Annotated in this window: 116 protein-coding genes, 2 tRNA genes and 1 pseudogene (2 of these 119 running past the window's edge); 80 read left to right on the top strand and 39 right to left on the bottom strand. The window is 71.4% G+C overall.

The genetic code is table 11. From position 1 onward, the window contains the following. The 7 genes from GH747_RS12235 to GH747_RS12205 all read left to right on the top strand — a co-directional run. Window positions 1-395, top strand: the 3' portion of a protein-coding gene (locus GH747_RS12235; RefSeq protein WP_228552907.1) for an AAA family ATPase. It extends 487 nt beyond the left edge of the window; 395 of the gene's 882 nt are visible here — the last part of the coding sequence; its start codon lies beyond the left edge, outside the window; it ends in the stop codon at window positions 393-395. A gap of 10 nt (window positions 396-405) precedes the next feature. Beyond that, window positions 406-1,509, top strand: coding sequence for a vWA domain-containing protein (locus GH747_RS12230; protein ID WP_149769849.1), 1,104 nt, complete (start codon window positions 406-408; stop codon window positions 1,507-1,509). A 76-nt stretch (window positions 1,510-1,585) separates the two neighbouring features. Further along, entirely contained in the window at window positions 1,586-2,719 is a 1,134-nt protein-coding gene (locus GH747_RS12225) for an XdhC family protein (protein WP_149769848.1), read from the top strand. A 226-nt stretch (window positions 2,720-2,945) separates the two neighbouring features. Next, window positions 2,946-3,455: a (2Fe-2S)-binding protein gene (locus GH747_RS12220; RefSeq protein WP_149769847.1), complete on the top strand. Its 510-nt coding sequence runs from the start codon at window positions 2,946-2,948 to the stop codon at window positions 3,453-3,455. After that, on the top strand, window positions 3,452-5,929 hold the full coding sequence (locus GH747_RS12215) for a xanthine dehydrogenase family protein molybdopterin-binding subunit (RefSeq protein ID WP_149769846.1): 2,478 nt from the start codon (window positions 3,452-3,454) through the stop codon (window positions 5,927-5,929). The genes GH747_RS12220 and GH747_RS12215 overlap by 4 nt, the downstream gene beginning before the upstream one ends. Continuing rightward, window positions 5,926-6,780: an FAD binding domain-containing protein gene (locus GH747_RS12210; RefSeq protein ID WP_149769845.1), complete on the top strand. Its 855-nt coding sequence runs from the start codon at window positions 5,926-5,928 to the stop codon at window positions 6,778-6,780. Before GH747_RS12215 ends, GH747_RS12210 begins: the two co-directional genes overlap by 4 nt. Beyond that, complete coding sequence (locus GH747_RS12205) at window positions 6,780-7,571, top strand: SRPBCC family protein (protein ID WP_149769844.1); 792 nt, start codon at window positions 6,780-6,782, stop codon at window positions 7,569-7,571. Before GH747_RS12210 ends, GH747_RS12205 begins: the two co-directional genes overlap by 1 nt. A gap of 20 nt (window positions 7,572-7,591) precedes the next feature. Here the strand turns inward: GH747_RS12205 and GH747_RS12200 are convergent, their stop codons facing one another. The 9 genes from GH747_RS12200 to GH747_RS12160 all read right to left on the bottom strand — a co-directional run bounded on the left by GH747_RS12200 (window position 7,592) and on the right by GH747_RS12160 (window position 15,408). After that, entirely contained in the window at window positions 7,592-7,948 is a 357-nt protein-coding gene (locus GH747_RS12200) for a hypothetical protein (protein ID WP_149769843.1), read from the bottom strand. A gap of 30 nt (window positions 7,949-7,978) precedes the next feature. Continuing rightward, complete coding sequence (locus GH747_RS12195; protein ID WP_149769842.1) at window positions 7,979-8,551, bottom strand: HD domain-containing protein; 573 nt, start codon at window positions 8,549-8,551, stop codon at window positions 7,979-7,981. A 70-nt stretch (window positions 8,552-8,621) separates the two neighbouring features. Next, a complete protein-coding gene (locus GH747_RS12190) occupies window positions 8,622-8,909 on the bottom strand; it encodes an acylphosphatase (protein WP_149769841.1) in 288 nt (95 codons plus the stop codon). Window positions 8,910-8,945: 36 nt separating this feature from the next. Further along, complete coding sequence (locus GH747_RS12185; protein WP_163695555.1) at window positions 8,946-9,548, bottom strand: calcium-binding protein; 603 nt, start codon at window positions 9,546-9,548, stop codon at window positions 8,946-8,948. A gap of 108 nt (window positions 9,549-9,656) precedes the next feature. Then, window positions 9,657-10,244 carry a TIGR03086 family metal-binding protein gene (locus GH747_RS12180; RefSeq protein WP_205602915.1) on the bottom strand — a complete coding sequence of 196 codons (588 nt, stop codon included), beginning with the start codon at window positions 10,242-10,244 and terminating at the stop codon, window positions 9,657-9,659. Between the two features lie 65 nt (window positions 10,245-10,309). Continuing rightward, on the bottom strand, window positions 10,310-11,944 hold the full coding sequence (locus tag GH747_RS12175) for a DNA repair helicase XPB (RefSeq protein ID WP_149769838.1): 1,635 nt from the start codon (window positions 11,942-11,944) through the stop codon (window positions 10,310-10,312). Continuing rightward, window positions 11,941-12,528, bottom strand: coding sequence for a CGNR zinc finger domain-containing protein (locus tag GH747_RS12170; RefSeq protein ID WP_163695551.1), 588 nt, complete (start codon window positions 12,526-12,528; stop codon window positions 11,941-11,943). The genes GH747_RS12175 and GH747_RS12170 overlap by 4 nt, the downstream gene beginning before the upstream one ends. 166 nt (window positions 12,529-12,694) lie before the next feature. Next, a complete protein-coding gene (locus GH747_RS12165) occupies window positions 12,695-13,546 on the bottom strand; it encodes a thioesterase family protein (protein ID WP_228552906.1) in 852 nt (283 codons plus the stop codon). Next, the gene (locus GH747_RS12160; RefSeq protein WP_149769836.1) at window positions 13,543-15,408 is read right to left on the bottom strand and encodes a helicase-associated domain-containing protein; all 1,866 of its coding nucleotides are present in this window, start codon (window positions 15,406-15,408) and stop codon (window positions 13,543-13,545) included. The genes GH747_RS12165 and GH747_RS12160 overlap by 4 nt, the downstream gene beginning before the upstream one ends. A gap of 50 nt (window positions 15,409-15,458) precedes the next feature. On the opposite strand from GH747_RS12160, the gene GH747_RS12155 reads away from it, so the two are divergent. Next, window positions 15,459-15,929, top strand: coding sequence for a type II toxin-antitoxin system PemK/MazF family toxin (locus GH747_RS12155; protein WP_228552905.1), 471 nt, complete (start codon window positions 15,459-15,461; stop codon window positions 15,927-15,929). A gap of 34 nt (window positions 15,930-15,963) precedes the next feature. Here GH747_RS12155 and GH747_RS12150 read toward each other — a convergent pair whose 3' ends face one another. Further along, entirely contained in the window at window positions 15,964-16,431 is a 468-nt protein-coding gene (locus tag GH747_RS12150; RefSeq protein WP_149769835.1) for a CGNR zinc finger domain-containing protein, read from the bottom strand. A gap of 86 nt (window positions 16,432-16,517) precedes the next feature. Between GH747_RS12150 and GH747_RS12145 the strand changes: the two genes are divergently transcribed. The 14 genes from GH747_RS12145 to GH747_RS12085 all read left to right on the top strand — a co-directional run bounded on the left by GH747_RS12145 (window position 16,518) and on the right by GH747_RS12085 (window position 30,943). Continuing rightward, the gene (locus tag GH747_RS12145) at window positions 16,518-16,682 is read left to right on the top strand and encodes a hypothetical protein (RefSeq protein WP_153816626.1); all 165 of its coding nucleotides are present in this window, start codon (window positions 16,518-16,520) and stop codon (window positions 16,680-16,682) included. Further along, entirely contained in the window at window positions 16,679-17,062 is a 384-nt protein-coding gene (locus tag GH747_RS12140) for a VOC family protein (RefSeq protein WP_149769834.1), read from the top strand. The genes GH747_RS12145 and GH747_RS12140 overlap by 4 nt, the downstream gene beginning before the upstream one ends. A 19-nt stretch (window positions 17,063-17,081) precedes the next feature. Further along, a complete protein-coding gene (locus GH747_RS12135) occupies window positions 17,082-18,737 on the top strand; it encodes an AMP-binding protein (protein ID WP_149769833.1) in 1,656 nt (551 codons plus the stop codon). Between the two features lie 9 nt (window positions 18,738-18,746). Continuing rightward, complete coding sequence (locus GH747_RS12130) at window positions 18,747-19,832, top strand: YihY/virulence factor BrkB family protein (protein ID WP_149769832.1); 1,086 nt, start codon at window positions 18,747-18,749, stop codon at window positions 19,830-19,832. A 31-nt stretch (window positions 19,833-19,863) separates the two neighbouring features. Beyond that, complete coding sequence (gene lon / locus GH747_RS12125) at window positions 19,864-22,200, top strand: endopeptidase La (protein ID WP_149769831.1); 2,337 nt, start codon at window positions 19,864-19,866, stop codon at window positions 22,198-22,200. Window positions 22,201-22,515: 315 nt separating this feature from the next. Continuing rightward, entirely contained in the window at window positions 22,516-23,097 is a 582-nt protein-coding gene (locus GH747_RS12120; protein WP_149769830.1) for a PadR family transcriptional regulator, read from the top strand. After that, on the top strand, window positions 23,094-23,834 hold the full coding sequence (locus GH747_RS12115; RefSeq protein ID WP_149769829.1) for an ABC transporter ATP-binding protein: 741 nt from the start codon (window positions 23,094-23,096) through the stop codon (window positions 23,832-23,834). The genes GH747_RS12120 and GH747_RS12115 overlap by 4 nt, the downstream gene beginning before the upstream one ends. Then, window positions 23,831-26,455, top strand: coding sequence for an ABC transporter permease (locus GH747_RS12110; protein WP_149769828.1), 2,625 nt, complete (start codon window positions 23,831-23,833; stop codon window positions 26,453-26,455). The genes GH747_RS12115 and GH747_RS12110 overlap by 4 nt, the downstream gene beginning before the upstream one ends. A 140-nt stretch (window positions 26,456-26,595) precedes the next feature. Further along, on the top strand, window positions 26,596-26,727 hold the full coding sequence (locus tag GH747_RS22440) for a hypothetical protein (RefSeq protein ID WP_267236196.1): 132 nt from the start codon (window positions 26,596-26,598) through the stop codon (window positions 26,725-26,727). A 28-nt stretch (window positions 26,728-26,755) separates the two neighbouring features. Next, complete coding sequence (locus tag GH747_RS12105) at window positions 26,756-27,376, top strand: HAD family hydrolase (RefSeq protein WP_228552904.1); 621 nt, start codon at window positions 26,756-26,758, stop codon at window positions 27,374-27,376. Between the two features lie 77 nt (window positions 27,377-27,453). Continuing rightward, window positions 27,454-27,849, top strand: a complete 396-nt coding sequence (locus GH747_RS12100) for a cold-shock protein (protein ID WP_149769827.1) — start codon at window positions 27,454-27,456, stop codon at window positions 27,847-27,849. A 53-nt stretch (window positions 27,850-27,902) separates the two neighbouring features. Then, the gene (locus tag GH747_RS12095; protein ID WP_149769826.1) at window positions 27,903-28,766 is read left to right on the top strand and encodes a DUF3027 domain-containing protein; all 864 of its coding nucleotides are present in this window, start codon (window positions 27,903-27,905) and stop codon (window positions 28,764-28,766) included. 123 nt (window positions 28,767-28,889) lie between these two features. Next, window positions 28,890-29,372, top strand: coding sequence for a MarR family winged helix-turn-helix transcriptional regulator (locus tag GH747_RS12090; RefSeq protein WP_163695548.1), 483 nt, complete (start codon window positions 28,890-28,892; stop codon window positions 29,370-29,372). Further along, on the top strand, window positions 29,369-30,943 hold the full coding sequence (locus GH747_RS12085) for an MFS transporter (RefSeq protein WP_228552903.1): 1,575 nt from the start codon (window positions 29,369-29,371) through the stop codon (window positions 30,941-30,943). Before GH747_RS12090 ends, GH747_RS12085 begins: the two co-directional genes overlap by 4 nt. A 65-nt stretch (window positions 30,944-31,008) precedes the next feature. On the opposite strand, the gene GH747_RS22300 is transcribed toward GH747_RS12085, so the two are convergent. Beyond that, a complete protein-coding gene (locus GH747_RS22300; protein WP_228552902.1) occupies window positions 31,009-31,563 on the bottom strand; it encodes a DUF2530 domain-containing protein in 555 nt (184 codons plus the stop codon). A 54-nt stretch (window positions 31,564-31,617) separates the two neighbouring features. Here GH747_RS22300 and GH747_RS12075 point away from each other — a divergent pair, with 54 nt between their 5' ends. The 5 genes from GH747_RS12075 (at window position 31,618) to GH747_RS12055 (ending at window position 36,759) form a co-directional block, all read left to right on the top strand. Then, complete coding sequence (locus GH747_RS12075; protein WP_149769824.1) at window positions 31,618-33,069, top strand: NCS2 family permease; 1,452 nt, start codon at window positions 31,618-31,620, stop codon at window positions 33,067-33,069. 99 nt (window positions 33,070-33,168) lie between these two features. Then, a complete protein-coding gene (locus GH747_RS12070; RefSeq protein ID WP_149769823.1) occupies window positions 33,169-33,582 on the top strand; it encodes a MarR family winged helix-turn-helix transcriptional regulator in 414 nt (137 codons plus the stop codon). Continuing rightward, on the top strand, window positions 33,579-34,952 hold the full coding sequence (locus GH747_RS12065; protein ID WP_149769822.1) for an MFS transporter: 1,374 nt from the start codon (window positions 33,579-33,581) through the stop codon (window positions 34,950-34,952). The genes GH747_RS12070 and GH747_RS12065 overlap by 4 nt, the downstream gene beginning before the upstream one ends. 52 nt (window positions 34,953-35,004) lie before the next feature. Beyond that, window positions 35,005-35,766: a maleylpyruvate isomerase family mycothiol-dependent enzyme gene (locus tag GH747_RS12060; protein ID WP_149769821.1), complete on the top strand. Its 762-nt coding sequence runs from the start codon at window positions 35,005-35,007 to the stop codon at window positions 35,764-35,766. A 93-nt stretch (window positions 35,767-35,859) separates the two neighbouring features. Next, a complete protein-coding gene (locus tag GH747_RS12055; protein WP_149769820.1) occupies window positions 35,860-36,759 on the top strand; it encodes an esterase-like activity of phytase family protein in 900 nt (299 codons plus the stop codon). Between the two features lie 6 nt (window positions 36,760-36,765). Here GH747_RS12055 and serC read toward each other — a convergent pair whose 3' ends face one another. Then, window positions 36,766-37,941, bottom strand: coding sequence for a phosphoserine transaminase (serC, locus tag GH747_RS12050; RefSeq protein WP_149769819.1), 1,176 nt, complete (start codon window positions 37,939-37,941; stop codon window positions 36,766-36,768). A gap of 86 nt (window positions 37,942-38,027) precedes the next feature. Between serC and GH747_RS12045 the strand changes: the two genes are divergently transcribed. The 5 genes from GH747_RS12045 to GH747_RS12025 all read left to right on the top strand — a co-directional run bounded on the left by GH747_RS12045 (window position 38,028) and on the right by GH747_RS12025 (window position 42,492). After that, the gene (locus GH747_RS12045; RefSeq protein ID WP_149769818.1) at window positions 38,028-38,987 is read left to right on the top strand and encodes an ABC transporter ATP-binding protein; all 960 of its coding nucleotides are present in this window, start codon (window positions 38,028-38,030) and stop codon (window positions 38,985-38,987) included. Continuing rightward, complete coding sequence (locus GH747_RS12040; protein ID WP_149769817.1) at window positions 38,984-39,763, top strand: ABC transporter permease; 780 nt, start codon at window positions 38,984-38,986, stop codon at window positions 39,761-39,763. Before GH747_RS12045 ends, GH747_RS12040 begins: the two co-directional genes overlap by 4 nt. A 14-nt stretch (window positions 39,764-39,777) precedes the next feature. Beyond that, on the top strand, window positions 39,778-40,917 hold the full coding sequence (locus GH747_RS12035; RefSeq protein WP_149769816.1) for a sensor histidine kinase: 1,140 nt from the start codon (window positions 39,778-39,780) through the stop codon (window positions 40,915-40,917). Beyond that, a complete protein-coding gene (locus tag GH747_RS12030) occupies window positions 40,914-41,540 on the top strand; it encodes a response regulator transcription factor (RefSeq protein ID WP_194842908.1) in 627 nt (208 codons plus the stop codon). Before GH747_RS12035 ends, GH747_RS12030 begins: the two co-directional genes overlap by 4 nt. Window positions 41,541-41,619: 79 nt before the next feature. Then, window positions 41,620-42,492, top strand: coding sequence for an alpha/beta fold hydrolase (locus GH747_RS12025; protein ID WP_149769815.1), 873 nt, complete (start codon window positions 41,620-41,622; stop codon window positions 42,490-42,492). Here the strand turns inward: GH747_RS12025 and GH747_RS12020 are convergent. Beyond that, a complete protein-coding gene (locus tag GH747_RS12020; protein WP_149769814.1) occupies window positions 42,483-43,331 on the bottom strand; it encodes a TetR/AcrR family transcriptional regulator in 849 nt (282 codons plus the stop codon). The genes GH747_RS12025 and GH747_RS12020 overlap by 10 nt on opposite strands. A 68-nt stretch (window positions 43,332-43,399) precedes the next feature. Between GH747_RS12020 and GH747_RS12015 the strand changes: the two genes are divergently transcribed. From GH747_RS12015 to meaB, 5 genes are all read left to right on the top strand, one after another. Then, complete coding sequence (locus tag GH747_RS12015; RefSeq protein ID WP_228552901.1) at window positions 43,400-44,413, top strand: ABC transporter ATP-binding protein; 1,014 nt, start codon at window positions 43,400-43,402, stop codon at window positions 44,411-44,413. Continuing rightward, a complete protein-coding gene (locus tag GH747_RS12010) occupies window positions 44,410-45,237 on the top strand; it encodes an ABC transporter permease (RefSeq protein WP_149769813.1) in 828 nt (275 codons plus the stop codon). The genes GH747_RS12015 and GH747_RS12010 overlap by 4 nt, the downstream gene beginning before the upstream one ends. Window positions 45,238-45,389: 152 nt before the next feature. Beyond that, entirely contained in the window at window positions 45,390-47,231 is a 1,842-nt protein-coding gene (locus tag GH747_RS12005) for a methylmalonyl-CoA mutase family protein (protein ID WP_149769812.1), read from the top strand. Next, entirely contained in the window at window positions 47,228-49,414 is a 2,187-nt protein-coding gene (gene scpA / locus GH747_RS12000) for a methylmalonyl-CoA mutase (protein ID WP_149769811.1), read from the top strand. The genes GH747_RS12005 and scpA overlap by 4 nt, the downstream gene beginning before the upstream one ends. Window positions 49,415-49,421: 7 nt before the next feature. Continuing rightward, complete coding sequence (meaB, locus tag GH747_RS11995; protein ID WP_149769810.1) at window positions 49,422-50,411, top strand: methylmalonyl Co-A mutase-associated GTPase MeaB; 990 nt, start codon at window positions 49,422-49,424, stop codon at window positions 50,409-50,411. 90 nt (window positions 50,412-50,501) lie between these two features. On the opposite strand, the gene GH747_RS11990 is transcribed toward meaB, so the two are convergent. Beyond that, the gene (locus tag GH747_RS11990) at window positions 50,502-51,620 is read right to left on the bottom strand and encodes a citrate synthase 2 (RefSeq protein WP_149769809.1); all 1,119 of its coding nucleotides are present in this window, start codon (window positions 51,618-51,620) and stop codon (window positions 50,502-50,504) included. 52 nt (window positions 51,621-51,672) lie between these two features. Between GH747_RS11990 and pdxH the strand changes: the two genes are divergently transcribed. Together pdxH and GH747_RS11980 are read left to right on the top strand one after the other, a co-directional pair. Further along, on the top strand, window positions 51,673-52,314 hold the full coding sequence (gene pdxH, locus GH747_RS11985; RefSeq protein ID WP_149769808.1) for a pyridoxamine 5'-phosphate oxidase: 642 nt from the start codon (window positions 51,673-51,675) through the stop codon (window positions 52,312-52,314). Between the two features lie 284 nt (window positions 52,315-52,598). Further along, complete coding sequence (locus tag GH747_RS11980) at window positions 52,599-53,867, top strand: MFS transporter (protein WP_205602914.1); 1,269 nt, start codon at window positions 52,599-52,601, stop codon at window positions 53,865-53,867. 3 nt (window positions 53,868-53,870) lie between these two features. On the opposite strand, the gene GH747_RS11975 is transcribed toward GH747_RS11980, so the two are convergent. After that, window positions 53,871-54,485: a PadR family transcriptional regulator gene (locus GH747_RS11975; protein WP_149769807.1), complete on the bottom strand. Its 615-nt coding sequence runs from the start codon at window positions 54,483-54,485 to the stop codon at window positions 53,871-53,873. Window positions 54,486-54,628: 143 nt separating this feature from the next. Here GH747_RS11975 and GH747_RS11970 point away from each other — a divergent pair, with 143 nt between their 5' ends. Continuing rightward, window positions 54,629-55,573, top strand: a complete 945-nt coding sequence (locus GH747_RS11970; protein WP_149769806.1) for a hypothetical protein — start codon at window positions 54,629-54,631, stop codon at window positions 55,571-55,573. On the opposite strand, the gene GH747_RS11965 is transcribed toward GH747_RS11970, so the two are convergent. The 3 genes from GH747_RS11965 to GH747_RS11955 all read right to left on the bottom strand — a co-directional run bounded on the left by GH747_RS11965 (window position 55,534) and on the right by GH747_RS11955 (window position 59,364). Further along, window positions 55,534-57,150 carry a glycoside hydrolase family 13 protein gene (locus GH747_RS11965; RefSeq protein ID WP_149769805.1) on the bottom strand — a complete coding sequence of 539 codons (1,617 nt, stop codon included), beginning with the start codon at window positions 57,148-57,150 and terminating at the stop codon, window positions 55,534-55,536. The genes GH747_RS11970 and GH747_RS11965 overlap by 40 nt on opposite strands. Window positions 57,151-57,247: 97 nt before the next feature. Then, window positions 57,248-57,973, bottom strand: coding sequence for a hotdog family protein (locus GH747_RS11960; protein ID WP_149769804.1), 726 nt, complete (start codon window positions 57,971-57,973; stop codon window positions 57,248-57,250). Window positions 57,974-58,017: 44 nt separating this feature from the next. Further along, window positions 58,018-59,364 carry a cryptochrome/photolyase family protein gene (locus GH747_RS11955; RefSeq protein ID WP_149769803.1) on the bottom strand — a complete coding sequence of 449 codons (1,347 nt, stop codon included), beginning with the start codon at window positions 59,362-59,364 and terminating at the stop codon, window positions 58,018-58,020. Between the two features lie 55 nt (window positions 59,365-59,419). Between GH747_RS11955 and GH747_RS11950 the strand changes: the two genes are divergently transcribed. The 3 genes from GH747_RS11950 to GH747_RS11940 all read left to right on the top strand — a co-directional run bounded on the left by GH747_RS11950 (window position 59,420) and on the right by GH747_RS11940 (window position 63,188). Next, a complete protein-coding gene (locus GH747_RS11950; protein ID WP_149769802.1) occupies window positions 59,420-60,121 on the top strand; it encodes an iron-dependent transcriptional repressor DtxR in 702 nt (233 codons plus the stop codon). A gap of 132 nt (window positions 60,122-60,253) precedes the next feature. Further along, window positions 60,254-62,602 carry a putative bifunctional diguanylate cyclase/phosphodiesterase gene (locus tag GH747_RS11945; protein WP_149769801.1) on the top strand — a complete coding sequence of 783 codons (2,349 nt, stop codon included), beginning with the start codon at window positions 60,254-60,256 and terminating at the stop codon, window positions 62,600-62,602. Between the two features lie 70 nt (window positions 62,603-62,672). Then, the gene (locus GH747_RS11940) at window positions 62,673-63,188 is read left to right on the top strand and encodes a PGPGW domain-containing protein (RefSeq protein ID WP_149769800.1); all 516 of its coding nucleotides are present in this window, start codon (window positions 62,673-62,675) and stop codon (window positions 63,186-63,188) included. 15 nt (window positions 63,189-63,203) lie between these two features. Here the strand turns inward: GH747_RS11940 and GH747_RS11935 are convergent, their stop codons facing one another. Then, window positions 63,204-63,548: a hypothetical protein gene (locus GH747_RS11935; RefSeq protein ID WP_149769799.1), complete on the bottom strand. Its 345-nt coding sequence runs from the start codon at window positions 63,546-63,548 to the stop codon at window positions 63,204-63,206. A gap of 22 nt (window positions 63,549-63,570) precedes the next feature. Here GH747_RS11935 and pcm point away from each other — a divergent pair, with 22 nt between their 5' ends. Continuing rightward, window positions 63,571-64,140: a protein-L-isoaspartate O-methyltransferase gene (gene pcm / locus GH747_RS11930; protein WP_149769798.1), complete on the top strand. Its 570-nt coding sequence runs from the start codon at window positions 63,571-63,573 to the stop codon at window positions 64,138-64,140. Window positions 64,141-64,166: 26 nt separating this feature from the next. Further along, a tRNA-Arg gene (locus tag GH747_RS11925) sits at window positions 64,167-64,239 on the top strand. An 8-nt stretch (window positions 64,240-64,247) separates the two neighbouring features. Here GH747_RS11925 and GH747_RS11920 read toward each other — a convergent pair. Both GH747_RS11920 and GH747_RS11915 read right to left on the bottom strand, forming a co-directional pair. Further along, window positions 64,248-64,922, bottom strand: a complete 675-nt coding sequence (locus GH747_RS11920) for a response regulator (protein ID WP_149769797.1) — start codon at window positions 64,920-64,922, stop codon at window positions 64,248-64,250. Then, a complete protein-coding gene (locus GH747_RS11915) occupies window positions 64,919-66,031 on the bottom strand; it encodes a sensor histidine kinase (protein ID WP_149769796.1) in 1,113 nt (370 codons plus the stop codon). The genes GH747_RS11920 and GH747_RS11915 overlap by 4 nt, the downstream gene beginning before the upstream one ends. A gap of 118 nt (window positions 66,032-66,149) precedes the next feature. Here GH747_RS11915 and GH747_RS11910 point away from each other — a divergent pair, with 118 nt between their 5' ends. Beyond that, window positions 66,150-66,509 (top strand): hypothetical protein, encoded by a 360-nt coding sequence (locus GH747_RS11910; RefSeq protein ID WP_149769795.1) that lies wholly within the window; start codon window positions 66,150-66,152, stop codon window positions 66,507-66,509. 15 nt (window positions 66,510-66,524) lie between these two features. On the opposite strand, the gene GH747_RS11905 is transcribed toward GH747_RS11910, so the two are convergent. Continuing rightward, window positions 66,525-67,574, bottom strand: coding sequence for a hypothetical protein (locus GH747_RS11905; RefSeq protein ID WP_149769794.1), 1,050 nt, complete (start codon window positions 67,572-67,574; stop codon window positions 66,525-66,527). A 97-nt stretch (window positions 67,575-67,671) separates the two neighbouring features. On the opposite strand from GH747_RS11905, the gene GH747_RS11900 reads away from it, so the two are divergent. Continuing rightward, entirely contained in the window at window positions 67,672-68,295 is a 624-nt protein-coding gene (locus tag GH747_RS11900; protein WP_149769793.1) for a TetR/AcrR family transcriptional regulator, read from the top strand. A gap of 102 nt (window positions 68,296-68,397) precedes the next feature. Continuing rightward, window positions 68,398-69,663 carry a YncE family protein gene (locus GH747_RS11895; protein WP_149769792.1) on the top strand — a complete coding sequence of 422 codons (1,266 nt, stop codon included), beginning with the start codon at window positions 68,398-68,400 and terminating at the stop codon, window positions 69,661-69,663. Between the two features lie 62 nt (window positions 69,664-69,725). Here the strand turns inward: GH747_RS11895 and GH747_RS11890 are convergent, their stop codons facing one another. From GH747_RS11890 to GH747_RS11875, 4 genes are read right to left on the bottom strand one after another with little or no spacing between them, the layout of a single operon-like run. After that, complete coding sequence (locus GH747_RS11890) at window positions 69,726-69,935, bottom strand: DUF6186 family protein (protein ID WP_149769791.1); 210 nt, start codon at window positions 69,933-69,935, stop codon at window positions 69,726-69,728. Then, entirely contained in the window at window positions 69,932-70,558 is a 627-nt protein-coding gene (locus GH747_RS11885) for a hypothetical protein (RefSeq protein WP_149769790.1), read from the bottom strand. The genes GH747_RS11890 and GH747_RS11885 overlap by 4 nt, the downstream gene beginning before the upstream one ends. 10 nt (window positions 70,559-70,568) lie before the next feature. Beyond that, window positions 70,569-71,060, bottom strand: coding sequence for a GNAT family N-acetyltransferase (locus tag GH747_RS11880; RefSeq protein ID WP_149769789.1), 492 nt, complete (start codon window positions 71,058-71,060; stop codon window positions 70,569-70,571). Further along, complete coding sequence (locus GH747_RS11875; protein WP_149769788.1) at window positions 71,060-72,094, bottom strand: LLM class flavin-dependent oxidoreductase; 1,035 nt, start codon at window positions 72,092-72,094, stop codon at window positions 71,060-71,062. The genes GH747_RS11880 and GH747_RS11875 overlap by 1 nt, the downstream gene beginning before the upstream one ends. A 234-nt stretch (window positions 72,095-72,328) precedes the next feature. Between GH747_RS11875 and GH747_RS11870 the strand changes: the two genes are divergently transcribed. The 4 genes from GH747_RS11870 to GH747_RS11855 are packed head-to-tail and all read left to right on the top strand — an operon-like array spanning window position 72,329 to window position 75,447. Continuing rightward, window positions 72,329-73,135 (top strand): HAD-IIA family hydrolase, encoded by an 807-nt coding sequence (locus GH747_RS11870; RefSeq protein ID WP_149769787.1) that lies wholly within the window; start codon window positions 72,329-72,331, stop codon window positions 73,133-73,135. Window positions 73,136-73,137: 2 nt separating this feature from the next. Continuing rightward, entirely contained in the window at window positions 73,138-74,211 is a 1,074-nt protein-coding gene (gene mgrA, locus GH747_RS11865) for an L-glyceraldehyde 3-phosphate reductase (RefSeq protein WP_149769786.1), read from the top strand. Then, on the top strand, window positions 74,187-75,233 hold the full coding sequence (locus GH747_RS11860; RefSeq protein ID WP_323740634.1) for an NAD-dependent epimerase/dehydratase family protein: 1,047 nt from the start codon (window positions 74,187-74,189) through the stop codon (window positions 75,231-75,233). The genes mgrA and GH747_RS11860 overlap by 25 nt, the downstream gene beginning before the upstream one ends. Next, window positions 75,226-75,447: a hypothetical protein gene (locus tag GH747_RS11855; protein ID WP_149769784.1), complete on the top strand. Its 222-nt coding sequence runs from the start codon at window positions 75,226-75,228 to the stop codon at window positions 75,445-75,447. Before GH747_RS11860 ends, GH747_RS11855 begins: the two co-directional genes overlap by 8 nt. A gap of 3 nt (window positions 75,448-75,450) precedes the next feature. On the opposite strand, the gene mscL is transcribed toward GH747_RS11855, so the two are convergent. From mscL to GH747_RS22470, 3 genes are all read right to left on the bottom strand, one after another. Further along, complete coding sequence (mscL, locus tag GH747_RS11850) at window positions 75,451-75,885, bottom strand: large conductance mechanosensitive channel protein MscL (protein WP_228552899.1); 435 nt, start codon at window positions 75,883-75,885, stop codon at window positions 75,451-75,453. A gap of 78 nt (window positions 75,886-75,963) precedes the next feature. Further along, window positions 75,964-76,587, bottom strand: a complete 624-nt coding sequence (locus tag GH747_RS11845; RefSeq protein WP_149769783.1) for an SAF domain-containing protein — start codon at window positions 76,585-76,587, stop codon at window positions 75,964-75,966. 130 nt (window positions 76,588-76,717) lie between these two features. After that, complete coding sequence (locus GH747_RS22470; RefSeq protein ID WP_149769782.1) at window positions 76,718-77,029, bottom strand: FmdB family zinc ribbon protein; 312 nt, start codon at window positions 77,027-77,029, stop codon at window positions 76,718-76,720. Between the two features lie 147 nt (window positions 77,030-77,176). On the opposite strand from GH747_RS22470, the gene GH747_RS11835 reads away from it, so the two are divergent. From GH747_RS11835 to GH747_RS11825, 3 genes are read left to right on the top strand one after another with little or no spacing between them, the layout of a single operon-like run. After that, a complete protein-coding gene (locus GH747_RS11835) occupies window positions 77,177-78,559 on the top strand; it encodes a hemolysin family protein (protein WP_149769781.1) in 1,383 nt (460 codons plus the stop codon). Next, window positions 78,556-79,602, top strand: a complete 1,047-nt coding sequence (locus GH747_RS11830; protein WP_149769780.1) for a hemolysin family protein — start codon at window positions 78,556-78,558, stop codon at window positions 79,600-79,602. The genes GH747_RS11835 and GH747_RS11830 overlap by 4 nt, the downstream gene beginning before the upstream one ends. 16 nt (window positions 79,603-79,618) lie before the next feature. Continuing rightward, a complete protein-coding gene (locus GH747_RS11825; RefSeq protein WP_228552898.1) occupies window positions 79,619-82,261 on the top strand; it encodes a penicillin acylase family protein in 2,643 nt (880 codons plus the stop codon). 6 nt (window positions 82,262-82,267) lie between these two features. On the opposite strand, the gene GH747_RS11820 is transcribed toward GH747_RS11825, so the two are convergent. Then, on the bottom strand, window positions 82,268-82,837 hold the full coding sequence (locus GH747_RS11820; protein WP_163695545.1) for a 5-formyltetrahydrofolate cyclo-ligase: 570 nt from the start codon (window positions 82,835-82,837) through the stop codon (window positions 82,268-82,270). Between the two features lie 30 nt (window positions 82,838-82,867). Between GH747_RS11820 and GH747_RS11815 the strand changes: the two genes are divergently transcribed. The 7 genes from GH747_RS11815 to GH747_RS11785 all read left to right on the top strand — a co-directional run bounded on the left by GH747_RS11815 (window position 82,868) and on the right by GH747_RS11785 (window position 88,209). Further along, on the top strand, window positions 82,868-84,253 hold the full coding sequence (locus GH747_RS11815) for a UTP--glucose-1-phosphate uridylyltransferase (RefSeq protein ID WP_149769778.1): 1,386 nt from the start codon (window positions 82,868-82,870) through the stop codon (window positions 84,251-84,253). Window positions 84,254-84,263: 10 nt separating this feature from the next. Continuing rightward, entirely contained in the window at window positions 84,264-85,484 is a 1,221-nt protein-coding gene (glp, locus tag GH747_RS11810) for a molybdotransferase-like divisome protein Glp (RefSeq protein WP_149769777.1), read from the top strand. Then, a complete protein-coding gene (gene moaC / locus GH747_RS11805; protein WP_149769776.1) occupies window positions 85,484-85,966 on the top strand; it encodes a cyclic pyranopterin monophosphate synthase MoaC in 483 nt (160 codons plus the stop codon). Before glp ends, moaC begins: the two co-directional genes overlap by 1 nt. Then, window positions 85,963-86,457, top strand: a complete 495-nt coding sequence (locus GH747_RS11800; RefSeq protein ID WP_149769775.1) for a MogA/MoaB family molybdenum cofactor biosynthesis protein — start codon at window positions 85,963-85,965, stop codon at window positions 86,455-86,457. The genes moaC and GH747_RS11800 overlap by 4 nt, the downstream gene beginning before the upstream one ends. Next, the gene (locus tag GH747_RS11795; protein ID WP_149769774.1) at window positions 86,454-87,062 is read left to right on the top strand and encodes a GNAT family N-acetyltransferase; all 609 of its coding nucleotides are present in this window, start codon (window positions 86,454-86,456) and stop codon (window positions 87,060-87,062) included. Before GH747_RS11800 ends, GH747_RS11795 begins: the two co-directional genes overlap by 4 nt. A gap of 75 nt (window positions 87,063-87,137) precedes the next feature. After that, a complete protein-coding gene (gene sepX, locus GH747_RS11790; RefSeq protein ID WP_149769773.1) occupies window positions 87,138-88,070 on the top strand; it encodes a divisome protein SepX/GlpR in 933 nt (310 codons plus the stop codon). Window positions 88,071-88,133: 63 nt separating this feature from the next. After that, window positions 88,134-88,209 (top strand) — tRNA-Ala (locus GH747_RS11785). Between the two features lie 102 nt (window positions 88,210-88,311). On the opposite strand, the gene GH747_RS11780 is transcribed toward GH747_RS11785, so the two are convergent. From GH747_RS11780 to GH747_RS11765, 4 genes are all read right to left on the bottom strand, one after another. Next, window positions 88,312-89,301, bottom strand: coding sequence for a DUF4349 domain-containing protein (locus GH747_RS11780; RefSeq protein WP_149769772.1), 990 nt, complete (start codon window positions 89,299-89,301; stop codon window positions 88,312-88,314). Beyond that, window positions 89,298-89,870, bottom strand: a complete 573-nt coding sequence (locus GH747_RS11775; RefSeq protein WP_149769771.1) for an RNA polymerase sigma factor — start codon at window positions 89,868-89,870, stop codon at window positions 89,298-89,300. The genes GH747_RS11780 and GH747_RS11775 overlap by 4 nt, the downstream gene beginning before the upstream one ends. A gap of 76 nt (window positions 89,871-89,946) precedes the next feature. After that, the gene (locus GH747_RS11770; RefSeq protein WP_149769770.1) at window positions 89,947-90,372 is read right to left on the bottom strand and encodes an SgcJ/EcaC family oxidoreductase; all 426 of its coding nucleotides are present in this window, start codon (window positions 90,370-90,372) and stop codon (window positions 89,947-89,949) included. A gap of 33 nt (window positions 90,373-90,405) precedes the next feature. Next, complete coding sequence (locus GH747_RS11765) at window positions 90,406-90,822, bottom strand: VOC family protein (protein ID WP_149769769.1); 417 nt, start codon at window positions 90,820-90,822, stop codon at window positions 90,406-90,408. An 80-nt stretch (window positions 90,823-90,902) separates the two neighbouring features. Here GH747_RS11765 and GH747_RS11760 point away from each other — a divergent pair, with 80 nt between their 5' ends. The 6 genes and pseudogenes from GH747_RS11760 (at window position 90,903) to GH747_RS22065 (ending at window position 94,152) form a co-directional block, all read left to right on the top strand. Beyond that, the gene (locus GH747_RS11760; RefSeq protein ID WP_149769768.1) at window positions 90,903-91,514 is read left to right on the top strand and encodes a TetR/AcrR family transcriptional regulator; all 612 of its coding nucleotides are present in this window, start codon (window positions 90,903-90,905) and stop codon (window positions 91,512-91,514) included. Window positions 91,515-91,526: 12 nt separating this feature from the next. Beyond that, entirely contained in the window at window positions 91,527-92,354 is an 828-nt protein-coding gene (locus tag GH747_RS11755) for an aldo/keto reductase (protein ID WP_149769767.1), read from the top strand. Between the two features lie 84 nt (window positions 92,355-92,438). Continuing rightward, entirely contained in the window at window positions 92,439-92,816 is a 378-nt protein-coding gene (locus GH747_RS11750) for a YciI family protein (protein ID WP_149769766.1), read from the top strand. Further along, window positions 92,801-93,025, top strand: a pseudogene (locus tag GH747_RS22505) (sigma factor); the annotation flags it as partial. The gene GH747_RS11750 and the pseudogene GH747_RS22505, both read left to right, overlap by 16 nt. Before the next feature lie 163 nt (window positions 93,026-93,188). Further along, complete coding sequence (locus GH747_RS22070; protein ID WP_205602913.1) at window positions 93,189-93,986, top strand: DUF6596 domain-containing protein; 798 nt, start codon at window positions 93,189-93,191, stop codon at window positions 93,984-93,986. After that, complete coding sequence (locus tag GH747_RS22065; RefSeq protein WP_205602912.1) at window positions 93,949-94,152, top strand: tetratricopeptide repeat protein; 204 nt, start codon at window positions 93,949-93,951, stop codon at window positions 94,150-94,152. The genes GH747_RS22070 and GH747_RS22065 overlap by 38 nt, the downstream gene beginning before the upstream one ends. Here the strand turns inward: GH747_RS22065 and GH747_RS11740 are convergent. The 3 genes from GH747_RS11740 to GH747_RS11730 are packed head-to-tail and all read right to left on the bottom strand — an operon-like array spanning window position 94,149 to window position 96,447. Next, entirely contained in the window at window positions 94,149-94,490 is a 342-nt protein-coding gene (locus tag GH747_RS11740) for a type II toxin-antitoxin system PemK/MazF family toxin (RefSeq protein ID WP_149769765.1), read from the bottom strand. The two genes, GH747_RS22065 and GH747_RS11740, sit on opposite strands and share 4 nt — an antisense overlap. A gap of 1 nt (window position 94,491) precedes the next feature. Continuing rightward, on the bottom strand, window positions 94,492-94,737 hold the full coding sequence (locus GH747_RS11735; protein ID WP_163695542.1) for a ribbon-helix-helix protein, CopG family: 246 nt from the start codon (window positions 94,735-94,737) through the stop codon (window positions 94,492-94,494). A 27-nt stretch (window positions 94,738-94,764) separates the two neighbouring features. Continuing rightward, window positions 94,765-96,447, bottom strand: a complete 1,683-nt coding sequence (locus tag GH747_RS11730; RefSeq protein ID WP_149769763.1) for a dolichyl-phosphate-mannose--protein mannosyltransferase — start codon at window positions 96,445-96,447, stop codon at window positions 94,765-94,767. A gap of 36 nt (window positions 96,448-96,483) precedes the next feature. Here GH747_RS11730 and rsmI point away from each other — a divergent pair, with 36 nt between their 5' ends. Beyond that, on the top strand, window positions 96,484-97,311 hold the full coding sequence (gene rsmI / locus GH747_RS11725) for a 16S rRNA (cytidine(1402)-2'-O)-methyltransferase (RefSeq protein ID WP_149769762.1): 828 nt from the start codon (window positions 96,484-96,486) through the stop codon (window positions 97,309-97,311). Window position 97,312: 1 nt separating this feature from the next. On the opposite strand, the gene GH747_RS11720 is transcribed toward rsmI, so the two are convergent. Continuing rightward, entirely contained in the window at window positions 97,313-98,971 is a 1,659-nt protein-coding gene (locus tag GH747_RS11720; protein WP_149769761.1) for a hypothetical protein, read from the bottom strand. Between the two features lie 161 nt (window positions 98,972-99,132). Here GH747_RS11720 and GH747_RS11715 point away from each other — a divergent pair, with 161 nt between their 5' ends. The 10 genes from GH747_RS11715 to GH747_RS11670 all read left to right on the top strand — a co-directional run bounded on the left by GH747_RS11715 (window position 99,133) and on the right by GH747_RS11670 (window position 110,679). Continuing rightward, on the top strand, window positions 99,133-101,133 hold the full coding sequence (locus GH747_RS11715; RefSeq protein ID WP_149769760.1) for a hypothetical protein: 2,001 nt from the start codon (window positions 99,133-99,135) through the stop codon (window positions 101,131-101,133). Window positions 101,134-101,188: 55 nt separating this feature from the next. Then, window positions 101,189-101,569 (top strand): hypothetical protein, encoded by a 381-nt coding sequence (locus GH747_RS11710; protein WP_149769759.1) that lies wholly within the window; start codon window positions 101,189-101,191, stop codon window positions 101,567-101,569. Then, the gene (locus GH747_RS11705; RefSeq protein ID WP_149769758.1) at window positions 101,566-102,720 is read left to right on the top strand and encodes a hypothetical protein; all 1,155 of its coding nucleotides are present in this window, start codon (window positions 101,566-101,568) and stop codon (window positions 102,718-102,720) included. Before GH747_RS11710 ends, GH747_RS11705 begins: the two co-directional genes overlap by 4 nt. 18 nt (window positions 102,721-102,738) lie before the next feature. Continuing rightward, a complete protein-coding gene (locus tag GH747_RS11700) occupies window positions 102,739-103,866 on the top strand; it encodes a hypothetical protein (protein ID WP_149769757.1) in 1,128 nt (375 codons plus the stop codon). A 30-nt stretch (window positions 103,867-103,896) separates the two neighbouring features. Then, on the top strand, window positions 103,897-105,756 hold the full coding sequence (gene metG, locus GH747_RS11695; protein WP_149769756.1) for a methionine--tRNA ligase: 1,860 nt from the start codon (window positions 103,897-103,899) through the stop codon (window positions 105,754-105,756). Next, the gene (locus GH747_RS11690) at window positions 105,753-106,598 is read left to right on the top strand and encodes a TatD family hydrolase (protein ID WP_205602911.1); all 846 of its coding nucleotides are present in this window, start codon (window positions 105,753-105,755) and stop codon (window positions 106,596-106,598) included. Before metG ends, GH747_RS11690 begins: the two co-directional genes overlap by 4 nt. A 367-nt stretch (window positions 106,599-106,965) precedes the next feature. Beyond that, window positions 106,966-108,045, top strand: a complete 1,080-nt coding sequence (locus GH747_RS22430; RefSeq protein ID WP_163695539.1) for a resuscitation-promoting factor — start codon at window positions 106,966-106,968, stop codon at window positions 108,043-108,045. Next, the gene (gene rsmA, locus GH747_RS11680; protein ID WP_149770056.1) at window positions 108,042-108,923 is read left to right on the top strand and encodes a 16S rRNA (adenine(1518)-N(6)/adenine(1519)-N(6))-dimethyltransferase RsmA; all 882 of its coding nucleotides are present in this window, start codon (window positions 108,042-108,044) and stop codon (window positions 108,921-108,923) included. Before GH747_RS22430 ends, rsmA begins: the two co-directional genes overlap by 4 nt. A 9-nt stretch (window positions 108,924-108,932) precedes the next feature. Beyond that, window positions 108,933-109,850 (top strand): 4-(cytidine 5'-diphospho)-2-C-methyl-D-erythritol kinase, encoded by a 918-nt coding sequence (locus GH747_RS11675; RefSeq protein WP_149769754.1) that lies wholly within the window; start codon window positions 108,933-108,935, stop codon window positions 109,848-109,850. A 61-nt stretch (window positions 109,851-109,911) separates the two neighbouring features. Next, window positions 109,912-110,679 carry an SDR family oxidoreductase gene (locus tag GH747_RS11670; protein WP_149769753.1) on the top strand — a complete coding sequence of 256 codons (768 nt, stop codon included), beginning with the start codon at window positions 109,912-109,914 and terminating at the stop codon, window positions 110,677-110,679. Between the two features lie 10 nt (window positions 110,680-110,689). Here the strand turns inward: GH747_RS11670 and GH747_RS11665 are convergent, their stop codons facing one another. Then, a complete protein-coding gene (locus GH747_RS11665; RefSeq protein WP_149769752.1) occupies window positions 110,690-111,091 on the bottom strand; it encodes a RidA family protein in 402 nt (133 codons plus the stop codon). Window positions 111,092-111,180: 89 nt separating this feature from the next. Here GH747_RS11665 and GH747_RS11660 point away from each other — a divergent pair, with 89 nt between their 5' ends. Then, window positions 111,181-112,163, top strand: the 5' portion of a protein-coding gene (locus tag GH747_RS11660; RefSeq protein ID WP_149769751.1) for an ABC-F family ATP-binding cassette domain-containing protein. 790 nt of this gene lie beyond the right edge of the window; 983 of the gene's 1,773 nt are visible here — the first part of the coding sequence; the start codon lies at window positions 111,181-111,183; its stop codon lies beyond the right edge, outside the window.

Below are 112,163 nucleotides of genomic sequence, written 5' to 3'. Positions count from 1 at the left end.
AGCTCGGGACGGTCCGAGCGACCGTGCCGCCGATCGTGGTGCTCACGTCGAACCGGACCCGTGAGCTGCACGACGCGCTCAAGCGCCGCTGCCTGTACCACTGGATCGAGCACCCCGGCCTGGCCCGCGAGGTCGAGATCGTCCGGACCCGGATGCCGGAGGTGTCGCAACGCCTCGCCGAGCAGGTGGTCGGGGTGGTGCAGGAGCTGCGCACCCGCGGCGACCTGCTGAAGCCCCCGGGCGTCGCGGAGACCCTCGACTGGACCGCAGCGCTGGACCGGCTCGGCCGCGACACGCTCGACCTCGAGACAGCGGCGGCGACGGTCGGGGCGGTCTGCAAGTACCGCGAGGACATCGACCGCGTCCGTGAGTCGCTCTCGTCGATGCTCGCCTGAGGTGGTGTCGATGCCCGGGGCGGACGGTGTCGCCATCTTCGTCGGGTTCGCGCAGGCTCTGCGCGAGGCGGGCGCCGGGGTGACCGCGGACCGGACTCAGGCGTTCGTGGAGGCCGTGAGTGTCCTCGGCGCCGACCGTCGCCGCGACGTCTACTGGGCAGGCCGAGCGACGCTGTGCGCCGAGCCTGACGACGTGGCGACGTACGACAAGGTGTTCGCGGCGTGGTTCTCGCCCGAGGACCCTCGTCTGCGTACGCGGTCGCAGCCGCCTCCCCGCGTCGTGGTGCAGGCCGGCCTCGAGGATGCCGACGAGGGCGGGACCGGGTCGGGTGACGACCAGCAGGTCGCGATGATCGCGAGCCGGACGGAGACGTTGCGGCACCGCGACGTCGCCTCTCTGTCGACGTCCGAGCGGGCCGCGGTGGCGCGCATGTTCGAGGGGCTCGACGTGCGGGTGCCGTTGCGCCGCAGCCCACGCCGTACGCCTCACCGGCGCGGCGACCTCGACCCCACCCGCACGCTGCGCGACCAGCTGCGCCGAGCGGGGGAGCCGGGCCCGTTGCGCTTCCGCGCCCCACGCCGTCGCCCTCGCCGGGTGGTGCTGCTGGTCGACGTCTCGGGCTCGATGAGCGCGTACGCCGACAGCCTCCTGCGGCTCGCGCACCGCCTCGTGAGCGCGTCGCCGCGGCAGGTCGAGGTCTTCACGCTCGGCACGCGGCTGACCCGAGTGACCGCGGCGATGCGGCTGCGGGACGCGGAGGACGCCCTGGCGGCCGCCGGAGCAACGGTGCCGGACTGGTCTGGCGGAACGCGGCTCGGCGAGGTGCTGCGGGCGTTCGTCGACCGGTGGGGACAGCGAGGCATGGCACGCGGGGCCGTGGTCGTGATCGCGAGCGACGGCTGGGAGCGGGGCGACCCGGTGCTGCTCGGCGATCAGGTCCAGCGTCTGCAGCGGCTCGCGTACCGCGTGCTGTGGGCGAACCCGCACCGCGGACGCCCGGGGTACGCGCCGGTGCAGGGTGGGATCGCCGCCGTGCACCCGCACCTCGACGCACTGGTCGCCGGGCACTCGCTCGCCGCCTTCCAAGCGCTCCTCGACGAGGTCGGGCGCTGACTGCTGGGCCCCGACGCACGGGTGGCCCGAGAAAGGACCCCTCGTCGCTGGGTCGCCGGGACGTAGTCTGGATCACATGCGCGACGTGCTCGACGAGCTCATGGAGACGTGGAAGGCCGGCGAGACCGCCGGTGTCGCCACGGTGGTCCAGACCTTCCGCTCCGCACCCCGCCCGGCTGGCGCGTCGATGGTGGTCGCTCCGGACGCGAGCGCGTACGGGTCGGTGTCGGGCGGCTGCGTCGAGGGAGCCGTGTACGAGCTTGCGCAGGAGGTCGTCGCGGCCGAGGCCCCGGTCCTCCAGCGGTACGGCGTTTCTGACGACGACGCCTTCGCCGTCGGTCTGACCTGCGGCGGGATCCTCGACGTGTTCGTCGAGCCGGTGTCGCAGGAGACGTTCCCCGAGCTCGGTGACGTCGCGGGCGACATCGAGTCCGGTCGGCCGGTGGCCGTGGCGACAGTGATCGCCCACCCGGACGCCGCGTGGGTCGGCCGCCGCATGGTGGTCCGCCCGGACGAGGCCACCGGCTCTCTCGGCTCCGATCGCGCCGACGCCGCGGTGTCCGACGACGTCCGAGGGCTGCTGGCCGCCGGGCGCACCGCGACCCTGACGTACGGGCCCGACGGCGAGCGGCGAGGGGAGGGCATGCGGGTCTTCGTGGCGGCGTACGCCCCCAAGCCTCGGATGCTCGTGTTCGGCGCGATCGACTTCGCCGCCGCGGTGGCGCGGCAGGGGGCATTCCTGGGATACCAGGTGACGGTGTGCGACGCTCGCCCCGTGTTCGCCACCGCGGCCCGCTTCCCCGATGCGCACGAGGTCGTCGTGTCGTGGCCCCACAAGTACCTCGCCAAGCAGGTCGAGGCGGGCCTGGTCGACGAGCGCACCGTCCTCTGCGTGCTGACGCACGACCCGAAGTTCGACGTCCCCCTGCTCGAGCTGGCGCTGCGCCTCGAGCCGCCGCACCGACCCGCGTTCGTGGGGGCGATGGGGTCACGTCGTACGCACGACGACCGGCTCGCACGGCTGCGCGAGGTCGGGGTCACCGAGGACGAGATCGCCCGGTTGTCCAGCCCGATCGGCCTCGACCTCGGAGCCCGTACGCCCGAGGAGACCGCCGTCTCGATCGCGGCGGAGATCATCGCCCTGCAGTGGGGCGGGCACGGCGACCGGCTCAGCGAGCGCGACGGGCGCATCCACCACGAGGTGGACTGACCGTCACGCGGCATTTCCGGTGCTCCCACCGCAAATGCGCCTCGTGCACCGCAAATATGGGGTGCACCGTCGGCACTTGCGGTGCGGGCACCGCAAACGGGTCGCGCTGAGGGCAGTCCTGAGGGCGATCTTTGCGATCGCGTTGTGATCCACGTCACGTGGGTGTAGGAAAGGCTTCAACCAGTCGGGCGCGCGTGCCTACGCCGAGCGGAGTGGAGTCCAGTCCATGGCCAAGAAGCCGATCAGCCTCACCGTCGACGGGGTGTCGTACACCGACGACGTCGAACCCCGAACCCTCCTCGTCCAGTACCTCCGCGAACAGCTCGGCAAGACCGGGACGCTCGTCGGGTGCGACACGACCAACTGCGGCGCGTGCACGGTGCACCTCGACGGGCGCAGCATCAAGTCGTGCACGATGTTCGCCGTCCAGGCGGACGGCCACGACGTCACGACGATCGAGGGCGTCGCCGCTGCGGACGGCACCCTGCACCCGATGCAGCAGGCGTTCCACGAGTGCCACGCCCTGCAGTGCGGATTCTGCACACCGGGCATGATCATGCAGGCGATCGACGTGGCGACCGAGCATCCCGACGCCGACGAGGCGACGGTGCGCGAGAACCTCGAGGGCAACCTGTGCCGCTGCACGGGCTACCAGAACATCGTCAAGGCCGTCCAAGCCGGGGCGCGCGAGATGGCCGGCGGCACGTCCGGCGACACCGAGGCAGGTGCAGCATGACCGTCACCGAGATCGGCTCTCCGCGCAGGCGCAAGGAGGACCAGCGTCTGATCACCGGACGCTCCCGCTACACCGACAACATGGTGCTTCCCGGGATGTTGCATCTCGCGATGGTGCGCAGTCCCTTCGCGCACGCACGAATCACCAACCTCGACACGAGCGCGGCCGTCGCCGCGCCGGGCGTCGTCTCCGTGCTCTCCGGCGCCGACATCGCGGACCTCTGCGGCACGCTCCCCAACGCATGGCCGATCACGCCGGACCAGAAGTCTCCGCACCACCCGTCGATCGCCGTGGACCACGTCGCGTTCGCGGGCGAGATCGTCGCGGTCGTCGTCGCCCGGAGCAAGACCGCGGCGCAGGACGCCGCCGACCTCGTCGACGTCGACTACGACGAGCTTCCGGTGGTGCTCGACCTCGAGGAGGCCGAGAAGGACGAGGTCCTCGCTCACCCCGACCTCGGCACCAACAAGTCGGCGTTCTGGGTGTTCGACTCCGGCGAGGCAGGGACCGGGGGCAACGTCGAGGAGGCGATCTCGGCCGCGAGCGCCGACGACCAGATCCTGATCGAGCGCACCTACTACCAACAGCGGCTGATCCCCGCCTTCATGGAGCCACGCTCCACCGTCGTGGACCCGACGGGCGAGCAGACCACGATGTGGTCGGCAACCCAGGTCCCGCACATCCTGCGCCTGATGCTGGCGCTCACGCTCGGCATCCCGGAGTCCAAGGTGCGCGTGATCGCACCCGACGTCGGCGGCGGGTTCGGAGGCAAGCTCCAGGTGACCCCCGAAGAGGTCATCACGATGATCGTGGCGCGCCGCACCGGCAAGCCCTGCAAGTACACCGAGACCCGCTCCGAGTCGCTGATGGCCGCTCACCACGGCCGTGGCCAGGTGCAGCGGCTCTCGCTCTCCGCGACCCGTGACGGCCAGGTCACCGGCCTCAAGGTCCAGCTGCTGGCGGACATGGGTGCCTACCTCGGACTCGTGACCTCGGGCGTGCCGATCCTCGGGGCGTTCATGTTCCCGGCGATCTACAAGATCCCGGCGTACCGGTTCGAGTGCACCAACCTGTTCACCAACAAGGCCTGGACCGATGCCTACCGCGGTGCCGGACGGCCCGAGGCGACGTTCGCGATCGAACGCCTCATGGACGACCTGGCAGCCGAGCTCGACATGGATCCGATCGAGCTCCGGCGCAAGAACTGGATCGCCCACGAGGAGTTTCCGTTCACGACCGTCTGCGGGCTCGAGTACGACAGCGGCAACTACGAGGCGGCGACGGCGCGGGCGCTCGAGCTGTTCGGGTACGACGAGCTGCGGGCCGAGCAGAAGCGGCGCCGGGACGAGGGCAACCCCGTCCAGCTCGGGATCGGCGTCTCGACGTTCACGGAGATGTGCGGCCTTGCACCGTCGAGGGTCCTCGGCTCGCTCGACTACGGCGCCGGCGGCTGGGAGTACGCGCAGGTGCGGATGCTCCCGACCGGCCACGTCGAGGTCGTCACGGGAGCGAGCGCCCACGGCCAGGGTCACGAGACCGCGTGGAGTCAGATCGTCGCCGACCGGCTCGGCGTGCCGTTCGAGAACGTCGAGGTCCTCCACGGTGACACCGCGATCGCGCAGAAGGGTCTCGACACGTACGGCTCCCGCTCGCTGGCGGTCGGAGGCATGGCGGTCGTGGCTGCGGCGGACAAGGTGATCGCGAAGGCGAAGGTCATCGCGGCCCACATGCTCGAGGCGGCCGAGGACGACCTCGAGTTCGCCGAGGGGAAGTTCACGGTCCGCGGCACCGACCAGGGCGTCGCGCTCGGCGACATCTCGCTGGCGACCTTCGCGGCGCACAACCTGCCTGACGGGATCGAGCCGAGCCTCGACTCCGACGCGACGTTCGACCCGGACAACTTCTCCTTCCCGCACGGCACCCACCTTGCTGCGATGGAGGTCGACACCGACACGGGTCAGGTGACGCTGCGCAAGTACGTCTGCGTCGACGACATCGGCAACGTCGTCAACCCGCTCATCGTCGAGGGCCAGGTCCACGGCGGGCTCGCCCAGGGGATCGCTCAGGCGCTCTTCGAGGAAGCGGTGCACGACGACTCCGGGACGCTCGTGACCGGCTCGTTCGTCGACTACCTGGTCCCGAGCGCGGCCGATCTGCCGTCGTTCATCACCGACCGCACCGAGACGGCGTCGACGACGAACGTCCTCGGCGTCAAGGGCGTCGGCGAGGCCGGGACGATCGCGTCGACGCCGGCGATCGTCAACGGCGTGATCGACGCCGTGCGACATCTCGGAGTCGATGACATCCTCATGCCATGCTCTCCCAGCCGAGTCTGGGCAGCGCTGCAGGGAGCGGACAAGGGCCGGGGGGCCGAAGCCGCCGCACCGACGGTGAACAGCCCCGAGGTCGCCGACCGCGACGTCGCGTCGACCGGCGCGGTCCAGACAGGGACGGACGAGGGGGCAGCACAGTGATTCCGACAGCGTTCGAGTACGAGTCGCCGAGCACGGTGGAGGACGCCGTACGCCTCCTGGCCGAGGGCGGCGACGACGTGAAGGTCCTCGCCGGCGGCCAGAGCCTCATCCCGGTCCTCAAGCTCCGGCTCGCGGGGCCCGAGCTGATCGTCGACCTGGGGCGCATCGACGGGCTGCGCGGCATCCGCGAGGACGGCGACGCCCTGGTGATCGGTGCGATGACGCCGCACCACGAGGTCGCCACGAGCGCGCTGGTACGTGAGCACGCGGCACTGCTGGCGGAGGCCACCTCGACCGTCGCCGATCCGCAGGTGCGCCACCGCGGCACGCTCGGCGGTGCCCTGGTCCACGCCGACCCGGCCGGCGACCTGCCGGCGCCGGCGCTGGCACTCGGTGCGTCGTTCGAGATCGCGGGGCCGTCGGGCGTACGCACGGTGGCTGCCGAGGACTTCTTCGTCGACCTGTTCACGACGGCTGTCGGCGAGGACGAGATCCTCACGGCGGTCCGGGTGCCGAAGCACACGGGGTGGGCCGCGGCGTACGAGAAGTTCGTCCGCGTCTCCCAGCAGTGGTCCATCGTCGCCGTCGCGGCGACCGTCCGTCTCGATGGCGGCACGATCGCCGACGCGCGGCTGGGCCTCACCAACATGGGCACGACCCCGGTCCGCCCGAGGTCCGTCGAGCAGGCCCTCATCGGCGTCTCGCCAGTCAAGGAGGCCGTGGATGCTGCGGTCGCCGACGTCGCGGAGGGGACGACACCACCGGACGACCTCAACGGGTCGGCCGACTATCGGCGCCACCTGGCACGCGTCCTGACGCAGCGCGCCGTGGTGCGGGCGGCGGCCGCCTGATGGAGCTCACGCACACCTTCAGCGTCCCCGCGCCGATCGAGACCACCTGGGCCGCGTTCAACGACCTCGAGTCCATCGCTCCCTGCATGCCTGGGGCGACGGTGGAGGTGGTCGACGAGAACGACTTCACCGGGACGATCAAGATCAAGCTCGGACCGATCTCGCTGATCTACGGCGGGTCTGGGACGTACGTCGAGCGTGACGAAGCACAGCGTCGGGTCGTCATCGACGCGAAGGGCAAGGACAAGCGGGGGCAGGGTACGGCGGGGGCGAAGGTGACCGCACGGCTCTTCCCGGAGGCGGACGGCACCCGTGTCGAGGTGCAGACCGACCTCGCGATCACGGGCAAGCCGGCCCAGTTCGGACGCGGCGTCATGCAGGACGTCAGCGACAAGCTCCTGTCGCAGTTCGTGGGGTGCATCAGCGATCGTCTGACGACACCCGCCACGGCGGAGCCGGTGGCGCCGGCAGCCGTGGCAGCCGAGGTGTCGTCGGCTGCTGATCAGCCGGCGGGGCGCCACTCCGCACCGGTGCGAGACCCCGAACCTGTACGGCCTTCCGCGGCGCCGGCGGCATCGACGGCAACACCGACGGCATCGACGGCGACGCCGACACCGGCCCCGGGGCTGATCGGTGGTCCGTCGGGCGACACGCTCGCGGCGGAGGCGGCGGAGCTCGACCTGGGCGCGACGGTCGCGCCCGTGCTCGCGCGCCGCTACGGGCCTCGGCTGCTCGCGGGACTGGTGGTGGCATTCGTCCTGTGGCGAGTCGTCCGCCGCAGGCGCCGCTGACCTGACCTCGCGGGCGGCGGTCAGCCCGTCTGCTGGGGAGCGCGCAGGGCGCCGAGGCGGGCAACCTCGAGACCGGACTCGGTGCACACCCAGTGTGGGTCGTCCCCGAGCTCGGGCTCGACGCCGAGCGTGTGCTCGGCGTCCTCGCCGCACGCACGGCAGCGTGGCCAGCGGCTCCCTGCATCGAGGAGGGCGTCCTGGACGTCCTGGGCGACGAGCCCCACGACGTACGGCGCGCCGTCCGGCCACTGGGACACCCACCAGCCGCGTTGGCTGAGGGCCGCCTCGAGGACCGACACCGCTGCGGCGTCGGCCATGCGGCACGCGTCGAGATCGTGCAGGACGCGTGCACGGGCCTCGAGGAGGAACTCGGTCACGGCCTCTAGGTTATGCGGGTCGGGCAACCTCTACACCGGTACGGGGCGTGCGAGACGCGTCAGCTCACGCGCGAGGTTCGCCCGTGCCTTGTCCTCCCACAGCTCGTACGCCGGTGCCGTCGCGAAGAGCGCCATGCGGGACTGGTAGCGCGTGAGCACCCGAGCGCGGAGCCTGCGGTACTCCGCGTCGGGGACGTGGATGTTCTCGAGGCGGATCGCGTGGGCGTACTCGTCGTAGCGCTGCTGGTCCGCACCGAGAATGCTCAGGTCGGCGTCGCACAGGACCGCTGCCTCGACATCTCCGTCCGCGGCGACGTGGTCGGTGGTCGCCATGACGACCTGGGCGATCCGGTCGCCGCTGCCGGGCCCCAGCCAGCGTTGCGCCAGTGTCGCGGACCGCTCGACATTGTCGGCGCGGTGGACGTCGTAGACCGCGTCGTGGAACCACGCGGCGGTGTGGACGGTGTCCATGTCGAACGCGAGCCCCGAGGACGCCATCAGGTCCACGGCGCGGATGACCTCTGCCAGGTGGTCCGTGTCGTGATGCTCGCGGTGTGGTTCGGACCAGCGCTTCGCCAGCTCGAGCCGTATGCGGGGGTGCATTCCAACCAATCTACGGCGGGATGGGGATCGCTGCCGGACACCGTCCGGTCGGTGGGCGCTCCCGATCCCGTCACCGCAGGATCTGGAAGCCGTCACCCCCGGGATCGGTGGCCGGCTCGGTCACGAGCTTGAGGACGACCGCTTCCTCGGGGCCGGTGCGCATCCAGTCGATCAGGCGGTCGACGGCGGTCGGCCGCCCGACCAGGAGGGCCTCCACCGCGCCGTCGTCGGTGTTGCGGACCCACCCGCGCACGGCGGACTCGGTCGCGCGAAGGCGCAGCGCGTCCCGGTAGGACACGCCCTGGACGCGTCCCCGGACGATCACGTGGACCGCACTCAAGCGCGCTGCACCTTCCATGCCACCGATCATCGCGCACCGCAGGCGCACCGGAGGCTAGTCAGTGACGACGTCACTCCCGGGTCCTCCGCGGAGGACGTCACGGCCAGGACCGCCGTCGAGCTCGTCGTTGCCGGTGCCGCCGCGGAGGACGTCTCGGCCGGGGCCGCCGGCGAGTTCGTCGTTGCCAGCGCCGCCCCACAGCCAGTCGCGGCCGCGGTTGCCTTCAATGTCGTCGTCGCCTCGGCCGCCGCGGATACGATCGTTGCCCGCGTTGCCCTGCAGGTCGTCGTCGCCGGCGTTGCCCCAGATGCTGTCGTGGCCTGCGTTGCCTTCGATGTCGTCGTCGTCGGCTCCACCGAAGAGGCGGTCGTGGCCACGGTTGCCCTCGATGTCGTCCTCCCCGGCGCCGCCGCAGATCACGTCATTGCCGCCGAGCCCGTAGATCTCGTCGTCGCCCCCGAGACCGACGATCACGTCGCGGCCGGACGTGCCGCGGAGCACGTCGTCGCCACTGGTGCCGACGATCGTGGCGCGCGCGCCACCGCACGTGGCCGTCGGAGCTGCTTCGGCGGTGGTCGTGGCGAGCGCGAGCCCGGAGAGCCCGAGCAGGGAAGCGGCGGTGATCGCGAAGCCTCGGCGAACCGTGGTGCTGGTCATGGTGTCCCCTACGTGTGTGGATGCGTTGTCCAGACCAGGGGAACAATCGGCGGTGAGGTTCTGGTGATACGACGATGAGACCGCTCTCATCAAGACGCCACCGTCCGTTCACCTGGGCCAGGAGGGCGACCGTCCGGCGAGGGCGACGACCCGGTCGAGGAGAGGCGCCTCCTCGGGCAGCCGGATGGGTGGCCCGAAGAGACCCTCCCGCATGTCGGCCTGGTCAGGTCGTGCCGTCTCCTCGACGAACGCGTGGACCACCGCGAGCGCGTCGGGATCGACCTCGTACGACTGCCCGGTCGCGCGAGCGAGGTCCCACCCGTGCAGGACCACCTCGTCGAGTGCGACGACACCGGCGACGTCGGACGGCATCGTGACTCCGCCGGCGATCGTCGTACCGGTCCACGCCTCAGGGGTGGCCCACGCCTCGGCGAGGTCCTTGAGCCGTTGTGGGATGCGGTCGCGCCATCCTTCGGCGAGGTTGTTCGCCGACGGCGCCGGCGGGGTGTCGAGCGAGGGGTCGTCTGACTTGCGGGCGGCGAGCGTGAACGCGAGAGCGAGGACGTCGAGGTGGTCGAGGAGGGTGGCGACGTCGTAGTCGCACGGCGTCGGGCTGCCCAGGTCGTCGTCGTCGACGCCGGCGAGGAGCGCGGCCACACCACGCGTCGCAGGACCGAGGTCGGGGATGTCAGGCATGCGGAGTCCTCTCGTAGCGGGTCCGGTACGAGAGGGTGGACCCGCTCGAGGGACGAATGTCATCGTCAGACGTCGTCGGAGTCCACGATCCGGTAGGCGTAGCCTTGCTCGGCCAGGAACCGCTGGCGGTGCTGGGCGAACTCCGCGTCCACGGTGTCGCGCGCGACCACCGCGTAGAAGCGGGCGGTACGGCCGTCGCCCTTCGGCCGGAGCAGCCGTCCGAGCCGCTGTGCCTCCTCCTGGCGTGACCCGAACGAGCCCGACACCTGGATCGCCACCGACGCCTCCGGCAGGTCGACCGAGAAGTTGGCGACCTTCGAGACGACGAGCAGGTCGATCTCGCCGGCGCGGAACGCCGCAAACAGCGCTTCCCGCTCCTTCACCGAGGTCTCACCCTTGATCACGGGGGCACCGAGCCGCTCGGCGAGCTCGTCGAGCTGGTCGATGTACTGGCCGATCACGAGCGTCGGCTCACCGCGGTGCTTCTCCACGAGCCGCTCGACGACCTCGGTCTTGCGGGCGGTCGATGCGGCCAGACGGTAGCGCACGTCGGCCTCGGCGGTGGCGTACACGATCCGCTCGGAATCATCGAGGGTCACGCGGACCTCGACGCAGTCGGCGGGCGCGATGTAGCCCTGTGCCTCGATGTCCTTCCACGGCGCGTCGTACCTCTTGGGGCCGATCAGGCTGAACACGTCGCCCTCGTGGCCGTCCTCGCGGACCAGCGTCGCGGTGAGCCCGATGCGGCGGCGGGCCTGCAGGTCGGCGGTCATCCGGAAGATCGGGGCGGGGAGCAGGTGCACCTCGTCGTACACGATGAGGCCCCAGTCCCGGGCATCGAACAGCTCGAGGTGCTGGTAGACGCCCTTCCGGCGTGTCGTCATCACCTGGTACGTCGCGATGGTGACGGGCCGGATCTCCTTCTTGGCGCCCGAGTACTCGCCGATCTCGTCCTCGGTCAGCGTCGTGCGCTTGAGGAGCTCTTCCTTCCACTGCCGCGCCGAGACGGTGTTCGTCACCAGGATCAGCGTCGTGGAGCGTGCCTGGGCCATCGCCCCCGCACCGACGATCGTCTTCCCGGCACCGCAGGGGAGGACCACCACGCCGGAACCACCGTGCCAGAACGACTCGACCGCCTCGGCCTGGTACGGGCGCAGGTGCCAGTCGCCGTCGGACAGGTCGATCGGGTGAGCCTCGCCGTCGACGTACCCGGCGAGGTCCTCCGCGGGCCAGCCGACCTTCAGCAGCGCCTGCTTCAGCGCGCCCCGCTCGCTCGGGTGGACCGCGACGGTGTCGGGGTCGAGCCGTTCGCCGAGCATGCCCTGGATGCGCTTCGCCCGGACGACCTCCTCGAGCACGGGACGGTCGGTCGTCACGAGGACCAGGCCGTGCACGGGGTGCTTCTCCAGACGCAGCCGCCCGTAGCGGGCCATCGTCTCCGCGACGTCGACGAGCAGCGCATGGGGGACCGGGTAGCGCGAGAAGTCCATCAGGGCGTCGACGACCTGCTCGGCGTCGTGGCCGGCGGCGCGTGCGTTCCACAGGCCCAACGGCGTGATGCGATACGTGTGGATGTGCTCGGGCGATCGCTCGAGCTCCGCGAAGGGGGCGATGGCGCGGCGGCACTCCGCGGCCTGCTCGTGGTCGACCTCGAGCAGGAGGGTCTTGTCGGACTGGACGATCAGCGGGCCGCCGGTCATGCGTCTCCTTCGGTCGGTCTCCTTCGGACAACCGAACGGGTGCCCGCCTTCTTCCGCGCCCGGTATGCGGCGACGTTCGACCGGGAGGAGCAGCGGTCCGAGCAGTAGCGACGGGAGTGGTTGGGGGAGGTGTCGACGAACGCGGTGGAGCAGGTGCTCGAGGCGCACACGCCCAGGCGGTTGGGGCCGAGGTCGCAGACGAGGATCGAGAGACCCATCAGTGACTCGGCCACGAGCAGGTCCGCCACCGTCGCGGCGCGGTCGGCGACGTGCAGCCGCCAGCCGCTCGCCGTACGCCCGGAGTCGGTGCCTGCTGCGTCGGTCGGCACGATGAGCGGCGTGATCCGGTGCGCGGCAAGAAGGGTGTTGAGCGCACCGATCGCGCCGTCGGGATGCCCGGCGTCGCCGTTCTCGAACACGGTGCGGAGCCGGCGCTGGAAACGCTGGAGAGCGCGGACGTCGCGCTCGGTGACCTGCGGCACGAGCCACTCGCGATCGGCCAGGTGTGCGCGGACCTCGTCGACGGAGCTGAACGGTGTGTTGGCGAGCATCGCGGCGCGCTCGGCGTACCCCACGAAGTCCATCGCCCAATCGTAACCGCGGCCACCTCCGGCGTAAGCGGCGCACATCACTTTGGACCTGACGGGGCCGCACGTACCCTGTAATTGGTAACGGTGCTAATGCCTGTTACTCCACACCCTCGCTGTTGTTCCCCCCGACGACGCGAGGGTGTTGGCTTCCGCGAGGGGGTCAGCCGCGCGGCGCCACCAGGAGCGGCTGGGCGACGAACGCACACAGCCCTTCGCTGTCCAGGACCCGCGCGTGAGCCACCCCGGTGCCTCGCGTCTCGCTCCACGACGACGCCTCGAGCAGCATCCACTCCGACGAGGGCGGTCGTCCGGCCGTGACCCCGAGACCCGGCGGGATGAACAGCCAGTCGCTGAAGGGCAGCCTGGCGCTGACCCCGTTCGCGGAGTCGGCGATCACCATCAGCCGCTGGAGGTCCGAGGTGGGCTCGCCTGCGACGAGCGGCACCCGGACGCGCATCCACGCGCGCGTGACGCCGTCGGCGGCGACCGGCGCCTGGCCGGACAGCCCGCCGCTGACGTAGCGCCACTCGATCGCGCGGCCGTACCCCCACTCCGGTGCCGCGCCGGGCATCGGAGGCTGGGGCTGGGGGCCGGGAAGCGCGGGTGGCACCACCTCGGCGCCCGTACGGGGTGCGCGGCCGGCGTCGTACGAGACGAGCCACGCCCGTGCCCCGACGGCGGGGCGGCCCTCGCACGAGAGCACCGCCTGGACGAGGCGCACGCGTCGCCCCGGGCGCAGCGTCGTCACCTCGATCTCGCACGTGCCCTGGGGGATCGGCCCGAGGAAGTCCAGGTCGATCTTGCCGATCGCCAGACCCTCACCCGCCACGCTGTCCTCGATCGCACGCGTGAGCAGCGCCGCCGGTGGCCCGCCGTGCTGGGCCTGCGCGTCCCACGGGCTCTCCGTGGCTGCGGTGGAGAGGAACGCGCGCGCGCCAACCCGCTCGTAGAAGCTCGTCGCGGGCAGGGCAGGGAGATCGGCCTCGTCGGCCACCAGGGCGTGGTCGGTCACGGTGCGGACGCTACCTGCACGATCCGGTGGACCGCGAAGCGCTGCACCTTCTGCGTCCGGTGGTCGAACGCCGTGAGCCAGCCCGCGTCGACGCGGAGGGGCTCGACGACGCGCTCGGTGCGGGTGCCGGCCTGGTCCATGTAGGCGACCCACATCCGCTGCTGCGCCTCGGCGGCCTCGCGCAGCTGGGCCATGGTGGCGAGCGATCCGCGGACCTCGTCACGACCGTCCCTCGGCCGCAGGGTCGCTGCGAGCTCGCCCGCGCGGATCGCGCGGACGATGTCGGCGGGATCGCCCGGGGCCCGGTGGTCGACGTCGACCACCTCGGCACGGCGCACGTCGCGTCGCCGCACCCGCAGCACACCGCCCGGCTCCTCGTCGACCGGACGGTGCCCTGCGGTCGCGAGCCGTTCGGTGAGCATCTCGGGCCGCACTGCGCTGACCGCGACCGTCGGAGCGATCCGGTGCAGCATCGGGCCGAGCGCGGGATCGGCGAGGAGCGCGTCCAGCTCGGCCGGATCGTCCGAGCGCAGGTACGCCGTCGCGTCGCCGATCCGCAGCCGTCCGTGCTGGCGGGCCGTGTCGTCGACGAGATAGGTCAGCGGTTGCGGGATGGGTGTCACGGAGACGTGCTCCACGAAGGCATGGATCTCGCTCGCGGGCCAGCCCCGGTCGAGAGCCCGGCGGATCGAGTCCGACGTGAACCGGTAGACGGTCGCGCCGCCCCGGGACTCGACGTCGGCGACGTCCTCCAGGCGCTCCCGGACCGACGGCTCGAGCGGACCCGGTGCGACCGCCGTCAGGTCGGCCTGGACGAGCACGTGGTCGACGGCCGACGGGAGCAGCCCCTCGACGACGGCTGCTGCGTCAGGGAGGCCGAGCCCTGCGCCCGCCGGGCTGAGCGCGTCGAGCGTCACGACTCCCAGCCAGCCCGCCTCGACCAAGGTACGGCGGACCAGCGGGTCGCGGTCGTCGTCTGCCCGCGGCACCGCCCACGCCACGGCGTCGACGACGTCGTCCACGTCGGCGTACGCGGCGCCGTCGAGCGACGACAGGGTCCGCAGGACCTGCGTGCGGATCCGGCGGCCGGGCCCCGACAGCCAGGCCGTGGCGACGGTGACCCAGCGGCTCGCGGGCGGGCTGTCCCTCCAGGTGTCGAAGCGGGTCGTCGGCGCCCAGACCTCACCGGCGCTGTCGTCGGGCGCTCGGCCGAGCAGGCGTGCGGACTCGGCGACCGAGATCAGGAACTCCACCTGGTCGACGTCGATCCCGAGCGTGGCCGCCGCGTTGCGGATGTCGCGCACGCCGCGGCCGCCGGACCGCAGCACGGGCGGCGGAGCCTCGCCCCACGCTGCGAGGAGCTGTTCGATGCGCTGGAGCACCTCCATCACGGTGCCCGCGCTGGCGTTGCGCAGGCGGCGCTCGTCGACCTCGCGCGTGCGGACGGCGGGCGGGCCGTCGTACGGTCCCCGTGGTCCGTAGCCGCGCAGTGCGTCGCGGGCCTCCCGGACGACGTTCCACTCGTCCGGTCGTCCCCACACGAGCGCGCTCGCGTGCAGGCGTGCGACGATCGCCGCGATCCGGTCGTCCTCGGCGTCGACCTGCCGCCCGAGCGCGGCCCGCGTGACCGGCGCGTCGAGCAGCGCCATCGCCGCGAGCGTCGACAGGTGCGCGGTGTCGAGGCGGTCGAGCGCCCACAGCACCGAAGGACGCGACGCGGCGCGCGACGCCAGCTGGCCGATGTCCGACGGGGGAGGGTTCGCGAGGTCCGGACGCGCGCGCACCAGGACCTGCAGCGCGTCGTCGCTGCGGGCGCGGAGGTCCTCCGCGAGCGTGCGCGGAGCCTCGTCGGACGTCGTCATCCCTCCCACGGTAGTCCGGTGCTCGCCGTGGCCGGCACTACGCTCGGCTCATGCCTCGTACGCGCGACGTCCTCAGCCGCCTCGTCTCGTCGCTGGTGCCCACGCGCCGACCTGCCTCGCGCGCCGCGTCGGGGTCGCTCGACATGACGTACGACCCGAACCCGGACGGTCGTCCGGACCCGGGTGAGATCGTGTGGACGTGGGTCCCGTACGAGGACGACCCCCGGCAGGGCAAGGACCGGCCGGTGCTCATCGTCGGCAGGCGGGGCGCGTCCCTCGTCGCGGTGATGCTCACCAGCAAGGACCACGACCGCGACGCCGCCGACGAGGCCCGCTGGGGACGGCACTGGCTCGACATCGGCTCCGGCGGGTGGGATCGGCAAGGGCGCCCCAGCGAGGTGCGGCTCGACCGGCTGATCACCGTCGACCCTTCCGCCGTACGCCGCGAGGGTGCGGTGCTGGACCGTGCGCGGTTCGACGACGTCGTCGCGGGCGTCCGCAAGCACGCCGACCTCGGCTGACCGGCACGCTCCAGCTCGCGCCGCGTCCCCTGGGTCAGTGGCGCTCGCGGTGCGTGCGGACCTTCGCGCGGTTGCCGCACACCTTCATCGAGCACCACTGGCGCGACTGGTTCTTCGATCGGTCGTAGAACGCCCAGCGGCAGTCGTCCGCAGGGCAGATCTTGACGCGACCGAGCCGTCCCTCGATCGCGAGCGTGGCGGCGGCTGCGGCGACCTCGGCGACGACGTCCGTCCCGACGATGCCTGCGCCGCCGTCGACGACGACCTCGACCTCGACCCGCAGCGGTGGTGCGGGCGTCGCCTCGCCGGCGGCCGCGGCCCGCAGGTGGTCGCGCAGCCGGCGAGCCCGCGCCAGCGTCGTGCGGGTCTGGTCCTGCCCGGACCACGCGACGTACTCGTCGACGGAACCGAGCGCGTCGACGTCGTCCTCGACGTCGAGGGTGTTGAGGAAGGCGACCACGCGATCCGCAGGATCGGTGCCTGCCGCGGCATACGCACTCATGCAACCAGCATAACGCGTTCACTGGTTGCGGACCGGACGCGTAACTGGCAAAATGAGTACATCAGTTACCGCACGAGGAGGCCGTCATGCATCCGTGGGCCGCTTACCTGATCACCGCCGACATGGTCGAGCGCGAGGAGCGCCACCGCAGGACGCGCAGCGCTGCCCGACGACCTGCTCCGACCCGGGCCGCCGGCGCCGTCGTCCGTGCCGCGGGACGTCCGATCCGCGCGATGGGCTGCGCCGTATGAGCGGCACCGGCGTCCGCCTCGGCGCGTACGTGCTCGACTGTCCCGACCCGCTCGCGCTGGCGCGGTTCTACGGGAGGCTGCTCGGCGTGCCCGTCGCCGAGGACAGCACCGATGCCTGGGCCGAGCTGGACGGCCACGGGTCGACCCTCGCGTTCCAGCGGGTGGAGGGGCACGAGCCGCCGCAGTGGCCCGACGGCGTGCCTCAGCAGGCGCACCTCGACCTCGCGGTGGAGTCGTACGCCGCCCCGCACGCGCTGGCAGTCTCGCTCGGGGCGACGCCGCTCGACCCGGTCGAGCCGCCGGCCGAGACGGGGGAGCGCGGGTTCCGGGTGTACGCCGATCCCGCCGGTCACCCGTTCTGTCTCTGCGCCTGCAACTGACCGACCTACACTCGCCGGTATGACGCCGGTCACATCGCCTTCGTACGCCTCCGGCCCCGACGATGTCGCCCTCCTCGGTGACACCATCGGCGCGAACCTCGAGCGGACCGTCGCCCGTGTCGGCGACCGCGAAGCCCTCGTGGAGGCGTGGACGGGGAGGCGCTGGACGTATCCCGAGCTCGACGCCGACGTGAACGCGCTCGCCCGAGGGCTGCTCGCTCGTGGTATCGCCCAGGGCGACCGGGTCGGCATCTGGTCGCCGACGTGCGCCGAGTGGACCCTGCTCCAGTACGCGACGGCAAAGGTCGGCGCGATCCTCGTCAACGTCAACCCCGCCTACCGCACGCACGAGCTCGCGTACGTCGTGAACCAGTCCGGGATGCGCCTCATCGTCTCCGCCGTGTCCTACAAGGACAGCGACTACCGCGGCATGATCGAGTCCGTCCGTCCGGAGTGCCCGACGCTCACCGACGTCGTCGAGATCGGCACGGACTCGTGGGATGCGCTCGTCGCCGCGGGCGCGTCCCAACCGGACGACGCGGTCGCGACGCGGATGGCGGAGCTGAGTCCCGACGACCCGATCAACATCCAGTACACGTCCGGCACCACGGGCTTCCCCAAGGGTGCGACGCTCAGCCACCGCAACATCCTCAACAACGGCTACTTCACCACCGAGACGATCGGCTTCAGCGAGCACGACCGTCTGTGCATCCCGGTCCCGCTGTACCACTGCTTCGGCATGGTCATGGGCAACCTCGGCTGCACCACGCACGGCGCCACGATGGTCTATCCCGCGCCGACCTTCGAGCCGGCGGCGACGCTGAAGGCGGTGCAGGACGAGCGCTGCACGGCGCTGTACGGCGTGCCGACGATGTTCATCGCGGAGCAGGACCTCCCCGGCTTCTCGTCGTACGACCTGAGCTCGCTCCGTACGGGCATCATGGCCGGCTCCCCGTGCCCGGTCGAGGTGATGAAGCGCTGCATGACGGAGATGCACATGAGCGAGGTGTCGATCGCGTACGGGATGACCGAGACCTCGCCCGTGTCGATGCAGACCCGCCCCGACGACGACGTCGAGCGACGGACCGCGACCGTCGGTCGGGTCCACCCGCACGTCGAGGTGAAGGTGGTCGACCCGGTCACCGGCACCACGGTCCCGCGCGGCGAGGACGGCGAGCTGTGCACGCGCGGCTACTCGGTGATGCTCGGGTACTGGAGCGACCCGGACAAGACGGCCGACGCCATCGACGACGACGGCTGGATGCACACCGGCGACCTCGCCGTGATGCGCGAGGACGGCTACGCGAACATCGTCGGCCGGATCAAGGACATGGTCATCCGCGGCGGCGAGAACCTGTACCCGCGCGAGATCGAGGAGTTCCTCTACGCCCACCCCGACGTCGCCGACGTCTCGGTCGTGGGCGTGCCCGACGAGCGGTACGGCGAGGAGCTGTGCGCCTGGGTGCGCCTGCGCGAGGGCGCGGCCCCGCTGGACGCCGACGCGGTGCGCGAGTTCTGCGCCGGTCGCCTCGCGCGGCACAAGATCCCGCGGTACGTCGTGGTGGTCGACGAGTTCCCGATGACCGTCACCGGCAAGATCCGCAAGGTCGAGATGCGGGAGCGCTCGGTGGGGCTGTTGGGCCTTGAGGACCACAACGACCGTCGCAACAGGTAGTTTTGCGGGGTGTCAGTCGTCGATCGGATCGACCGCTTCCAGCGGAGACACCCGTTCGTCGGGTTCCCGATCGCGGTCACGTACAAGTTCTTCGACGACTCGAGCAACTACCTCGCCGCCGCGGTCACCTACTACGCCTTCGTCGCGATCTTCCCGATGCTGCTGATCGGCTCGAGCATCCTGGGGTTCTTCCTCCAGAACGACGAGGAGCTCCGTGAGCAGCTCCTCGACACCGCCATCGGCAGCTTCCCGATCATCAGCGACCAGATCACGAGCACCGAGGGGCTCGAGGGGTCGACGGGCGCTGTGGTGTTCGGAGCGCTCGTCGCGATCTACGGCGTGCTCGGCCTCGGCCAGTCCTCCCAGTACGCGATGAACGTCGCCTGGGCCGTCCCGCGGAACTCTCGCCCGAACCCGTTCCTCGGGCGCGGACGCAGCCTGGTGATGCTCGGGTTCGCGGGCTTCGCGCTGCTGGCGATCGCGGCCCTGACCGGGTTCCTGTCGACCAACCCGTGGTTCTCCGACGAGCACCGGTGGGCCGGCCTGGCAGCGCGCTTCGGTGCATTCGTGCTCAGTGGCATCGCGTTCACCGTTCTGTTCCTGCTCGCCTCGGCGCGCAAGCACAGCTTCCGCGCTGCAGCTCCGGGAGCGTTCGCGGTCGCCGTCCTGTGGCAGATCCTGCAGTTCGTCGGCACCGCGTACGTCCAGAACGTCATCGCCCGCTCCAGCAACCTCAACCAGCTGTTCGCCATCGTCCTCGGGATGCTGGGCCTGATCTACATCGGGGCCGTCATGGCGATGATCGGCGTCCAGATCAACGTCGTCCGCGCGAAGCGGCTCTATCCCCGCGCCCTGCTGACGCCGTTCACCGACAACGTGCAGCTGACGAAGGCCGACCAGCGCGCGTACTCCGACTACGCGAAGGCGCAGCGTCACAAGGGCTTCGAGTCGATCCGGGTGATGTTCGGACGGCCCGAGCCGCGTCCACGCCCGCGTGTCGACGTGGCGCCGCCCATCGACCACGATGCCGTTGTTCGCTCACCGCAGACGGATTCCGACTCACCCGGGGAACATGTCGAGCGCCATCAAAGTTGAGTAGGACACGCTCAACTTCGAAAGGTTGCTCATGACTGAGGCACGCACACCCCAGCAGCTGCCCGTCCTGTTCCTGACCGAGCCCGTCCTCCTTCCGGGGATGGTCGTGCCGATCGAGCTCGACGAAGCATCCCGCGCCGCGGTGGACGCCGCGCGCGCCGGCTCCGAGGACCGCCTCCTCGTGGCCCCGCGACTCGAGGACCGCTACGCCTCGTACGGCGTGGTCGCCGAGATCGTGCAGATCGGCCGTACCCAGTCGGGCGAGCCCGCCGCTGTCCTCAAGGCGGAGCGGCGCGCTCGGATCGGCCATGGCGTGACCGGCCCCGGCGCCGCCCTCTGGGTCGAGGCCGAGGAGGTCGACGAGCAGGCCGACGGCGAGCACGTCGCCGAGCTCGCCAAGGAGTACAAGTCCCTCGTCATCGCGAACCTGCAGCGCCGCGACGCGTGGCAGGTCGTGGACATGGTGAACAAGGTGACGGACCCGTCGGCGCTCGCTGACATGGCCGGCTACGCCCCGTACTTCTCCGACGTCCAGAAGCGCCAGCTGCTCGAGACTCCCGACGTCACCGAGCGTCTCGAGACGCTGCTCGGCTGGACGAAGGACGCGATCGCCGAGGCCGACGTCGCCGAGAAGATCGCCGAGGACGTCCGTGAGGGCATGGACAAGACGCAGCGCGAGTTCCTGCTGCGCCAGCAGCTCGCCGCGATCCGCAAGGAGCTCGGCGAGGACGAGCCCGACGGCGCCGACTCGTACCGCGAGCGCGTCGAGGCGGCCGACCTGCCCGACGACATCCGTACGGCGGCGCTGCGCGAGGTCGACAAGCTCGAGCGCTCCTCGGAGCAGAACCCTGAGACCGGCTACATCCGGACCTGGCTCGACACCGTCCTCGACATCCCGTGGAACGTGAAGACCGAGGACAACGACGACGTCGCGGGTGCCCGCGCGGTGCTCGACGCCGACCACCACGGGCTTGACGACGTGAAGGACCGCATCGTCGAGTACCTCGCGGTCCGTGCGCGTCGTGCGCAGCGTGGTCTGCAGGTCGTCGGCGGCCGCGGGTCCGGCGCAGTGATGGTGCTCGCCGGTCCTCCCGGTGTCGGCAAGACGTCGCTCGGCGAGTCCGTCGCGCGCGCCCTGGGCCGGAAGTTCGTGCGCGTCGCCCTCGGTGGCGTGCGCGACGAGGCGGAGATCCGCGGTCACCGTCGCACGTACGTCGGTGCCCTCCCCGGCCGCATCGTCCGCGCTGTCAACGAGGCCGGCTCGATGAACCCGGTCGTGCTCCTCGACGAGGTCGACAAGCTCGGCGCCGACTTCCGTGGAGACCCGGCGGCGGCGCTCCTCGAGGTGCTGGACCCGGCGCAGAACCACACGTTCCGCGACCACTACCTGGACCTCGACCTCGACCTGTCCGACGTGCTTTTCCTCGCGACGGCCAACGTCGTGGAGCAGATCCCGCAGGCGTTGCTCGACCGGATGGAGCTCGTCACGCTCGACGGCTACACCGCCGACGACAAGGCAGCCATCGCGCGCGACTTCCTCTGGCCTCGCCAGCTGGAGCGGGCGGCGCTGGACGCCGACGAGGTCGAGCTGACCGACGCGGCGCTGGCCAAGATCGTGGCCGACTACACCCGTGAGCCGGGTGTGCGGCAGCTCGAGCGGCTGCTGGCGAAGATCCTGCGCAAGGTGGCGACGAAGCTCGCCGGCGCGACGGGGCAGGAGGCCGTCGTCGTGGACGAGGCGGAGCTCAAGGAGCTCCTGGGTCGCCCGCGCTTCACGCCGGAGTCGGACGAGCGTACGGCGGTGCCGGGCGTCGCGACGGGTCTGGCCGTGACCGGGTTCGGCGGCGACGTGCTCTTCATCGAGGCGACGCCGACCGACGGCAAGCCGGGCATCACGCTCACCGGCCAGCTCGGTGACGTGATGAAGGAGTCGGCGCACATCGCCCACTCCTACGTCCGCTCGCACGCGGAGGCGCTCGGGGTCGACCCGGCGTTCTTCGACCACCACGTGCACATCCACGTGCCGGCTGGCGCGATCCCGAAGGACGGCCCGTCCGCGGGTGTCACGATGGTGACCGCGCTCGTGTCTGCGGCGACGGGACGCCAGGTCCGCTCCGAGGTCGGCATGACCGGTGAGGTCACGCTCAACGGTCGCGTCCTCCCGATCGGCGGGGTGAAGCAGAAGCTGCTCGCCGCGCAGCGGGCCGGTCTCACGACCGTGTTCGTGCCGCACCGGAACGAGCCGGACCTGGACGACGTGCCCGCCGAGGTGCTGGAGGCGATCGATGTCCGTCCGATGACGGACGTGGCCGAGATCGTGGCGCAGGCCCTGGAGCCCGCCGCGCAGGAGGCGCACGCCGCCGCCTGACCCGCTCCGCCTGCCCCATCTCCGCATTTGCCCCTCTCCGCATTTGCGGTGCTCACACACCAAATGCCGGGACCCCACCGTGAATTCGCGGTGGGGTCCCGGCATTTCCGGTGCCCGCACCGCAAACGCGGAGAGCGGCGCGCGCACGGTCCCGGCATTTCCGGTGCCCACACCGCAAACGCGGAGAGGGGTGCGCGCACGGTCCCGGCGTTTCCGGTGCCCGCACCGCAAACGCGGAGAGGGGTGCTTGCGCGGCGGCCTGCATACCCGGTATACATCTCCCTACCAGGATGAATACTCGGTATAGGGGGTCGGATGTCGATCCGGCAAGGCTTGCTGGCGCTGCTGTCCGAGCAGCCGATGTACGGCGCGCAGCTGCGCTCGGAGTTCGAGCGCCGTACGGGCGGGACGTGGCCGCTGAACGTCGGCCAGGTCTACACGACCCTCGGCCGCCTGCAGCGTGACGGTCTGGTCGAGGCCGCCGGTGACGCGGACGACGAGGGTCGCATCACCTACGGCCTGACCGAGGCGGGACGCGGTGAGGTCGCCACGTGGTTCACCACCACCGTCGACCGCGAGAGCGACCCCCGCGACGAGCTCACCATCAAGCTCGCGCTCGGCGTCACGCTCCCCGGTGTCGACATCGTCGCCATCATCCAGGCTCAACGCGCGGCCACGGTTGCGCACCTCCAGGACCTGACACGACTCAAGCGTGACGCGCTGGCCGGCGGAGACCTGCCGTGGGAGCTCGTCCTGGAGCGATCGATCTTCACCGCCGAGGCGCAGGTGCGGTGGCTCGACCACGTCGAGAGCCGCGTACGCCGCGCTGCCGCCGCTGCCTCGGCCACCGTCCCGGTCGCCGACGTCGACCACGAGATGCAGGAGTCCCGCGCATGACCGAACGCCACGTCCTCCTGGAGATGCGCGGGGTGAGCCGCGTCCATGGCCACGGTCCCACCGAGGTCCGCGCGCTGAGCGGAGTCGACCTGCGGGTCGCCGAGGGCGAGCTCGTGGCCGTGATGGGCCAGTCGGGCTCCGGCAAGTCGACGCTGCTCAACCTGGCGGGCGGCCTCGACACCCCGACAGCGGGCGAGGTCGAGGTCGAGGGGGCCGCGCTGACCGGCCGCTCGGTCGCGGGTCGCGCGGCACTGCGCCGGCGGAGCATCGGCTACGTCTTCCAGGACCTCAACCTCATCCCGACGCTGACCGCCGCCGAGAACGTGTCGTTGCCGCTGGAGCTCGACGGTGTGCGTCGGAGCAAGGCTCGCAAGGATGCGATCCACTCCCTCGCGGACGTCGCGATGGCCGATCTCGCCGACCGGTTCCCCGACGAGATGTCGGGCGGGCAGCAGCAGCGGGTCGCGATCGCGCGCGCGCTCGTCGGCCCTCGCAGGCTGCTGCTGGCCGACGAGCCGACCGGCGCCCTCGACTCGGAGACCGGCGAGGCGATCCTCGCTGTCCTGCGCAAGCGCGTCGACCGCGGCGCTGCAGGCCTGCTCGTGACCCACGAGGCCCGACACGCGGCCTGGGCCGACCGGGTCGTATTCCTCCGCGACGGCGTCGTCGTCGACACGACCGACGCCTCGTCCGACACGTCGGCAGCATTGGCTGCCGGGGGACCGAGGCACCTGTGAGCAGAATCGGGTCGAGCTGGCGCGCGTCGCTGCGGATCGCGCGCCGCGACGTGGTCCGGGCCAAGGGACGCAGCACGCTCGTCGCCGTCATGGTCGGGACGCCTGTCCTGCTTGCCGTGATGCTGACGACGCTCGTCGCGACCGGGGACGTCTCGGCGGAGGAGAACCTTCCCGTCACTCTGGGACAGGCGCAGGCTCGCGTCTCGTGGGGAGGCGGCGGTGCGGTCCTGCAGTCGCCCGACGGAGAGTCGGGCATGACGACCGACGAGATGCGAGGAGGTGTCCCGGGGACCGGCGAGCCGCCGCCTTCGGACGAGATTGCCGCCGTCGTTCCTGGGTCACGCCTCGTCCCGGTGCGGACCGGGTGGATCGCCCTCCAGGGGCGCCCCGACGCCGTCGACGTCCTCGAGGCAGACCTCGACGACCCCGCCACGGACGGACTCGCGACGGTCACCGAGGGCCGGCTTCCGGAATCGGGAGACGAGATCGTCGTCAGCCTCGGGCTCGCCCGCGACCTCGATGCAGGGGTCGGTGACACGGTGCAGCTGGGCGGCGCGTCGCGAGAGGTCGTCGGGATCGGCTCGTACGAGACTGTGGCGCCGACCCCGCGCCGCCGGTCGGTGGTTGCGCTGCCGGCCGCCGCCCTGCTCGATGCCGACGACGGGGGCCCGGACTACCTCGTCATGCGCGACGACCCGGTCTCCTGGGACGACGTGAAGGAGCTCAACGCCCTCGGCTTCTGGGTGACGTCACGGGACGTCGTCGAGAACCCGCCCCCGACGTCGCAGCAGTATGACGAGTTCACCAGCTGGGAGGGCGACGACGGGACGCGCACCGTCCTCGTCATCGTCGTCACGGCGGTCGTCCTCCAGGTCGTCCTCCTCGCAGGTCCTGCGTTCGCCGTAGGCGTGCGTCGGCAGCGTCGTGATCTCGCGCTGCTCGCCGCCAGCGGGGGCGCCCCCGCAGATGTCCGCCGGGTCGTCCTCGCGCAGGCGATCGTCGTAGGCTTCGGTGCCTGTCTGCTCGCCGCCGGGCTCGGCATCGCCCTGTCGCCCGTGGTGATCGAGCTGCTCCCGCGCTGGTTCGACGACATCGGGTTCGGGCCGTTCGAGATCATCTGGCAGCCCGTCGTGGCAGCCGTCGCGCTGGGTACGGCGTCGGCCGTGCTCGCTGCCCTCGTCCCCGCCCGCCAGGTGGCGAAGCAGGACGTGGCCGCCGTCCTCGCCGGCCGGAGCGGTGTCGTTCGCACCAGGAACGGATGGCCGGTCGTCGGCGTCCTCCTGATCGCGGCAGGGCTCGGGGTCTGCTTCACCGCGGGGACCCAGCCCGGCGGCGAGAACGCGGTCGCCGCCGGCACGATCGGGGTCGTGCTCGGCGCAGTCTTCCTCACCCCGCTCCTCATCGGGCTGGTCGGGCGCATCGGGGGGATGCTCCCACTGCCGCTGAGGCTCGCCGTCCGCGACACCGCACGGCAGCGCGCCCGCAGCGCACCGGCGATCGCCGCGGTGATGGCGACGGTCGCTGGCATCACGGCGCTCGCCATCGCGAGCTCGAGCGACTTCGAGCAGAGCCGGCGGCTGTACGAGTACCTCACGCCGCCCGGCGTGACGACCCTGTCCGCTCCGCAGGCGGTCGAGGAGTCCGCTGCCGCGGCGAGCGAGGCTTCAGGGGTCGACTTCGTCCCGATCGGCGAGGGCGGCAGCACCGTGCAGGATGCGTACGCCTACGTCTCTCTCGAGTCGGGCGACGAGGACATGTGGAGCGGCTACCGCGAGATCGCGGTCGCGACGCCGGAGACGCTCGCCGCATGGGGCGTGGAGCTGACTCCGGACCAGGCTGCCGCGCTGCGTGAGGGCACGGCGCTCGTCGGGAACGACGCGCGGCTCACTGCCGACGGACGCGTGACGATCGGGGTCCACCCGGAGAGCCTGGACGGCTCGGTGGAGGGGACGACGGCGGAGCTGGACGCAGTCGTCGCCGACCTCGGGCTCGGCGAGGTCCCGCAGGGTCGTGAGCCCGAGGTGGCTCGAGCGGTGATCTCGCCTGAGGCGGCGCGTGCACACGGGATCCCCGTCAGCACCACGACCGCGATCGCGGACCGGTCGGCGGGGAAGCTGACGGCCGAGCAGCTGGCTGCGGCAAAGGCCGCCGCGAAGGACGTCGAGGTCGACGCGAGCCTTCGCACCGAGCGGGGCTTCCAAGAGACCTTTACGCTCCAGCTGCTCCTGCTGGTCGGAGCGGGCGGGCTCGCCGTGCTCTTCGGCACACTGACCGCGACGGGTCTCGCGCTCGCCGACGCACGTGCGGACCTGGCGACGCTCGCCGCCGTCGGCGCGGCCCCTCGTACGCGACGGGTCGTCGCCGCCTCGCAGGCTGCCGTCCTCGGGGTCCTCGGCGCACTGCTCGGAGTGGCGGTCGGCTTCGCGCCGGGCCTCGCCGCGACGTGGCCGTTGACCTCGGACCGCTGGGGATCGCTCGAGGGTGCCGACGGCGGGCCGATCGTGGACATCCCCTGGGGCGTGCTCGCGGCCATCGTCTTCGTAGTCCCGCTGGTGGCCGTGCTCGCCTCGGCGGTCTTCACACGCGGGAAGCTCCCGCTCACGAGGAGGCTCGCGCAATGAGAGGAGCAACCGCTGATAGTTGAACTGTCACTAGTCTGTCACGCACTGTTACGCAACCGTTACCGCGGAACGGAAACAATCTGAGTACCTCTCGCGTCTACAGTAAGCACAACGTACGGCACGAGGTGTAGGGGGCACTGATGTCGCACATCGATCTTGCAGAACGCCAACGAAGGGCCGCTCGGCTGCGCATCGCGCAGCTGGTCGCACTCCGACGGGCAGCCGTCGGCGGTGCCGAGCGCGTCACCAGGGAGGCCGCGAAGTCGTCCTGAGCGCCGGTCGCCCACGTACGCTGCGGGAGTGCCCACCTTCAATCTCGGGACCTCCCCGCTCATCGGGTTCGACCTGGACATGACGCTCATCGACTCGCGCCCAGGAATCCAAGCCGTCTACGACGAGATCTCCACCCGTACCGGGGTGGAGATCGACTCGTCTCTGGTCGTGTCACGGCTCGGCCCTCCCGTGGAGGTCGAGCTGGCGAACTGGTTCGCTCACGACGCCGTCGACGCAATGGCCGACCTCTACCGCTCGCTCTACCCAGGGATCGCGATCGCGCGCATCGAAGCCCTGCCCGGGGCGTACGACGCCCTCGCCGCGGTCCGTGCCCGTGGTGGTCGCGTCGCGGTCATCACGGCGAAGAACGCACGCGACGCCGCCGCGCACCTCGATCACCTGGGCCTGCATGCCGACGAGGTACGGGGGCGGGCCTGGCGGGCGGGCAAGGCCGATGCACTCGGTGAGCTCGGCGCCGAGGCGTACGTGGGTGACCACGTGCACGACATGGAGGCGGCCGGACTGGCCGGCGTACCCGGGGTGGGCGTGACCACCGGACCCTCGAGCCGTACGGAGCTCGAGGCAGCCGGCGCCGCTGCCGTCGTCGGGTCCCTCGCCGAGCTGGCGCACGTGCTGGACACGCTGTGAGCGCAGGCCGTGGTGGCCTAGGCTAGGTCGTTGTCCCAGCGGCCGCCGGCCGCCCGCGACGAAGGTGAGGTCAAGACGTGCCTGCTGGCAAGGTCAAGTGGTACGACGCCGACAAGGGCTTCGGGTTCCTGAGCCGCGAGGGCGGCGAAGACGTGTACGTGCGCGCCGACGCGCTGCCGGCCGGTGTCACGTCGCTCAAGCCGGGCACGCGGGTCGAGTTCGGCGTCGCCGCGGGTCGTCGCGGCGACCAGGCGCTCCAGGTCCGGGTGCTCGAGCCGACGCCTTCTGTCGCGAAGCAGCAGGCCAAGGCCCGCCGCAAGTCGCCCGAGGACATGGTCGTCATCGTCGAGGACACGATCCGCCTGCTCGACCAGCTCGGTGGCACCTTCCGCGCAGGCCGCTTCCCTGAGGGGCGGACGTCCAAGCAGACGGCGGCCCTCCTGCGCGCGCTGGCCGACGAGCTCTCCGCCTGACACGTCGCGGACCCGGCCTGGTCCGGACTTGCCAGGTGCGGAAGAATGGCTGCATGCCTGCCTCCATCCGCGGTGCCGGCGCGCGGAGCACCTCCGCGCGTGCCCCCAAGCTCGATGCCGTGACCGCTGGTGCGGTCGACGTCGCACGCGCCGCGCTGATCGAGGAGGTGGGGGAGGCGCAGGTCGGCGAGCACCTCGGTGTGCGGGCCGAGGGCGACCGGGTCGTCACGCACGTCTTCGCCACCCGCCTCGCCGGCTACCAGGGATGGCACTGGTCCGTCACGGTCACCCGAGCGTCCCGCCAGAAGAAGGTCACGGTCGACGAGGTCGTCCTTCTGCCGGGCGACGACGCGATCATCTCCCCGGACTGGACGCCGTACAAGGACCGCGTCCGCCCCGGCGACATGAGCCCCGGTGACCTTCTGCCTCCCGAGAGCGACGACGTACGCCTCGCACCGGCGTGGTTCGTCGGCGACGACGCCGTGGATCCGTTGATCGACCCCACCTCTGTCCGCCCCGTCGCCGACGAGGTCGCGATCGGCCGGGTCCACGTGCTGTCGCTCGAGGGACGCGATGCGGCGGCTCAGCGCTGGTACGACGGGGACGGCGGCCCGTCGACGCCGATGGCCCAGCAGGCCCCCGGCCGCTGCCGTGGATGTGGGTTCATGGTGTGGCTCGCGCCGCCGCTCGGGTCCCTCTTCGGTGTCTGCGCGAACGCGATGGCCAACGACGACGGCAAGGTCGTCTCGTTCGACCACGGCTGCGGCGCGCACTCCGAGGCCAGGGTCAAGCGAGGGCCCGACCCGACAGCTCCGCCGGTGCACGACACGGTGACGGTCGATCCCGTGGTCGTCGACGTCGTCACCACCGACGCGGCCTCGGATGCGGCCCCGGCCGACGGCGTCACGCCCGCCTGACGCTGCGCCAGGCCTGCCCAACATCCCGCGCCACCACGCTCAGGGTTGTCCCACGCACATTTAGTTGTGTTATGAAAGTTTCCGTCATATAGTTGCGTTGCTAAACCAATTCGACTCGTGGGGGTGACGCTTGTGCTGACGGACGAGACAGCCGAACGCGTCGCCGCCGCACTCGGAAAGCTCGGTCGAGTCCTCAGGTCCTCCGCGCACCGGTGGGACAGGCTCGACATCGGCGTCCGCCGTACGGACGTGCCGCTCCTGCGGCGGCTCCAGCACGACGGAGAGCAGCGACTGAGCGACCTCGCCGAGCCGCAGTGCGTGAGCGTGTCGGTCATCAGCAGGCAGGTCGCCGCCCTCGAGCACGACGGACTGGTCGAGCGTCGTGTCGACCCGACCGATGCGCGGGTCGTGCTGATCCGGCTCTCGGACTCCGGTCGTGAGCGCCTCGCGGACATCACCCGCCGCTACGCAACCTTCGTCCACCGCGCCCTCGACGAGTTCGACGACTCCGAGGCACGGCGGATGGCAGAACTCATCGACCTCGCCGCGGAGCGCATGTCCGCCGAGCTCGACTCCCCACCGAACGAGAGGACCCCCGACGCGTGACCACCACCTCGCCCATCGACACCAGCGAGGAGCTCAGCCACCGCGCCATCATGGAAGTGATGGTCGGCGTGCTGGCCGCGCTCTTCACCGCGTTGGTCAGCTCGACGATCGTCGCCAACGCGCTTCCCACGATCATCGCCGACCTCGACGGCACCCAGTCCCAGTACACGTGGATCGTCACGACCTCGCTCCTCGCGATGACCGTCTCCACGCCGATCTGGGCGAAGCTCTCGGACCTCTTCAACAAGAAGCTGCTCATCCAGCTCTCGATCGTCACCTTCGTCGCCGGCTCGGTCATCGCCGGGTTCTCGCAGAGCGTGCCGATGCTCCTGGTCGCCCGCGGCCTCCAGGGCCTCGCCATGGGCGGCATCACGGCGCTCGCCCAGGCGATCATCGGCTCGATCATCCCGCCCCGTGAGCGTGGCCGCTACGCCGGGTACATGGGCGGTGTGATGGCACTGGCGACCGTCAGCGGACCGCTCGTCGGCGGCGTCATCGTCGACTCCTCCCTCGGCTGGCGCTGGACGTTCTTCGTGTGCGTGCCGCTGGCCGTCATGAGCCTCGTGATCCTCCAGCGCTACCTCAAGCTCCCGACGCTCGTGAAGGACGTGAAGGTCGACTACGTCGGAGCCGTCCTGATCGCGATCGCGGCGAGCCTGCCGCTCCTGTGGGTCACGTTCGCCGGGAGCTCGTACGCCTGGCTGTCGTGGCAGAGCGCGCTCTTCGTGGGCGGCACGGTCGTGGCGACCGTCGCCTTCGTGATCGTCGAGTCGAAGGTCGCCGAGCCGATCGTCCCGCTGAAGGTCTTCCGCGACCGTACGACTGCCCTGGCGATCATCGCGAGCGTCGCCGTCGGCATCGCCATGTTCGGCAGCTCGGTCTTCCTCGGTCAGTACCTCCAGGTCGCCCGCAGCTACAGCCCGACCGAGGCCGGCCTCATCACGATCCCGATGATGATCGGGTCGTTGATCGGCACGATCGGCTCCGGCAACCTCATCGTCCGGTACGGCCGGTGGAAGGGCTTCCTGGTCGCGGGTTCGGCGCTCCTCATCGCCGGCCTCGGCCTGCTCGGCACGATCGACCACGCGACGGTGCTGTGGCACTTGTGGATCTTCATGTTCCTGATGGGGCTCGGCATGGGCATGCTCATGCAGAACCTCGTGCTCGCGGTGCAGAACACCGTCGACGTCACCGAGATCGGCGCGACGTCGGGCGCTGTCGCGTTCTTCCGCTCCCTCGGCGGCACCGTCGGTGTGTCGGTCCTCGGCGCGATCCTCGCCTCGAGCGTGACGGACAAGATCACCTCGGGTCTCGCGGCCCTCGGCGTCCCGGCTTCGGAGTCGAGCGCGGGTGGCACGCTCGACCTCGCGCACATGCCGCCGGCGATCGCCGGGCTCGTGCGCACCTCGTACGGCGATGCGACCGGGGAGATCTTCCTCGTCGCTGCGGGTGTCGCGGTCATCGCACTGCTCGCGGTCCTCTTCATCAAGGAGGTCCCGCTGCGGACCACGGTCCGCAAGCACGACGCGGCCGAGCCCGAGGGCGAGCTGGCGGAGGTCGCTGCCCGCTGACGTCCGCCCGGAACGTACGAGGGGCCGCTCCCGATCGGGAGCGGCCCCTCGTCGTCCGTGGTGGGTCAGCCGGCGGTCGCGTCGGTCTCGTCCTCGGCCTCGAGCGCGACCTTGCGACGGCGGCAGTACTCGACGCCGAGGAGGCCGAGGCCGAAGCCGGCGAGGCAGGTCCACAGCCACCAGACGTCGCCGTTGCGCTGCAGGGTGCCGAGGAACGGGAGCAGCCCGAGGAAGGCAGCGAGCCACAGGATCGACCCGACCGTCATCGTCCGGATGCCGTCGACGTCCAGCGGCTTCGGGTCCGGGACCACGCGGTGGACGGTGCTCCCGATCTCGAGCTCGGTGACCTCCGGACGGTCGAGGCCGTGCGCGCGACGACGCGGCGCGGTGGGCTCGGTGGCGGGTTCTGAGACCGGCGACGACGCGACGGGCGCTGGCGTGGCCGGGACGACCGGCTCGGGGGCGGCTGCGGGTGCAGGTGGAGGAGTCGAGCGAGCGGCACGTCGCCCGGTTGCGGGCTTCTCCTCAGGTTGGGCACGATCAGCCTTGCGGCTGCCGGTGTGACCGCGACCACGCTTCGGAGCCGGTTCCGATGTGAGTTTCCGCTTGCCTGCCGCCACGCCCATACAGTACCTCCCTGGGGAACTGTCCTAATTCGTACCGTCAGGAGCTTCATGTCCACCCAGACCGCGACCGGTTCACTGGACCGCTATTTCAAGATCTCCCAGCGAAGGTCCACCGTCGCACGTGAGGTTCGTGGCGGAGTCGTCACGTTCTTCACGATGGCGTACATCATCGTGCTCAACCCGATCATCATCGCCGGCGTTCCGGACGTCGACGGCAACTACCTCGGCGGCGGCTCGCAGGCCGAGGCGTTCGCACTCGTCGCTGCAGCCACGGCCCTCGTGGCGGGCGTGATGAGCATCCTCATGGGTGCGGTCGCGAACTTCCCGCTGGCGATGGCGACGGGGCTCGGCCTCAACGCCTTCGTCGCCTACTCCGTCGCGAGCCAGATGACGTGGGCCGACGCGATGGGCCTGGTCGTCATCGAGGGTCTCGTCATCCTGGTGCTCGTCCTCACGGGCTTCCGGAAGGCGGTCTTCGATGCGGTCCCGCTGCCGCTCAAGATGGCGATCTCCGTCGGCATCGGTCTGTTCATCGCGCTGGTCGGTCTCGTCAATGCGGGTGTGGTCCGGACGACCGGCAACCCGTCCCCGCCCATCGGCCTGGGCATCGGCGGCGAGCTCTCCGGCTGGCCCGTCCTCGTGTTCTGCATCGGCCTCGCCCTGATGATCGGCCTGTACGCCCGTGGTGTCCGCGGCGCGATCCTGATCGGCATCCTCGCGACGACCGTCATCGCCGTGGTCGTCGAGGCGATCACCGACGCGGGTGCGTCGGGCGGCGACGCGGCGTCGAAGGGCTGGAACCTCAACGTCCCGACCATCCCGGACACCTTCGTCGACATGCCGGACTTCTCGCTCCTGGGTGACTTCTCGCTGCTCGGCTCGTTCGAGCGTGTCGGCTTCGTCACGGCGGTCCTGCTCGTCTTCACGCTCCTGCTCGCGGACTTCTTCGACACGATGGGCACGATGACGGCGATCGGCGCCGAGGCCGACCTCAACGACGAGGACGGCACCCCGGAGGGTGCTCAGCGGATCCTCGTCGTCGACTCCATCGGCGCCGTTGCGGGTGGTGCGGCGAGCGTCTCCAGCAACACGGCGTACGTCGAGTCGGCGTCCGGTGTCGGCGACGGTGCTCGCACGGGCCTCGCGGCGATCGTCACCGGCGTGCTGTTCCTGCTCGCGACGATCTTCTCGCCGGTGGTGTCCCACATCCCGAACGAGGCGGCGGTCCCGGCGCTCGTGCTCGTCGGCTTCCTGATGATGCAGCAGGTGAGCGAGATCCCGTGGAAGGACATCGAGCTCGCGATCCCTGCCTTCCTGACGATCGCCCTGATGCCGTTCACGTACTCGATCAGCGTCGGCATCGGTGCCGGGTTCCTGTCGTACGTGCTCATCAAGGTCGTCCGGGGGAAGGCGCGCGAGGTCCACCTCCTGATGTGGATCGTCGCGGTGATGTTCCTCCTGTACTTCGCGATCGACCCGATCACCCGCTGGATCAGCTGAGCGCGGACCCTGGGCGGCGACCGTACGGCGCCGCCCAGGGTGACGCGACTCATTCGTTAACAGTTTTAATTAACCGAGGCAACGACCTAGTCTGGACGTATGCCTACCGACGCCCAGAAGCTCGCCGCTGCGATCGCGCGTCTCAACCGCCGCCTTCGCCAGGAGCGTCACTCCGACCTCACGCCCAACCAGATCAGCATCCTCGGGACTCTCCACCACCACGGCCCCCTGACGCCGGGCGCGATCGCCGCCATCGAGCAGGTTCAGCCGCCGTCGGTCACCCGCACCGTGAACTGCCTGGTGGACAACGGCCTCGTGGAGCGCACGACCCATCCGACGGACCGACGCCAGGTCGTCGTCTCGATCAGCCAGGAGGGCCGGGAAGGTCTCGCGGTCGAGCGCGACCGTCGTGACACCTGGCTCGCCGGCCGACTCGCCGCCCTCACCACCGAGGAGCGCGCCGTCCTCCGCGACGCAGCCGCGCTCCTCGAGAAGCTGGTCGTGAGCGAGTGAGCCCCACGTTCCGTGCGCTCTCCGTCCGCAACTACCGGGTGTACGCCTCTGGTGCCCTGATCTCCAACATCGGCACCTGGATGCAGCGTGTCGCCCAGGACTGGCTCGTCCTCGCCCTCACCGGCAGCGGGCTCGCCCTCGGCATCACGACCGGGTTGCAGCTCCTGCCGGCGCTCCTGTTCTCCCCGCTCGCAGGCGTCGTCGCCGACCGGTTCCCCAAGCGACGGGTCCTGATGCTCACCCAGGTCGCGATGGCCGTGCCCGCCGCCGTCCTCGGCGTCCTCGCCATCACGGGCGTCGCGCAGGCCTGGCACGTGTACGTCCTCGCGTTCGTCTTCGGCGTCGCGACGGCGTTCGACGCGCCCGCACGCCAGTCGTTCGTGGTCGAGATGGTCGGCAAGGACGATCTCGCCAATGCCGTCGGCCTCAACAGCGCCTCGTTCAACTCGGGACGCATGATCGGCCCAGCGGTCGCCGGCGTGATGATCGCGGCCCTCGGGTCGGGCGTCGTCGCCACGGGCTGGGTGATCCTGCTCAACGCTGTGAGCTACTTCGCGGTGTTCATGTCCCTGCTCGCACTGCGGACCCACGACCTGCGGCCCGCGACGCCGGCGTCACGCGGGAGAGGGGCGGTCCGAGCCGGCGTGCGATACGTCCGGTCACGTCCCGACCTGATCCTGATCCTCGCCACCGTGTTCTTCGTCGGTACGTTCGGGATGAACTTCCAGATGACGTCGGCCCTCATGGCGACCGAGGTGTTCGGCAAGGGCGCCCAGGCGTACGGTGTGCTCGGCTCGATCATGGCAATCGGGTCGCTCGCCGGCGCGCTGCTCGCTGCCCGGCGGGAGCGACCCACGCGGAGGCTCGTCGTCGGCGCCGCGCTCGTGTTCGTCGCCGTGGAGATCGCTGCCGGGCTCATGCCGACCTACCTCGCGTTCGCGCTCGTGCTTCCGCTCCTCGGTCTCAGTGCGCTGACGATGGTCACTGCCGCGAACGCCTACATCCAGCTCACGGTGACTCCCCAGATGCGTGGCCGCGTCGCCGCGCTCTACCTGATGGTGTTCATGGGTGGCACCCCCCTCGGCGCCCCGGCCATCGGATGGGTCGGCGAGACCTTCGGTGCCCGCTGGACGCTGATCCTCGGCGGCATCGTCGCCGCGATCGGCATCGGGTCGGCCACCGCCTACTACCTCGTGCGCGGCGGGCTGCAGCTGCAGCTCGACGTACGCACTCGTCCGCGCCTCGCGGTGGTTCCGCGTGATCCTCGTGCCGCCGTGCGCCGCGGCGACGCCGTCGAGGCGCTCGACGACGCCGCCCGGCTGGACGCCGCGGTCGCGGAGGTTCCGGCGCCGGTGCGCTCGGACGTGTGACCAGCCCGCGAGAAACCCTGGTCTGATCCGCTCGCCGTGGCAGGCTGGACGCATGGCTCCGAGCGATGTCGAGGACCGTCTCCCTTGGGACGTCTACCTGGCCGTGCTCAAGACGGAGGTCGAGCGGATGCTCGAGATCTCCGAGGATCTCGATGCGTCGGTGCCGAACTGTCCTGGCTGGACGGTCCGCGACCTGCTGGAGCACGTCGCCCGCGTGTTCCGCCACAAGGTCGAGTCGATCCGTACGGCGAGCGAGCCGCCCTGGCCCGTCACCGGCCTGGACACCTCCGACGTACGCCGCCTGCTCGCCGACGAGTCGGCCGTCCTGCTGGCCGAGCTCCAGCAGCGCGGCCCCCGTCAGGTCCGCTACACCTGGTATCCCGAGGACCGCACGAACGGCTTCTGGTTCCGGCGGATGGCGCTCGAGGCGACGATGCATCGTGTCGACGCCGAGCAGGCCGCCGGCGCCGAGGTTGGACAGGTCGAGAGCGCGGTCGCCCAGGACGGGATCGACGAGTTCCTGACCGTCCTCGTCGGTGGCCCGTGGTGGGACGACGAGGACGAGACAGCGCACCCGGTCGACGCCGTGGTCGTGGTCCGCACCGACGAGCGCGCGTGGACGGTCGACCTCTCGCGCAGCGAGGTCGTCGTGACGGCGGGGGAGCACGACACCCCTGACCTGACCGTCGAAGGGCACCCGCACGACATCTACCTGTGGCTGTGGGGACGCGGCGACGCGACGACGTTCACGGTGGACGGACGCAAGGAGCTCCTCGAGGAGGTCGCCGGGCGCTTCGCGGAGGCAGGCGCGTAGGCGCGGCCGTCTGTACGCGCCGGGGGTCGACCCGATACTCTCGGCGATCGGGGGCAGTTCAGTCGATCACCAAGCAGGAGCGACCCCGACCTCATGAATCCGCGACACCGCAGGGCCTTGATCCCGGGCCTTCTCGTGGTCCTTCTCGTCATCGTCCTGGTCGCAGCGCTCGCGCGCGAGGCGCGGGCCGCCGACGGCGAGGTCGATGTCGAGCGCGTCAGCACGATCACCGACGCGCGTGTCCCGGAGTCCAGTGCGCTCGTGGTGAGCAAGCGGGACCCTGAGCTGGCCTACACGATCAACGACTCCGGCAACGTCCCGACCGTGTTCACCATCGAGGTGTCCACCGGCGACGTGGTCGGCGCGACGCGGCTGGCCGGCGCCGAGGTCGTCGACACCGAGGCGCTCGCGATCGACCACGACGGCACGCTCTGGGTCGCCGACATCGGCGACAACGACGCGATCCGGTCGACGGTCTCGCTGCTCGCCATCGAGGAGCCCGTGCTCGGGGAGAAGTCGGTCCGGCCGCTGCGCTACGAGGTGCGCTACGCAGACGGCAGCGCCGATGCCGAGGCGCTGCTCGCCGACCCGTCCGGGCACGGCATGTTCATCGTGTCCAAGGGACTGCTCGGCGGTCAGGTCTACCGGTTGCCGCAGCCCCTGAGCCGTACGAGCGTGAACGTCGCCCAGCCCATGGCCGAGGCCGAGGCGCCTGCCCTGGTCACCGACGGCGACTTCCTGCCCGACGGCGCGCAGGTCGTGCTCCGCACGTACCTCGGCGTCCACGTCCTCGACGCGACCACCTGGCAGGAGACCTGGTCCGCGACCCTGCCCGAGACCCGCCAGAGCGAGTCCCTCGCCGCCGAGCCCGACGGCACCTCGGTCCTGGTGGGCAGCGAAGGGCTCCCCTCGCCGATCCAGCGCGTCACCCTTCCGGAGGAGCAGCGAGCCGCCATGCTCGCTCCCGCCAGCGGGATCATCGACCTCGACTGAGGCCGCTCACTCCGCCGGGTGGTCGACCCCGCGCTTCTCGACGCCGAGCTTCTCGACGCCGAGCTTCTCCACGCTGAGCTTCTCCACGACGTGGTCGATGCACCGGACGAGCTGCGAGACGTCGTCCGGGTCGATCGCCGGGAAGGTCGCGATCCGGAGCTGGTTGCGACCGAGACCGCGGTAGCCGTCGACGTCGAGGATGCCGTTCTCGCGCAGCGCCGCCGACACCGCGGCGGCCTCGACACCCTCGAGGTCGATCGTGACGACGGTCGACGACTGCTTGCCGGGGTCGGAGACGAACGGCGTCGCGTAGTCCGACTGCTCCGCCCAGCCGTACAGCCGCGACGACGAGTCCTCGCAGCGCGCCACGGACCAGGGGAGCCCGCCGTTGTCGAGCAGCCAACGCAGCTGGTGGTCGGTCCAGAACAGCGACGCGACCGGCGGCGTGTTGTGGGTCTGGTCCTTGCGGGAGTTCTCGAGGGCCAGCGTGAGGTCGAAGAACGCCGGGATCCACCGCCCGGACGCCGCGATCTCCTCGACCCGCGCGACCGCTGCGGGTGACATCAGCGCGAACCAGAGCCCGGCGTCGGACGCCAGGGCCTTCTGGGGAGCGAAGTAGTAGACGTCGCTCTGGGTGACGTCGAGCGGCGTCGCACCAGCAGCGGAGGTGCCGTCGATGAGCACGAGCGCGTCGTCGGCGGCGCCGTCGACCCGGCGGACCGGCGCCATGACCCCGGTCGACGTCTCGTTGTGCGCCCACGCATACGCGTCGATGCCCTCCTCGGCGACCGGGTCGGGGTGGGTCCCCGGCTCGCTGCGCAGCACGGTCGGCTCGTCGAGGAACGGCGCGCCCGCCACGGCCTTGGCGAACTTCGCGCCGAACTCGCCGAACGCCAGGTGCTGGCTGCGCTCACGCACCAGACCGAAGGTCGCGGCATCGAAGAACGCCGTCGACCCGCCGACCCCGAGGACGACCTCGTAGTCGTCCGGGAGCGAGAACAGCTCGCGCATCTGCGCGCGTACGGAGCCGACGAGCTCGCGGACGGGCGCCTGACGGTGAGAGGTGCCGATCACCGCCGACCCCGCCAGTGCCTCGAGGGCTGCATGGGGGACCTTGGAGGGGCCGGAGCCGAATCGTCCGTCGGACGGGAGGAGCTTCTTCGGGATCTGCACGAGCGCCATTCTTCACGGTGGGCGTGACAGATGTCAGGGCGAGGTCGTGACGTTCGGCGTACGGGCGCGGGGCCGGACCGGACGACGATCGAGACATGACGAAGCACACCGACCCGCACGGCACCCCGGCGGTGCTCCTGGACGACGTGGTGAAGACGTTCCCCTCCGCCGGGGGACGCGTCACGGCCGTGGACCATCTCTCCCTCGTCGTCCAGCCGGGAGAGGTCGTCGCGTTCCTCGGACCGAACGGCGCCGGGAAGACCACGACCATCGACCTGGTGCTCGGCCTCTCCGAGCCCGACGCCGGCGCGCTCAGCGTGTACGGGATGGCTCCACGCGCTGCGATCGCGCGCGGAGCAGTGTCGGCGGTGATGCAGACCGGGGGGTTGCTCAAGGACTACACCGTCGCCGAGACCGTCGCGCTCGTCGCGAGCCTCCACCCCTCCGCGCGGCCGGTCGACGAGGTGCTCGAGCGTGCCGGGATCGCCGATGTCCGCGGGCGCCTGGTCGGCAAGTGCTCCGGCGGGCAGCAGCAGCGGCTGCGCTTCGCGATGGCGCTGCTGTCCGACCCGGACCTCCTCATCCTCGACGAGCCGACGACCGGCATGGACGTCGAGGGGCGCCGAGACTTCTGGGCCGCGATCCGCGCCGACGCCGTACGAGGAAGGACGACGCTGTTCGCGACCCACTACCTCGAGGAGGCCGACGCGTACGCCGATCGGATCGTGCTCGTCCGGCACGGCCGGATCGTCGCGGACGGCACGCCGGCCGAGATCAAGGCGCTCGCGTCGGGACGCCTCGTGCGCGCGACGCTCCCGGCGGCAGACGGCACCGCGCTGGCCCGGATCCCCGGGGTGGAGTCGGTCGAGATCCGGGGCGATGTGGTGGCCGTCCGTGCCGACGACAGCGACGCGGTCGCCCGCTACCTCCTGACCAGCACCGCGGCCCGCGACGTCGAGATCACCTCGCGCAACCTCGAGGACGCCTTCGTCGCCCTCACGTCCGACACCGAGCACGCCCGCCCGGGCCGTACGCCCGAAGGAGTCCTCGCATGAGCACCACCGCGCTCGACCGTCGCGTCCCGCCGCTGGGCGGCCTCTCGCCGACCTTCCTCCGCCTGGAGCTGCGGCGGATGCTGCGCAACCGCCGCACGGTGGTCTTCACGCTGGTGATGCCCGCGGCGTTCTTCCTCCTCTTCGGCACCAGCAGCAGCTATCGCGACCAGTCGGCCGGTGCGGGCAACGTCACGGCCTACGTGATGGTGAGCATGGCGCTGTACGGCGCGATGGTGGCCACGACCAGCGGCGGCGCGATGGTCGCGACCGAGCGAGCGCTCGGGTGGAGCCGACAGCTGCGGCTGACCCCGCTCAACCCCCTCGCCTACGTCGACGTCAAGGTGTGCGTCGCCATGGTGCTCGGAGGAGCGTCGGTCGTCGTCGTCACCGTCGTCGGCCGGCTGTCCGGCGCAAGCCTGCCGTGGGACCGGGCGCTCGCCTGCGCCCTCCTCGCCTGGGTGTGCTCGCTGGTCTTCGCGGCGTTCGGGTTGTTCATGGGCTACCTGCTGCCGAGCGAGAACGTCATGCAGGTGCTCGGGCCGGTCCTGGCGGTGCTGGCGTTCGCGGGCGGCCTCTTCGTCCCCGTGGATCAGCTCGGGGACGTCTTCGGCACGGTCGCCCAGCTCACTCCGGTGTACGGCGCCGCCGAGATCGTCCGCGCCCCGCTGGGAGCCGACGCCAACCTGTGGGTGGCGGCGCTGAACGTGCTGGTCTGGCTGGGCGTCTTCGTGGGTGGCGCCGTGTGGCGGTTCCGCCGGGACACGGCTCGGGTGTGAATACCCTGAGCGGTGTGACACCACCGCCACGTCCGCACGGCGACCCCGCTCCGGGGCCGCCGTGGTGGCGGTTCCTCGCCGCCGGCGTCTGGCTCGTCTACCTCTGGTCGCCCGTGGTCGCGATCTCCGGCGCCGGAGGGTGGGAGCGGGTGCTGGGTCTGGTGGCTGTGGCGGTCTTCGTCGCGACGTACCTGGTGCTGATCGGTCGCAACCGCCGGTTCGTCGACTTCGAGTCCCGCGGGCCGCGCTGGGAGACGTGGCCGTGGCTGATCACGCTCCTGCTGTGCACGGTGGCGATGATCCCCGGTGCGGGCGACCAGGCTCTGACCGCGCTCGTCTTCGTCGCCGCGGCCGCGATGAGCACGCTGTCGCCCCGGTGGGCCTGGGGCTGGGTCGCGGTCCTCCTCGTCGTGGTCGAGGTCTCCACCCGCCTGGTGCCCGGCTGGTCCGACGGCGGCAACGGCTTCGCGCTGATCCTGGCGGCGATGGCGGTCTTCTTCCTCCGCGCCGCGATCCACCGGCAGCGGGCCCTCGTCGCCGCGGAGCGCGAGCTCGGCGACGCCCGGCTGGAGGAGGAGCGTTCCCGGATCGCGCGCGACCTCCACGACATCCTCGGCCACTCGCTGACCGTCATCGCGGTGAAGACCGAGCTGGCCGAGCGGATGCTCGACGTCGATCCCGAACGCACACGCAGTGAGCTCGCCGACGTCCGCAGCCTGACGCGCGACGCGCTGACCGATGTCCGCGCGACGGTCCGCGACGTCCGCGGGGTGTCGCTCCCGGGCGAGATCGCCGCCGCGCGGTCGGCGCTACGGTCCGCGGCGATCGAGGCCGACCTTCCGACGGTGGCCGACGACGTGCCGACGCGCATGCGCGAGCTCTTCGCGTGGACCGTCCGCGAAGGCGTCACCAACGTGATCCGCCACAGCGGTGCGACACGGTGCGTCGTCCGGCTCGGCGCCGCCGGTGTGTCCGTGGCCGACGACGGCCGCGGCATGATCGAGGGCGTGAGCGACGGGTCCGGGCTGCTCGGCCTGCGGCAGCGCGCGGCGCAGGCCGGTGCAGCGCTCGTCCTGGGGCCTGGCCTCGGGGGAGCCGGGATGTCCGTGGCGGTCGTGGTGCCGGCAGCGGGCCAGGAGGAGGCAGGCGCGTGACCGAGCCGATCAAGGTGCTGCTGGCCGACGACCAGGCGCTCGTCCGTGGGGCGCTCGCCGCGCTGCTCGACCTGGAGCCGGACCTCCACGTCGTCGCGGAGGTGTCCGACGGTACGGAGGTGGTGGCCGCGGCAGTCCAGCACCACGCCGACGTTGCGCTGCTGGACGTGGAAATGCCGGGCATGGACGGCGTGGCGGCGGCGGCCGCGCTGCGTGCGGCGCTGCCCGCCTGCCGGGTCCTCATGGTGACCACCTTCGGCCGACCGGGCTACCTGCGCCGTGCGCTCGCCGCCGGGGCGTCGGGATTCGTCGTGAAGGACACCCCCGCGCGCCAGCTCGCGGACGCGGTGCGCCGGGTGCACTCCGGACTCCGGGTGGTCGACCCTGCGCTTGCGGCCGACTCGCTGGCGTACGGGGACTCGCCCCTGACCGAGCGCGAGACCGACGTGCTTCGTGCCGCGCGCGGAGGGGGAACCGTGGCCGACATCGCGAAGGCTCTCGCCCTCTCGGAAGGCACGGTGCGCAACCACCTCTCGAGCGCGATCGGCAAGACAGCGGCGCGCACCCGCGCCGAGGCCGTACGCGTGGCGGTCGAGAACGGCTGGCTGCTCGGAGACCCGTGAGGTCGCGCACGGTGCTGCGATGAGTTCCGCGGCCCGCGCCGGTCGGAGGGGGGACAGCACTTGTGACGAGGAGCCCGCGATGACCGAGACCCAGACCCACCGCCTGGTCGTGCCGACCGCCGAGCTGGCGTACGACGTGCGCGCCAACCCCGACAGCACCGAGCCGCCGCTGCTCGTGTTCGGCTCGCCGATGGCGGCCAGCGGTTTCGGCACGCTCGCCGGCCGCTTCGCCGACCGCACCGTCGTGACGTACGACCCGCGCGGGGCGGAGCGCAGCGTACGCACCGACGGCGCCTCGGAGACGACTCCCGAGGAGCACGCCGACGACCTGCACCGCCTGATCGAGAAGCTCGGCGGCGGGCCGGTGGACGTGTTCGCGACGAGCGGCGGCGCGATCAATGCCTTCGCGCTGGTGGCGCAGCACCCCGACGATGTCCGTACGCTCGTGGCCCACGAGCCTCCGGTCGCCGCGGTCGTCCCCGACGCTGCGCAGGCGCTCGCCGCCGTGCAGGGCATCCGCCGCCTCTACGGCAGCGAGGGCGCAGGGCCCGCGATGGTGAAGTTCATCCTCCTCGTCATGCACCAGGGCCCGGTCCCCGAGGGGTTCGTGGAGGCGCCTGCGCCTGACCCGTCGGCGTTCGGCCTGTCCGCCGAGGACGACGGGTCACGCGACGACGTGCTCCTCGGCCAGAACCTCGTCACCTGCACCCACTACGAGCCGGACTTCGAGGCCCTGCGGGCCGCGCAGACCCGCGTCGTCGTCGTCGTCGGCGAGGGCTCCGAGGGCCAGCTCGCGTCGCGCGCCGGCAAGGTCGTGGCCGAGCGGATCGGCAGCGAGGCGGTCGTCTTCCCCGGCGACCACGGCGGTTTCATGGGTGGCGAGCACGGGCAGACCGGCGAGCCGGAGGCCTTCGCCAAGGCGCTGCGGCAGGTCCTCGACGGTCAGGGCTGAGGTGGGTGCAGCTCGTCGGCGACCCGGTCGTCGTAGTGCGTCATGCACTCCTCGTACGTCGGGATGTGCGCCGGGCCGTCGGCCTGCGCGCGGTCGATGAGGAGCTCGAGGGTGTCCAGGAGGCCGGAGATGTGCAGGTCGAACGGCATCGACGAGCTGTCGAACGCTCCCACGCTCCACAGGCGGGTCATCGACGGATAGCGGGCCGGGTCGAAGAGGTGCTCCCAGAAGTCGGTCGACGCCTCCCAGTAGCTCGCGTAGTCGGTGCCGTGCGCACGGGCGTCGGCGTCCTCCGCGGCGGCGGCCCGCGCGAACCCGGCGACGGTGTTGTTGACGATCCGGACGGTCTCGACGACGCGGGTGCCGGAGAGACCGGTGTCGAGCAGGATGCGGTACGCGGCTTCCTCGGCATCGAACACGTGGGGTGCCAGGGGCAGCCGCCAGGTGTTGAGATCGAGGAGCCACGGGTGGTCGCGCAGCAACGACCAGTAGCCGTGGGCGTACTGCTCGAGCGCGGGGCGCCAGGACAGGTCGGCGTCGGGGAGCGCGAGGTCGGCGTACGCCCGGTCGACCATCGCGTCGACCAGCTCGTCGCGCCCGGGCACGTGGGAGTAGAGCGTCATCGCCCCGACGTCGAGGGAGCGGGCGACCGTCCGCATCGAGACGGCGTCGAGCCCGTCGGCGTCGGCGATGGCGACGGCGGCGTCGACCACCTGGTCGCGGCTGACGCGCGGCGGGCGTCCACGCCGGGAGGTGGGCGGGGGCTCCCACAGCGGTGCGAAGCGATCCCGCGACGGCGGGCTGGACGAAGCCGCGACGGGTGTCTCTGCGTCGTCCATCCGAGCTCCTCGAGATCGCCTGTCAAAACCGCTTGCCTGGCTTTATCGTACAGCGTACCGTTGGCTTCATGACAGATCCAGTACGCCGTACGAGAAAGATGGTGTCCGCGCGGGGTCTCACGAAGACCTTCACGCGGAAGAAGGAGACCGTCGAGGCCGTCAAGAACGTCGACCTCGATGTCGCCGACGGGGAGCTGGTGGCGTTCCTCGGGCCGAACGGAGCCGGCAAGTCCACCACGATGCGCATGATGACCTCGTTGCTGAAGCCGACCTCGGGCACCGCGACAGTCGCCGGGTACGACGTCGTCCGCAATCCCGCCGAGGTGCGGGCCAGGATCGGCTACATCGGCCAGGGCAACGCCGGTGGCTACTCCTACCGCGTCCACGACGAGCTGATGAACCAGGGGCGCTTCTACTCCGTCCCGACCGAGGTCGCCCGCAAGCGCGCGAGCGACCTTCTCGACGCGCTCGAGCTGTCGGGCATGGAGAAGCGCACGGTCCTCTCCATGTCCGGCGGCCAGCGTCGTCGCCTCGACGTGGCGATGGGCCTGATGAACCACCCAGGCCTGCTGTTCCTCGACGAGCCGACCACCGGGCTCGACCCGCACGCGCGCGCCAACCTCTGGGAGCACATCATGCGGCTGCGCGTCGAGAACAACATGACGATGCTGCTCACCACGCACTACCTCGACGAGGCCGACTCGATGGCCGAGCGGATCGTCCTCATCGACCACGGCACCGTCATCGCGGACGCGACACCGGCGGCGCTCAAGCGTGACTTCGCCGACGACGTCGTGACGATCGGGCTCGTGCCCGGTGACGACACCGCGGCCGTCGTCGTCGAGAGGGCGCGCTCGATCGTCCCGGCGGACGTGAACCGCGTCGAGGACCACGTCGACAGCGACGGCTCGGTGCGTCTGGTCCTCGCCACCAACCACGGGCCAGAGCTCGTCCCGTCGGTGCTGCGTGCCCTCGGCGCGGTCGGCGTGACCGTCGGGTCCGCGGACGTCAAGCAGGCGTCGCTCGACGACGTCTTCCTCAACCTGACCGGCCGGAGCCTGCGCGAGGAGGCAGCAGCATGACCGCCCTCACCGAGACCACGACACCCACCACGTCCAGCCCGCTGCCCCAGCGCACCCGGGTCGCCAAGTGGGTGCACGACACGTCCGCCGTGTTCGTCCGCGAGATCCTCGTGGTGATGCGCGACCCGTTCACGCTGATCTTCTCCCTGCTGCAGCCGCTGGTGTTCCTCGGGCTGTTCGGTCCCCTCCTCGACGGGATGCTCGGCGAGGGGACCATCGACGGCGAGTCGGCCCTGCAGTGGTTTCTGCCGGGGGTGCTCGTGATGATCGCGATCTTCGGCACCGGCATGGTCGGCGGCAACCTGCTCTACGAGCTGATGACCGGCGCGTACGAGCGGATCCTCGCGACGCCGCTCGACCGCTCGTCGATCCTGGTCGGGCGGGCGCTCAAGGAGTTCGCGCCGCTGGTCGTGCAGGCCCTCCTCATCACGGTCGTCGCGATCCCGTTCGGGCTCGAGTTCTATCCCGCGCACGTCCTCCTCGGGCTGCTGATCCTCGGCATCTTCGGGATCGGCCTGGGTTCGCTGTCGTACGCCCTGGGTCTGGCGTCGAAGAACCGCGAGTGGGTGTTCTGGGGCGTCCAGCAGTCGCTGATCTTCCCGCTACTGCTGCTCGCGGGCATGATGCTGCCGCTGGAGGCGGGCCCGGAGTGGATGCAGACCGTCTCGAAGTTCAACCCGTTGACCTACATCGTCGACGCGGAGCGGACGCTGTTCGCCGGGACGATGTGGGACTCCACCGTGGCGTGGGGTCTGCTCGCGGCGATCGCGACCTGCGCGGTCGGCCTGTGGGTCGGCATCTGGAAGGTGAAGCGCACGATCTGAGCACTTCCGTCGGTTGAGCGAGCGAAGCGGGTCGAAACCGCGGGCCGGGTGGTTTCGACTCGCAGGCTCGCTCGACCAGCGGTGGCGTGCGGTGCGTCACACCGCGCCCCGGCGGGTGGCTGTAACGCAGGCGTCATCCGTACGATGCGCAAATGAGCGAGTTGTCCTTGAGCGGCGACGCGACGTACTCCCGTGAAGCCTGGGAGAAGTCCGCGGCCGCGGTCCTCCGCAAGTCGGGGCGGTTGACCGACGACCAGCCCGACGACGCCGTGTGGGACGCCCTCGCGACCCGCACGCTCGACGGCATCGCGGTCACGCCGCTGGGCACGCCCGACACGGTCGCCGGCCTGCCGGACCCCGGACTCCCCGGCCAAGCGCCGTACGTCCGAGGGACCCAGGCGCGTCGTGACGACGGCTCGTGGGACGTCCGCGTCCTCCACGAGGACCCCGACGCGGACAGGACCGCAGAGGCCGTCCTCACCGACCTCGAGAACGGAGCCACCTCGGTGTGGCTGCGGCTCGGGCCCGAAGCCGTCGATCCCGCGAGCCTCGGCACGGTGCTCGACCGGGTCTTCGTCGATCTCGCTCCGGTTGTCATCGAGGCTCGGGCGGACGCTCTCGGAGCCGCCGAGGCGTTCTGCCGCTACCTCGACGAGCGGGCGGTCACCCCCGCCCCCGGCACCAACCTCGGCCTCGACCCGATCGGTGGGTCACTGCGCGGGTACGAGTCGGGCCTCGACCAGGGCACGGTCGTGGTCGAGGGCGCCCGCAAGGCCGCCGAGCGCGGCATCGCCGCTGTCGTTGTCGACGCCACCGCGGCGCACGACGGGGGAGCGTCGGACGCGCAGGAGGTCGGGTACGCCCTCGCCGTCGGCGCCGCCTACCTGCGCCAGCTCACCGGCGCAGGCTTCACCGTCGAGGATGCGCTCTCCCAGATCGAGTTCCGGTTCGCAGCGACCGACGAGCAGTTCACGACCATCGCCAAGCTGCGCGCCGCGCGACAGACCTGGAACCGACTCGCCGAGCTGTCCGGCGCCGCCGAGGTCGCACGCGGCCAGGTCCAGCACGCCGTCACCTCGCGCGTGATGCTCAGCAAGTACGACCCGTGGGTCAACATGCTGCGGACCACCGTGGCCACCTTCGCCGCGGGTGTCGGCGGTGCGACCTCGGTGACCGTGCTTCCGTTCGACGCGCCGCTCGGGCTCCCCGACGCCTTCAGTCGCCGGATCGCCCGCAACACGTCGTCGCTGCTGGTGGCCGAGTCGCACGTCGGCGCCGTGACCGACCCGGCCGGCGGCGCGTACGCCGTGGAGCGCCTCACCGACGACCTCGCACGCGCGGCGTGGGAGGAGCTCGGGAGGATCGAGGAGGCCGGCGGGATCGCCGCCGCGATCGCCGACGGCTCGCTCGCCGCGCGCCACGCCGCGGTCGCCCGCGAGCGCGAGCACCAGATCGCCCAGCGCAAGCGCCCGCTCACGGGACTCTCGGAGTTCCCGAACCTGCGCGAGGCGCTGCCCGAGCGCACCCCGTACCCCGAGGGCTCCGAGCCGGTCCACCGCTACGGCGCCGCCTTCGAGGTCCTGCGCGACAACCCGGTCGCGACTCCTGTCTTCCTGGCGACGATGGGCCCGATCGCGGCGCACACCGCCCGGGTCACCTTCATCGCGAACCTGCTCGCGTCCGGCGGCATCGAGACCGTCGCAGCCGGAGCGACGACCGGGGTCGAGGACGTCCTCGCGGCGTACGACGGCGCGCCGGTGGTCTGCCTCGCCGGCGCCGACCGCGCGTACGCCGAGTGGGGCGCCGACCTCGTCGCGGCGCTGCGGGCAGCAGGAGCTCAGCGGGTGATCATGGCAGGCAGGCCGGTCGACGGCGTCGACGTCGACGCCACGGCGGCGATGGGTGTGGACGCGCTCGCCTTCCTGCACGAGACCCGCGGCCACCTGGGTGCACCGGCGGGCGTGCCCGCCGGCGAGAACGGAGCAGACGCATGAGCATCCCCGAGTCCTTCGCGGGCCTGCCGCTGGATCCCGAGACTCCGTACGCGGCGGACCGCGCGGCGTACGACGCGAGCACCGACGGCGCCGAGTCGTGGGCCGCGCCCGAGGGCATCGACGTCGCGCCGCTCTACACCGCCGCCGACCTGAGCGGCCTCGACGCGCTCGACACGTACCCGGGAGTCGCGCCCTTCCTGCGCGGTCCCTACCCGACGATGTACACGACGCAGCCGTGGACGATCCGCCAGTACGCGGGGTTCTCGACCGCCGAGGAGTCGAACGCGTTCTACCGGCGCAACCTCGCGGCGGGTCAGAAGGGCCTGTCCGTCGCCTTCGACCTTGCGACCCACCGCGGCTACGACTCCGACAACCCGCGCGTGGTCGGCGACGTCGGCATGGCCGGTGTCGCCATCGACTCGATCTACGACACGCGCACGCTCTTCGACGGAATCCCGCTCGACAAGATGAGCGTCTCGATGACGATGAACGGCGCGGTGCTCCCAGTGCTCGCGCTCTACATCGTCGCGGCCGAGGAGCAGGGGGTGAAGCCGGAGCAGCTCGCGGGGACGATCCAGAACGACATCCTCAAGGAGTTCATGGTCCGCAACACCTACATCTACCCGCCGGCGCCGTCGATGCGGATCATCTCCGACATCTTCGCCTACACCGCGCAGAAGATGCCGAAGTTCAACTCGATCTCGATCTCCGGCTACCACATCCAGGAGGCCGGGGCGACGAACGACCTCGAGCTCGCCTACACGCTGGCCGACGGTGTCGAGTACATCCGCGCCGGCCTCGACGTGGGCCTCGACATCGACGCGTTCGCGCCGCGCCTGTCGTTCTTCTGGGCCATCGGGATGAACTTCTTCATGGAGATCGCGAAGATGCGTGCCGCACGCGCGCTCTGGTCGCGGCTCGTGTCGGAGTTCGAACCTGCGAACCCGAAGTCGAGCTCGCTGCGGACGCACTCGCAGACCTCCGGCTGGTCGCTCACCGCGCAGGACGTCTTCAACAACGTGCAGCGCACCGCGATCGAGGCGATGGCCGCGACCCAGGGGCACACCCAGTCGCTGCACACCAACGCGCTCGACGAGGCGATCGCGCTGCCGACGGACTTCTCCGCGCGCATCGCCCGCAACACCCAGCTGCTCCTCCAGCAGGAGTCCGGCACGACCGCGACGATCGACCCGTGGGGCGGCTCGTACTACGTCGAGAAGCTCACGCACGACCTCGCTCGCCGGGCCTGGGGACACATCCAGGAGGTCGAGAAGGCCGGCGGCATGGCCAAGGCCATCGAGGCGGGCATCCCCAAGATGCGCGTCGAGGAGGCCGCCGCCCGCACGCAGGCGCGGATCGACTCCGGGCAGCAGGCCGTGATCGGCGTCAACACCTACCGCGTCGACACCGAGGAGCCGTTCGAGGTCCTCAAGGTCGACAACCGTGCCGTGTACGCCGCGCAGGTCGCGAAGCTGGAACGGCTCCGCGCCGAGCGGGACGACGACGAGGTCCGCCGTACGCTGCACGCGCTGACCGAGTCGGCCGGGCGCGGTGCCAGCAAGGACGGGACGCTCGACGGCAACTTGCTCGCGCTCGCCGTCGACGCGGCGCGCGCCAAGGCCACGGTGGGCGAGATCTCGGATGCGCTCGAGAAGGTCTACGGACGCCACAAGGCCGTCATCCGTACGATCTCTGGTGTGTACCGATCCGAGGCGGGCAAGGCCGACAACGTCGAGCGTGTGATCGCGGCGACCGACGCCTTCGAGGAGGCAGAGGGACGCCGGCCGCGCATCCTGGTGGCCAAGATGGGCCAGGACGGGCACGACCGCGGCCAGAAGGTCATCGTCTCCGCCTTTGCCGACATGGGGTTCGACGTCGACGTGGGCCCGCTGTTCTCCACCCCGGAGGAGGTGGCGCAGCAGGCGGTCGACGCAGACGTCCACGTCGTGGGTGTGTCGTCGCTGGCTGCCGGCCACCTCACGCTCGTGCCCGCGCTGCGTGACGCGCTGGCCGAGCTGGGGCGCCCCGACGTGCTGGTCGTCGTGGGCGGCGTGATCCCTCCGGACGACGTCGCCACGCTCAAGGAGATGGGTGCGGCGTCGGTGTTCCTGCCGGGCACGGTCATCGCCGAGTCGGCGCTGGAGCTGCTCGACACGCTCCGCACGTCGCTGAAGCACGGGTGACGCCGGCTTGAGCGACGCGCGCTCGATCGACGTCGAGGAGCTGGCCGCGCGCGTGCGTGACGGTCAGCGTGCCGCGGTCGCGCGCGCGATCACGCTGGTCGAGTCGCGTCGCGACGACCACCGCGCGGCAGCGCGCGAGCTGCTCGCGCTGCTGACCCCGCACGCGGGCGGGGCCGTGCGTGTCGGCATCTCGGGCGTCCCCGGCGTCGGCAAGTCGACCTTCATCGAGACGCTCGGGACCTATCTGACCGGGACGGACCACAAGGTCGGTGTGCTCGCGGTCGACCCGTCGTCGGTACGCACGGGGGGCTCGGTGCTCGGGGACAAGACCCGGATGCCGGAGCTCGCGGCGGACCCCCGGGCGTACATCCGTCCCTCGCCGTCGGCCGGCACCCTCGGCGGTGTGGCTCGCGCGAGCACGCAGGCGATCCTGGTGCTGGAGGCCGCCGGCTTCGACGTGGTGCTGGTCGAGACCGTGGGTGTCGGGCAGTCGGAGGTCACCGTCGCCGGGATGGTGGACACGTTCCTGTTCCTCACGCTGGCGCGCACCGGCGACCAGCTCCAGGGCATCAAGAAGGGCATCCTCGAGATCGCCGACGTCATCGCGGTCAACAAGGCCGACGGTGACCGCGAGCCGGAGGCCCGGGTCGCCGCGAAGGACCTCGCCGGCGCGATCCGGCTGGTCCACGCCGGAGGTACGGGGTGGGTCCCGCCGGTGCTCACCTGCTCCGGCCTCGAGGGCGTCGACGTGGACACGGTCTGGCTGCGCGTGCTGCGGCACCGCGAGTTCCTCGGCGCCGCGGGTCTGCGCGAGAAGCGCGCGGCACAGCAGCTCGAGTTCATGTGGGCACTCGTGCGTGACGAGCTCGACCAGCGGCTGCGGCGCTCGGAGGCGGTGCGGGGTGTGCTGGACGACGTCCGTGCGGCTGTCCTGTCCGGGGAGATGCCTGCCACGAACGCCGCCGACGCGATCCTGGCCGCGTACGACCAGCGCTGACCAGCCCGCCGGGGCGACTCGGTTCTGGTGTGAGCTGGTGCGGTAACCGCGGATCGTCAGACCCGCACCAGCTCACGCGGCGGCGTCCCGCTAGCCCCAGGCGGGGTTCCAGCCGGCGACGTCCTGCGGCTTGCGCGACGGCGGGCCGGTGTAGATCGCCGACGGGCGGATCAGGCGGCCCTTGCGCTTCTGCTCGAGGATGTGCGCGCTCCACCCGGCCGTGCGGGCACAGGTGAACATCGACGTGAACATGTGCGGCGGGATCTCCGCGAAGTCGAGCACGATCGCCGCCCAGAACTCGACGTTGGTCTCCAGGACACGGTCCGGGCGACGCTCGCGCAGCTCGGCCAGCGCCGCCTCCTCGAGGGCGACGGCGACCGCGTAGCGCGGAGCATCCAGCTCACGGGCCGTACGGCGGAGCACCCGCGCGCGCGGATCCTCCGCACGGTAGACGCGGTGGCCGAACCCCATCAGGCGCTCGCCGGAGTCGAGCAGCCCCTTCACGTACGTCCGGGCGTCGTCGCTCTTCTCGACGTCGGCGATCATGCCGAGCACTCGCGAGGGAGCGCCGCCGTGCAGCGGGCCGGACATCGCGCCGACGGCACCCGACAGCGCAGCGGCGACGTCGGCGCCCGTCGACGCGATGACGCGCGCGGTGAACGTGGAGGCGTTCATGCCGTGCTCGGCGGCCGACGCCCAGTACGCGTCGATCGCCTTCACGTGCGCCGGGTTCGCCTCGCCGCGCCACCGGGTCAAGAAGCGCTCCGTGATCGTGGTCGCCTTGTCGATCTCGGCCTGCGGCACCATCGGCTGGCCGATTCCGCGGGCCGCCTGCGCGACGTACGACAGCACCATCACCGCGGTGCGCGCCAGGTCGTCACGGGCCTGCTCCGGCTCGATGTCGTACAGCTGGCGCAGCCCCCACGCAGGTGCCGTCAGCGCGATCGCGCTCTGCACGTCGACACGGATGTCACCGGAGTGCACCGGGATGGGGAACGGCTCCGCCGGCGGCAGCCCCGGCTCGTACGTCCCGTCGACCAGGAGGCCCCAGATCTTCTCGAACGGCACGCTGCCGACGAGGTCCTCGATGTCGACTCCGCGGTAGCGCAGCGCGGAGCCTTCCTTGTCCGGTTCGGCGATCTCCGTCGCGAAGGCGATGACGCCTTCGAGGCCTTCGTGGACCTTTGCCGTGTCGGGTGCGTCAGTCATTGGGCCATTGTGCCCCTGATCACACCCGGCGCAGTCTCGTAGGGTGCTGTTCATGGAGTCGGAGGCGATCGCGGCACTGCGCGAGGAGTACGAGGCGGCCGGGCTGACCGAGGCGGACGCGGGGGACGACCCCGTGGCACTGTTCGGCCGGTGGTTCGACGAGGCGGTGGCGTCGGGCCTCCGCGACCCCAACGCGATGGCGCTCGCGACGGCGTCGCCGGGCGCGCTCCCGTCGGTCCGCATCGTGCTGCTCAAGGGCTTCGACGCGGACGGCGCGGTCTTCTACACGAACCACGAGTCGCGCAAGAGCGACGAGCTCGAGGTCAATCCTCACGCCGCGCTCGCGATGCTGTGGCACCCGCTCCAGCGACAGGTCCGGATCGAGGGTGCGGTGAGCCGGGTCAGCGACGACGAGGCCGACACCTATTTCGCCTCGCGCCCCCGCGGGTCGCGGCTCGGCGCGATCGCGTCGCACCAGTCTCGCGTGGTGGAGGACCGGGTCGAGCTCGAGCGAGCGTACGACGCAGCGGACGCGTCGTACCCCGGCGACGTGCCGAGGCCGCCGTGGTGGGGCGGCTACCGCGTGGCGCTGGAGTCCGTGGAGTTCTGGCAGGGGCGCACCGGGCGCATGCACGACCGCCTCCGGTTCCGTGCGGTCGACGGTCACTGGCTGCGCGAGCGCCTCGCCCCGTAGGGACCGATCCTGCGCCGGGCATGGAACGACCCGCGGGGTTGAGTGCCGAGTGGACAACGCCTCGGCCCCCGCGGGTCGGGTGGCTGCTGGGACTCGCCGCACGGTGCGGGTGATCCCCGACAACCGTGACTAGCTGACAGCCACCTCACATGTCCTGAAGCTCTTCATTCTTCGGACCACCTCCTTCCCGTGTACGACCGACGCTACGCCGCATCGGGGGTTCGGCCAACCCAATATCCGGACGGTCGGACGGCGCCGGGCTGGTTGCGCGGGACAATCGTCTGGTGACGAGACGTCGGGGGTTCGGGAGGATCCTCACCGACATCCGTCCGCTGCGGGAGTCGGCCGACTACCGGCGGTTGTGGATCGGCCAGACCGTGTCGCAGCTCGGTCAGCAGATGGCGACGGTCACCGTGGCCTACCAGGTCTTCGTGATCACCGGGTCGTCGTTCGCGGTCGGGCTCGTGGGGATGTTCGCGCTGGTGCCCCTGATCGCCCTGGGGCTGTACGGCGGTGCGCTGGTGGACCACTTCGACCGGCGCAAGGTCGCGATCGTGACCGCGCTCGGGCTGTGGGTCTGTACGGCGGTGCTGCTCGTGCAGGCACTGCTGGACCTCGAGTCGGTCGCGCTCCTGTACGGGGTGGTGGCTGTCCAGTCCGGCCTGTTCGCGGTGAACAACCCTGCACGGTCGGCGATCATCCCGCGGCTCGTCCCCGCGGAGATGCTGCCCGCTGCCAACGCGCTCGGCATGGCGGCGTTCAACCTCGGCTTCACCGTCGGGCCGCTCGTGGGCGGGGTGGTGATCGCGTGGGTGGGGGTCGCAGCGACGTACGCGATCGATCTGGTGACGTTCACGGCAGCGCTGTACGCGTTGGTGCGACTCCAACCGGTCCCGCCCGAGGGCGCGACGGGACGTGTCCCGGGCCTGCGGTCGGTGGTCGAGGGCTTCACGTGGCTGCGCGGCGCCGCGAACCTGCGGACGACGTTCGTGCTCGACCTGCTCGCGATGGTGCTCGCACAGCCTCGGGCGCTGTTCCCAGCCCTGGCGCTCACCGTGTACGTCGGCGGGCCGTCGACGCTCGGCCTGCTCCAGGCGGCTCCGGCGATCGGGTCGCTCGTGGCGTTCGCGTTCTCGGGATGGATCAGTCGGGTGCACCGTCACGGCATCGCGGTGCTCGTCGCGGTGCTGGCGTACGGGGGTTCGGTCGCTCTGGCCGGAGTCAGCGCGATCGGCGCGCCCGGCGTGCTGTGGCTCCTCGTGACCATGCTCGCCTTCTCCGGGGGAGCGGACATGGTGAGCTCGGCGTACCGGAGCACGATGCTCCAGCAGGCGGCACCCGATGCGCTGCGCGGGCGGCTCCAGGGGGTCTTCACGGTCGTCGTGGCCGGCGGGCCACGTCTTGGGGACTTCCTTGCCGGGTCGGTCGCTGAGCTCACGACGCCCGGAAGAGCGATGCTCTACGGCGGGGTGGCGTGCATGGTCGGCGCCGTGGTCGCCGTCACTTTGCAGCGCGGCTTCCTCCGGTACGACGCACGCCACCCGCAGCCGTAGGCATCACTCGGCCAGCAGGCCGTAGAGCCTGCGCCGGGCCTCGTCGAGGATCTCGGTGGCGCGCTCGCGCTGGTCGTCACTGGCGTCGTCGGCCAGCTGGCGGGCGGCCCGGACGAGCTTGCGGGCGCTGGAGGCGAGGTCCTCCTGGCTCTTCGAGCGAGGGCGGCTGCCCTCCCACGCGCCGGCCACCTCGTCGGCGTGCTCGCCGAGGTAGGCCGTGCCGGCCTCGGTGATCCGGAACTGGCCGGCCTCGTCGTCGGTCGGCTCGATGAGCCCGTCGTCGGTGAGCCGGCGCAGGACCGGGTAGATCGAGCCAGGGCTCGGGAGCCACCGTCCGTCGGTGCGCTCGCCAAAGGCGTTGATGAGGCCGTAGCCGTTGGTGGGGTTCTCGGCGATCACCGAGAGTGCGGCGAGGCGGACCGTGCCGCGTCGTGCACGAGGGCCGCCCCCGCGGCGACGGTCGCCGAAGCCGGGGCCGAAGCCGCCCGGGCCGATGCCCACGTCGCCGCGTCCGTATCCGCGGCCGTGGCCTCGGGGATCGCGTCGGTCGGGGCGTGGCCGTCGCCGGCCGGAGGTCGGGTCGAACGTGTCCTGGGGGGTGAAGTCTGGGGTTCGCATGAGATGTGTCCTTATGGTTCGTGACTCACCACGGTGGTGAATCTCGCGATGCCTCGATGCTACATCGCGATATATCGCTAACGCAAGCGTGCTGCCGCGACGCCCGAGATCTACGATGGTGGGAGCGTGTCAGGGGGTGGAGCGTGCCCGGAGACGAGCGTCCTCGGCTGCCGTTGGTCCACGTCATCGCCCACGACGGGTCGGAAGCAGCGCACCTCGCTTACGAGCGGGTTCGCGCGCTGACGGAGGAGACCGTGGTGATCTTCCGCGCGTCCATCCCGCCACCCGACGAGGACGTCGCCGAAGCCGTCGAGGAGCCGGTGGCAGCCCTCACCGTGGACCGGATCTTCCGCACCGCCCGGGACGTCGGCGCACCGTACGTGACCATCCCGTCCTCGCTGTTCTCGGCGGAGCGGATCCTGCTGTCCAGCATCGACGCCGTCGCGCGGCTCGCGAACGACGCATGGCCCGCCGTCGCGGTCCAGGCCCTGCGCGGGACGCCGCGGTACTCGGTGGGCAGGGTCCTCGTCGTGGCGACCCACGGGCAGTCCTCCGGCTCGCTGCTGCTCGTCGCCACCCTCGCCGCGCTCCTCAACGGCGCCACGTTGACGAAGCTGGTCGTCGGCGGGAGGGACGACGAGCGCGTACGACCGGGGGTCCGGGGCGCGGACGCCGAGCTCGCCGCAGCCATCCGTCAGGAGTACCAGCTGCCCACCGACTACGTCCGGCTGCCCGAGCGGGTCAGCTCCCTCGAGCTCGAGCGTGCCGTCGCGGCGGTTCGCGCCGATCTCGTCGTCGCGGGTGTCGGGCGCCTGGGACCGGGGCTCACCCACCGCGACTTCACCCGCGAGGGACGCCGGCGGTTGCTCGCCGGCCCGCTGCGTGTCGAGCACAGCCTGCTTCGCTCGGGTGACGCCGACGCCGTGCTGGTCCTGGACGTCGCCCGGTTCCGGCGGCGCCAGGCCAGCCAGGGTGCGGCCTCAGAAGGGCTCGGCGAGTACTTCCTCGGCAACCGCGACCGCTTCGACGAGGTCGTGCGCTACGAGCGTCAGGCGAGGAACCACGCGGCCGAGTTGGGCAACAGCTGACCGGTGCCCTCCGCGAGCGCCGCCGAGAGCACCACAGGCGCCCCGAGGTCGTCGACGACGTGGTCGGTGGTGCCGCAGTTGACCACGCAGATCAGCCCGGGAGCCCCGTCGACGCCGGCGCGGCGGAAGGCCACCACGTCGTCACGGCGCTCGAGCATCTCGATCGACCCCGACAGGCCTCCGACGAGCCCGCGCCGACGAGCGACGGCGTACCGGAGGAACCCGAGGGTGGAGTAGGGGTCTCGCGACTGGTGCTCGACCGTGTACTCACGGAACCACTCGGGCTGCGGCAACCACGTGCGGACCTCGCCCGGGCCGCCGGGGGAGAAGCCGAACGGCGGCTCCGACCCCGACCACGGCAGCGGCACGCGGCAGCCGTCGCGACCGACGCCGCCTCCGCGGAGCCAGGTCGGGTCCTGGCGGTCCTCCGGTGCCACGTCGACCTGCGGGAGCCCCAGCTCCTCGCCCTGGTAGACGTACGCGGACCCGGGCAGCGCGAGCATCGTCAGCATCGACGCCTTCGCGCGCGAGAGCCCGAGGTCGCCGCCGCCGTAGTGGGTGACCGTGCGGACCACGTCGTGGTTGGAGAGCACCCATGTCGGGCTCGCACCCACCGGGCCGACCGCGGCGTACGTCTCGTCGATGACCTGGCGCAGCGCCGGCGCCGAGAACGGCGTCGAGAGCCAGTGGAAGTTGAAGACCTGGTGCATCTCGTCCGGACGGACGTAGCGCGCCATCGACTCCGGCGACCCGACCCACGCCTCCCCGATCATCATGCGGTCGCCGGGGTAGGAGTCCAGCACCTTGCGCCACCGGCGGTAGACGTCGTGCACCCCCGGCTGGTCCCAGTAAGGGCGGTCCCACTGCGACATGGTGGCGTCGAGGGTCTCGCCGCCGGGGCCGAAGCCGGCCACGTCGGGGAGACCCGACGCCTTGAACAGGCCATGGGCGACGTCGACGCGGAAGCCGTCGACGCCGCGGTCGAGCCAGAACCGCAGGATCGACTCGAACTCGTCTCCGACCTCCGGATCGTCCCAGTTGAGGTCGGGTTGGCTGGAGTCGAAGAGGTGGAGGTACCACTGGCCGTCGTCCACGCGGGTCCACGCGGACCCGCCGAAGATCGACTGCCAGTTGTTGGGAGGCTCCGACCCGTCGGGTCCGCGGCCGTCGCTGAACTTGTAGCGGTCCCGGGCCCGGCTCCCGCGCCCGGCCGCGAGCGCCTCCTGGAACCATGCGTGCTCGGCCGACGTGTGGTTGGGGACGAGGTCCACGATGACCTTGAGCCCGCGGTCGTGCGCCCCGGCGAGCATCTCGTCGAAGTCGGCGAGCGTGCCGAACAGCGGGTCGACGTCGCGGTAGTCGGCCACGTCGTAGCCGTGGTCGGCCTGCGGCGACCGGTAGAACGGGGTCAGCCACAGGGCGTCGACGTTGAGGCCCTCGAGGTAGTCGAGCCGCGAGGTGATCCCTGCGATGTCACCGATCCCGTCGCCGTCGCCGTCGGCGAACGAGCGGACGTAGATCTGGTAGCAGACGGCGTTGCGCCACCAGGGCAGGCGCGAGTCCGAGGCAAAGGTCACGAGAGAGTTCCTCCGGGAGGGCGGCGGCAGAGTCCGCGGCCCGCGGCGGTGCGAGCACGACCCCGCCAGTCTAGGCGTCGGCGGCAACCTGCGACGGTCAGCGGAAGCTGCTGATGTCGATCGCGATCCAGGTCTGCTCCGCCCGTGCGACGAGCGTCCCGTCGAGCGCGTAGAGCGCGGTCCCGGTGTGGTGCTTGCGGCCGTCGACGCCGCGCCTGGTGCCGACCGCGACGTACTCGTGGTCCGCCCTGACGGGAGACAGGATCTCGCCCGTCATGCGGCCGAGGACCATCGGCGTCTCGTCGATGTCGGCGGCCCACCCTCCCGGGCAGTCGATCGCCGCCCAGGTGACCTCGCTGCCGAGGTGGCCGTCGGTGTCGGCGAACGCTGCGTGCGGTGTCCACGTCGCGGCGACCGTGTCGGGATAGGTGGGGTCGTCGACCGGGCCGGTGAAGACGAGCAGCCCGTCACCGGGCGCGCGTGCGGTCCCGCACGTGAAGCAGTGGGGGAACGGGTGCTCGACGCGGCCCGCGTACGCCTCGAAGCCCTTGCGGGCGAGGTCCTCGCCGACGAACGGCGCCGGGTCCACGTCGAACGCACCCGGGGCCGCCTCGGCGACCACGGTCGCACCGTCGGCAAGGACCGATCGGCTCCCGTCGAGGCTGAGGTCGAGCGCGACCTCGAGCGGCGGCGGGACCCGCAGGGTCGACGTGACGGCGCCGCCACCCGCGGCCACGGGGCCAGCGACGAGCCCCGCGACGTAACCACCGTTGCCGGAGTGGTCGGGACCGTTGAACTGCCGGGCGATCGTCGTCGTGCTCATGCCTGCCACGCTCTCACGCCCGGCGGACGAATCGACCACGGGTGTCAGCGGATCGCCTCGTACCGTCGCAGGGCCTCACGGCGCTCGTCCGCGTGGTCGACCAGCGGGGACGGGTAGTCCGCAGGGGGCTGCGTCAGCCGCCACGGCTCGTGCACCGATGCCGTCGGCACGTCGGCGAGCTCGGGCAACCAGCGGCGTACGTAGGTGCCGTCGGGGTCGAACTTCCTGCCCTGGGCGACCGGGTTGAAGACGCGGAAGTACGGCGACGCGTCCGTCCCGGAGCCCGCCACCCACTGCCACCCGTGCTGGTTCGAGGCGAGGTCGAAGTCGACCAGGTGCTCGGCGAAGTGGCGTGCGCCGTGCTGCCACTCGAGGTGCAGGTCCTTGACGAGGAAGCTCGCGACGATCATGCGGACGCGGTTGTGCATCCACCCCTGCGCGAGCAGCTGACGCATGCCCGCATCGACGATGGGGAAGCCCGTGCGGCCCTCCTTCCACGCCACGAGGTCGCTCCCAGGGCTGTCGTACTGCATCGCCGCGAACGGGGCGGAGTAGTAGTCCCACGCCGAGTCGGGGCGCTGGTCCAGCACGTCGGCGTAGAACTCGCGGAACGCCAGCTCGCGACGGTACGCCTCCGCGCCGGCGCCGCGGCCCAGTGCGGCGAGCATCGTGCGGGGGTGGATCTCGCCCCACCGCAGGTGCACCGACATCCGCGACGTGCGGTCGTCCCCCGGGAGGTCGCGCGCCGTGCCGTAGTCGTCGAGGTCCCGGGCGACGAACGCGCGCCACCGCTCGTGCGCCGCGTCCTCGCCGGGCGTCGGGAGGGTGAGCCCGGCGGGGACCGGCACCTCGGGGACCTGGTGGGTCCGCCCGCCGGCCGCGAGCCACGGCACCACGCCGGCATCCGTGGCTGGGCTGCGCCAGCCGTGCTCGAGCCAGGTCGCGTAGAACGGCGTGAAGACCCGGTATCGGCCGCCGTCGCCTTTGCGCACCCGCCCCGGCGACACGGCGTACGCGGAGCCGGTCGCGACGAGCGGGAGGGTGTGGTCGGCGAGCGCTGCTGCGACGGCCTGGTCCCGACGGCGTCCGTACGGCGTGTGCTCGGCGGCCACATGGACGCTGACCGCGTCGACGCGGCGAGCGACCCGGACCACCTCCTCGGCGGGGTCACCGCGCACGACGTGGAGGCCCACGTCGCCGAGGCGGGCGGAGAGATCCCGCAGCGACCGTGCGAGGTACGCGCGCCGGGCCGGCGGAGCGCTGTCCCACAGCCGTGGGTCCAGTACGAACAGGGGTACGACGCCGTCCGGGCCGGCGTCCACGGCCTCGAGGAGCGCGGGATTGTCGCGGAGCCGCAGATCCCGGCGGAACCACATCACCGACCTCGCCATCTCCTCATCTTCCACGGTGTGTGTGGTGCTCGTCCGATCTGGAACAATGGCTCAGGTGAGCGACCTGATCGACACCACCGAGATGTACCTCCGGACCATCTACGAGCTCGAGGAAGAAGGGATCATCCCCCTGCGGGCACGCATCGCCGAGCGCCTGCACCAGAGCGGCCCCACGGTCAGCCAGACCGTCGCACGGATGGAGCGCGACGGGCTCCTGACCGTCGAGGGCGACCGCCACCTCGAGCTGTCCGAGCACGGTCGGGCCCTCGCCACCCGCGTCATGCGTAAGCACCGCCTCGCCGAGCGCCTCCTGACCGACGTCATCGGTCTCGAGATCGAGTTCGTCCACGAGGAGGCGTGCCGCTGGGAGCACGTGATCTCCGAGCAGGTCGAGCGCAAGCTCGTCGCTCTCCTCGAGCACCCGACGGAGTCCCCGTACGGCACGCCGATCCCCGGCCTCGGCGAGCTCGGCGAGCGCTCCGTGGCCGAGGAGGACTTCCTCGGCCAGGGCGTCATGCACCTGACGGCCGCGTTGCCGGCCAACGGCGACGCGTCCCGCCTGCTCGTGCGGCGCATCGGCGAGGAGCTCCAGAAGGACACGACCGCGATGTCGGTCCTGCGGCGGGTCGGGGTCCTTCCCGGCAACGACGTCCTGGTCTCGTCCGCTCCGGACGGCGGCGTCGTCGTCGCTCGGGGTGGGGAGACGGCCGAGATCGACGCCGACGCAGCGAGCCACATCTTCGTGACCCGGCCGTGACGCGCGCCCGGTCCTAGGGCGGCGACGTCGGGCAATCATGGACAAACATGGCCATCACACCACCGTGTGCGGTTGCATGGGGAGCATGAGCCCGGCAAGCGGTCCCGCGTGCGGGGGGTACGGGACGTGCCGATGACCGTCGTTCCGCGCCCGGCGAGCCGACTCCTGACCGTCGGCATCTTCGTCGCGGCCGCGGTGGTCACGGCCTGCACCATCGTCGCCGCGCTGACCGACCCCGGCGTCCCGAGCCCGTGGTGGCTTCTCACGGTCCCCGCGATCATGCTCGCCAGCTCGGCGCCGCTCTACCTCGACCGCTACGACGACTGGCTCGTCGTCGGCACGGAGTCGTGCGTCCTCGTCCTCCTCGCGCTCACGCTCGAGTGGCAGGACGCGCTGGTGCTGTGGATCGTCGGCATCGCCCTGGCGCAGTGCCTGCCTGCGGCGCGCGGCTCGCGGCCGTTCAACGCCGCGCGGTCGATCGTGGCCGGCGCGGTCGCCGTCGCGGTGCTGGCCGTCCTCGACGACGGCATGTTCGGGCTGCGGGAGGTCGTGGCCGTCGTCATCGCGTTCACGCTGGCCTTCCTCGTCGACATCGGCGCCTCCGTCCTGCGGATCCGCGCCGCCGGACCTCCGGGCGCAGGCAGCCTCGAGTCGCGGGCGTACGAGATCCTCACGCTGTACGCCGTGTACGCCGGGGTGACGGCGATGGGTTACGTGGCGGTCCTGCTCTACCGGACCGAGTCGCCGACCGCGTTGCTGGCGGTCGTCCCCGCGCTCGCGATCGTCCTGATCGCCGCGAAGGGTGTGACGCGGGAGCGCGAGACCGCTCGCCGGCTGAACGTCCTCTTCGAGACCGCGAACGCTCTTCACTCGGCGGCCACCGAGAAGCAGGTGCTGGCCGTCCTCGACGCCGGGACCCGTCAGCTCGGCAAGTCGCCGGGGTCCGGGCTCCGGACGGACCTGCCGGAAGCGACCGACCTCCGACGACTGATCATCTCCGGCGACGACGTCTACTGGCTGGTGATCGAGGGCAAGCGTGGGCCGCAGGCCAGTACGCTGCGCAACGTCGAGGCGTTGGAGTCGATCGCCCAGCAGGCCGAGGAGGCGCTGTCACGCATGCGGATGAATCGCGACCTGGTCGCCAACGCCCAGCGCGACCCCCTCACCAAGCTCCGGAACCGGTCCGTCTTCCTGGCGACCGTGGCCGAAGTGATGGCGGGCGGACCGCAGGGAGACGTCGCTCCGTGCGCGATCCTGTTCTGCGACCTCGACGGCTTCAAGAAGGTCAACGACCAGTTCGGCCACGCCAGCGGGGACGGTGCCTTGATCGCGATCGCTCGACGGCTGGCCGACGAGCTCCCCGACGACGTCCACGTCGCTCGCCTCGGCGGTGACGAGTTCGCGATCCTGGTCGGCCCACCCGCGGGCTCGCCCGAGGGTGCGGCGGAGTACGCCGAGCAGATCGCCGAGGACGTCCGCACCATCGTGGCGCGCCCGATCCTGGTCGACAGCCGGACGATCGACATCACCGTCAGCATCGGCATCGCGTCGACGGACGACACCTCGACCTCCGCCGACCAGCTGCTGCGCAACGCCGACATCGCGATGTACGTCGCCAAGCGCGAGGGCCGTGACCGGATCGTCGTCTACCGCGACGCGATGGGCATCGAGCGGGTCCGCTCCCTCGAGCTCGCCGACCGGCTGAGGCGCGCGATCGAGGAGCGGCGGCTGCGGGTCGTGTACCAGCCGATCGTGGCGGCGTACGACGAGCGCATCCTCGCGGTCGAGGCGCTCGCCCGGTGGACCGAGGACGGCGAGGTCGTGTCTCCGGAGGAGTTCATCCCGCTCGCCGAGGAGGCCAACCTGATCGAGGCGATCGGACGGTTCGTCCTGGAGCAGGTGTGCGACGACCGCGAGCAGCTCGACCAGGCGCTCGAGCCGGACACCGCGATCGCCGTCAACCTGTCGGCCCGCCAGCTCGGCTCGCCGCAGTTCCTGGCCAGCGTCCAGCGCGCCGTGGACGTCCTGGCGCCGCACCCGCTCACCCTCGAGATCACGGAGACCGAGTCGATCAGCGAGGACGTGATCGAGTCGCGCGTGATGGAGGACCTGATCGCGCGCGGTGCGGTGCTGGCCGTCGACGACTTCGGCGTCGGGTTCTCGTCGCTGGAGCGGCTGATGCGGCTCCCCGTGCAGGTGCTGAAGCTGGACCGGATCTTCTCGCGGGAGATCGACACCGACGAGAGCCGCGGCGCCTTCCTCGACTCGATGCTCGAGATGGCCTCCGCGGTCGACCTGCGCGTGGTCGTCGAGGGGATCGAGCGGCTCGCACAGGTCGAGGCCGTCCTCGCCGACCGTGGCGCCGAGAGCCGCCGGGCCATCTCGTTCCAGGGGTACTACTTCGGTGGCCCGATGAGCCCGGCGACGCTGGTGCGGTGGGCGGCGCAGCGTGCACGTACGTCGTCGCTGCGGCGGTCATGACGAAGGCGCGGGCTGATCACCGCGATTTCACACGTTTTGGCATCCTGGTTCTCGTGGAGATGACACAGGCATGACGTGGCTGCGCGGGTTGGCGTCGTGGGTGCGCGCGACAGGGGTCGAGCTGGTCGGTTGGCTGCTCGTCGTCACGGGCGTGGCAGCACTGGTGCTGCCCGGTCCTGGGCTCCTCATGATGGTGGCCGGGCTCGCCGTGCTGTCGAACCGCTACGAGTGGGCCGAGCGTCGGGTCGAGCCGATCAAGGTCAAGGCGTTCGACGCCGCCCGCTTCGGGGTGGAGACCTGGCCCCGCATCGCCTTGAGCGTCCTCGGTGCCTGCATCGTGATGGCGTTCGGCGTCATCTGGTGGGTCGGGCCGAAGGTCCCGGAGATCGGTCCCTTCGGTGACGAGCTGCCGTTCAGCGGCTGGGCCACGGGGCTCAGCATGATGATCTCGTCGCTGATCGCGCTCACGCTCGTCGTCTACAGCGTGGCGCGGTTCCGGTACGGCTCGGTCGAGGACGACGCGTCCTCGCTCGACGAGCAGGAGCTCGACGCCCCGTCGCGGGACGACGAGGAGTCCGAGGTCTGACCTCGGCGGCGCCGGCTACTGCCAGAGCACCGCGATCAGGACGTTGACGACGGCGAGGCCGCCGATCGCATGCGCCATCCAGACCGGCGTGCGGTCGGCCTTGCGGTCCGCGACGAAGGCGAGGACGGTGACGGTCAGCGCGACCACCAGCTTGACGCCGATCTTGGCGTGGTTGACGTCGAGGTCGTCCATCTCGCGGACGCCGACGAGCAGGAGTCCAGTCAGCAGCGCGAATGCGGCCGCGTGGGAGACGCCCTTGGCGACCGGGACGGGGGTGCGGAGCCGTGAGGCCCAGGCGCCGACGACGAAGGCCCACGAGAGCAGGTGGAGCGCCAGCAGGATCAGGCGGAGCGTTTCCATGGGCCGAACCATACTGGAGGGCATGAGCGACCCGATCCGCGCGGCGATGGCTTCTGTGTCTCGCGAGGACTTCCTTCCCGAGGGGCAGCGGGCGCAGGCTGCGATCGATGCGCCGCTGCCGATCGGGTGGGGGCAGACGAACTCGCAGCCGCACACGGTCGAGGCGATGCTGCGGCTCCTCGAGGTCGGTGCCGGGATGCGCGTCCTCGACGTCGGAGCGGGCTCCGGATGGACGACGGCGCTGCTCGCGCACCTGGTCGGCGAGAGCGGGAGCGTGGTCGGTGTCGAGATCGTGCCGCAGCTTCGTGAGCGTGCGACGGCCGCGCTCGGACGCTTCGATCCTCGTCACGCGAGGGTCGAGCTGGCCGAGCGCGGCGTGCTCGGATGGCCGGTCGAGGCGCCGTACGACCGGGTGCTCGTCTCCGCCGCGGCGAGGTCCTTGCCGACGCCGCTCGTCGAGCAGCTCGGTGACGGCGGCATCCTCGTGGTGCCGGTGCGGGGAGTGATGACGCGGGTCGTGCGTGGCGCCGACGGAAGCGCCGTCGTCACCGAGCACGGCGCCTACCGGTTCGTGCCGCTGCTCGACTGGTGACACGTCCCGCTACTCTTGGGCCGTGCGCCCTCGTAGCTCAGGGGATAGAGCACCGCTCTCCTAAAGCGGGTGTCGCAGGTTCGAATCCTGCCGGGGGCACAAGAGCGTCACCGCAGGCCCGCCACGTCCCGCCCTCCGGGCCGGACCAGGCCCAGCTCGTACGCCAGGACGGCGGCCTGCAGGCGGTCGCGCGCCCCCAGCTTCGGCAGCAGGCGGGCCACGTACGTCTTGACGGTGCCGGTCGAGACGAAGAGGGCGTCGGCGATCTCCGCGTTGGACATCCCGCGGGCGATCAGCACGAGCACCTCGCGCTCCCGGTTCGAGAGGGCCTCGACACGCGCGTCCGGCACGGTGCTGCCGGTCGTGGCGATGAACCGCTCGATCAGCCGACGGGTGAGCTGCGGGGCCACCAGCTCGTCGCCCGTCACCACTGCTCGGACCGCCTCGACCAGCGCGGCACGTCCGCAGTTCTTGACGAGGAAGCCGCTCGCTCCAGCGGCGAACGCGCTGCTGACGTCGTCGTCGAGGTCGAACGTCGTGAGCACGAGGACCCGCGTCGCAGACGGGGTGGCGGAGAGCCGACGGAGCACGCCGATGCCGTCGAGCCGAGGCATCCGGACGTCGAGCAGGACGACGTCCGGTGCCGTGGCCCGGATCAGCGCCAGCGCCTCGACACCGTCGGCGGCCTCACCCACCACCGTGATGTCGGGCTCCAGCTCGAGGATCGCGCGGAAGCCGTCGCGTACGAGCTCCTGGTCGTCGACCAGCGCCACCCGGATCACGGGGCCCGCTCCGGTAGGACGGCGACCAGACGTGTGCCGCCACCGACGGCCTCGACCTCGAGCCGGCCGCCGTACGCCTCGGCCCGCTCTCGGATGCCGGTGAGGCCGTGCCCGACCCGCGACCCGTCGCAGCCGACTCCGTCGTCGCACACCTGGACGTGGACCCCGTGGCCCGACCGCGACACCTCGATCCACGCGTGCGTGGCGTTCGCGTGGCGGCGGACGTTGGTCAGCGCCTCCTGGACGATCCGGTAGACGGCGAGCGCGCGTCCGTCGCTCAGCCGGTCGACGGTGACGGTGACGTCGACCTCGAGGCCGCTCTCGCGGGCCGCGTCCACCAGTGCGTCGAGATCCTGCAGACCCGGTTGCGGGCGCGCGACCGTGTCGTTCTGGCGCAGCCCGCCGACGACGGTCCGCAGGTCGTCCACCGCAGCGGCAGCGGCTGCCTGGATGCGCTCGAGCCGCTGCGACGCGGCCTCGGGATCTACGGGAAGCGCCGCTGCTGCGGCGTCCGCCTGGACCGCGATCGCGCTGACCGTGTGGGCAACGACGTCGTGGACGTCTCGGGCGACCCGGGCACGCTCGAGCGCGACCGCCGTACGAGCATGGTCCTCCCGCTCCGCCTCGAGCGTCCGCGTCGCCTCCGCCAGCCGGTCGGACTGGGCACGATGGCTGCGGATGGCGCGGCCGGCGGCCCACGGAACCACCGCGATGGCGAAGTCGCCGGGCCGCAGGTCGTCCTCGTCGAGCGCCCCCATGAGCACCGCCACCACGGGCAGCACCGTCGACACCGCCAGCCCCGCCAGCGCCAGGCGGAGGTCACCGAAAGCGGCTACCGAGTACGAGGCGGTCAGCCATGCCACGAACATCGCGGCTGACGTCGGGATCTCGCCAGACGCCTCGATCACCGCCACGAACACCCCAGCGAGCACGAGCACCGGAAGGAGGGGCGCGACCCTTCGCCACGCCAGAGGGACGGCGAGGATCGTGCTCGCTGCGATGCCCAACCAGACGCGGCTCCCGTGGCTGCCGGCGACGGCCTCGATCGAGCCCCCGACGCCGATGACCGCCGCCAGTGACCGATCGACCACCTGCGGGCGGAGGGCCATAGGCGAAATCTAGAGGAGACGGAGCCGGTCCTCGTCTGTCTTGCGACAGACATCGGTCGCACGAGGATCGGCCGTACGGCCGACGCGGCGCACGGGTGCCTGGGGCGAGATTGGTGCCATGACCGACACAGCACGTACCTCCAAGACAGCACGCACCACCGACGCCTCTCGCATCCCGGTTCAGGCGGTCGCCGCCGCCTGGGCTGTCTTCGAGCTCGCGATCGCCGCCTGGATGGACTTCCCGTTCGCTGCCGCCTTCTTCGGCGTCTTGTTCGCGGTCGGCGCCTGGTGGGCCGGGCGGCCGGGGATGGGAGGCGTCGTCCTCGTCGCCGTCCTGGTCGCGATCGAGCTCGCCTTCCTGCCGTTCTACGCGCGGGAGTCGATCTTCGACTGGACCACCCAGATCGTCGCGCTCGTGCTCGGCGTGGCCGCGATCATCGCGTGCACCCGCGCCGCGCGGGCTGCGCGGCGCGGGTGACAGAGCCTGCGCCGCTCATGCGGTGGCGTAGGTCGCCTCGGCCTCCTCGCGAGGGGCGGGAGCGGCCGTGTCAGGGTCGTCGCCCTTCCGGCCGATGAGCACCATCGCGATCCCGGCGGCCGCCCATGCGCCGAGCACGAGCAGCGGTCGTGCGAGGTCGGCCTCCGGGAAGTAGGAGAGGCTGCGCAGCAGGGTGAGCGCGGCGCCGGGGACGAAGAGCTGACCGATCTCGCCCCACGCGCCCGGCAGGAACTCGGGCGGCTGCGCTGCGGACGCGATCGGGTTGGCGACGAGCAGCGTCAGGAGGGCGCCGACGCCGATCCCGGCACGGCCGATGAGGCTCGACAGGCCGACCAGCATCGAGCTGGTCGCGAGGAACGCCAGCCCGATCGCGCCGGCGTTCTCCACGGCACTGCCCTGGAGGATGTCGAACCAGCCCTGGACCACCGCCGTCGTCGAGGCTCCGGCGAGGACGGCGTACAGCGCGAGCGCCGCGAGGCGGCGAGTCCGTCCGGTGACGAGCAGCGAGATCACCACACCACCGGCGATGCCGCCGATGACCAGCGGGAACGCGGCCGCGGTCATGCCGATCCCCTGGGCGTCGTCGGTCGACAGCGACGCGACGTCGGTCACGGTGACCGCAGGTGTCGGCGGTGCAGGGGCGCCGGACCGGGCAGCGAGCGCTGCGCTGAGCTCGTCGGCGAGTCGGAGCATCGCCTGGTGGGAGGGGCCACCTGCAGCCGAGGCGGTGAGCACCTCGGGCTCGGCCCCCAGCACGATCGCGCCGTACGCGTCGCGCTGCTCGACGGCCTCGACCGCGGCCTCCCGGTCGGCGACGGTGGCGAGGTCGAAGCGGCCCGGCGCCGACTCCTCGAGCGTCGCCGTGACGCCGTCCACCGCTGCCGGCGGGCCGGTGACGACGACCGGAAGGTCGTGGGGCGTGGTGGTCGCCGCCGGCCACACGAACGCGGCGACGACGAGGGTGACGACGAAGGCGGCGAGCGCGGCGGCGCCGGCGGCTCGACCCCACGCCGGGGCGGACGCGGATCGTGTGGTGGTGGACATGGTCCCTCCCGGTGGAAGAAAAACGAATGATCGTTCTTTATAGTCGACCCGCTGTTCGCCGTTGTCAAGAACGTTCGTTCGTTTTACGGTGGGCGGCATGCCGAAGGTGTCTGAGGAGCACAAGGCCGCCCGCCGCGAGGAGATCGCCCGTGCGGCGCTCCGCTGCTTCGCGACCAAGGGGTACGCGGGCACGTCGATGGCCGACATCATCAGGGAGTCCGGGTTGTCGGCCGGCGCGATCTACGGCTACTACCGCAACAAGAACGAGCTCGTCCGTGAGGCGATGCGCAGCGTCGTCGTCGGTCGGTTCACCGAGCTGGAGCGCGGCGCGTCCGCCGACGAGGTCACGCCGCCCGGCGACCTTCTCGTGCAGTTCCTCCGTAGCGTGTCCGAGATCGCCGGCCAGGCGCCGGGGATGGTGCTCCAGGTCTGGTCGACGGCCCAGCTCGACCCGGAGCTGAAGGAGAGCGTCGCCGGGGGACTGGCGGAGATCGGGCGACTGTTCCGCGATCACCTCGAGCGCTGGTACGTGTCGCGCGGCGTCGACGAGCAGGACGCGCGGGCCCGTGCCGCGGCGGAGTACCCCGTCTACGTCGGCGTCTGCCAGGGCTACATCGTCCACAACGCGCTGGTGGACGGATTCGACCGCGAGGCGTACTTCGCGGCTGCTGCGGGCGTCCTCGCGCACGGCGCGTCGGTCACCCCAGGCAACGCCTTGTGACCTGCGTCTCACCTCCGCTACGGTGGTGCAACTCGGTTTGACCCTCCATGTGACTCCGGAATCGGGTTCGTCTGTCTCCGACATCCCACTGGAGGGTCCGCCATGCAAACACTCGCCCGCGCGCGCCGACGCGCATCCCTGGTCGCCGGCTTCGCCGCGATCACCCTGTCCGCTGGCTCGATGGGGCTGAGCGGCGGAGCCGCAGCCGCGACGCCTCCACCCGGGCTGCAGGAGGTGATGCTCGTCGGCAACAACTGGGACGGGACGGCCGACGTCATCCGCTCGACCGGCGACTTCGCCAAGATCGGGCGCATCAACCTCGTGCCCGACAAGACCAAGCGACTCACCGAGATCTACCTCAACCCCGTGCGTCTGGCGTTCTTCCTGGGGATCCGGTTGACCGTCGGCGAGGGGCACGACCAGTTCGTCGACGACATGTACACGACGCCCGACGGCTCGGCCATCGTCGTCTCGCGGCCCAGCTTCGCCGACGTCGCCTCGATCGACACCGCTACCGGCAAGCTCCGTTGGCGTTTCAGGGTCTCGGGCTACCGCGCCGACCACATGGCAGTCTCGCCGGACGGCAACCGTGTCGCGGTGTCGGCATCGACGGGCAACACCGTCCACGTCCTCGACATCCGCACCGGGAAGGAGGTCGGGTCCTTCAAGACCGGTGACAAACCGCACGAGAACGTGTTCTCCGCCGACGGGTCGCGCCTGTGGAACATGTCGATCGGTGAGGTCAACAACGACCTGGACGCGCCCGCACTCGACGCCCTCAAGGGCGATCGGAAGATCACCGTCGTCGACACCACCACGTTCGGCACGGTGAAGATCATCGACATGCGGCAGCGCCTCGACGCCTTCGGACAGACCGGCAAGTCCGACTCGGTTCGCCCGGTCGCGTTCACGCCGGACGAGTCGACGCTCTACTTCCAGGTCTCGTTCTTCAACGGCTTCTTCGAGTACGACGTGGCTGCCGACAAGATCACCCGGATGAAGACCCTGCCGGAGAACCCCGCCACCGACGACGACCGTACGACCTTCGTCAACGACTCCCGCCACCACGGGATGTCGATGAACCCGTCAGGGACGAAGCTCTGCATCGCCGGCACCATGGACGAGTACGCCACCGTCGTCGATCGGGCGACGCTCCAGGAAGGGCCGCTCGTCCCTGCCGCGAAGCCGTACTGGGCGACCGTCAGCGGGGACGGCAACGCGTGCGTGATCTCCGAGAGCGCCGCCGACCAGGTGACGGCGATCGACTTCGCCACGGGCCAGAAGATCACCTCCGTCCCGGTCGGGGACCACCCTCAGCGAATTCGGATCGCCCAGCTGCCGATCGGCTGGAGCGGGCCCGCCTCCTGACGAGGCGTGCCAGTGCGACCTGGCCGCACGGGCGCTGCTCCTGCGGCCGGGTCGCGCCGCGATCAGATGATCGTCGGTCCGACCAGGTAGTGCCAGCCCAGCCACCACCAGTACCCGACCACCGCGAGCCGCAGTGCGCGGTTTGCCATCGCGACGTCGAGCAGCTCGCCCCACGTCGCCACGCGGTCCGGGTGGCGACGCCCGTAGACGGCCAGAGCGACCGCGGCGGCGACGATCGCGGCGTACACGCTGACGACGATCCCGACGCTCATGGCGGTCCTTCGGCGGCGGCAGGGGCCTGCTGACGAAGCCGACGGGGCGCCGGCCGCCATCCGTGGCGGAGCAGCCCGCACAGTCCGGCGAGCCAGACGATGACGAACGCGGCCCGTCCGGGAACGTCGTCGACCCACGGATCGAACAGGTCGCTGAACGTCGGCCCCGGCACGTACGAGACGAGCTGCCACAGCGCGACCACGGCGACGATCCCCAGCCAGGCCGTTGCCGCGCGGGCGATCGGGCGACGACGCGCGGGCTCGAGTTCGGAGACGGCGCGGTCGAGCCGGTCGTCCGGACCCCACGCGACGAGGAGTGCGAGCAGGCCCACGGTCGACACCACGACGACCGCGACCGGCGCGTACCGAGGCGTGGCGACGAGCAGCAGCCCGGCGACTGCGGCGGCCGGGAGGACGACGGCCCCCACGTCGCGGCTCGGGCGCGGTACGGCGACACGCGGCGTCGTACGGCCGATCCCGAGGAGTGCGACCAGGGCCAGGCAGGTGAGGATCGCGAGGTCGCGGCCGGAACCGCGGAAGACCTGGAAGGCCGCGAGACCTCCCAGCACGGCGACGGACCCGCTCGTCGCCGCGAACCCGAGTCTGCGGTGGACGACCCCCACGACCGCCAATCTACGCCAGCGGCAGGTACATCACGTGGAGCCCGACCAGGCCGTGGGTGGCGTGGTCGAACGCCTCGGGGACCGTCCCGACGACGTCGAACCCGAGCTCGCGCCACAGCCGCACCGCGGCGGTGTTGGTCTCGACCACGGCGTTGAACTGGATCCCGTGGAAGCCCTCCGCGCGCGCCCAGGCGACCATGTCCTCGCCGAGTGCTCGGCCGATCCCCCCACGGCGTGCCGACGGATCGACCATGAAGCTCGCGGTGGCCACGTGCGCCCCTCGGCCGGGGCGGTTCGGCCCCATCTTCGCCGAGCCGACCACGACACCGTCGTCGTCGACGGCGACCGTCGTCCGGCCCGGCGGCGTCTCCATCCACCAGCCTCGCGCGGTCTCGACGTCGAGGTCGAGCGGGAACGCGTACGAGTCACCCGCCGTGACGATCGTGTCGAAGAACGGCCAGATGCGGGGCCAGTCGGTCTCGGTCGCCGTACGGATCTGCATCAGGCCATCATGTCGTGCACCAGCGGCGCGACCTGCGACCCGTACAGCTCGACGCAGTGCAGGAGCTGGTCGTGGCGCATCGCGCCGTTGGCGTACTTCAGGTCGAAGCGGCTGACGCCGAGCGCGGCTGCGTTGCGGGCGATCTTGCGTGCGACCGTCTCCGGGGAGCCGACGTAGAGCGCTCCGTCCGGCCCGGCCGCCTGGGCGAAGTCGTTGCGGGTGGCCGGCGGCCAGCCACGCTCTCGGCCGATCTGCGTGCGCTGCGCCATCCAGTGCTCGTGGAGCTCCTCGCGCGCCTGCTCGTCGGTGTCGGCGACGTAGCCGGGGGAGTGCATGCCGACGGGGAGCGGCGCGACGCCGTCCTCGGCGAGCCTGCGTCGGTAGTAGTCCGCGTACGGCACGAACTGGAGCGGCGGTCCGCCGATGATCGCGAGCATCATCGGGATCCGATAGCGCACCGCGCGGTCCACCGAGGCCGGGGTGCCGCCGACGCCGATCCAGGTGCGCAGCCGGCCGGACTCCGTCGGGGGAAAGACGCGCTGGTCGGTCAGCGGTGGCCGGATCGAACCCGACCAGGTCACGGGCTCCTCCTCGAGGAGCGTCGCGAAGAGGTCCAGCTTCTCGTCGAAGAGCACCTCGTAGTCACCGAGGTCGTAGCCGAACAGCCCGAACGACTCGATGAACGAGCCACGGCCGAGGATCACCTCCGAGCGGCCGTGGGAGAGCGCGTCGAGCGTCGCGAACCGCTCGTACACGCGGATCGGGTCGTCGGAGCTCAGCACCGTGACCGCTGACCCGAGCCGGATCCTCTCCGTCCTGCTGGCGATCGCCGCGAGGACGACGTCCGGGCTCGTGATCGAGAAGTCGGCCCTGTGGTGCTCGCCCAGTCCGATGAAGGCGCACCCGACCTCGTCGGCGAGGACAGCCTGCTCGACCACCTGACGGAGCACCACGGGCGCAGGCACCGGGTCGCCGTGCTCGTCTGCGGTGATGTCGCCGAACGTGTCGAGGCCGAGCTCGAGGAGTGTGGTCACGCGGACGACGTTAGTGGTCTCGATCGCTTCGCGCCTCGACCAGCGGGGGAAGGTCCGCCGGCCAGCGGGGGAAGGTCCGCCGGCCAGCGGGGGAAGGTCCGCCGGCCAGCGGGGGATGGCGCGCCGGCCAGCGGGGGATGGCGCGCCGGCCAGCGGGGGATGGCGATGACGCGCCTACCAGCGGGGAAGGCGCGCCGGCGGAGGATCGGGACCACCTGCGGGATACTTCCGGACATGAGCGAGAAGCGGCCCGTCATGACATGGCTCACCGACATGGACGGGGTCCTGGTCCGCGAGGAGGACGCGATCCCGGGGGCTGCGGAGTTCCTCCGGAGACTCACCGAGTCCGGATGCAAGTTCCTGGTCCTCACCAACAACTCGATCTACACGCCGCGCGACCTGCGCGCCCGACTGGCCGAGTCGGGGCTCGACGTCCCCGAGGAGAACATCTGGACCTCGGCGCTCGCCACCGCCCAGTTCCTCTCCGACCAGCGACCGCGCGGCAGCGCGTACGTCGTCGGCGAGGCCGGCATGACGACGGCGCTGCACGAGGTCGGCTACGTCCTGACGCGCAGCCGCCCGGACTACGTCGTGCTCGGCGAGACCCGCACGTACTCGTTCGAGGCGATCACGACCGCGATCCAGCTGATCGTCAACGGTGCACGGTTCATCGCCACCAACCCGGACTCGACCGGTCCGTCGCCTGCTGGCCCGCTCCCGGCGACCGGTTCGGTGGCGGCGCTGATCACGCGCGCGACCGGCGTCGAGCCGTACTTCGTGGGCAAGCCCAACCCGCTGATGATGCGCAACGCTCTCAACCGCATCGACGCCCACTCCGAGACCACCGTGATGATCGGTGACCGCATGGACACCGACGTAGTCTCGGGCATGGAAGCGGGCCTGCGGACGGTCCTGGTCCTCACCGGATCGACGACCCGTGACCAGGTCGAGCGCTTCCCCTATCGCCCGACGCGCGTCGTGGACTCGGTCGCGGACCTCGTCGACGACATCGTGCCGCCGCCCCCGACCGAATCGGAGTGACCATGAGCGAGCGCCGTACGATCCTCGATCCCCACGACCTCTACCGGGCGGCGGACTCCCGGTACGCCGCCCTCGACGACGGCGGTTCGGCGTCCTTCCGCCGGTGCGGGAGGTCCGGCCTGCAGCTGCCGGCGATCTCGCTCGGGCTCTGGCACAACTTCGGCGACGACGCGCCGCTCGCGAACCAGCGGGCGATCCTGCGGCGCGCCTTCGACCTCGGAGTCACGCACTTCGACCTCGCGAACAACTACGGACCCCCGTACGGCGCCGCCGAGAAGAACTTCGGCCGGATCCTCGCCGAGGACTTCGCCCCGTACCGCAACGAGCTCGTGATCTCGACCAAGGCAGGCTGGGACATGTGGCCGGGCCCGTACGGCTTCCTCGGCTCGCGCAAGTACCTCCTCGCGAGCCTCGACGACTCCCTCCAGCGGATGGGTCTGGACTACGTCGACATCTTCTACAGCCACCGGTTCGACCCGCACACCCCGCTCGAGGAGACCATGGGCGCGCTCGACGCCGCAGTCCGCTCGGGCAAGGCGCGCTACGTCGGGATCAGCTCGTACGGTCCGGAGCGCACCCGTGACGCCATCGAGATCTTGCGCGACCTCGGCACACCGCTGCTGATCCACCAGCCGTCGTACTCGCTGCTCAACCGGTGGGTCGAGGACGGGCTTCTCGACGTCCTCGAGGAGTCCGGTGTGGGCGCCATCGCGTTCTCGCCGCTGGCTCAAGGAGTGCTGACGAACCGCTACCTGGACGGGATTCCCGCCGGGTCGCGCGCCGCTGACGACAAGTCGCTCGATCCCGCCGTCGTCGAGCGCAATCTCGAGCACGTCCGGGCGCTGCACGCGATCGCGCAGGACCGTGGCCAGACGCTGGCCCAGATGGCGATCAGCTGGGTCCTGCGGTCGCCGCGGGTGACGTCGGCGCTGGTCGGCGCGTCGAGCGTCGCGCAGCTCGAGGACAGCCTCGGAGCGCTCCGCAGCACGACGTTCGACGACGAGGAGCTGCGCCGGATCGACGAGCACGCCGTCGAGGGCGACCTCAATCTGTGGGCAGGGTCGAGCGAGGCCTGATTTGCATCCTGGTGGTCGCATCAGCGGATGATCCGTTACCCTTTTGTGATGGAATCCCCCCGGTTCTGGCGCGCAGCGCCCGTAGGAGCCACTGGAGTTGCACCGCGGTGAGAGTCTTCGTCACAGGAGGCACAGGAGTGATGGGCCGCTCGGTGACGGCGGCGCTCCACTCCGCCGGTCATGAGGTCGTCGCCCTCGCTCGCAGCGAGGAGAGCGCCTCGGTTCTGCGGTCCCGCGGCATCACCCCGGCCCGGGCGAGCCTGTTCGACCGCGCCGGTCTGATCGAGGCGATGCAGGGTTCCGACGCCGTCGCCAACCTTGCGACGCACATCCCTGTGGGCACCACCGGCATCCGGCCCGGCGCGTGGAAGTCGAACGACCGCATCCGCGTCGAGGGCTCGCGCAACGTCGCCGCTGCGGCGCTGGAGGCCGGTGTCACCCGGCTCGTCCAGGAGAGCGTCTCCTTCGTGTACGCCGATCAGGGCGAGCGCCTCATCACCGAGGACAGCCCGATCGCGGTGTCGTGCGCCGCGGAGCCCGTCGTCCTCGCGGAGTCGCACGCCGAGCAGTTCGCGACGAAGCACCGCGAGGCGGTCGTGCTCCGCTTCGGCACCATCGTGGGCGACGACTCCTTCACCCGCTGGCGGCTCTCTCGCGCGCGGGCCGGCCAGGCCGTCGGTCTCGGCAAGCCTCAGTCGTGGACCCACGTCGTCCACTCCGACGACATCGGCAGCGCCGTCCTCACGGCCCTCACCGCCGAGTCCGGCACCTACAACGTCGGCGCCGAGCCCGTACGCCGCGGTGAGCTTGTCGCTGCGTTCGCCGAGGCCGTCGGGCAGGAGCAGGCAGGGTTCTACCGTCGCTTCGCGCTGCGCCTCGGCGGTGACCGCCTGGAGTGGATGACGCGTTCGCAGCGGGTCAGCTCGGAGCGCTTCCGGACCGTCACGGGTTGGAAGGCCGCGCACCCACGTTTCGACGCCGGCTGGCTGACACCGATGGTGTCCGAGGCCGCCAGTGCCTGACGGCGAGACGCCCGACGAGGAGACGCCCGACGCGACGCCGACGGCGGTGCGCACCCCCGAGGAGGAGCGTCGCCGCCGCCTGCGTGCCGCTCGGCTGCTCGGCGAGGTCGTCCCGGCGACGACCCGCGACGAGACCGCCGAAGGCTGGGGCGAGCGTGACGCCAGCCGTGACGAGGACCTGCGCCGCGACGTGCCGCCCCACCACGGCGGCTGACGTCTAGTCGGACGCCGACCCGGGTCCGGCGGACGTGCCGCCCTCGCGGTTCTTGCGCAGCTCGTCGCGGATGTCCCGCAGCAGGGCGATGTCCTCCGGCGGTGGCGCGTCGTCGCTCGGCTTCGCGAACTTCTCGCGGAACTTGTTCATCGGCATGACGAGGACGAGGTAGAGCACGGCCGCGATGATCACGAAGTTGATCAGCGCGGTGATGAAGGCACCGACGTCGACGAACGTCTCCTTGCTGTCCCCGGTGATCTGGAACCCCCACCCGTTGGCGTCGGCGCCACCGATCGAGGCGAGCAGGGGATTGATGAAGGACGCGGTGAAGGCCGTGACGAGCTGGGTGACGGCGGTGCCCATGACGACCGCGACCGCGAGGTCGACGACGTTGCCCCGCAAGACGAACTCTTTGAACCCTGCGACGATCCCGGCCATAGGTGAAGTCTCCCGTGGTGTGATGGATTGCCCTCCACCCCATCACAGTCCTCGGCGTCTGGCGACCCGCAGCGCGCTTCATGCGACGACGGTCACGGACAGGTGCCACGACACGGCGGCACCCGACAGCGTCCGGGCCGTGTCGGCGTCGACGGCCAGGACGAGGACCGCTCGGTCGTCCCCCTCGTCCGACGGTGTCGCGGCCACCTGCGCGCGGCGTGCGAGCACCTTGGGTGCACTCGTCCCGCGCGGGTCCGTCCCGACGACGTCGACGGCGTCCCCGACCCGCACGGCGGTGACCCCGGCGGCGTCCGCGACCCGCACGCTCACGAGCGCCGTCCCGCGGCGGTAGCCGTCGAGCAGACCCGGCCCGACGAGGGAGAGCCGCGTCATCATCGCGCCTTCCGGCACCGGGGCGGCGACGATCCGGCCGCGAGTGTCGTCGATCGAGGCGAGCGCGCCCGCGGGCACCAGGGCGGCGGGCACGGCTGTCGCCTCGACGTCACCCGGGCCGACCAGGCTGCCCGACCGCAGGGTGGTGTTGGCGACGAGGACCTGCTGGGTCGGCCCGGGATCGGGCTGCGCGGCCTGGACGGTCGCGACGACGGCGCCGGCCGCGCACAGCGCTGCCAGCGGCCGCCGGTGCGTCCGGACCCGGCGTCGCAGCGAGGTCAGCAGGTCGGCGAGCGCGGAGTCGGCCATGCAGGCACTGTGGCCCGCCGGAGGGGGCCGCGGGGTGCGTCGTCCACAGGGAGGCACAGGACGACCCCGCCTCCACAGGGAGACGGGGTCGGCAGGGTGCGCTCAGGCGTTCGTGCTCAGGCGTTCGTGCTCAGGCGCTCGTGGCGGCTGCGGGTGTCGAGGACCCGCTGGAGCTCGTCGACGCGCTGCTGGAGCTGGAGGAGTCCGACGAGGTCGAGGTCGTCGTCGTGCTGGTCGAGGTCGCGGCCGTGGTGCTCGACGAGCCGGAACGGCTGTCGTTGCGGTAGAAGCCGCTGCCCTTGAACACGACACCCACCGCGTTGAACACCTTGCGGAGGCGTCCGTCGCAGGAGGGGCAGACGGTCAGGGCGTCCTCGGAGAAACTCTGCTGCACCTCCAGCGGCTCGCCGCAGTCGGTGCACTGGTACTGGTATGTCGGCACGGTCTTCGTTCCTTCGGCACTCACGCGATCGGCCACCCCTGGCGGGCGGCCGAACCGATTCCAGCGCCCATTGTGCGGGGCGCCACCTGCTAGAACCAAGTCGGGTCGCTCATGATTCCCTGGATCCCCGAGTAGGATCGCCTCCTGATGACCGAGTGGTTACTCCTTCTCTCGTCCTTCCTCCTCATGCTGGCCTGCGGTGTCTTCGTCGCCGCCGAGTTCTCCTTCGTGACCGTCGACCGGCCGTCGGTCGACCGCGCGGCTGACGCCGGCGACAAGCGCGCCGTGGGGCTCCGCAAGGGCCTCCGCACCCTGTCCACGCAGCTCAGCAGCGCCCAGCTGGGCATCACCATCACCAACCTGGCGATCGGCTTCCTCGCCGAGCCGGCCATCGGTCAGCTCCTCCGAGACCCACTCGAGGCCCTCGGCCTGACGGGCTCCTCGTTGTCGGCGACGTCGTACGCGGTCGCGCTGCTGCTGAGCACGTTCGTGACGATGCTGGTCGGCGAGCTCATCCCCAAGAACCTCGCGCTCTCCGTACCCATGGCGACGGCCCGAGCCGTGCAGGGCCTCCAACGGGGCTTCACCACGGCCATGGCGTGGCCGATCCGCGGCCTCAACGGGTCCGCGAACGCACTCCTGCGCGGGATCGGCATCGAGCCGCAGGAGGAGCTGCGGTCGGCGCGCTCGCCGTACGAGCTGAGCTCCCTCGTGCAGCGCTCCGCCGACGAGGGAGCCCTCGCCCGCCCCACGGCCGAGCTGGTGGCCCGCTCGATCGCGTTCGGGGACCGTACCGCTGCCGACGTGCTGACCCCGCGGGTCCGCGTCACGTTCCTCGACCGGCGCGACACCGCGCAGGACCTTCTCGACGCCGTGAGCGCGACGGGACACTCGCGTTTCCCGGTGATCGGCGACAACCACGACGACCTCGTCGGTGTGGTCCACGTCAAGGACGCCGTCGCGGTGGCTCCCGAACGCCGTCGGACCGTGCGCCTGGCCGACCTCGCCGCGCCGGCGCTGACCGTCCCTGACTCGATCGAGCTCGATCCGCTGCTCGTCCTCCTGCGCTCCCAGCGCCTGCAGATCGCGGTCGTCCTCGACGAGTACGGCGGCACGGACGGCGTCGTGACGCTGGAGGACCTCGTCGAGGAGATCGTCGGCGACATCGCTGACGAGCACGACCGTGCCACGGCCCGGCTGCGCGAGCGCCGCGACGGCACCTGGATCCTGTCGGGCATGCTGCGGCCGGACGAGGTGCGCATGCAGACGGGCGTACCCCTGCCCGAGGGCGACGACTACGAGACCGTGGCCGGCCTCATCACCCAGGAGCTCGGCCGCCTCGCCGAGGTCGGGGACGAGGTCCCGCTCGTCGTACCCGTGGTCGCAGGGGAGTCGGTGACGATGCTTCGCGTACGCCTGCGCGTCGACCGCATGGACGGCCGGCGCATCGATCGCGTGATCCTGGCCGTCGACCCGGACACCGGTGGCACCGGCTCGGCCGGCGCACGCGAAGGGGAGGGCCGCCGATGAACCCCGTCTTCGCGATCGCGCTCGTCGTCGTCCTGCTCGCGCTGAACGCCCTGTTCGTGGCCGCGGAGTTCGCCCTGATCTCCGCGCGCCGCACCCAGCTCGAGCCGAAGGCACGCGCCGGGTCCCCGGCCGCCCGGATGGCGATCCGCGCAATGGAGCGGGTCAGCCTCGCGATGGCCGCGGCCCAGCTCGGCATCACCCTCTGCTCGCTGGGGCTCGGCGCCGTCGGCGAGCCCGCGATCGCGCACCTGTTCGAGCCGGTCTTCGAGGCGCTCGACGTCCCGCACGGCTGGATCCACCCGATCTCGTTCGTGATCGCGATGACGATCGTCACCTACCTGCACGTCGTGCTGGGAGAGATGGTTCCGAAGAACATCGCGCTCGCCGGCCCCGACCGGGCGGTGCTGTGGCTCGGCCCGTTCATGCTCGGGGTCATCTGGGTGCTGAAGCCGTTCGTGGTCGCGCTCAACGCCATCGCCAACGGTGCGATCCGGCTCGTCCGCCTCCAGCCGAAGGACGAGGTCGGCAGCACGTACACCTCCGACGAGGTCGCGGGACTCCTGGACGAGTCGCACCGCGAGGGGCTGCTCGACTCCGAGGAGTACGAGCTCGTCTCCGGGGCGCTCGGCTTCGAGGCCGGGTCGATCGACCGGGTGCTGCTGCCGCGCGCCGACCTCGTCACGGTGCCGGTCGGCGCCGCACGTGCGGACGTGGAGGACGCGTGCGCGCGTACGGGCTTCTCCCGCTTCCCCGTCACCGACTCCCACGACGACCTCGTGGGCTACGTCCACATCAAGGACGCGCTCGAGGTGTCCGAGCCGGCCCGCCCGATCCCCGCCAAGTGGCTGCGCCCGCTCGGCTCCGTACGGCAGGGGTCGCGGCTGTACGACGCGCTCCGGCTGATGCAGCTGCGAGGGGCCCACATGGCCCGCGTCGTGGGCGACGACGGCGAGGAGCTGGGCGTGGTGATGCTCGAGGACGTGCTCGAAGAGCTGGTCGGGGAGGTCCGTGACCCGTCCCGCCGTGTCGCCGAAGGGAAGTGAACGGCACAATGCACGGGTGCGCGCCCTGGTCCTGCGACTCCGTCCTGTCCTGACCCGACCCTTCTTGATCGGTGTCGCGGTCGTCGTCGCGATCGCTCTCGTCGCCGTGGCCGCGCTGGCGGTGACGACGGTGCGCCGGCCGTTCCCCGAGCACGCCGGCACCGTGCAGCTGGCGGGGCTCGGTGCAGACGTCGACGTCGTCCGCGACGAGCAGGGGATCCCGCAGGTCTACGCGGACACCGCCGAGGACCTGTTCATGGCTCAGGGCTACGTCCACGCGCAGGACCGGTTCTTCGAGATGGACTTCAGGCGGCACGTCACGGCGGGCCGCCTGGCCGAGCTGTTCGGCGAGAGCGCGCTCGAGACCGACAAGGTCGTCCGGACGATGGGCTGGCGCAAGGTCGCCGAGCAGGAGCTCGACGAGCTGCAGCCGGCGACGCGGCGCTATCTCGACGCCTACGCGCACGGGGTCAACGACTACATCGCGGACCGCGAGCCGGGCGCCCTCGCGCTCGAGTACTCCGTCCTGGCGCTGACGGGCTCCGACTACGAGCCCGAGCCGTGGACGGCGGTCGACTCGCTGGCCTGGCTCAAGGCGATGGCGTGGGACCTGCGCAGCAACATGGCCGACGAGATCGACCGGGTCCTCGCCACCGAGAAGCTCAGCCGGTCCCAGGTGGACGCGCTGTACCCGCGCTTCCCCTTCCGCCGTCACGACCCGATCGTCACCAAGGGCACGGTCGTCGGCGGCGACTTCGACCAGACCGCCGGACGTCGTCGCAACGCGGACACCGACCGGGCGTCGGAGGACCCCGAGAGCGCCGACTCCCTCGGCGACGCGGACGAGCGGGTGACCGAGGGGCTGAGCGTCAAGGGTTTGGGCGTCGAGGGGCTGCGCGACGTGATCGGCTCGATGCGCGGGGTCGCGGGCGTCGCCGCGGGTCTCCCGACCTTGCTCGGCTTCGGCGACGGCACCGGCTCGAACTCGTGGGCCGTCTCGGGAGACCGCAGCGCGACCGGGAAGCCGATCCTCGCCAACGACCCGCACCTCGCGCCGAGCGCGCCCGGGGTCTGGCACCAGATGGGGCTGCACTGCCGCACGGTGTCCGACGAGTGCCCGTTCGACGTGTCCGGATTCACCTTCTCGGGCATGCCCGGGGTGGTCATCGGGCACAACGCCGACATCGCGTGGGGTCTGACCACGATGTACGCGGACGTGACCGACCTGTACGTCGAGCGCATCGAGGGCGACCGCTACCTGCACGACGGCCGGTGGCTGCCGCTGACCCGGCGGACGGAGACCTTCGAGGTCGCCGGCGAGGACGACCCCGAGACGATCACGGTGCGCGAGACCATGCACGGTCCTGTCCTGTCCGACGTGGACGACACGCTCGCCGACGTCGGTGAGCGCGCAGGCGGCGGATCGACCTACGGCGTCGCGCTGCAGTGGACGGCACTCAGCCCGGGTCGCACGATGGATGCGGTCTTCGGCATCGACAAGGCCAAGGACTGGGAGTCGTTCCGGCGCGCGGCGAGGCACTTCGACGTGCCCTCGCAGAACCTCGTGTACGCCGACCGTGCCGGCAACATCGGCTACCAGGCGCCCGGCAGGATCCCGATCCGCACGCGCGGCGACGGCACGTGGCCCGCTCCCGGGTGGGACCCGTCGTACGCGTGGGACGGGTTCATCCCGTACGGCGAGCTCCCGCGGGTCCTGAACCCGCCGGAGGGCTACGTGGTGACCGCCAACCAGCAGGTGATCGGGCGCCAGTACCCGTACCTCATCGGCACCGAGCAGGCTGCCGGCTACCGCAGCCAGCGGATCGTCGACCTGATCACCCGGTCGTCGACGCTCGACGTCGACGACATGACGAGGATCCAGGTCGACACCCACAACACGCAGGCGACGACGCTCATGCCGTACCTGCTGGACGTCGACCTCGGCTCGGGCTACTACGCGGACGGCCAGGAGCTGCTCGCCGACTGGGACCTCAAGCAGGACAGCGACTCGGGGGCCGCCGCGTACTTCGCGTCGGTCTGGCGGAACCTCCTTGCGCGGACGTTCCACGACGACCTGCCGCAGGACGTGTGGCCGAGCGGCGGCGAGCGGTGGTTCGAGGTCGTACGCCGGCTCCTCAACGCGCCCGACAGCCTGTGGTGGGACGACCGGACCACGAAGACGGTGCGGGAGTCGCGCGACGACATCCTCCGTACGGCGATGCGTGACGCCCGCGACGACATGACGAGCAGGCAGTCGCTGGACCCGGAGCTGTGGACGTGGGGGCGGCTGCACACGCTGACCCTGGAGAACGCGACGCTGGGCACCTCGGGCGTCGGGCTGGTCGAGCGGATCTTCAACCGCGGCCCGTACGCGCTGAGCGGGGGCTCGGGCATCGTCGACGCGACGGCGTGGGACGCCGCGAAGGGCTACGAGGTCACGGCGGTGCCGTCGATGCGGATGGTCGTGGACCTCGACGACCTCGACCGGTCGCGCTGGATCAACCTGACCGGCGTGTCCGGCCATGCCTACCACCGCAACTACGTGGACCAGACCGAGCTGTGGGCAGAAGGCAAGACGCTCCCGTGGGCGTTCACGCAGGAGAAGGTCGACGACGCTGCCGAGGACACCCTGACCCTGACGCCCGACCTCGAGCGCTGACCGGGCTCAGCGGGCCGGCAGGCTCAGCGTCCGGGTCGGGGTGACGACGACGTCGACACGCTCGTCGTGCCCCTCGGGGTGGACGTCGTCGACGACCTCGTGGTCGTGCACCATCGCGACGCGCACCGGGTCCGGGTGGGCGGCCAGCGCGGCGTCGTAGAAGCCGCCGCCGCGCCCCAGCCGGAAGCCTGCGCGGTCCACCGCGAGCGCCGGCACCACCACGACGTCGGCCTGAGCCAGCGCGTCGGGGTCGCCGTCGCCGTCGGGTTCCCTGATCCCGAACCGGCCGACCGTGAGCGTGTCACGGCCGACGTAGCGCAGCCACGTCATCCGGCGCCCCGGGAGCGCGCGCGGCACGACGACGGTCACGCCGTCGGCGCGCAGCGCGTCGAGCAGCTCCCACGTCGGGGGTTCTCCGCCGACCGAGAGGTACGCGGCGACGTACCGCGCTGACCGCTCGTGGACCACTGCTGCCACGCGCCCCGCGAGCGCGACGCCTGCCGCGTCCAGCGCCTGCTCGTCGAGCCCGGCCCGCCGCTCGAGCAGGAGCTCGCGAAGACGCTGCTTCTCGGTCACACCCCGACGGTAGTGCCTACGATGTTCGGCATGAGTGCAGAGGGACTGGCAGCTGCCCGTTCGGCGATGGAGGCGGCTGATGTCCCTCCCCGCGCCATCGAGGTGTTCGCCCACTACTACGCCGAGCTCGAGGCGGGCGCGACCGGGATGATCCCCGAGGCGGACATCGACCCGATCGAGGCGCCGCCGCGACTCGCCGACGCCGAGGTGGACGACGCAGCCATCCGTGACGCCCTCTCCCGCACGGTCGTGATCAAGCTCAACGGCGGGCTCGGCACGTCGATGGGGATGGACAAGGCCAAGTCCCTGCTCCCGGTGCGCGGCGACCGTACGTTCCTGGACGTCCTCGCCGCACAGGTGCTGCGGGTCCGCGAGAAGTACGACGTCAGGCTTCCGCTGATCCTCATGGACAGCTTCCGCACGCGCGACGACTCGCTCGCGGCGCTGTCGCAGCACCCGGACCTCGCGGTCGAGGGGCTGCCGCTGGACTTCCTCCAGAACAAGGAGCCGAAGCTCCGCTCGGACGACCTGACCCCCGTCTCCTGGCCTGCCGACCCCGGACTCGAGTGGACCCCGCCCGGCCACGGCGACCTCTACACGGCGCTCGACGCCTCGGGTGCGCTGCGGGCGCTCCTCGACGCGGGCTACCGGTACGCGTCGGTGTCGAACTCCGACAACCTCGGCAGCTTCCCGAACCCGCGGATCGCGGGCTGGTTCGTGCAGTCCGGCGCACCGTACGCGGCCGAGGTGTGCCGTCGGACGCCGGCCGACGTCAAGGGCGGATACCTCGTACGCCGCAAGTCCGACGGCCGGCTCGTGCTCCGCGAGACCGCGCAGACGCCGAAGGAGGACCTGGCGCTCGCCGACGACATCACCCGGCACCGCTGGTTCCACACCAACAACCTCTGGTTCGACCTCGAGGCGCTCGCCGCCGTCATCGAGGAGAGCGACGGCGTCCTCGGCCTGCCGCTGATCCGCAACGTGAAGACGGTGGACCCGACCGACCCGGACTCGACCGAGGTGATCCAGATCGAGTGCGCGATGGGCGCCGCTGTCCAGGTGTTCGACGGCGCCGTGGCCATCGAGGTCGGCCGTGAGCGGTTCCTCCCGGTGAAGACGACCGACGACCTCCTGCTCGTCCGCTCCGACTTCTACGACCTCGACGACGACTTCCACCTCGTCGCCCGGAAGGAGGACGCACCCCTGGTGCGCCTCGACAAGACGTACTACAAGCTCGTCCACGACTTCGACGCGCGCTTCCCCGAGGGCCCCGTCTCGCTCGTCGACGCGACCGGGTTCACGGTCACCGGCGACTGGACGTTCGGTGCCGACGTCCGCGTCGTCGGAGACGTCACGGTGCCCGCGGACGGCTCACCAGGGACGATCGAGGACGGCACACTCCTCGAAGGGCCCTAGGCTGTCGCCCATGCGTACCGTCGACGAGCACCTCGCGAAGCTGCTCGACCTGATCGGACCGCTGCAGCCGTACGACCAGCCGCTGCTGGAGTCGCTCGGGCTGCCGCTGGTCGACGACGTCGTGAGCCCGATCGACCTGCCGCGGTTCACGAACTCGGCGATGGACGGCTACGCGGTCCGGGCAGTCGACGTGCAGGGTGCCAACCGCGAGTTCCCCGTCACCCTCCCCGTGGTCGGCGAGCAGGCTGCCGGGTCGAGCACACCGACCGCGCTCACCTCGAAGACCGCGGTCAAGATCATGACCGGAGCCCCGCTCCCGTCCGGTGCGGACACGGTGGTCCCGATCGAGCTCACCGACGGCGGCGACGCCGACGTGCAGATCTACCAGGCCCGCCGCGCGGGCGAGAACGTCCGCCCGTCCGGCGAGGACGTCGCCGCGGGGGAGATCGTCGCCGAGGCCGGCACGGTGCTCGGTGCGCGCGAGGTCGGACTGCTCGCGTCGCTGGGATTCGCGCGGCTGCGGGCGCGGCCGCGCCCGAGGGTCGTGGTGCTGTCGACCGGCACCGAGCTGCGTGAGCCGGGTTCGCGCCTCGACTACGACTCGATCTACGACGGCAACTCCTACATGCTCGCCGCGTGCGCCCGCGCCGCCGGCGCCATCGCCTACCGCGTCGGCATCACCTCCGACGACCCGCGCGAGTTCGCTGACGTCCTCAACGACCAGCTCGTCCGGGCCGACCTCGTGGTGACGAGCGGCGGCATCAGCAAGGGCGCGTACGACGTGGTGAAGGCCGCGCTGACCGACGTCGGCACCGTGGAGTTCGCGGAGGTCGCGATGCAGCCCGGCAAGCCGCAGGGCTTCGGGACCGTCGGCGAGGAGAAGACGCCGATCGTGACCCTCCCCGGCAACCCGGTCTCGTCGTACGTCTCGTTCGAGGTGTTCGTGCTGCCGATGCTGCGGCGCATGATGGGCAAGCTCCCGTACCGGCGCCCGCTCGTCCAGGCGACCATGACCGAGGAGATCCGCTCGCCGTCGGGGCGCCGCCAGTACCTGCGGGGCTGGTTCGAGGTCTCGTCCCGCGGGGCCCGCGTCACACCGGTCAGCGGGCCCGGCTCGCACCTCGTGGCGGGGCTCTCCCGAGCGAACTGCCTCGTGGTCGTCGACGAGGACGAGACCGCGCTGCACGTCGGCGACACGGCCAAGGTGCTCGTGCTGGACCGGGACTTCTGATGAGCGAGCCGCCGAAGCAGCAGCTCACGCACGTCGACGAGCACGGTGCCGCCCGCATGGTCGACGTCTCGGCGAAGGACGAGACGCGGCGGGAGGCGCGCGCCACCGGGTTCGTCCAGACGACGTCGGAGGTCGTCGCGCTGCTGCGTTCCGGCGACGTGCCCAAGGGCGACGCGCTCGGGGTCGCACGGGTCGCCGGCATCATGGCGACGAAGCGCACCCCGGACCTCGTCCCGTTGTGCCACCCGCTCCCGATCACCGGTGTCGAGGTCGACCTCGAGGTCACCGACGACGGCGTCGCGATCGCGTCGACGGTCCGCACCCGAGGTCGTACGGGGGTCGAGATGGAGGCGCTGACCTCGGTCACCGTCGCCGCGCTGACCGTCGTCGACATGATCAAGGCCGTCGACAAGCACGCGGTGATCACCGACGTACGCGTCGTGGCGAAGTCGGGCGGCAAGAGTGGAGACTGGTCGGTGTGAAGGCTCTCGTGGTGACGTGCTCCAACCGCGCGGCCGCCGGGGTGTACGAGGACACGACGGGCCCCATGATCGTGGCAGCGCTGCGCGAGTGGGGATTCGAGGTGGACGACGCGCTGGTCGTCCCCGACGGTGATCCCGTCGAGGAGGCGCTGCGCGAGGCCGTCGAGTACCGCTACGACGCGGTCGTCACGACCGGCGGCACCGGCATCAGCCCCACCGACGCGACGCCCGAGGCGACCCGTGCGCTGCTCGACCGCGAGCTCCCGGGCGTCGCCGAGGCCATCCGCGCGTACGGCGTCGCTGCAGGCGTGCCGACGGCGATGCTGTCGCGCGGCACCGCCGGGGTCGCCGACCAGACGGTGATCGTGAACCTGCCCGGCTCGCGTGGCGGGGTCCGCGACGGGCTCGCCGTCCTCGCCGGGGTGCTGGTGCACGCCGTCGAGCAGGTCGCGGGGGTCGACCACGTCCGCGACGAGGGCGGTGCGTCCTGAGCACCGGATGGCCGGCGACACTGCACCACGGACCTGTCGGCCTGCGCCCGATCCGCCGCGGCGACGCCCGGGTGTGGGCGCGCCTGCGCCGGGACTCGGCCGAGTGGCTCGGGCGCTGGGAGGCGACGCTGCCGAGCACGGTGCCGTCGGGCAACCGCTCGTACGCCGCCGCCGTGCGCTCGCTGCGCCAGCAGGCGTCGCAGGGGCGGACGCTGCCGTTCGTCACGACGTACGGCAGCGACGAGATGGTCGGTCAGGTGACGGTCTCCGGCATCACCTGGGGGTCCGCGCGCTGGGCGCAGATCGGCTACTGGGTCTCGCGCAGCCACGCCGGCCGCGGCATCACCACCACGGCCGTCGCGATGGCGGCCGACCACTGCTTCGAGGTGCTCGGTCTGCACCGGATCGAGATCGCGATCCGACCTGAGAACCGGTCCAGCCTCCGCGTCGTCGAGAAGCTCGGGTTCGACCGGGTCGGGCTCGCGCCGCGCTACCTGCACATCGACGGCGACTGGCGCGACCACCTGCTGTTCGCGATCACGGCCGAGCAGGTCGTGCCCGGCGGACTCATCGCGCGGGTCGACTCCGCGGACGCCGAGCGCTGACTCGGTCTCAACCTCCTCGCGACACACCGCACGAGGTCCCCGAGAGCCATGGTGCCTTCCGCGTACGGTTCTTCCGTGGGTACGGGTCTCATCTTCGCAGCCGTGATCGCCATCTGGGTGGCGTACGGCGTCCCTCTGGCGCTGCGGCGTCACGAGGAGGCGAGCCGTGCCGGAGGCGTGACCAGCTTCTCGGGAGCGCTGCGCGTTCTCACCCATCGCAAGGACGACGCCGAGGCTGAGCCGGTCACGGCCGAGGTCGCTCCGTCGGCCGAGTCCACTCCGTCGGCCGAGGCCGCGAAGGATGCGTCTGACGAGTCGGCTGATTCGGCCGATGACGCGTCGGCGGCGCCGGCGCCCGTCCCGCACCGCTACAACCGTCGCGCCGCACGGATCGCCGCGCGTCGCCGCCGTCGCGTGCTGCTCGTGCTCCTCGCGGCGTGCGCGATCGTCGGTGGCCTGGCCGTCGCCGGCATCCTGCTGCCGTGGGCACCTGCCATCCCCGCGGGGATCGTGGTGGCCTGGCTGGTGCTGTGCCGCGTCATGGTGCGTCGTGAGATCGGGCGACCGGTCCGCATGCCGCGCGCCTTCTCCTCCGAAGGACGAGCCACCCGCTCTCGCAAGCGGGAGATCCGCAAGACCGAGCGCCGCGCCGCCCGTGACGCCCAGGACGAGGCCGACCTCCAGGTCGACCCCGACTCCGAGCTGACGGTCGTGCTGTCCGGCCAGTTCGAGGACCACGACCCCGGTCGGCGCAACGTCATGGAGCGCGGTCCGCTCCCCGAGGGGGCGCTCGACCAGCAGGTGCTGGGGGCGGTCCCGCTGAGCACCACCTCGGGCACGACCCTGTGGGACCCGGTGCCGGTGACGCTCCCGACGTACGTCACGAAGCCTGCCGCCGCGCGGACCGTCCGCACCATCGACTTCGGGGACGGCCCGGCCGCCGAGCGCGCTCAGGACGAGGGTTCCGAGGGCGATGCGGGCACCTCGCGCCGCGCCGTCGGTGACTGACCGCTGAAGCAGGGGGTGGGGTTCGGGAAGCCCGCACCCGCGTGGTAATCTCGATCTCGCTTTGGGGCTATGGCGCAGTTGGTAGCGCGTCTCGTTCGCAATGAGAAGGTCCGGGGTTCGAATCCCCGTAGCTCCACCAGCCGAAGGCCGGAACCACACCCGTGGTTCCGGCCTTCGTCGTTCTGTCGGCGGGCATCAAGCGTGGATGGTCGCTCGCCGTACGGAGGTGTCCAGCGAGTCGTCACCGTCGTACGACGCGGCGCCCCACGACGTACGCGCCGCCGAGGAGGGCCAGGACCACTGCCCACGGCAGCAGCACTCCGACCACCGTGACGGCGCCGTCGAACGTCGCGACCAGCCCGTTCCACCCCGAGGTGAGCCCGCCGAGGAATCCCGACGCATCCGGCTCGTCCGCCTTCTGCGGCTCAGAGAGCTCCAGCTCGTACGTCGCCATGGCCACCTGGTCGGACAGGCCCCGGCGCTCGGCCTGCAACGACTCGAGCTCGCCCTGACGCTGCGCCAGCGTCTCCTCGGCAGCGAGGAGGGCCGCCGTCGTCGGCGCATCGGCCACGAATTGCTGGAGGCGCGCGACCGAGGCCTGCAGCGCCGCGATGCGTGCGTCGAGGTCGCGGCCCTGCGCTGTGACGTCGGTGCTCTCGATGGAGAGATCCGAGAGTGTCCCGAGGTCGCGCAGGCGTGCAGTGGCATCGCTGGCACGCGAAGCCGGCACGCGGAGCCGGAGGGAGACTCGCGTCGAGTCGCCGGAGGAGTACTCGGAGCGGTTCTCGACGCGTCCACCGGCGCTGACGACCCAGCCCGAGAGCGCATCGGCCGACGTGGGTGCGTCGTCGACCTCGACCGAGCCGTACGTCGTGGTGATGATCTCGCGCGGTCCTGACTCAGGCGCCGGCGTGTCCTCAGGGGCCACCTCCTCGCGGAGGTCGCTGGTGCCTGCGCCTGCGCCGCCGTCGGCATCGGCGCCGGCGTCGTCCGGTGCCGATTCCTGGACTGCGGAGCTGTCGCCGGCGCTGTCGGAGCCGCTCGGCTCCACGGCTGTCACGAAGTATCCGCCGAGCCCGAGTACCGCAACCGCTGACGCCGCCACGAGGGCGACCTTTCGCCGCTTTCCGCGGCGTACGGAGTCGTCACGGGTGATCGTCGTCGTGATCGTGCGGTACATCCGGTCGATCTGCTCGTCCGTGAGCTCAGGGATCTCGGGCTGGACGTTCATGCTGGCCCCCTCAGGTCGTCGGTCGCCGCGCGCACGCGGCTTCGGATGCGGGACACGCGGTTGCGGACCGCCGCATGGGTGACACCGACCTCGCGAGCGGCGTCCGCGTACGTGCTGTCGCCGACGACGCACAGCTCGAAGAGGCGCTGGTCCAGCGGCGACAGGCCGGCGACGCTGGCACGGACACGCGCGAGCAGCAGGTCGGAGACGACGGCGTCGTCGGGTGCCTGCTCCCCGCTGGGGACGCTGTCGTCGAGCGGCTCCCACCGGCGTCGGCTGCTGCGGCGTCGATGGTTGAGCGCGGTGTACTTCGCGGTGACGAGCAGCCACGGGAGCACCGAGGTGTCGACGAGCGAGATCTCGCTCCGCCGGCGCCACGCTGTCACGAAGACGTCCTGGACGACCTCCTCGGCCTCCGAGGCGTTGCCGACCAGGCGATAGGCCTGCCAGTAGACGGGACGGACGTGCCGCGCGTACAGGGTGCCGAACGCGTCGCGATCACCGCGGCGCGCTCGAGCCCACAGCAGGCGGTCGTCCGCGTCGCTCTCGAGCGGGAGGTCTGTCGACATGGCGCTCCGTTCAGGTCGTCCCTCATCCTCCCCATGTCGTGAGAGCCGCGACCGTCTCGTCGCCGTTTCGTAACCGTTATCCGTCGACCACCACCGTGTTCTGGTTCGCGGCGAGCATCCACCGGCCGTCGTCCTTCGTCATCACGTAGAGGGGGGAGCCCTCGTACGCGTCGTCTGTGGGCGCCCCGTCACGTCGAACGACGCGCTGGCGGACCTTCACGGCGGCAACGTCGGGTCGGAGGAACAGCACGTGGACGACCTCGTAAGAGCCGACCGTCTCGGCCATCGCGCCGGGGAGCACGGTGCGTGTGAACGCGGCGATCGCGTCGCGGCCGACGAGGAGCCTGCCGTGCCCGGTCGTCCAGATGGCGTCCTCGCGGAAGAGGGCGACGAAGGCGTCGACGTTCTCGGTGTTCTGTGCGCGCTCGAGGTCGGCGACGACGGCCGTGAGGGCCTTGATCTCGCGCGGGCGGGTCTCGGGATCTGTTGCCGTGGTGGTCATGCCCCCAGCGTCGCGGCTCAAGTCGACTTGAGGTCAAGACCCAGGGTGCGACGTGTACGACTCCGCGAACGCGCCCGTGGGCTCGATCGGGGTGATGACGTCGACGAGGACGCCGCCGGGCGCGGGGAGGATGAAGTGGCGTTGACCGAACGGCTCCGACCTCAGGTCGAGGACCGGCGACAGTCCACCGACGGTGACGAGGCGCGCGTACTCCGCGTCGACGTCGTCCACCTCGACGTTCAGGAGCATGCCGCCGGCAGGCGAGCCGTACCCGGCGGGGATGGACTCGTGGTCAGGATCGAGCAGTGCGAGCTCGTGGCCGTCGCGCTCCAGCGAGACGTACCAGTCGGCGCTGAAGGTTCGCCGGAACCCGAACCAGCGCTCGTAGAACGCTGCGGCGCCATCGACGTCGCGGGTCCCGAGAACGGGATAGAAGCTGGTGAGCGTCATGAGTCCTCCCCTGGATACATGCTTTGAGTATGTATTTCGATAACATACACTACGCATGTATCCAGGGGAAGGGGACGAGGATGGGCCGCTCGACCAAGGCGCAGAGCGCGATCAACCGTGCGCACCTCGTCGACCTGGCGTGCGAGCTGTTCGCCGAGCGAGGCTACGAGTCGGTGGGGCTCGACGACGTCGCCGCTGCCGCGGGGCAGACCCGCGGAGCCGTCTACCACCACTTCGGGAGCAAGCGCGGGCTCTTCCTCGCGGCGCTCACCCAGGCGCAGGAGGCCGTCGCGCACGTGGTCGCCGAAGCAGCCGCTGCCACCACAGACCCGTGGGACGCGCTCGTCGCCGGCTGCCACGCCTTCCTCGACGCCGCTGCCGACGACTCCGTACGACGCATCCTTCTGGTGGACGGGCCGTCGGTCGTGGGCTGGCAGGAGTGGCGTGAGCTCGACGCCGTGAACTCCCGCCGTCTGCTCGAGGAGGGGCTCCGGGAGCTCGAGGCCCACGGCGACCTCGACGACGGCTCGGCCGCTGCACTCGCGGTCACGCTGTCCGGAGCGATGAACGAGGCGGCACTCTGGACGGCCGAGGCGGGCGGCAGGACGCGTGCCGAGGCCCACGCCGCGCTGACCGCGATCCTGGGCGGGCTGCGGCGCGAAGGTCGTCCTGCGGCCCGACCGCAGCGGTGACAGGCTCGTTCCATGCAGGCTCCGACGACGACCATGACCGACGGCCGTGACCTCCCGCTGATCGGGCTCGGCACCTATCCGATGGATGATGCGGAGGCGGCCGAGGCCGTACGCTGCGCCCTCGACATCGGCTACCGCCTCGTTGACACGGCAGCCTCGTACGGCAACGAGGCGGGAGTCGGGCAGGGCATCGCCATGAGCGACGTCCCCCGCGACGAGGTCGTCGTGACGACGAAGCTGCGCGGCGAGCACCAGGGCTACGAGGCGACGCTGCGCGCGTTCGGGGAGTCTCGGCAGCGGCTCGGCGTCGAGTACGTCGACCTCTACCTGATCCACTGGCCGCTCCCCAGGCTCGACCTCTACGTGGACTCCTGGAAGGCGATGATCAAGCTGCGCGACGACGGTCTGGTCAACAGCCTCGGCGTCTCCAACTTCATGCCGGAGCAGATCACGCGGCTCGTCGACGAGACCGGCGTGGGGCCGGTCGTCAACCAGATCGAGCTCCACCCGCACTTCGTCCAGGAGGACATGCGGGCCTTCGACGCCGAGCACGGGATCGTCACCGAGGGCTGGCAGCCGCTCGCGCGGAAGACCGACCTGCTGTCCCAGCCCGAGATCACGGAGATCGCCGAGCGGCACAGCGTGACCCCCGGCCAGGTGGTCCTGAGGTGGCACGTCCAGAGCGGAGTCGTGCCGATCCCCAAGTCGGGCAACCCGCAACGGCAGCGGGAGAACCTCGACGTGTTCGGGTTCGTTCTGAGCGAGGCGGAGATGGCCCGCGTCGCCGATCGTGCGCAGGTCCGCGGCGGCGGGGAGCCGGACACGCACGAGGAGTTCTGACGTACGGCGGCGCCCAGGTGTCGATCCGCGTGTGGCTCATCCGTCATCACGGTGTCAGGATCGACAACGACGGAAGGTGCTCCGATGCTGTACACGCTCTTCATCCACAACGCCGACCCGCGCGAGGCAGGTGTCAGCCAGGACGACATGGCGCCGGTCGAGGCGGCGTTCGGCGCCTATGCCAAGGAGCTCGACGAGGCCGGCGTCTTCGTCACGACCCAGATCCTCGGGTTCCCGGATGCGGCCACAACGGTCACCGCCGTCGACGGCCAGCCGAAGATCCAGGACGGGCCGTTCGCCGACAGCAAGGAGTACGTCGGCGGGGTCTTCGTCATCGACGTCCCTGACCTCGACGCCGCACTGGCGTGGGCGCAGAAGTGCCCGGGCACGATGTACGGCGCGGTCGAGGTCCGCCCCACGACGCTCACGTGGAGCCGTGAGCGCGAGTGGTACCAGCCCTGACGGCGAGCGAGGAGGCCGAGCGGGCGGCGCGTACGTCGTACGGGCGCCTGCTCGCGCTCCTCGCGGCACCGACCGGCGACATCGCCGCGGCGGAGGACGCGCTCGCGGACGCCTTCGAGCGGGCACTCGCCACCTGGCCGGAGCGCGGCGTGCCGGACAACCCTGAGGCGTGGCTGCTGACGGCAGGACGCAACCGGCTCCGCGACCTCTACCGGTCCGCGGCGTACCGCAGCGCAGCGCCGCTGGAGCCCGAGGGGTGGGGTCTCGATACGCCCTCGCCCAGGGGCTCGGGCTACTCGACCAGCGGGATGGAGGCCTTCGACCAGCGGGTACCTGGCCTCGACCAGCGGGGACCTGGCCTCGACCAGCGGGATGGAGGCCACGACCGGCGAGCGTGCGATCCCCGACGAGCGGCTCGCCCTGCTGTTCGTGTGCGCGCACCCGGCGATCGACGGCGCCGTACGCACGCCGCTGATGCTGCAGACCGCCCTCGGGCTCGACGCGCGCCGCATCGCCGAGGCGTACGCGGTGCCGACGAGCGCGATGGCCCAGCGGCTGGTCCGGGCGAAGCGCCGCATCCGCGACACCCGCATCCCGTTCGCCGTGCCCGATCGCGACGAGCTGCCCCAGCGGCTTCCGGCGGTGCTCGAGGCGGTGTACGGCGCGTACGCGATCGACTGGGCCGCCGTGCCGAGCAGCGCGTTGCGGGAGTCGCTCGCCGGCGAGGCGCACTACCTCGCGGTCCTGCTGGCCGCACTGCTGCCGGACGAGCCGGAGGCTCTGGGACTCGCCGCGCTCGTGTCCCTGTCACTCGCGCGCGCCGGCGCCCGTACCGACGACAGCGGACGGTTCGTCCCCCTCGACGCGCAGGACCCCTCGCGCTGGGACACCGACCTCATCAGCCAACGGCGAGCAGCTGCTCCACTCCGCTGCACGACTCGGTCGCCCGGGTCGCTTCCAGCTCGAGGCGGCGATCCAGTCGGCGCACTGCGACCGCGCGCGCACGGGTCGTACCGACGACCAGGCCCTGCTGCGCCTCCACCGTGCCCTCGTCGCCCTGGCGCCCACCCTCGGCGCCCGGGTCGCGCTGGCGGCCGCGACGGCACGGACCGACGGCGCCGAGGCAGGGCTGGTGCTCCTCGACGCCCTCGCCAACGGCGCGGATCCTGATGCGGCGCGGAGGTTCCAGCCGGCGTGGGCGCTGCGCGCGCACCTGTACGCCGAGCTGGGCCGCCGCGACGAGGCGGGCGCCGCCTACGAGAAGGCGATCTCGCTGACGACCGACACCGTCAGCCGCGGATTCCTCGAGCGGGCGCGCGACCGCCTGGGGGTCTAGACGCCGAGGAGCAGTCGGATCCCGTCGTCGACGTCAGCGAGCAGTGCTGGCGTGAGGCTGCCGGCCCGATCGGCGACATCGCTCTTGTCGATGGTCGCGATCTGCGAGACGTTGACGACGGAGTCCTTGGGGAGACCGGTCATGCCTCGGCTGACGAAGACGTTGCCAGGCATCGAGGCCAGTCGCAGGTTGGAGGTCAGTGCGGCGACCACGACGGTCGCGATGCGGCTGGCATTGAAGCCGTCCGACTGAACGATAAGAGCTGGGCGCCGCAGTGCGGGCGCGCTGCCGTGGGGAGCACCGAAGTCGATCCAGTGCACGTCACCGCGATGGAGCACGTCACCAGTCCTCGGCGTCCGCGGCGAGCTGGGCCATGCCGTGATTGACGATCACCGCGTCACGTGCGTCTGAGCCGTCAGAGGCGAAGAAGAGATCGATGCGGCGTGTCACGTCGTCGTGCTCGATCTCCGCCAGATAGTGCTCGGCAGCAGCGGCGAAGAATGCCGATCGGGACATGCCGCGCTCGGCGGCTTCGGCGTCGACGCGCTCGAACAGCCGGTCAGGGATCGAGATGGCGGTCTTCACGCCTGGAGTATAACCTGGTATGACCGGTCAGATCCAGCGCTGGAACCACATGCGGTTCAGCCACTGGTCGTGGGTGATCAGGATGTCGGTCCAGATCGGGAAGAACCACGCGGACAGCGCGAGCGTCACCGCCACGTAGACCCCGAGAGCGACGGCCACCCACCGGCGTCGTCGCCGCGAGGCCGACCGCGGGCTGCGCAGGAGCCGCCCCACCACCAGCGCGATCGCCGCCACCGTGAACGGGACGAACGCCGTCGCGTAGAAGAGGAAGATCGGACGGTCGTCGTAGGCGAACCACGGCAGCCACGCCGTGAGCACGACGAGGACGACGATGCCGAACCGCCAGTCGCGGTCGCGCAGCCAGAACCACCCCGACGCGAGCAGCGCGACGAGGCCGCCCCACCAGACCGCGGGGTTGCCGAGGATCAGGATCTGACGGAGGCACGTGTCCGTCCCGGTCGCAGCACACCCGGCGGTCGAGGCGGCGAGGTCGGTCTGCGCGTCGACACCGACCGGGCGGTTGAGGACGAGCCAGCCCCAAGGGTCGGACTGGTACGGGTGGGACTTGCCGGCCAGGTAGTCGCCGGTGTGGAACGAGTAGACCATCTGGTGGTAGTGCCACAGCGACTGCAGCGGCTGGATCAGCTCGCCGAAGAAGCCCTTGTCGGACTGGTCGACGTACGACCCCCAGGGTGCCGCGTCGCCGTAGCCCATCCCGAACCGCGCCTCGAACACCTCGTGGTTCATCAGGAAACCGGTCCAGGTGATCACGTAGACGAACAGGGCGACCACCACGAGCGACACGAACGCCGGCAGGCCGTCGACGAGGATCGACCGCCACCACGCACCCCGTACGCCGATCGCGTTGCGGTCGATCGCGTCGAGGACCCAGACGACGACGCCGACCACCGCCAGGACGTACAGGGCGCTCCACTTCGTCCCCACGGCCAGCCCGAAGCACACGCCCGCGGCGAGTCGCCACGGCCGCAGCAGCAGCATGCGGACGGGACCGAACCCTGAGACGACCTCCGTGTGCTCGAAGCGACGCGCCAGGCGCGTGCGCCCCCACTCGCGGTCGGCGACCACACACGCGAGGGCGCACACCAGCCAGAACGCCAGGAACACGTCGAGCAGCGCCAGGCGAGACATGACGAGGTGCACGCCGTCCACGGCGAGCAGGAGCCCGGCGAGGCAGCCAAGGGCGGTCGAGCCGCTCATCCGGCGCACCATCCTCGCGAGGACGAGCACGGTGAGCGCGCCGACGACGGCCGCGGAGATCCGCCAGCCGAACGAGTTCATGCCGAGCAGGTGCTCACCGATCGCGATCATCCACTTGCCGACCTCGGGATGGACCACCTGCGTCGGCTCGCCGGTCCACAGGCCGGTCACCTGACCGGCCTCGACCTTCGCGTTGGCGCCCTCGACCCAGTCCTGCGCGTAGCCGAAGTTCAGCAGCGACCAGGCGTCCTTCGCGTAGTAGGTCTCGTCGAACAGCAGCCGCGGCGGGTACTCGAGGCGCCAGACGCGCGCCGCGAACGCGAGCAGCGCGATCGCCAGCGGGCCGAGCCATCCGGCGAGCCGGGGGGAGTCCGCGATCCGGGACCGGAACCGTTCGCTCAGCGGCGGCAGCTCGTCCCCCTCGGGTGTACGGCCGAGAGGGACCGCGGGGCGCTCGCTGACGGGGCGCTCTTGGTCGACGGTCACGGACACGCCGCCACCCTAGCGGCCTGCCCGTAGGCTGATCGCGTGCTGATCCTCGCCGCGACACCCATCGGCAACCCGGCGGACGCGTCGCAGCGTCTTCGCGACCTGCTCGCCGACGCCGACGTGGTCGCGGCAGAGGACACGCGCCGGCTGCACCGCCTCGCCTCGGACCTGGGCGTACGGATCGGTGGCCGCGTCGTCTCCTACTTCGAGGGCAACGAGGCACGGCGTACGCCTGAGCTGGTCGCCGACCTCGAGGCCGGCCGCACCGTCCTGCTCGTCACCGACGCCGGGATGCCGAGCGTCTCCGACCCGGGCTACCGGCTCGTGGCCGCGGCGGTCGAGGCCGAGGTCGACGTGACCAGCGCACCGGGCCCGTCCGCCGCGCTCGCCGCGCTCGCCGTCTCGGGGCTGCCGGTCGACCGCTTCACCTTCGAGGGCTTCCCACCGCGCAAGACTGGAGAACGCGACCGCGTGCTCGGCGCGCTCGCCGACGAGCCACGCACGATGGTCTTCTTCGAGTCGCCGCACCGCACCGCCGACACCCTCGACGCGATGGTGGTCGCGCTCGGCGAGGGTCGCCGTGGGGCCGTGTGCCGAGAGCTCACCAAGACGTACGAGGAGGTCCGGCGCGGGACTCTCGCCGAGCTCGCCTCCTGGGCCAGGCCCGAGGGTGACGACGAACGGGTCCGCGGCGAGATCACGATCGTGGTCGAGGGCGCTCCCGCGCGCGAGTACGACGAGGAGACCCTGCGCGACCTGGTGGCAGCCGCCGAGCGGGGCGGGATGTCGCGCAAGGACGCCATCGCCGACGTCGCCCGCCGCACCGGGGTGCGACGACGCGCTGTGTTCGACCTCGTGCACCGCTGAGTCAGCGCACGCGCAGCTTCACCGGCTTGCTCCGGCTGGACTTCGCGGCGCTCTCCAGCTTGTAGAGACCCACGGGTGCTCCCGCGGCGATGAAGTGGGCGCGAATCTTGTAGGTGCCGCGCCGCAGCCGGGCGAGCTTGACCGTGACCTCCTTGGTGAAGCGGCCACGCTTCCAGGTGCCCACCCGCTTGCCGTCGGCGGTGACGACGACCGTGCCCACGACCTGGTGCCACTTGATGCCGCCGGGCACCGAGACGCGCACCGTGACCTTCGCGCGCTGGGTGCGTCGGATCGACGTCGAGCGCAGGGTCGCCGTCGTACGAGAGACGCGAGGAACGACGGTGATCGGTGTTCGGGCGTTCGACGGCGCGGCGTAGCCCGGCGCCACGGAGGGCTCGAACGACGCCTCGATCTGACGCACCACGCTCAGTCTGCGCGGGAGGCGCACGGCGGCGGCACCGGAGGCGTTCACGGCGGCGCTGGCATCCCACCCGACGGAGGGGCACAGGTCGTCGCCGTCCTCGCACTGCGGTCCGGCGCTGAAGTGCACGGTCCCGGCCACCGGACCGCCGTCAGCAGCCGTGACCTGGGCCGTCGCGGTGATCGCGTCGGTCTCGCCGAATCGTGCGCTGCTCCGCGAGAGTGCCAGCGTGGTCGTCGTCGTGCTCCGCGCCACCTCGGCGCTGCGTGAGTCGATGCTGACCGGGGCGTACCCGGGACGTGACGCGGTCAGGCGGACCCGCAGGGACTTGCCGCGGTCAGCGTCGGCGATCGTGTAGCTCTGACCGGTAGCGCCGGGGATGGCGACCCCGGAGCGGAACCACTGGTAGCCGAACGTCAGGAGGTTGGCCGGGTAGTTGAAGAGACCGTGGAGCGACCTCACCTTCACGGTGTTCCCGACCGTCGGGAACAAGGGATGGGCGACCGACGGAGCAAAGCCGCGCGACCGGATCGTCGCGGGGACCTTGAGAGTGATGGGCGTCCGGTCGGCCCTCACATAGATCCGTGACGTGCGCCAGGCGCTGCCGATCCCACGGTGCTTCAGGGTGTGCCAGCCGGGCTGGAGCTTGAGGAGGTCCGTCCGGTACGCGGTCGCGTGCGCCCGCCACCGGCCGCCGCTGACTCCGTCCGCCGTCCGCCGGAAGTAGAGCTTGCCCTCCACCGGCTGAAGGCCGCGGTCGTCCTCGAACGTGACCCTGGGGTTGCCTGCGGCGGGGAGGACCGTGCGGTGCCCTCTCGAGACCTTGCCGTCCTTCACGGTGAAGGACTTGCCACCGGTCTTGGTGAGCGTGCGGGCGTGTCGTTCGCCCTCCCACGAGGGCGTGCCGCCGAACCAGCGGTCGGCGTGGGTCCCGCGCATCGCGAGGAGCCGGTACTTGCCTGCAGGGAGCCGCTTGATCGAGAACCTGCCCTTCTTGCTGGTGATCGTCGAGCCCACGTGGACCCACCGACCGGTCGACGGACTGCGACGGTACGCGTAGACCAGGGTGTCGATCCGGCCGCCGATGTCGGCCAGGATCACCTTCCCGGTGATCGTCGAGGTCCCCTTCGGGGCGGCCGTCGCCGGTGGCGCGGCCAGCAGCAGGCCGGCGACCATCGCCGCGGCAACCAGCATCACCGGCGTTCTGAGGGATCGGCGGAAGTGAACGGAACCAGCCATGACGACTCCTTGCGGGCGATTGGACAAATGGTGGCACAGAGCGGGGCCACGCTGCCTCCAGCAGCGGGCGAGGACGGGCGTTCGCGCCCTGTATCGTGTGAGGTCGTCCGCCGCTGACGTACCGCGTGCTGGACGGCGACGACCATGACAGAGGAGCTCGTATGAGCGATGCCGATGGCCTGCTGCTCCCCGAGGGCACCCGGCTGGTCCACATCGGCCCGCACAAGACCGGCACCACGGCTGTCCAGCGTGCGTTCCACCTGAACCGTGACGCCACCGCCGAGCACGGCGTCGTGTACGCGGGCCGCGGCCTGCAACCGTACGCCGAGGTCCGCTCGCTGATGCCCGGTGCCGGCCGGCTCGGGTCGCGACATGGTTCGGTCAGGACCTGGGAGCGTCTCGTCGCGTCGATCGACGCGGCCGGCGACGACCGCGTGGTCCTGTCCTGCGAGTCGCTCGACGGGGCGTCGGTCGACACCGCCGCGCGGGTCCGTGACGACCTCGGCGCCGATCGTGTCCACGTCGTGCGGATGGTGCGCCGGTTCGACCGGCTGCTCCCGTCGTCGTGGCAGCAGTCGCTGACCAACGGCAGGCAGCAGTCGTACCTCCGCTGGATCGGCGACGTGCTGTCGAAGCCGGACCACAACTTCTGGGAGCGTCAGAACTACACCGACCTCACCATGAAGTGGGCCGAGGTCGTGGGTCCCGAGAACGTGACCGTCGTCGTGGTCGACGAGACCGACCGGCGGTGGCTGCTCGACGTCTTCGAGGACATGACCGGTCTGCCCCGCGGGACGCTCAAGGCCGGCGACAGCCCCGACAACCTGTCGCTGAGCCCGGGTGGGGCCGCTGCGATCAGGCGGGTGAACAGGATCGCGCGCCAACGCCGCTGGGCGGCCGAGACCCACCTGAGGCTGATCCGCAACTCCGCCGTGCGCGGACTCAAGCTGCCGGCCCCGGCTGCCGGAACCCCGAAGCTGATGATCCCCGAACGATGGGTCGACGCCGTCGTCGAGGCCAGCAACCGCAACGTCGAGGCGCTTGAGTCCCTCCCGGTCCGCGTGATCGGTGACCCGAGCACGCTGCGGCTGGACGCCGGCACCGTCCGTTCACTGCCCGACGACCAGCTGCGCGAGCGCTTCGCCACGTCGTCGCCCCGCTCGGTCGCCAACGGTGTCGCCGCCGTCGCCGAGCGTGCGCGCAAGGGCCCCGCCAAGCCGATCGTCGCCGACCCCGACGGCGACCCAGCGTCGCTCAGGCACCTGCGGCTGACGCGCAACGACGACCCCGGGGTGGGCGAGACGGCGAGGCTCATCGCGCAGCGGGCGCGACGTCGGGCGCGACGGCGTACGCCCGATGCCGGCGCGGGTGCCACGACCTCCCGTGTCGACCCGCCCGTCGTGGACCGCGCAGCCCGCGGCGGCGTCGTCCTCACCCTGGGCGCCCCCGAGCTCGCCGCGTCCCGGGGATGGCAGCGCCACGTCGAGGCCGGCGGCGTCGACACGTACGACGACTGGCTGGCCGGCCGATCTAGCGCAGACCCGACCAGCGAGGGACACCACGAAGGCCGTCACGTCCGCCCAGAGCTGCGCTACGAGGCCGTCGTGCTCGACGCGATCGAGGCAGCCGGTGCGGAGCAGGTGACCGTGGTCGTCGCTGACGCCCCCGCGCCCGGTCGCGATCTCACCCTCGTCGAGCTCGAGATCGTCCGGGAGCTCAACCGCATCGCCGGCACGGCGGGGTGGTCCGCCGAGGAACGTGCACGGTTCGTCGTCGGCGGCGTCGTCGAGCCGCTGCGGGCTCGCAGACCCGCACCCGGTGAACGGCCCGTGGCCCTCCCGGGCTGGGCGCACCCCGAGATCGCCGCGTCGTCGCGGGCTGCGGTCGACGTGCTGCGCGAGCGTGGTGTGACGGTGGTCGGCCGCGTCGAGAGTCTGCTCGCCGCGGCCCCCGCCGCCCCGGGCCCAGAGGCTGCGCCGGAGGTGAGCGCGGGGCTGGCGGCAGCAGCCCTGGTCGGTGCCATCGAGGCTGCCGGCGTCCCCGAGATCGACGACGCACGCAGGCAGGCGTGGCGTGCGCGCGAGGACGACGCCGTACCCTCCGTGCGCGACCTCGTCTCTCGCCTCGCCGGCCGGCGTGACAGGCGGTCCCCGGCGCGTTGACGGGCGTGTAGCCTGTGGTTTCGTTCATCCCGACTGATAACAGGAGCTGGACACGATGGGGCCTGCCGGCACGGGGCCTGCCACGGCGGCGGACGCCGAGGTCTTGCGTCTGGTCGACGCCGAGGCGCAGAAGCGGCTGTGGAGCAGGGACGCTCGTCGTCGCGTCGCCGGCGCCTGGGTCGAGGCGGGTGCCGACCCGCACAGCATCGAGGGAGACACGACCGTCTCACCCGAGAAGGTCGCGGCCGCCGTCGCCGTCGTAGTCGCCGAGGCGCTCCAGCGGGAGCACGCTCCGCTCGTGCCCGACCCCGCCGACGCCGGGTCCGAGGACGCCGCCGACCTTCCTGTCGGGAGCCGGCCGCCGTCGCAGCTCGGGTTCGCCCAGCTGTCCGACATCCTCGCGCGCCGGGTGCTTCGCGGCGGAGGGAAGCGATGAGCGACCTGCTCCTGCCCGAGGGTGTCCGACTGGTCCACATCGGTCCGCCGAAGACCGCGACGACCTCGCTCCAGGCCTCGTTCCACGCTGCTCGTCCTCAGCTCGAGGAGCACGGCGTCCACTACGCGGGCCGCCGGCGCCACGAGATGCTCGCGGTGGTCGCCGCCGTCGGCGGCAAGGGCTTCCTCGGTGGACCGGAGCCCGATCTCACCGAGTGGAACGCGCTGCTCGCCGACATGGAGGCCGCCGGCCGACAGCGCGTCGTGCTCAGCAGCGAGTACCTCGCCCAGGCGCGCCCGCAGAAGGTGCGTCGCCTCGTCGACGAGATCGGCCGCGAGGACATGCACGTCGTCCTGACGCTGCGCCCGCTCGACCGGCTCATCCCGTCGCAGTGGCAGCAGTACGTCCAGACCGGCTACGACATCTCGTACGACGAGTGGCTCCGCGAGATGTTCAGCGACGAGCCGCGCAAGGGGCTCACGCCGACGTTCTGGGTCCGCCACCGTCACGACCAGCTGACGAAGCGCTGGGCGGACGTCGTCGGTCCGGAGAACGTCACCGTCGTCGTGCTCGACCCGCGCGACCACGAGCTCGTGCTGCGGGTGTTCGAACAGCTCGTCGGGCTCCCCGACGGCCTGCTCGAGCTCCAGCAGGACCTGTCGAACCGGTCGCTCACGCTGGGGGAGGTCGAGGTCGTCCGCGAGTTCAACCGGCTCTACCGGGAGGCGGAGTGGCCCTCGTCGGCGCACTTCCACTACCTCCGCAACGGCGTGATCAACGAGCTGCGGACCCGGCAGCCCGGCAAGGACGAGCCGAAGATCGTGACGCCCGCCTGGGCGCAGGACCGGATGGCCGCACTCACCGAGACGATGGTCGCCAACCTGCGCACGTCCGGCGTACGGGTCGTCGGCGACCTGGACACCCTCGTGGCCGAGCCGGCGGCGGCCGACGCCGCCGAGCAGCCCGAGTCGGCGAGGCGGGTGTCGGCCGAGGTCGCCTCGCTCGCGATGGTCGGGGCGATGGCGGCGACGGGAGACCCCAAGATCGACGCGAGCCGTCGTCGCGCGTGGCGCCCGGTCGACGACCTGACGACGCGAGAGCTCGCAGGTCTGCTCCGCCGCCGGCTGACCACCCGGCACGACAAGGGCTGACCCGGATCGGACTCGCCCATGAGTGACCTACTGCTGCCGGAGGACGGACTGCTCCTCCACGTCGGACCGCACAAGACGGGGACGACCGCGGTGCAGAGCGCGTTCTTCCGCGCGCGTCGGGCGCTCCGAGCCGAGGGGGTCAGCTATCCCGGCCGCTCTCGCACGCCGACGCAGGCGGTGATCGCCGTCACCGGGGGCTCGCCGATGACCGGTGAGCCGCCGGTCGACATCCGTGACTGGCAGCGGTTCGTGGCATCGGTCCCCGAACGGGGACGGGTCGTGGTCTCGAACGAGTTCTTCGCCGACGCCCAGGGTGCCGCGGTCGAGCGGGTCGTCACCGATCTCGGTCGTGACCGCGTCCACGTGGTCGTCACGTTGCGCGCGCTCGACCGCATCGTGCCGTCGCAGTGGCAGCAGTACGTCCAGAACGGCCGACGAGGCTCGTGGCGCCGATGGCTGAAGGGGATCCTGCTCGACGACGTCCCCACCAGCTCCCGGTTCTGGGTGCGGCACCGCCACGACGTCCTCGTACGCCGTTGGGCTGACGTCGTCGGTCCGGACCGGGTCACGGTCGTGGTGGTGGACGAGAGCGACAGGTCCGCGCTGCTCCGGGTCTTCGAGGCGATGGTCGGCGCACCCGACGGCGTGCTCGTGCCCGAGCCGGACCGCCTCAACCGGTCGCTGACCCTGCCGGAGGTCGAGCTCGTCCGCGCCCTCAACCGCGAGTTCCGCGCGCGCGACTGGGATCCTCGCGACTACCGGCGGTTCGTCCGGATGGGGGTGAACCAGATGCTCAAGAGCGCGCCGCCCGATCCGGACGCCTCACGCGTGGAGCTGCCGCGGTGGGCCATCACCCACCTGCGCGACGTGAGCCAGGAGATCGTCGTCGACCTTCGCGCGAGCGGTGTCCACGTGGTCGGCGAACTCGACTCGCTCGTCGTGGACCCGGCCCGCTCGCCGAGGACTCGCGGCGCCCACCCCCGTACGACGTCGCTCCCCGCCGACGTCGCCGCTCGCGCCGTCGCGGGAGCGATCGAGGCCGCGCTCGAGCCACAGTCCGGTCTGAAGCCGATGCTGCGTCGTGCGCGCCAGCTGCCACCGTCCGAGATCATCGAGCGAGTCCTGCCGCGCGGGCGGCGCGGCTGAGGTCGTCGGCGCCTCCGTAGGATGGGCGCCATGTCGAAGTCTGTCCTCACCGCGGTCGCCTGGCCCTACGCCAACGGCCCGCGCCACATCGGTCACGTGTCCGGGTTCGGAGTTCCTTCCGACATCTTCTCCCGGTACCACCGCATGATGGGCGACCGCGTGCTGATGGTGTCGGGCACCGACGAGCACGGCACCCCGATCCTGGTCCAGGCCGACGCCGAGGGCTCCACCGCGCGGGAGCTGGCCGACCGCTACAACCGGGTCATCGTCGAGGACCTCGCCGGGCTCGGCGTCTCGTACGACCTCTTCACCCGCACGACGACGCGCAACCACTACGCGATCGCGCAGGAGATCTTCGCCGGCCTGCACCGCAACGGCTACCTCGTCCCGAAGGTGACGACCGGCGCGATCTCCCCGTCGACGGGCCGTACGCTCCCGGACCGCTACATCGAGGGCACCTGCCCGATCTGCGGGTACGACGGTGCGCGCGGCGACCAGTGCGACAACTGCGGCAACCAGCTCGACCCCGCGGACCTGCTCAACCCACGCAGCAAGGTCAACGGCGAGACGCCGAAGTTCGTCGAGACCGAGCACTTCTTCCTCGACCTCCCCGCGCTCGCCGAGGCGCTGACCGAGTGGCTGAAGTCGCGCACCGACTGGCGTCCCAACGTGCTGCGCTTCAGCCTCAACCTCGTCGAGAACCTGCGACCGCGTGCTGTCACCCGCGACATCGACTGGGGTGTGCCCGTCCCGCTGCAGGGGTGGGACGACCGCACGGACAAGAAGCTGTACGTGTGGTTCGATGCGGTCATCGGCTACCTCTCGGCGTCGGTCGAGTGGGCCGTCCGCTCCGGCGACCCCGAGGCGTGGCGCGAGTGGTGGACCAACCCCGATGCCGAGTCCGCCTACTTCATGGGCAAGGACAACATCACCTTCCACAGCCAGATCTGGCCGGCGCTCCTGCTCGGCTACCGGGGTCTCGGCAGCAAGGGCGGCGAGGCAGGTCCGCTCGGCGAGCTGGAGCTCCCGACCGAGGTCGTGTCCAGCGAGTACCTCACGATGAGCGGCTCCAAGTTCTCGACCAGCCGCGGCACCGTCATCTACGTCGGTGACTTCCTTGCTGCGTTCGGGCCCGACGCGCTGCGCTACTTCATCGCCGTCGCCGGACCGGAGAACCAGGACGCCGACTTCACGTGGGAGGAGTTCGTCCGCCGGACCAACTTCGAGCTCGCCAACGAGTGGGGCAACCTCGTGAACCGCTCGGTCTCGATGGCACACAAGAACTTCGGCGAGATCCCTGCACCGGGGGCGCTCACCGACGCCGACCAGGCGTTGCTCGACACGGCCGCCGCGGCGTACGACGTCGTCGGCGGGCACCTCGCGCGCAGCCGCTTCAAGCAGGGCATCGGCGAGGCGATGCGGGTCGTGACCGCCGCCAACCGCTACCTGTCCGACATGGAGCCGTGGAAGCTCAAGGACGACCCCGAGCGGCAGGCCACCGTGCTGCACACCGCGCTCCAGGTCGTCGCCGACGCCAACACGCTGCTCACCCCGTTCCTCCCGCACGCGGCGCAGCGGGTCTTCGAGACCCTCGGCGGCACCGGCGTGTGGGCGGCGCAGCCCGAGGTCCGTGAGGTGGTCGACGACATCCCGGCGGACCCGATCGGCGTCGGCATCCCCGACATGGGTCGCTCCTACCCCGTGATCACCGGCGACTACAGCGTCGAGCAGGCAGCCTGGCGCCGTACGCCGATCGTCGCGGGCACCGCGCTGTCCAAGCCGTCGCCCCTGTTCGCGAAGCTCGATCCCTCGCTCGGCGAGACCGGACCCGACTGGGCCCCGATCGTCCGCGCGGACACGGTCGACAGCGCAGAGGATGCCCCGGCGTGAGCCGCGACGGAGACCGGCCGCCGCTCCCGGAGGCACTGCCCGGCCCGGTGGTCGACAACCACTGCCATCTCGACATGGACGACTCGGCCGAGCAGCTCTCGGTGCTCGACGCTCTCGCGCGTGCACGTGAGGTGAACGTGACGCGGATCGTGCAGATCGGCTGCGACCTCCCTGGCGCGCGGTGGGCGGTGGCGGCTGCGGAGGCGCACGACGTGATCATCGCCGGCGTTGCGCTGCACCCCAACGAGGCGCCGCGCCTGGCCGCTGACGGCGAGCTCGACGCCGCACTCGCGGAGATCGAGTCCCTGGTCGCCTCCAGCCCGCGCGTCCGTGCCGTGGGGGAGACCGGCCTCGACTACTTCCGTACGGGGGAGGACGGTCTCGCTGCGCAGCACGAGTCGTTCCGCGCCCACATCGCGATGGCGAAGAAGCACGACAAGACGCTGGTCATCCACGACCGGGACGCCCACGCGGACGTGCTGGCAGTGCTGGACGAGGTCGGCGCTCCCGAGCGCACCGTCATGCACTGCTTCTCCGGGCACGCCGACTTCGCGCGGGCGTGCGTCGAGCGCGGGTTCTGGCTGTCGTACGCCGGCACGGTGACGTTCAAGAACGCCCAGCCCGTACGCGACGCGCTCGCCGTCACGCCGATGGACCGGATCCTCGTCGAGACCGATGCCCCGTTCCTCACACCGACTCCGCACCGCGGCAAGCCCAACGCCTCGTACCTCGTGCCAACCACGGTGCGGGCCATGGCGCAGGTGCTCGATGCCGACCTCGCCGACCTGTGCGCCGCGATCGACGCCAACACCGACGCGGCCTTCGGCGGCACCTGGGGCTGAGCGCCGGCGCCCGTCCGCGCCGCGCCGCCCCGCCCCGCCCGTCCGCGCCGCGCTGCCTGTCCGCGCCGCGCCGCCTGTCCGCGCCTCCCCGCCCCCGTTCCACCCTCCCCATTTGCGTGGCTCCCGTGGCAAACCCCTCTCGACCACCGCAGATTTGCGGGGCACGGCCGGTATTTGCGACGGGAGCGTGGCAAACGCGGACCGCGGCCCGACCTGCGGAAACCACACGGCCGTAAGTTCCCCGAATCCACGTGACCCACGTCACGGGGGTTGGGTTTCAGGTCACGATCTGGTTACTCTGCCGAGAGTTTTTGTCTCGTCCCCACCCCCAGGGAGCCCCGTGCGTACCCGCCTTGCCCTCACGACCGTGAGCACGGTCGTCGTCGCCGCCATCGTGGCCGGCGTCCTTGCGTTCACCGTGCTCAGCAAGACCGTCACCCTCAGCGTCGACGGGAAGGAGACCCAGGTCCGCACCTTCGGCGGCACCGTCTCCGACGTCCTCGACGCCGAGGGCATCGAGCTCGGCGACCGCGACGTCGTTGCTCCGTCGGTCGGCGCCAGCGTCAAGGACGGCACCAAGGTCGCCGTCCGCTACGCGCGCAAGCTCGTCCTGACCGTCGACGGCACCGCCACGACGTACTGGACCACGGCCCTGCAGGTCGACGACGCGCTCTCCCAGCTCGGCATCCGCCCGCACGCTGCGGCGGAGCTCTCGACGAGCCGCTCCGCGACTGTTCCGCGTGCCGGTCTCGCGCTGACGATCACCAGCCCGAACAAGATCCGGCTGGTCGCCGACGGCGACAAGAAGAACGTGTACGCCGCCGGCGAGACCGTCGCCGACGCGCTCGCGAGCCTCGGCATCACCCTGGGCGCCCTCGACGAGGTCGACCCGAGGCCGGCCACCGCGCTCAAGGACGGGATGCGTGTCCAGGTCGTCCGTGTCGCGAAGACCGTCCGCACGAAGACCGAGACGGTCGACTTCAAGACCAAGGTCCGCGAGGTCGACTCGATGAAGGCCGGCAAGGTCGACGTCGTCCGCAAGGGCAAGCCGGGCACCGCGAAGGTGACCTACGAGATCGTCCGCGCGGACGGCAAGGTCCGCAGCCGCAAGGTGGTCAAGACGGTCGTCCTCACGAAGGCGGTGGCCCAGATCGAGCGCCACGGCACCAAGCCCGACACGCCGTCCATCGACCCGGGCGACGGCTCGGTCTGGGACCGCCTCGCCCAGTGCGAGTCGGGCGGCAACTGGAGCATCAACACCGGCAACGGCTACTACGGCGGGCTGCAGTTCAACCTCGGCACGTGGCGCGCCTACGGTGGCCAGGGCTACCCGCACGAGAACTCGCGCGAGCAGCAGATCGCGGTCGCCACCAAGCTCCGCGACGCCAACGGCGGCAGCTACGGGTCCTGGCCGCACTGCGCCGCCCAGCTGGGGCTCCCGACCTGAGCGGCGACGTACGCCTCCTGGGCCCCGGCGACATCCGCTCGCTCGCCGAGGCGTTCGACGTCGTCCCGACGAAGAAGCGGGGACAGAACTTCGTCATCGACGCCAACACGGTTCGGCGGATCGTGCGTGCGGCCGGTGTCGGCGAGGACGACGTCGTGCTGGAGATCGGGCCGGGCCTGGGGTCGCTGACCCTGGCGCTGCTCGACCAGGTGCGGCACGTCGTCGCGGTCGAGGTCGACGAGCGGCTCGCGGGCGCGCTCCCCGGCACGGTCGAGACCTTCGCGCCGAGCCGCGTGGCTGACCTCGACGTGCTCCACGCTGACGCGCTCCAGGTGACCGAGCTGCCGGGACCGGCGCCGACCGCGCTGGTCGCGAACCTGCCGTACAACATCTCGGTCCCCGTCCTCCTGCACTTCTTCGAGCTCGTCCCGAGCATCGAGCGCGGTCTGGTGATGGTCCAGTCGGAGGTCGCCGACCGCCTGGCGGCCGGGCCAGGGTCGCGCACGTACGGGGTGCCGAGTCTGAAGTCCGCCTGGTACGCCGACGTCCGTCCCGCAGGACGTGTGGGTCGCAACGTGTTCTGGCCCGCTCCGAACGTCGACTCCGGGCTCGTCGCGTGGACGCGTCGCGAGCCTCCGGCGGGTGCCGACCGGAAGCGGGTCTTCGCGGTCGTCGACGCCGCGTTCGCGCAGCGGCGCAAGACCCTGCGGGCTGCGCTGGCCGGGATCGCCGGCGGAGCCGATCGCTCCGAGGCTGCGCTCGTGGCGGCGGGTGTGTCGCCGCAGGAGCGCGGCGAGCAGCTCGACCTCGCAGCCTTCGTCCGGATCGCTGCGGCGCTCGACGTGGCAGCCCCGGAAGCCACCGACACCGGACGATAGGTTGAGCCGGTGCGTACGACGACCGCGCGGGTGCCCGCGAAGATCAACCTGTGTCTCGGCGTCGGGCCCCGACGCGACGACGGATACCACCCGTTGGCGACCGTCTACCAGGCGGTCGACCTGTGCGACGAGGTCCGGGCGACCGAGGTCGACGACGACACGGTGACGGTCCGTACGCAGTTCGCCGGCGACGGCACGCGTGAGCAGGCGCCGGTCCCGACCGGCCCCGACAACCTCGCCGTACGCGCTGCGCTGGCGCTGCGCGAGGCGTTCGGCGTCGATGCCGGTGTGTCGCTCGCGATCCGCAAGGCGATCCCGGTGATGGGCGGCATGGCCGGCGGTTCCGCGGACGCGGCTGCGGCGCTGGTCGCGTGCGACGCGCTCTGGGGGACGCAGGCGAAGCGGCGCGAGCTCGAGGAGATCGCGGCGACCCTCGGCTCGGACGTGCCGTTCCTGCTGCACGGCGGGACGGCGCTCGGCGGTGGTCGAGGCGAGGAGGTCAGCCCGGTGCTGGCCCGCGGCCGCTTCCACTGGGTGTTCGCGATCGCTGACCACGGGCTGTCCACGGCGCAGGTGTACGCCGAGTACGACGTGCTGCACGCCGACTCCCCGCCGCCGATGCCGGAGGTCCCGCAGGCGCTCCTCACCGCGCTCGCGGCGGGCGACGCCACGGGGCTCGGCCGTGCCCTGTCGAACGACCTCCAGGCTCCTGCGCTCGGCCTGCGCCCGGAGCTCCAGCGGGTCTTCGAGGTGGCGGAGGAGGGGGACGCCCTGGGGGCGCTCGTCTCAGGCTCGGGGCCGACGGTGATGGTCCTCGCGGAGGACGCGAGCCACTCCGAGGAGCTGGCACGCCTGCTGCTCGCGACCGGCGTCTGCGCCGACGCCGTGCAGGCCTCCGGCCCCGAGGCCGGCGCGCACCTGATCTGACCGCGTGCGTGCCGTGGACGTGGACGTGGACGAGAACTAAGCGCTCGCTTAGTATCGGCCCATGCCGACTGACCTCTTCTCCCTCGAAGGCCGCACCGCACTCGTCACCGGTGGGTCACGCGGCATCGGCCGCATGATCGCCGAGGGGTTCCTCGCCCAGGGTGCCCGTGTCTACGTCACCGCGCGGAAGGCCGAGGCCTGCGACCGAGCAGCCGAGGAGATGTCTGCGCTCGGCACCTGCGTCTCGCTGCCGTCCGACGTCTCGACCACCGACGGCGTACGCGACCTCGCGGAGCGCTACGCCGCGCTCGAGGACTCGCTGGACATCCTCGTGAACAACGCCGGAGCCGCCTGGGGCGCGCCGTACGCGGAGTTCCCGGAGGGCGGTTGGGACAAGGTCATGGACGTGAACGTCAAGGCGCCGTTCTTCCTGACCCAGGCGCTCACCCCGCTGCTCGCGAAGGCAGCCACGGACCACCCGGCGAAGGTCATCAACATCGCCTCGATCGACGGACTCTCGCTCAACGCCGACGAGACGTACTCGTACCACGCGAGCAAGGCCGGTCTCGTCCACCTGACGCGCAAGCTCGGGGTCCGGCTGGCTCCGGACAACATCGTCGTCAGCGGCATCGCGCCCGGCGCGTTCGCGTCGGAGATGAACCGTACGGCGCGCGACCACGCGGACGCCGTCGCCGCGAGGATCCCAGCGGGTCGCATCGGCACACCCGCGGACATGGCGGGAGCCGCGATCTTCCTCGCGTCCCGCGCCGGGGACTACGTGGTCGGCGAGACGCTCGTCGTCGACGGCGGCGTCACGCACGCGCGCTGAGCCGCCGGGCTCACCGCACCACGGCGGCGGTCACGCCGAGCTCGATCAGCGCTCCCGGAACTGCGAGGGACGACACGATAGCCGCCGTGACGAGTGGCGGGGCGCCGTCGCGCGCGAGCCGTGGCCCGGCGACGGCGTACGCCGCCTGGACGTCGATGCCCTCGGCGAACAGGATCGTCCACGAGACGACGTCCTCGAGCGTGGCTCCCGCCCCGGCGAGAGCGGTCTCGACGTTGTCGAGAGCCTGCGCGACCTGGACGGCGGCCTCGTCGGAGACGATCGCCCCGGACTCGTCGACGCCGTTCTGACCGCCGACGAGGACGGTCGTGGCTCCCGGCGGGATGACGGCGACGTGGCTGAAGGCCGGGCTCTGGACCAGGCCTGACGGACTGTGCAGTGCAATCTCGGTCATGTCTTCGACGGTAGGGGAGCACCCGGACACCCGATGTCCGGATTGGAGGCGGGAGCGGCGGCACGTGGTCCGCCTCGTAGGCTTGCCGGGTGACTCCGCCGCAGAACCTCGTGAACCTGGACGGTGTCGACAAGTCCCACGGCACCCGTACGCTGCTGGACTCGGTCAGCCTGGGAGTCGCCGCCACCGACCGGATCGGCGTCGTCGGCCGCAACGGCGGCGGCAAGACCACCCTGCTGCGGGTCCTCGCAAGGATCGAGCCGACCGACGCCGGCCGGGTCACGCACACCCGCGGGCTCGAGGTCGGGTTCCTGACGCAGACCGACGAGCTCCACGAGGCGCACACGCTCCGTGAGGCGGTCCTCGGCGGCAAGGCCGACCACGAGTGGGCATCCGACCCGACGACGCGCGAGGTCGTCACCGTCCTGCTCGCGGGGATCTCGCTCGACCGCATCGTCGAGGGCATGTCCGGCGGTGAGCGCCGCCGCGCCTCCCTGGCACGGCTGCTGCTCGGCCAGCACGACCTCCTCGTGCTCGACGAGCCGACGAACCATCTCGACATCGACGCCATCGCCTGGCTCGCGCGGCACCTCCGCATCCGCGAGTGCGCGATCGTCGTCGTGACGCACGACCGCTGGTTCCTCGACGAGGTCGCGACCCGGACCTGGGAGGTCCACGACGGCGTCGTCGACCAGTACGACGGCGGGTACGCGGCGTACGTCCTCGCCCGCGCCGAGCGCGACCGGCAGGCAGCCGCCACGGAGAGCCGGCGCCAGAACCTCGCCCGCAAGGAGCTGGCCTGGCTGCGTCGCGGCGCGCCCGCACGGACGTCCAAGCCGAAGTTCCGCATCGACGCCGCGAACGCCCTGATCGCCGACGAGCCGCCGCCCCGCGACCGGCTGGAGCTCGAGCGCTTCGCGACCAGCCGGCTCGGCAAGGACGTCGTCGACCTCGAGGACGTCAGCCTCACCCGCGGCACGGCGCGGATCCTCGACCGCGCGACGTGGCGGCTCGGCCCCGGCGACCGTGTCGGTCTCGTCGGGCCGAACGGGACGGGCAAGACCTCGGTGAT

This window comes from Mumia xiangluensis, from assembly GCF_010994095.1.
GTDB lineage: Bacteria > Actinomycetota > Actinomycetes > Propionibacteriales > Nocardioidaceae > Mumia > Mumia xiangluensis.
The sequence above is the reverse complement of the archived record's forward strand: the minus strand, read 5'-3'. Positions and strand labels throughout refer to the sequence as shown.

Excerpts from the sequence above, each read along its gene's own strand:
- GH747_RS12015 (WP_228552901.1), top strand. The coding sequence starts at position 43,400 with ATGACAGATCCAGTACGCCGTACGAGAAAGATGGTGTCCGCGCGGGGT.
- GH747_RS12020 (WP_149769814.1), bottom strand. The coding sequence starts at position 43,331 with ATGGACGACGCAGAGACACCCGTCGCGGCTTCGTCCAGCCCGCCGTCG.
- serC (WP_149769819.1), bottom strand. The coding sequence starts at position 37,941 with ATGGCGCTCGTGCAGATCCCGAAGAAGCTCCTCCCGTCCGACGGACGA.
- lon (WP_149769831.1), top strand. The coding sequence starts at position 19,864 with ATGACTGAGGCACGCACACCCCAGCAGCTGCCCGTCCTGTTCCTGACC.
- GH747_RS12225 (WP_149769848.1), top strand. The coding sequence starts at position 1,586 with ATGCGCGACGTGCTCGACGAGCTCATGGAGACGTGGAAGGCCGGCGAG.
- GH747_RS11945 (WP_149769801.1), top strand. The coding sequence starts at position 60,254 with ATGACCGTCGTTCCGCGCCCGGCGAGCCGACTCCTGACCGTCGGCATC.
- GH747_RS12170 (WP_163695551.1), bottom strand. The coding sequence starts at position 12,528 with ATGGACTTCGTGGGGTACGCCGAGCGCGCCGCGATGCTCGCCAACACA.
- GH747_RS12135 (WP_149769833.1), top strand. The coding sequence starts at position 17,082 with ATGACGCCGGTCACATCGCCTTCGTACGCCTCCGGCCCCGACGATGTC.
- mgrA (WP_149769786.1), top strand. The coding sequence starts at position 73,138 with ATGAGCGAGCGCCGTACGATCCTCGATCCCCACGACCTCTACCGGGCG.
- metG (WP_149769756.1), top strand. The coding sequence starts at position 103,897 with ATGTCGAAGTCTGTCCTCACCGCGGTCGCCTGGCCCTACGCCAACGGC.
- mscL (WP_228552899.1), bottom strand. The coding sequence starts at position 75,885 with ATGGCCGGGATCGTCGCAGGGTTCAAAGAGTTCGTCTTGCGGGGCAAC.
- moaC (WP_149769776.1), top strand. The coding sequence starts at position 85,484 with ATGAGCGAGCCGCCGAAGCAGCAGCTCACGCACGTCGACGAGCACGGT.
- GH747_RS11955 (WP_149769803.1), bottom strand. The coding sequence starts at position 59,364 with ATGGCGAGGTCGGTGATGTGGTTCCGCCGGGATCTGCGGCTCCGCGAC.
- GH747_RS12115 (WP_149769829.1), top strand. The coding sequence starts at position 23,094 with ATGACCGAACGCCACGTCCTCCTGGAGATGCGCGGGGTGAGCCGCGTC.
- GH747_RS11710 (WP_149769759.1), top strand. The coding sequence starts at position 101,189 with ATGGGGCCTGCCGGCACGGGGCCTGCCACGGCGGCGGACGCCGAGGTC.
- GH747_RS11780 (WP_149769772.1), bottom strand. The coding sequence starts at position 89,301 with ATGAACGTCCAGCCCGAGATCCCTGAGCTCACGGACGAGCAGATCGAC.
- GH747_RS11880 (WP_149769789.1), bottom strand. The coding sequence starts at position 71,060 with ATGCAGATCCGTACGGCGACCGAGACCGACTGGCCCCGCATCTGGCCG.
- GH747_RS12155 (WP_228552905.1), top strand. The coding sequence starts at position 15,459 with ATGCCTCGTACGCGCGACGTCCTCAGCCGCCTCGTCTCGTCGCTGGTG.
- GH747_RS12205 (WP_149769844.1), top strand. The coding sequence starts at position 6,780 with ATGGAGCTCACGCACACCTTCAGCGTCCCCGCGCCGATCGAGACCACC.
- GH747_RS12145 (WP_153816626.1), top strand. The coding sequence starts at position 16,518 with ATGCATCCGTGGGCCGCTTACCTGATCACCGCCGACATGGTCGAGCGC.
- GH747_RS11895 (WP_149769792.1), top strand. The coding sequence starts at position 68,398 with ATGCAAACACTCGCCCGCGCGCGCCGACGCGCATCCCTGGTCGCCGGC.
- GH747_RS11990 (WP_149769809.1), bottom strand. The coding sequence starts at position 51,620 with ATGACTGACGCACCCGACACGGCAAAGGTCCACGAAGGCCTCGAAGGC.
- scpA (WP_149769811.1), top strand. The coding sequence starts at position 47,228 with ATGAGCATCCCCGAGTCCTTCGCGGGCCTGCCGCTGGATCCCGAGACT.
- GH747_RS12220 (WP_149769847.1), top strand. The coding sequence starts at position 2,946 with ATGGCCAAGAAGCCGATCAGCCTCACCGTCGACGGGGTGTCGTACACC.
- GH747_RS12160 (WP_149769836.1), bottom strand. The coding sequence starts at position 15,408 with ATGACGACGTCCGACGAGGCTCCGCGCACGCTCGCGGAGGACCTCCGC.
- GH747_RS12195 (WP_149769842.1), bottom strand. The coding sequence starts at position 8,551 with ATGCACCCCCGCATACGGCTCGAGCTGGCGAAGCGCTGGTCCGAACCA.
- GH747_RS12060 (WP_149769821.1), top strand. The coding sequence starts at position 35,005 with ATGGCTCCGAGCGATGTCGAGGACCGTCTCCCTTGGGACGTCTACCTG.
- GH747_RS12230 (WP_149769849.1), top strand. The coding sequence starts at position 406 with ATGCCCGGGGCGGACGGTGTCGCCATCTTCGTCGGGTTCGCGCAGGCT.
- GH747_RS11890 (WP_149769791.1), bottom strand. The coding sequence starts at position 69,935 with ATGAGCGTCGGGATCGTCGTCAGCGTGTACGCCGCGATCGTCGCCGCC.
- GH747_RS12180 (WP_205602915.1), bottom strand. The coding sequence starts at position 10,244 with ATGCCTGACATCCCCGACCTCGGTCCTGCGACGCGTGGTGTGGCCGCG.
- GH747_RS11720 (WP_149769761.1), bottom strand. The coding sequence starts at position 98,971 with ATGGCTGGTTCCGTTCACTTCCGCCGATCCCTCAGAACGCCGGTGATG.
- GH747_RS11815 (WP_149769778.1), top strand. The coding sequence starts at position 82,868 with ATGAGTGCAGAGGGACTGGCAGCTGCCCGTTCGGCGATGGAGGCGGCT.
- GH747_RS11765 (WP_149769769.1), bottom strand. The coding sequence starts at position 90,822 with ATGACGCTCACCAGCTTCTATCCCGTTCTCGGGACCCGCGACGTCGAT.
- GH747_RS11835 (WP_149769781.1), top strand. The coding sequence starts at position 77,177 with ATGACCGAGTGGTTACTCCTTCTCTCGTCCTTCCTCCTCATGCTGGCC.
- GH747_RS12040 (WP_149769817.1), top strand. The coding sequence starts at position 38,984 with ATGAGCACCACCGCGCTCGACCGTCGCGTCCCGCCGCTGGGCGGCCTC.
- GH747_RS11770 (WP_149769770.1), bottom strand. The coding sequence starts at position 90,372 with ATGACCACCACGGCAACAGATCCCGAGACCCGCCCGCGCGAGATCAAG.
- GH747_RS11870 (WP_149769787.1), top strand. The coding sequence starts at position 72,329 with ATGAGCGAGAAGCGGCCCGTCATGACATGGCTCACCGACATGGACGGG.
- GH747_RS22440 (WP_267236196.1), top strand. The coding sequence starts at position 26,596 with ATGTCGCACATCGATCTTGCAGAACGCCAACGAAGGGCCGCTCGGCTG.
- GH747_RS12070 (WP_149769823.1), top strand. The coding sequence starts at position 33,169 with ATGCCTACCGACGCCCAGAAGCTCGCCGCTGCGATCGCGCGTCTCAAC.
- GH747_RS11705 (WP_149769758.1), top strand. The coding sequence starts at position 101,566 with ATGAGCGACCTGCTCCTGCCCGAGGGTGTCCGACTGGTCCACATCGGT.
- GH747_RS11670 (WP_149769753.1), top strand. The coding sequence starts at position 109,912 with ATGCCGACTGACCTCTTCTCCCTCGAAGGCCGCACCGCACTCGTCACC.
- GH747_RS12010 (WP_149769813.1), top strand. The coding sequence starts at position 44,410 with ATGACCGCCCTCACCGAGACCACGACACCCACCACGTCCAGCCCGCTG.
- pdxH (WP_149769808.1), top strand. The coding sequence starts at position 51,673 with ATGGAGTCGGAGGCGATCGCGGCACTGCGCGAGGAGTACGAGGCGGCC.
- GH747_RS11775 (WP_149769771.1), bottom strand. The coding sequence starts at position 89,870 with ATGTCGACAGACCTCCCGCTCGAGAGCGACGCGGACGACCGCCTGCTG.
- GH747_RS11830 (WP_149769780.1), top strand. The coding sequence starts at position 78,556 with ATGAACCCCGTCTTCGCGATCGCGCTCGTCGTCGTCCTGCTCGCGCTG.
- GH747_RS11900 (WP_149769793.1), top strand. The coding sequence starts at position 67,672 with ATGCCGAAGGTGTCTGAGGAGCACAAGGCCGCCCGCCGCGAGGAGATC.
- GH747_RS11905 (WP_149769794.1), bottom strand. The coding sequence starts at position 67,574 with ATGTCCACCACCACACGATCCGCGTCCGCCCCGGCGTGGGGTCGAGCC.
- GH747_RS11700 (WP_149769757.1), top strand. The coding sequence starts at position 102,739 with ATGAGTGACCTACTGCTGCCGGAGGACGGACTGCTCCTCCACGTCGGA.
- GH747_RS12005 (WP_149769812.1), top strand. The coding sequence starts at position 45,390 with ATGAGCGAGTTGTCCTTGAGCGGCGACGCGACGTACTCCCGTGAAGCC.
- GH747_RS12175 (WP_149769838.1), bottom strand. The coding sequence starts at position 11,944 with ATGACCGGCGGCCCGCTGATCGTCCAGTCCGACAAGACCCTCCTGCTC.
- GH747_RS11910 (WP_149769795.1), top strand. The coding sequence starts at position 66,150 with ATGACCGACACAGCACGTACCTCCAAGACAGCACGCACCACCGACGCC.
- GH747_RS12140 (WP_149769834.1), top strand. The coding sequence starts at position 16,679 with ATGAGCGGCACCGGCGTCCGCCTCGGCGCGTACGTGCTCGACTGTCCC.
- GH747_RS11960 (WP_149769804.1), bottom strand. The coding sequence starts at position 57,973 with ATGAGCACGACGACGATCGCCCGGCAGTTCAACGGTCCCGACCACTCC.
- GH747_RS12095 (WP_149769826.1), top strand. The coding sequence starts at position 27,903 with ATGCCTGCCTCCATCCGCGGTGCCGGCGCGCGGAGCACCTCCGCGCGT.
- GH747_RS12190 (WP_149769841.1), bottom strand. The coding sequence starts at position 8,909 with ATGGAAGGTGCAGCGCGCTTGAGTGCGGTCCACGTGATCGTCCGGGGA.
- GH747_RS12025 (WP_149769815.1), top strand. The coding sequence starts at position 41,620 with ATGACCGAGACCCAGACCCACCGCCTGGTCGTGCCGACCGCCGAGCTG.
- GH747_RS11665 (WP_149769752.1), bottom strand. The coding sequence starts at position 111,091 with ATGACCGAGATTGCACTGCACAGTCCGTCAGGCCTGGTCCAGAGCCCG.
- GH747_RS11755 (WP_149769767.1), top strand. The coding sequence starts at position 91,527 with ATGCAGGCTCCGACGACGACCATGACCGACGGCCGTGACCTCCCGCTG.
- GH747_RS12215 (WP_149769846.1), top strand. The coding sequence starts at position 3,452 with ATGACCGTCACCGAGATCGGCTCTCCGCGCAGGCGCAAGGAGGACCAG.
- GH747_RS11715 (WP_149769760.1), top strand. The coding sequence starts at position 99,133 with ATGAGCGATGCCGATGGCCTGCTGCTCCCCGAGGGCACCCGGCTGGTC.
- GH747_RS12045 (WP_149769818.1), top strand. The coding sequence starts at position 38,028 with ATGACGAAGCACACCGACCCGCACGGCACCCCGGCGGTGCTCCTGGAC.
- GH747_RS12120 (WP_149769830.1), top strand. The coding sequence starts at position 22,516 with ATGTCGATCCGGCAAGGCTTGCTGGCGCTGCTGTCCGAGCAGCCGATG.
- GH747_RS11940 (WP_149769800.1), top strand. The coding sequence starts at position 62,673 with ATGACGTGGCTGCGCGGGTTGGCGTCGTGGGTGCGCGCGACAGGGGTC.
- GH747_RS22070 (WP_205602913.1), top strand. The coding sequence starts at position 93,189 with ATGGAGGCCACGACCGGCGAGCGTGCGATCCCCGACGAGCGGCTCGCC.
- GH747_RS11750 (WP_149769766.1), top strand. The coding sequence starts at position 92,439 with ATGCTGTACACGCTCTTCATCCACAACGCCGACCCGCGCGAGGCAGGT.
- glp (WP_149769777.1), top strand. The coding sequence starts at position 84,264 with ATGCGTACCGTCGACGAGCACCTCGCGAAGCTGCTCGACCTGATCGGA.
- GH747_RS11975 (WP_149769807.1), bottom strand. The coding sequence starts at position 54,485 with ATGCGAACCCCAGACTTCACCCCCCAGGACACGTTCGACCCGACCTCC.
- GH747_RS12075 (WP_149769824.1), top strand. The coding sequence starts at position 31,618 with ATGTCCACCCAGACCGCGACCGGTTCACTGGACCGCTATTTCAAGATC.
- GH747_RS12185 (WP_163695555.1), bottom strand. The coding sequence starts at position 9,548 with ATGACCAGCACCACGGTTCGCCGAGGCTTCGCGATCACCGCCGCTTCC.
- GH747_RS11935 (WP_149769799.1), bottom strand. The coding sequence starts at position 63,548 with ATGGAAACGCTCCGCCTGATCCTGCTGGCGCTCCACCTGCTCTCGTGG.
- pcm (WP_149769798.1), top strand. The coding sequence starts at position 63,571 with ATGAGCGACCCGATCCGCGCGGCGATGGCTTCTGTGTCTCGCGAGGAC.
- GH747_RS11915 (WP_149769796.1), bottom strand. The coding sequence starts at position 66,031 with ATGGCCCTCCGCCCGCAGGTGGTCGATCGGTCACTGGCGGCGGTCATC.
- GH747_RS12150 (WP_149769835.1), bottom strand. The coding sequence starts at position 16,431 with ATGAGTGCGTATGCCGCGGCAGGCACCGATCCTGCGGATCGCGTGGTC.
- GH747_RS11760 (WP_149769768.1), top strand. The coding sequence starts at position 90,903 with ATGGGCCGCTCGACCAAGGCGCAGAGCGCGATCAACCGTGCGCACCTC.
- GH747_RS11845 (WP_149769783.1), bottom strand. The coding sequence starts at position 76,587 with ATGGCCGACTCCGCGCTCGCCGACCTGCTGACCTCGCTGCGACGCCGG.
- GH747_RS12055 (WP_149769820.1), top strand. The coding sequence starts at position 35,860 with ATGAATCCGCGACACCGCAGGGCCTTGATCCCGGGCCTTCTCGTGGTC.